The 83,400-nt window shown below is 61.6% G+C and carries 72 protein-coding genes; 45 read left to right on the forward strand and 27 right to left on the reverse strand.

Annotation, left to right across the window (positions count from 1 at the left end; genetic code table 11):
* Positions 1-252: 252 nt before the first annotated feature.
* The 4 genes from JQ567_RS15015 to JQ567_RS15030 form a co-directional block, all read right to left on the reverse strand.
* Positions 253-1,401 (reverse strand): glycosyltransferase family 4 protein, encoded by a 1,149-nt coding sequence (locus JQ567_RS15015; RefSeq protein WP_212439541.1) that lies wholly within the window; start codon positions 1,399-1,401, stop codon positions 253-255.
* Positions 1,402-1,614: 213 nt separating this feature from the next.
* Complete coding sequence (locus JQ567_RS15020; protein WP_249165472.1) at positions 1,615-2,952, reverse strand: lipopolysaccharide biosynthesis protein; 1,338 nt, start codon at positions 2,950-2,952, stop codon at positions 1,615-1,617.
* 381 nt (positions 2,953-3,333) lie between these two features.
* Positions 3,334-4,533, reverse strand: a complete 1,200-nt coding sequence (locus tag JQ567_RS15025) for a Wzz/FepE/Etk N-terminal domain-containing protein (protein ID WP_212439542.1) — start codon at positions 4,531-4,533, stop codon at positions 3,334-3,336.
* Positions 4,534-4,672: 139 nt separating this feature from the next.
* Positions 4,673-6,166: an undecaprenyl-phosphate glucose phosphotransferase gene (locus JQ567_RS15030; RefSeq protein WP_212439543.1), complete on the reverse strand. Its 1,494-nt coding sequence runs from the start codon at positions 6,164-6,166 to the stop codon at positions 4,673-4,675.
* Between the two features lie 361 nt (positions 6,167-6,527).
* Here JQ567_RS15030 and JQ567_RS15035 point away from each other — a divergent pair, with 361 nt between their 5' ends.
* From JQ567_RS15035 to JQ567_RS15045, 3 genes are all read left to right on the forward strand, one after another.
* On the forward strand, positions 6,528-7,895 hold the full coding sequence (locus JQ567_RS15035; protein WP_212439544.1) for a polysaccharide biosynthesis/export family protein: 1,368 nt from the start codon (positions 6,528-6,530) through the stop codon (positions 7,893-7,895).
* Positions 7,896-8,060: 165 nt separating this feature from the next.
* The gene (galE, locus tag JQ567_RS15040) at positions 8,061-9,137 is read left to right on the forward strand and encodes a UDP-glucose 4-epimerase GalE (protein WP_212439611.1); all 1,077 of its coding nucleotides are present in this window, start codon (positions 8,061-8,063) and stop codon (positions 9,135-9,137) included.
* A gap of 151 nt (positions 9,138-9,288) precedes the next feature.
* Complete coding sequence (locus tag JQ567_RS15045; RefSeq protein WP_212439545.1) at positions 9,289-9,498, forward strand: hypothetical protein; 210 nt, start codon at positions 9,289-9,291, stop codon at positions 9,496-9,498.
* An 830-nt stretch (positions 9,499-10,328) separates the two neighbouring features.
* Here JQ567_RS15045 and JQ567_RS15050 read toward each other — a convergent pair.
* Positions 10,329-11,225 (reverse strand): response regulator transcription factor, encoded by an 897-nt coding sequence (locus JQ567_RS15050; RefSeq protein ID WP_212439546.1) that lies wholly within the window; start codon positions 11,223-11,225, stop codon positions 10,329-10,331.
* 633 nt (positions 11,226-11,858) lie between these two features.
* Between JQ567_RS15050 and JQ567_RS15055 the strand changes: the two genes are divergently transcribed.
* Positions 11,859-12,539, forward strand: a complete 681-nt coding sequence (locus tag JQ567_RS15055) for a response regulator transcription factor (RefSeq protein ID WP_212439547.1) — start codon at positions 11,859-11,861, stop codon at positions 12,537-12,539.
* Between the two features lie 1,143 nt (positions 12,540-13,682).
* Here the strand turns inward: JQ567_RS15055 and JQ567_RS15060 are convergent.
* A complete protein-coding gene (locus JQ567_RS15060) occupies positions 13,683-14,570 on the reverse strand; it encodes a LysR family transcriptional regulator (protein ID WP_212439548.1) in 888 nt (295 codons plus the stop codon).
* 103 nt (positions 14,571-14,673) lie between these two features.
* Between JQ567_RS15060 and JQ567_RS15065 the strand changes: the two genes are divergently transcribed.
* From JQ567_RS15065 to JQ567_RS15090, 6 genes are all read left to right on the forward strand, one after another.
* Complete coding sequence (locus tag JQ567_RS15065; RefSeq protein WP_212439549.1) at positions 14,674-16,104, forward strand: amidase; 1,431 nt, start codon at positions 14,674-14,676, stop codon at positions 16,102-16,104.
* A gap of 68 nt (positions 16,105-16,172) precedes the next feature.
* Positions 16,173-17,123: an ABC transporter permease gene (locus JQ567_RS15070; RefSeq protein WP_212439550.1), complete on the forward strand. Its 951-nt coding sequence runs from the start codon at positions 16,173-16,175 to the stop codon at positions 17,121-17,123.
* Positions 17,120-18,016, forward strand: a complete 897-nt coding sequence (locus tag JQ567_RS15075) for an ABC transporter permease (RefSeq protein WP_212439551.1) — start codon at positions 17,120-17,122, stop codon at positions 18,014-18,016. The genes JQ567_RS15070 and JQ567_RS15075 overlap by 4 nt, the downstream gene beginning before the upstream one ends.
* Before the next feature lie 2 nt (positions 18,017-18,018).
* The gene (locus tag JQ567_RS15080; RefSeq protein ID WP_212439552.1) at positions 18,019-19,032 is read left to right on the forward strand and encodes an ABC transporter ATP-binding protein; all 1,014 of its coding nucleotides are present in this window, start codon (positions 18,019-18,021) and stop codon (positions 19,030-19,032) included.
* Positions 19,029-20,063, forward strand: a complete 1,035-nt coding sequence (locus JQ567_RS15085) for an ABC transporter ATP-binding protein (protein ID WP_212439553.1) — start codon at positions 19,029-19,031, stop codon at positions 20,061-20,063. The genes JQ567_RS15080 and JQ567_RS15085 overlap by 4 nt, the downstream gene beginning before the upstream one ends.
* A gap of 55 nt (positions 20,064-20,118) precedes the next feature.
* Complete coding sequence (locus JQ567_RS15090) at positions 20,119-21,615, forward strand: ABC transporter substrate-binding protein (RefSeq protein WP_212439554.1); 1,497 nt, start codon at positions 20,119-20,121, stop codon at positions 21,613-21,615.
* Between the two features lie 68 nt (positions 21,616-21,683).
* On the opposite strand, the gene JQ567_RS15095 is transcribed toward JQ567_RS15090, so the two are convergent.
* On the reverse strand, positions 21,684-21,944 hold the full coding sequence (locus tag JQ567_RS15095; protein ID WP_212439555.1) for a hypothetical protein: 261 nt from the start codon (positions 21,942-21,944) through the stop codon (positions 21,684-21,686).
* Positions 21,945-22,079: 135 nt separating this feature from the next.
* Between JQ567_RS15095 and JQ567_RS15100 the strand changes: the two genes are divergently transcribed.
* Positions 22,080-22,565, forward strand: a complete 486-nt coding sequence (locus JQ567_RS15100; RefSeq protein WP_212034820.1) for an Lrp/AsnC family transcriptional regulator — start codon at positions 22,080-22,082, stop codon at positions 22,563-22,565.
* 3 nt (positions 22,566-22,568) lie between these two features.
* Here JQ567_RS15100 and JQ567_RS15105 read toward each other — a convergent pair whose 3' ends face one another.
* The gene (locus tag JQ567_RS15105) at positions 22,569-23,255 is read right to left on the reverse strand and encodes a GntR family transcriptional regulator (protein WP_212439556.1); all 687 of its coding nucleotides are present in this window, start codon (positions 23,253-23,255) and stop codon (positions 22,569-22,571) included.
* A gap of 119 nt (positions 23,256-23,374) precedes the next feature.
* Here JQ567_RS15105 and JQ567_RS15110 point away from each other — a divergent pair, with 119 nt between their 5' ends.
* Complete coding sequence (locus tag JQ567_RS15110; protein WP_212439557.1) at positions 23,375-24,790, forward strand: sulfatase; 1,416 nt, start codon at positions 23,375-23,377, stop codon at positions 24,788-24,790.
* A gap of 218 nt (positions 24,791-25,008) precedes the next feature.
* Here JQ567_RS15110 and JQ567_RS15115 read toward each other — a convergent pair whose 3' ends face one another.
* A complete protein-coding gene (locus JQ567_RS15115) occupies positions 25,009-25,167 on the reverse strand; it encodes a hypothetical protein (RefSeq protein WP_212439558.1) in 159 nt (52 codons plus the stop codon).
* A 508-nt stretch (positions 25,168-25,675) separates the two neighbouring features.
* On the opposite strand from JQ567_RS15115, the gene JQ567_RS15120 reads away from it, so the two are divergent.
* The 3 genes from JQ567_RS15120 (at position 25,676) to JQ567_RS15130 (ending at position 29,251) form a co-directional block, all read left to right on the forward strand.
* Positions 25,676-26,323, forward strand: coding sequence for a FecR domain-containing protein (locus JQ567_RS15120; RefSeq protein WP_212439559.1), 648 nt, complete (start codon positions 25,676-25,678; stop codon positions 26,321-26,323).
* 122 nt (positions 26,324-26,445) lie between these two features.
* On the forward strand, positions 26,446-27,144 hold the full coding sequence (locus tag JQ567_RS15125; RefSeq protein ID WP_212263861.1) for a Crp/Fnr family transcriptional regulator: 699 nt from the start codon (positions 26,446-26,448) through the stop codon (positions 27,142-27,144).
* Complete coding sequence (locus JQ567_RS15130; protein ID WP_212439560.1) at positions 27,137-29,251, forward strand: CHASE2 domain-containing protein; 2,115 nt, start codon at positions 27,137-27,139, stop codon at positions 29,249-29,251. Before JQ567_RS15125 ends, JQ567_RS15130 begins: the two co-directional genes overlap by 8 nt.
* A gap of 13 nt (positions 29,252-29,264) precedes the next feature.
* Here the strand turns inward: JQ567_RS15130 and JQ567_RS15135 are convergent, their stop codons facing one another.
* The 5 genes from JQ567_RS15135 to JQ567_RS15155 all read right to left on the reverse strand — a co-directional run bounded on the left by JQ567_RS15135 (position 29,265) and on the right by JQ567_RS15155 (position 38,054).
* A complete protein-coding gene (locus JQ567_RS15135) occupies positions 29,265-31,118 on the reverse strand; it encodes a patatin-like phospholipase family protein (protein WP_212439561.1) in 1,854 nt (617 codons plus the stop codon).
* 243 nt (positions 31,119-31,361) lie between these two features.
* The gene (locus JQ567_RS15140) at positions 31,362-31,535 is read right to left on the reverse strand and encodes a hypothetical protein (RefSeq protein WP_212439562.1); all 174 of its coding nucleotides are present in this window, start codon (positions 31,533-31,535) and stop codon (positions 31,362-31,364) included.
* A gap of 126 nt (positions 31,536-31,661) precedes the next feature.
* Positions 31,662-34,568 (reverse strand): NHLP bacteriocin export ABC transporter permease/ATPase subunit, encoded by a 2,907-nt coding sequence (locus JQ567_RS15145; RefSeq protein WP_249165473.1) that lies wholly within the window; start codon positions 34,566-34,568, stop codon positions 31,662-31,664.
* Positions 34,565-36,718 carry an NHLP family bacteriocin export ABC transporter peptidase/permease/ATPase subunit gene (locus JQ567_RS15150; protein WP_409363603.1) on the reverse strand — a complete coding sequence of 718 codons (2,154 nt, stop codon included), beginning with the start codon at positions 36,716-36,718 and terminating at the stop codon, positions 34,565-34,567. The genes JQ567_RS15145 and JQ567_RS15150 overlap by 4 nt, the downstream gene beginning before the upstream one ends.
* 67 nt (positions 36,719-36,785) lie before the next feature.
* The gene (locus JQ567_RS15155; RefSeq protein WP_212439564.1) at positions 36,786-38,054 is read right to left on the reverse strand and encodes an NHLP bacteriocin system secretion protein; all 1,269 of its coding nucleotides are present in this window, start codon (positions 38,052-38,054) and stop codon (positions 36,786-36,788) included.
* Between the two features lie 363 nt (positions 38,055-38,417).
* Here JQ567_RS15155 and JQ567_RS15160 point away from each other — a divergent pair, with 363 nt between their 5' ends.
* From JQ567_RS15160 to JQ567_RS15175, 4 genes are all read left to right on the forward strand, one after another.
* Positions 38,418-38,894: a hypothetical protein gene (locus tag JQ567_RS15160; RefSeq protein ID WP_312017403.1), complete on the forward strand. Its 477-nt coding sequence runs from the start codon at positions 38,418-38,420 to the stop codon at positions 38,892-38,894.
* Positions 38,895-39,596: 702 nt separating this feature from the next.
* Positions 39,597-40,319, forward strand: coding sequence for a GntR family transcriptional regulator (locus tag JQ567_RS15165; protein WP_312017404.1), 723 nt, complete (start codon positions 39,597-39,599; stop codon positions 40,317-40,319).
* Positions 40,320-40,404: 85 nt separating this feature from the next.
* Positions 40,405-41,889: an FAD-dependent tricarballylate dehydrogenase TcuA gene (gene tcuA / locus JQ567_RS15170; protein WP_212439565.1), complete on the forward strand. Its 1,485-nt coding sequence runs from the start codon at positions 40,405-40,407 to the stop codon at positions 41,887-41,889.
* A 21-nt stretch (positions 41,890-41,910) separates the two neighbouring features.
* Entirely contained in the window at positions 41,911-43,419 is a 1,509-nt protein-coding gene (locus tag JQ567_RS15175) for an MmgE/PrpD family protein (RefSeq protein ID WP_212439566.1), read from the forward strand.
* 26 nt (positions 43,420-43,445) lie between these two features.
* On the opposite strand, the gene JQ567_RS15180 is transcribed toward JQ567_RS15175, so the two are convergent.
* The gene (locus JQ567_RS15180; RefSeq protein WP_283816505.1) at positions 43,446-44,369 is read right to left on the reverse strand and encodes an NAD(P)-dependent oxidoreductase; all 924 of its coding nucleotides are present in this window, start codon (positions 44,367-44,369) and stop codon (positions 43,446-43,448) included.
* 254 nt (positions 44,370-44,623) lie between these two features.
* Here JQ567_RS15180 and JQ567_RS15185 point away from each other — a divergent pair, with 254 nt between their 5' ends.
* From JQ567_RS15185 to JQ567_RS15200, 4 genes are all read left to right on the forward strand, one after another.
* On the forward strand, positions 44,624-45,616 hold the full coding sequence (locus tag JQ567_RS15185; RefSeq protein ID WP_212439568.1) for an NAD-dependent epimerase/dehydratase family protein: 993 nt from the start codon (positions 44,624-44,626) through the stop codon (positions 45,614-45,616).
* A 9-nt stretch (positions 45,617-45,625) separates the two neighbouring features.
* The gene (locus tag JQ567_RS15190) at positions 45,626-46,417 is read left to right on the forward strand and encodes an N-acyl homoserine lactonase family protein (protein WP_212439569.1); all 792 of its coding nucleotides are present in this window, start codon (positions 45,626-45,628) and stop codon (positions 46,415-46,417) included.
* A 14-nt stretch (positions 46,418-46,431) separates the two neighbouring features.
* Complete coding sequence (locus tag JQ567_RS15195; RefSeq protein ID WP_212439570.1) at positions 46,432-47,580, forward strand: 2-methylaconitate cis-trans isomerase PrpF family protein; 1,149 nt, start codon at positions 46,432-46,434, stop codon at positions 47,578-47,580.
* A 143-nt stretch (positions 47,581-47,723) separates the two neighbouring features.
* Positions 47,724-48,494, forward strand: coding sequence for a GntR family transcriptional regulator (locus JQ567_RS15200; protein WP_212439571.1), 771 nt, complete (start codon positions 47,724-47,726; stop codon positions 48,492-48,494).
* Between the two features lie 28 nt (positions 48,495-48,522).
* On the opposite strand, the gene prpB is transcribed toward JQ567_RS15200, so the two are convergent.
* Positions 48,523-49,452, reverse strand: coding sequence for a methylisocitrate lyase (gene prpB / locus JQ567_RS15205; RefSeq protein ID WP_212439572.1), 930 nt, complete (start codon positions 49,450-49,452; stop codon positions 48,523-48,525).
* 241 nt (positions 49,453-49,693) lie between these two features.
* On the opposite strand from prpB, the gene JQ567_RS15210 reads away from it, so the two are divergent.
* From JQ567_RS15210 to JQ567_RS15240, 7 genes are all read left to right on the forward strand, one after another.
* On the forward strand, positions 49,694-50,860 hold the full coding sequence (locus JQ567_RS15210; protein WP_212439573.1) for an ABC transporter substrate-binding protein: 1,167 nt from the start codon (positions 49,694-49,696) through the stop codon (positions 50,858-50,860).
* 51 nt (positions 50,861-50,911) lie between these two features.
* On the forward strand, positions 50,912-51,781 hold the full coding sequence (locus JQ567_RS15215) for a branched-chain amino acid ABC transporter permease (protein WP_212439574.1): 870 nt from the start codon (positions 50,912-50,914) through the stop codon (positions 51,779-51,781).
* A 1-nt stretch (position 51,782) separates the two neighbouring features.
* Positions 51,783-52,790 (forward strand): branched-chain amino acid ABC transporter permease, encoded by a 1,008-nt coding sequence (locus JQ567_RS15220; protein ID WP_212439575.1) that lies wholly within the window; start codon positions 51,783-51,785, stop codon positions 52,788-52,790.
* Positions 52,787-53,560 (forward strand): ABC transporter ATP-binding protein, encoded by a 774-nt coding sequence (locus tag JQ567_RS15225; RefSeq protein ID WP_212439576.1) that lies wholly within the window; start codon positions 52,787-52,789, stop codon positions 53,558-53,560. Before JQ567_RS15220 ends, JQ567_RS15225 begins: the two co-directional genes overlap by 4 nt.
* Positions 53,557-54,273: an ABC transporter ATP-binding protein gene (locus JQ567_RS15230; protein WP_212439577.1), complete on the forward strand. Its 717-nt coding sequence runs from the start codon at positions 53,557-53,559 to the stop codon at positions 54,271-54,273. Before JQ567_RS15225 ends, JQ567_RS15230 begins: the two co-directional genes overlap by 4 nt.
* 305 nt (positions 54,274-54,578) lie before the next feature.
* On the forward strand, positions 54,579-55,925 hold the full coding sequence (locus JQ567_RS15235) for a tetratricopeptide repeat protein (RefSeq protein WP_212439578.1): 1,347 nt from the start codon (positions 54,579-54,581) through the stop codon (positions 55,923-55,925).
* 79 nt (positions 55,926-56,004) lie between these two features.
* Positions 56,005-56,700: a tetratricopeptide repeat protein gene (locus JQ567_RS15240; protein ID WP_212439579.1), complete on the forward strand. Its 696-nt coding sequence runs from the start codon at positions 56,005-56,007 to the stop codon at positions 56,698-56,700.
* A gap of 118 nt (positions 56,701-56,818) precedes the next feature.
* Here the strand turns inward: JQ567_RS15240 and JQ567_RS15245 are convergent, their stop codons facing one another.
* Complete coding sequence (locus JQ567_RS15245) at positions 56,819-57,793, reverse strand: tripartite tricarboxylate transporter substrate binding protein (protein ID WP_212439580.1); 975 nt, start codon at positions 57,791-57,793, stop codon at positions 56,819-56,821.
* Positions 57,794-57,862: 69 nt separating this feature from the next.
* Here JQ567_RS15245 and JQ567_RS15250 point away from each other — a divergent pair, with 69 nt between their 5' ends.
* Complete coding sequence (locus tag JQ567_RS15250; protein WP_212439581.1) at positions 57,863-58,258, forward strand: hypothetical protein; 396 nt, start codon at positions 57,863-57,865, stop codon at positions 58,256-58,258.
* Here JQ567_RS15250 and JQ567_RS15255 read toward each other — a convergent pair.
* Positions 58,241-59,221, reverse strand: a complete 981-nt coding sequence (locus tag JQ567_RS15255; RefSeq protein WP_249165476.1) for a DMT family transporter — start codon at positions 59,219-59,221, stop codon at positions 58,241-58,243. The two genes, JQ567_RS15250 and JQ567_RS15255, sit on opposite strands and share 18 nt — an antisense overlap.
* A gap of 40 nt (positions 59,222-59,261) precedes the next feature.
* On the opposite strand from JQ567_RS15255, the gene JQ567_RS15260 reads away from it, so the two are divergent.
* The gene (locus JQ567_RS15260; protein ID WP_312017405.1) at positions 59,262-60,725 is read left to right on the forward strand and encodes a PLP-dependent aminotransferase family protein; all 1,464 of its coding nucleotides are present in this window, start codon (positions 59,262-59,264) and stop codon (positions 60,723-60,725) included.
* A gap of 1 nt (position 60,726) precedes the next feature.
* Here JQ567_RS15260 and JQ567_RS15265 read toward each other — a convergent pair whose 3' ends face one another.
* Positions 60,727-61,665: a GlxA family transcriptional regulator gene (locus tag JQ567_RS15265; protein WP_212439583.1), complete on the reverse strand. Its 939-nt coding sequence runs from the start codon at positions 61,663-61,665 to the stop codon at positions 60,727-60,729.
* Between the two features lie 136 nt (positions 61,666-61,801).
* Between JQ567_RS15265 and JQ567_RS15270 the strand changes: the two genes are divergently transcribed.
* Together JQ567_RS15270 and JQ567_RS15275 are read left to right on the forward strand one after the other, a co-directional pair.
* Positions 61,802-62,620, forward strand: a complete 819-nt coding sequence (locus JQ567_RS15270; protein WP_212439584.1) for a dienelactone hydrolase family protein — start codon at positions 61,802-61,804, stop codon at positions 62,618-62,620.
* 174 nt (positions 62,621-62,794) lie between these two features.
* Positions 62,795-63,952 (forward strand): epoxide hydrolase family protein, encoded by a 1,158-nt coding sequence (locus JQ567_RS15275; RefSeq protein ID WP_212439585.1) that lies wholly within the window; start codon positions 62,795-62,797, stop codon positions 63,950-63,952.
* Positions 63,953-63,961: 9 nt separating this feature from the next.
* On the opposite strand, the gene JQ567_RS15280 is transcribed toward JQ567_RS15275, so the two are convergent.
* Entirely contained in the window at positions 63,962-64,903 is a 942-nt protein-coding gene (locus JQ567_RS15280; RefSeq protein WP_212439586.1) for a GAF domain-containing protein, read from the reverse strand.
* 120 nt (positions 64,904-65,023) lie between these two features.
* Entirely contained in the window at positions 65,024-65,818 is a 795-nt protein-coding gene (locus tag JQ567_RS15285; protein WP_212439587.1) for a class II aldolase/adducin family protein, read from the reverse strand.
* Between the two features lie 221 nt (positions 65,819-66,039).
* On the opposite strand from JQ567_RS15285, the gene JQ567_RS15290 reads away from it, so the two are divergent.
* On the forward strand, positions 66,040-67,071 hold the full coding sequence (locus JQ567_RS15290; RefSeq protein WP_212439588.1) for a glutathione S-transferase N-terminal domain-containing protein: 1,032 nt from the start codon (positions 66,040-66,042) through the stop codon (positions 67,069-67,071).
* A gap of 129 nt (positions 67,072-67,200) precedes the next feature.
* Here JQ567_RS15290 and JQ567_RS15295 read toward each other — a convergent pair whose 3' ends face one another.
* The 6 genes from JQ567_RS15295 to JQ567_RS15320 all read right to left on the reverse strand — a co-directional run bounded on the left by JQ567_RS15295 (position 67,201) and on the right by JQ567_RS15320 (position 73,603).
* Positions 67,201-67,473, reverse strand: coding sequence for a hypothetical protein (locus tag JQ567_RS15295; protein ID WP_212439589.1), 273 nt, complete (start codon positions 67,471-67,473; stop codon positions 67,201-67,203).
* 78 nt (positions 67,474-67,551) lie between these two features.
* Positions 67,552-68,181: a 2-hydroxychromene-2-carboxylate isomerase gene (locus JQ567_RS15300; RefSeq protein WP_212439590.1), complete on the reverse strand. Its 630-nt coding sequence runs from the start codon at positions 68,179-68,181 to the stop codon at positions 67,552-67,554.
* Positions 68,182-68,766: 585 nt separating this feature from the next.
* Positions 68,767-70,677 (reverse strand): NAD(P)/FAD-dependent oxidoreductase, encoded by a 1,911-nt coding sequence (locus tag JQ567_RS15305; RefSeq protein ID WP_212439591.1) that lies wholly within the window; start codon positions 70,675-70,677, stop codon positions 68,767-68,769.
* 13 nt (positions 70,678-70,690) lie between these two features.
* Positions 70,691-71,464: an SDR family NAD(P)-dependent oxidoreductase gene (locus JQ567_RS15310; protein WP_212439592.1), complete on the reverse strand. Its 774-nt coding sequence runs from the start codon at positions 71,462-71,464 to the stop codon at positions 70,691-70,693.
* Positions 71,454-72,113, reverse strand: a complete 660-nt coding sequence (locus JQ567_RS15315) for a TetR/AcrR family transcriptional regulator (protein ID WP_212439593.1) — start codon at positions 72,111-72,113, stop codon at positions 71,454-71,456. Before JQ567_RS15315 ends, JQ567_RS15310 begins: the two co-directional genes overlap by 11 nt.
* Positions 72,110-73,603 carry an AMP-binding protein gene (locus JQ567_RS15320; protein WP_212439594.1) on the reverse strand — a complete coding sequence of 498 codons (1,494 nt, stop codon included), beginning with the start codon at positions 73,601-73,603 and terminating at the stop codon, positions 72,110-72,112. The genes JQ567_RS15315 and JQ567_RS15320 overlap by 4 nt, the downstream gene beginning before the upstream one ends.
* Positions 73,604-73,784: 181 nt before the next feature.
* On the opposite strand from JQ567_RS15320, the gene JQ567_RS15325 reads away from it, so the two are divergent.
* The 10 genes from JQ567_RS15325 to JQ567_RS15370 all read left to right on the forward strand — a co-directional run bounded on the left by JQ567_RS15325 (position 73,785) and on the right by JQ567_RS15370 (position 82,767).
* A complete protein-coding gene (locus JQ567_RS15325; protein ID WP_212439595.1) occupies positions 73,785-75,044 on the forward strand; it encodes an ABC transporter substrate-binding protein in 1,260 nt (419 codons plus the stop codon).
* 98 nt (positions 75,045-75,142) lie between these two features.
* Positions 75,143-76,045 carry a branched-chain amino acid ABC transporter permease gene (locus JQ567_RS15330; protein ID WP_212439596.1) on the forward strand — a complete coding sequence of 301 codons (903 nt, stop codon included), beginning with the start codon at positions 75,143-75,145 and terminating at the stop codon, positions 76,043-76,045.
* A complete protein-coding gene (locus tag JQ567_RS15335) occupies positions 76,042-77,070 on the forward strand; it encodes a branched-chain amino acid ABC transporter permease (protein WP_409363601.1) in 1,029 nt (342 codons plus the stop codon). Before JQ567_RS15330 ends, JQ567_RS15335 begins: the two co-directional genes overlap by 4 nt.
* Positions 77,067-77,852, forward strand: a complete 786-nt coding sequence (locus tag JQ567_RS15340) for an SDR family NAD(P)-dependent oxidoreductase (protein ID WP_212439597.1) — start codon at positions 77,067-77,069, stop codon at positions 77,850-77,852. The genes JQ567_RS15335 and JQ567_RS15340 overlap by 4 nt, the downstream gene beginning before the upstream one ends.
* Before the next feature lie 2 nt (positions 77,853-77,854).
* On the forward strand, positions 77,855-78,613 hold the full coding sequence (locus tag JQ567_RS15345) for an ABC transporter ATP-binding protein (RefSeq protein WP_212439598.1): 759 nt from the start codon (positions 77,855-77,857) through the stop codon (positions 78,611-78,613).
* Positions 78,610-79,326 (forward strand): ABC transporter ATP-binding protein, encoded by a 717-nt coding sequence (locus JQ567_RS15350; RefSeq protein WP_212439599.1) that lies wholly within the window; start codon positions 78,610-78,612, stop codon positions 79,324-79,326. Before JQ567_RS15345 ends, JQ567_RS15350 begins: the two co-directional genes overlap by 4 nt.
* Before the next feature lie 129 nt (positions 79,327-79,455).
* The gene (locus tag JQ567_RS15355; protein WP_212439600.1) at positions 79,456-80,661 is read left to right on the forward strand and encodes a CaiB/BaiF CoA-transferase family protein; all 1,206 of its coding nucleotides are present in this window, start codon (positions 79,456-79,458) and stop codon (positions 80,659-80,661) included.
* A gap of 12 nt (positions 80,662-80,673) precedes the next feature.
* On the forward strand, positions 80,674-81,450 hold the full coding sequence (locus JQ567_RS15360; protein ID WP_212439601.1) for an enoyl-CoA hydratase/isomerase family protein: 777 nt from the start codon (positions 80,674-80,676) through the stop codon (positions 81,448-81,450).
* Positions 81,450-81,905 (forward strand): MaoC family dehydratase, encoded by a 456-nt coding sequence (locus tag JQ567_RS15365; RefSeq protein ID WP_212272115.1) that lies wholly within the window; start codon positions 81,450-81,452, stop codon positions 81,903-81,905. Before JQ567_RS15360 ends, JQ567_RS15365 begins: the two co-directional genes overlap by 1 nt.
* A 4-nt stretch (positions 81,906-81,909) precedes the next feature.
* Positions 81,910-82,767 carry a CoA ester lyase gene (locus JQ567_RS15370; RefSeq protein ID WP_212439602.1) on the forward strand — a complete coding sequence of 286 codons (858 nt, stop codon included), beginning with the start codon at positions 81,910-81,912 and terminating at the stop codon, positions 82,765-82,767.
* Positions 82,768-83,400 lie beyond the last annotated feature (633 nt).

The raw sequence follows: 83,400 nt of genomic DNA on the forward strand, positions 1-83,400 counted from the left end.
CGTTGAGAATAAAAACACATCAACGGGTTCACCGGTAGCTGAGTAGCTACCAATTGTGGGTACTCCTGAAGGTGGTCGGGACCCGCATACAACGAGGCCGCGTCAACCCGCCGGTTAACACTATGAGGAACGCTCGTCCGTTCGGCATGATCTGCCCCGATGCGATCTCACCAATCGGAACCCGCGCTTGGGCGCATGTGGGTCAACCCCAATGATCGTTGTATTATGCTGGCCACCAAATGATGCTGGCGATCACCGGGCGCCGGCCGTCATCGAGCTTGAAGGGTCGGCCCGGCGCCTTTCCGTCCGTGAAGCTCCCTGCCACACCCCTACGAGTTTATCGACGTAGGCGCCGATCTCAAATCGGATGGCATGCTGGGCGCGCGCTTGAATCCCGAGCCGGGCACGAAGCGCGGGATCAGTTAGAAGCCGCTCCAACGCCTGCGCCAGGGCCGGGGCATTCTTCGCAGGTACCAAAAGGCCTGTCCTTTCGTGCTCCACAATCTCTGGCAAGGCGCCGACTGGAGTGCACACAACGGCTAGTCCATGAGCGAAAGCTTCCACCACGCACATTGGCAGGTTCTCGACCCAGGACGGCAAGACAAGAATATCAGCCGCCTGTAGTTCAGCCGTTACACCGCCATCATCGAGCCATCCAGGTACGCTCACGCGTCCGGCAAGCCCAAGGCGTTCAACCAAAATACGGGTCTCGGTCACTGCTCCATCACCGGCAAGTGTTGCTTGCCAGTCATTGCGATGCCGAATTATCTCGAACGAATCGAGGAGCTCACCAATTCCCTTGGCTGGACCAAGACGACCGAGAAACAGGAGTCTGACCGGGCCATCGGCACGAAAATCATGTCGCTGCTTCCTGGTCGAATTGGGCAAAATGATTATGCGGTCTGCCAGTTCCGGCAAATTTGTAACGATCAAATCGGACCATACCCGACCAAGAACTATTACGAATTTGGCTTTGGAAAACAGAGTATCTATCCGACGGCGCGCAAATCCGTTGCACGAGTCCCAGAAGTGACCGAATTCACCTGAATGCAGGTGGACGACGTAGGGTATGCGCAACGCTGACGCGACTGCCGCAACGATAAACTTCCGGTATGCGCTTGCATTTGCAGAAAGGTTTATGTGAATGACATCGATCCCCTGCGACGCTTGCAGGTAAATTATTCTAAGAAGGGCCCAGGCTAACACGACGGGTGACAGATAAATATTCGCTCCGCGGCTGACCACAAACCGAAGATCAACATCGGCGCGCGGGTCCTCGCGAAATTCGTACCGGATGGAATCCATCATGCGATCGATTCCACCTTTCCCTCCTTCGCCAAGGGGGGTGACCACCACGACGTTGAGCCGCGCCGCCGATTGTCTGTGAAATTTGTTGAACATCTGTCTCTGCAAGACCTCAGTCAGCCACCGTTCATCCATCATTTGTCCGTCGCAATTGCAGCCCGCTCGCCAGGCACCATCCCCGAAGCCGCGCAATATCCGGGCGGTACGGCACTTGCCCGGTCATCCGCGTCCTGGCGGTGGGAAGCCTCACCGGCCCAATCGAAAGCCGGCTTCCTGAAATCTCGTGATCGAATGCGCCCCGGTTCGCCTTCATGCAGTAACCCGTTTTGTGCGTTTCAAGACATTGAGCAGCGTCGTGGTGGCGGTGAGATCGATCCCTTCCATCGCATAGATGTAGGCCGCCATCGATGCCCTGTTCGCCACCCACGCGATGGCGACAACGACCGCCGTTCCCCAAATCCCGAACTTCCAGGTCGCGCCGATCATGGCCACGATCCCCAACGCGGAAGTGACGACCATGATGTACATCGCGGCCCGCTGATGCCCGGTCATGTTCAGTGCGATAGTGCCGACGCCGAAGTATGTTGACGCCAGCATACCGACCGACAGGACCATCAGGACGCCGTGAGCGCGGACGAAACTCGGTCCGAACACCATCAACACGATGTCGCCGACCAGTGCCAATGCCACAACGCACACAAGAACTGCGAGAAAGGCAGCCAGTGTCGCACCCGACATGACACGTGTGATCTCCGTGCGACGTCCCTCGTCGAACAGGCGCGCGATGAGAGGTGCGGCGGGAACGCAGAAGGTCGCCAGGAAGAAATCGAGAAGGAGCGCGATCCGATTGGCGGCGTAGTAATATCCGGCGGATTCTGGACCAACCAGAACCGAGACGATGACGATGTCGATTGCAACGAACAGGACGAGGGCTACGCTGGTCACCCAGAACGGTGCTGAAGTGGAGAGGGTGTCGGCAATGCCCTCCTTCGATCGCCTCGCCGCCGTGGTGAACAGTCTATTATGGCCGTCGGCGAGATGTCGCAGGTAAGCTTCCGGAATGGCGATCAGCAGGATCAGGACGCCGGTTGCGATCACGAGAACATCTGCCGCCTTCAGCGGATGGCCATACGTTGCGAAGAGAGCTCCGCCGAGCAGTATGATGAGCAATCGCCACAACACGTCCTTCGGCACGAGTGCGAGGTAGACGGAGCCGAGCGCGCGACCGACCGAGCTCTGCATTTCGATCAATGCCAACGGCAGTATCAGAAGCAAGCTCGCGGAATACTCCCAGCGTCCGAATATTCCTCCCCGGCCGTGAGCGACGACGAATATCAGGAGCGCGATCACGGTCGCTGCAATACTGCCCACGCATGTCACACGAACCCGGCTTGAGACGATCGAGCCGATCGCCGGATAGTCTTTCCGGGCCGCGAGACTTGGTAATTCCCGTACCACAAGAAGTTGCTGACCGACGAGGCCAATCGTCGAGGCGATCAACCCGAAGGTCATCAGCGACATGAGGGCGCCATACTCCTCGATGCTCATCATCCTGGCAAAACAGACGCCAAAGGCGAATGTTACCACTGCACCAGAGCAACGATAAGCGAAGGCCAGTACAGACTTCCCGAAGAGGGATCCAAGCATCCAAGGCCCTCGATTCACTTCATTTGAATACTGCACAAAGCAAACTGCCATGTACGCTTCTTGCTATATACGCTTCGTGCTGCGCCGAGGGCGTGCTCTACCAAGCCAATCCCTGGGCGGCTCCACTCGATGATGAGGAGCAGGAGTCCAGGAGATCTGCCGTTGTGAACATCTACGGCTGGCGCCGACGATAAAAAATCAACAATGAGTTTGTTATATCGAGGACGTCCCATCGAGTATATTCGTGCTACCGCATCGGGCCGCGACCCTTTTGGATTACCCCTTCCGGTTCGTTCCGAAAGGCGGCCGGCCGAAACATCGCTACCTTGAACCACCGCTGTGCCCGAGCCAGGCCGTGACGTCGTCATCCTCTGGACTCGATCACGCGTCCAGGCCGCGCCTGATTCCGCCGTGCTCCGCTACCCCACCGGGCTCCTCCCTCGGGTTCTGGCGTCGAAGCGTCGACAAGGCAGCGGGTGTATAGTTCTGTTTGGCCAGAGCCGCTTCACCTTGCTGAAGGACCACCACAGGCATGGTGCCGTCCCCGCTGGTGCGGAGGAATCCTCGATCCGACAGATCGCGCAGCATTCCGATAGCGACACCAAGAAGCACGCCTCCCACGATCGATATTCCAAGTACGATTGCCGCTTTCGGCGAGCTGGCGTCCATGGGAGGGGCCGCTTCGATCAGCAGATGCACTTGTAGCGTCGGCGAGGATTGCTGTTGCGCCTCCATGTAACGCAGCACACGAAGAAAATTATCATAAGCCTTTGCGGTCGATTCCGCGGTGGCTTCAAGTTCGGAGAGGTCACCTTGCGTTTTCGCCGTCAATTGCGATGGGGGTGTTCCCGGATCGGCGGGCTCTGCAGGATCCGCGCTGTTGCTCTTGTTCTTACGGTAATTCGCCAGAGCGTTTTGGGCGGCTGACGCTTGGCTGCTTAACTCTTTTATCTGATCCCTGACCCATTTCTCACTTCGCAAAGAGGATTTGATCTTTGCGTCCATTTGCGCCGCAATATGCATCTCCGCAACGGTGTTCAGGATCTGGGCCGCGCGCTCAGGGTCGACGGAGTCGAAGGCAATCTCGACAATGTACGTAGTGCCAACGCGCTTGGCCGAAAGCTTGCGATCGAACGATTCGAGAGCGCGTCGCATCACGCTGGATTCCGTGTCCGGTTTACCCAAGCCGAGCATCCGGAATGTCGACTTGATCGTGCTGCGCAGGCCGCCCCTGGCAAATTCCGGATCCTCTGCTAAGCCGAGCTTCCGTATCACGGCGCGAGCGAGACCCTCAGACTTTATGACTGCGATCTGACCTTCCACCATCGTTGACGCGGATGCTGTGTCTCCTGGAGTCGCTTTCGCATCCACGACGAGTTTCGCGGTGGCGGTATACGTCGGTACTGCAATAGCGAGGTAGAGTAGAGCGGCGCTAACCGTTGCAAGACACGCCAGCAACATGATCGCGAGGTGCCGCCGTATGAAGGCAAACCCTTCCAGCAGGGGCTCGATAGGCGAACGAGACTCAGGCGGCATAGTGTCCTGATTTGCGGAGCTATCAGTTCTAAAATTCTGCAGCATTTTCACTTCCCAGCCCTGCTAGTTGTACTACCGCGGTTCCGCACAACGGGCGCTAATGGGATACCACGGATAGCCTGTTGCGCTGTGCGAACTACCAAATAAAAAGTCAGCTGGCGGAAGATGCGGCAGCTGGAGTCGCTTAGTAGGCGTTCCAATACACCTTTCTGGAAAAGAAGGTCATGAGTATGATTTTGAGATCGAGAAGGAGTGACCAGTTGTCGATGTAGTAGAGATCGTGCTCCACACGACGCTGCATCTTCTCGAGGGTATCAGTCTCGCCACGGTACCCGTTGACTTGAGCCCAACCGGTAATGCCTGGCTTGACGTTATGGCGACGGGAAAATGACGAAATCAGCTCAACGAACACCTCGTTTTGCGCGGTCGCATGTGGGCGAGGCCCGACCAGCGACATGTCACCGGCCAGGACATTGAACAACTGCGGAAGCTCGTCGACATTGGTTTGGCGCAAGAGGCGCCCCAGACGGGTCACCCGTGGATCGTGTCTGGTGACAGGGCTGAAATTGTCGCCATCCTCCATCACGGTCATCGATCTGAATTTCAGCACGCGAATCGGCTCGTTGTTGTAGCCGTGCCGTGTCTGGCGAAAGAAAACCGGCCCGCGGGAATCGAGCTTGATTGCGAGCGCAACGATGACGAAGAGGGGGCTAACCATAATCAGCCCGGCGATTGCAGCGGCGACGTCGAATGCCCGCTTTATTGCCCGGTTGAAAGGATCGAGGGGACACTGGAAGATCCGCATCGTCACCATGTCACCGAACTGAGTGATCCGCGACACGGCCATGAGATCGATGGATCCAACCGGAAGGACGTGAACGTCAACCGGGAGGTCTGACAGGGCGCTGGCAAGCGCGAGAGCAGACGGAACGTCCGCCTCCGAAGGTAAAATCACAATGTCATCTGCTCGGAGGGGCCGGCAGTTTGCGACAAGCTGGCGCGCATCAAGTAGTGCTTGGGCAGCGTCGGGAAGCGCCGGTACGGAGGCGTCGGTGCGAACCGTCGGAAAGTCGAACGAGTGGATGGTGCGAATTCCGGTGCCCATCGCTCGAACGGAGAACTGCAGGCAGTGACCCTGGTCTCCAATTAGAACGATGCGCCTGGCGTCGATCAGCCCCGCTGCAATAGCTGGCTGCAGTAGTGAGAACCATATTGCCCGTGTGCCAAGTACCGCGAGGAGGACGCTCACGGCCTGGGCGATGACAGTGGCGCGTGAGTACTCTTCGGAGATTTTCAGAACGAATATCGTCGAGAGGAAGAAGGAGAATGCGAGGAAGACGCTGCTTGCGCCGCTCCATAGGAACGTGTGGCGGGGCTGCGTCAGGATCCGGGAGTACTGGCCGAGCGCAATGGAAACGAGCAGCTCCAATGTAGCAATCAGAAGGGATTCCTGAATGTACTTCGCGGGATCCGGCGAGACCAGGACCTGCCCCAGGATCAGCCGATGATAAAGGATAGCGGCGAAATAGGCCGCTACAGTTATGAGAAGGAATTCGGTACTTGCTGCCAATGCCAATAGGGCAGCTAATCGGTTCTTGCCGACGCGTGCCGGGAGTGTCCTGCCGACGCCGACCGAACGTGTAGAGGCCGGCAAATTGGTAAAGGAGGCGTAACTCATCGCACTCTGCCACCCAGCCATTCCGTCCCCCTGGCCAAATCAGTAGCATCGGAGTCGCCGCTTCGAACTGGCAATAAATGGGTAGGGAGGGGTAACCACGATGGTCGATTGAGCTGCGGCAACGCGGGATTAAAATTGCCGGAAAGAAATCCGCTCGCAATTCTCAGCACTGATCAATCGAGCGGCGAAGGAGACACTGAGCGGCACAGCACCAATGAGGGGAGCAAAAGAACGGCAAGTCGTGCGGATCGCTTATCTGGACGGTCGCTCGGACGATAGCGATGCAGGCGCGCGCCGCCTTCCATCAGGAGATTTGAAGAACTTCACCCATAGACCCCACGTCCAAGCAGGAATTGCTACCATGCCGAATGCCGGACTGCGCAATGATTTCCATATCGATGTCTTCGGCAGCACCCTGGGCCGCAGCATCAAATGGGGCCTGGTGGCCGTTGGCCTCACGATTTTCGTTCCTCAAGCAAAGGCCGAATATCGGGTAAGCATCGGAGACGTGCTGGAGGTCTCGGTGGCGGGCGTGCCGGAGCTGCGGCATCGTGCTGCCGTCCAAATGGACGGGAATATTTCGTTACCACTGGTCGGAATGCTTCCAGTAGCCGGCCTGCCCTTGCCGCAGGTCCGGGACAAGATTGGTGCCGCACTGGCGAGCAAGGTGTTTCGACAGCGCGAGGCCGTCATCGTGATAGACGCGGATCAAGTCACGACGATGGTGGCGGAATACAGACCGATATACGTAAATGGGGACGTGTCGAAGCCGGGCGAGTACCCTTACCGTCCGTCCATCACCGCGCGCCAGCTCGTTGCTGTGGCAGGCGGCTACGACGTCATGCGTATCAGAATGAACAATCCGTATCTCGAGTCGGCGGATTTGAGAAGCGAGTACGGATCGCTTTGGACAGAACTCGCCAAAGAACAGGCGCGTATGTGGCGCATCAAGAATGAGCTTGGAGAGGCGACGCAGCTCAATCCAGGTATTCTGACGGACGTGCCCATAGCCCGGTCGGCGATTTCGGAAATAGTCAATGCAGAAACGGAATATTTGAAAACGAAGCTGAGTGACTTTCAGCAGGAGAAGACGTTCCTTCAGGGCGGCGTCCGGCGGGGAGACGACGAGATCCGCGTGCTCTCGGAGCAGCAGAAGAAAGAGGAAGAGGGACTTCACACAGACCTCGAAGAATTGCAAAAGGCGTCCGATCTTTATGGCAGGGGGTCCTTGACCAGCCCTCGCGTTACGGATGCGCGTCGCGCGGTGTTGCTGTCGTCAACCCGGAAGCTGCAGACCTCTGCGCAACTACTGCAGGCCAAGAAGCAACAGGACGAGCTCACCAGAAGGCTGGCAAAGCTTGACGATCAGCGGAGGCTCGATCTGCTCCGTGAGCTGCAAGACACCAGTGTAAAGCTTAACCAAATTCGCGAGAAGCTGCAGAGCGTCGGAGAGAAGCTTCTGTACACTACGATGGTTCGATCACAGCTCGCACGCGGAAGCGGTAACAAAACGGAGATTGCGATCATTAGAAAAGGCGACAAGGGCCACGAACGGATCATCGCAAGCGAAGATACCGAGTTGGAGCCGGGTGACGCAGTCGAGGTCACCTTGCGATACCAGGACCGGCCTGACGCTTCTCCCCGAAGCCTAAGCAGTTCAAGTATCCCGTCAGGGATAGGTCGGGTCGACGCGACTGGGAATGATTCGCTGCGCGTCGGGAGGAGGTGACGAGGGTTGCGGCACCGGCGTTCGTCTATGCCACGACACGCCTTGGCGCGGCTGCCGAAGCTTTCTCGCAGAAACAGTTATCGCGGTCCGGGTCTGGAGAGCGTGGCCGGCGCCCAGGCAGGCATTGCACGCAAGCCGGTTGGACGAACACGGAAAGTGGCCGAAATGATCTTGCTGACAGGCGGCGCTGGCTACATAGGGTCTCATGTCTGTATCGCCTTGATGGACGCCGGGCTCGACGTCGTCGCGGTCGACAATCTCTCCAACAGCAACAAGGCCTCTCTCCAACGGGTGCAATCCATCTGCGGGCGGTCGCTCGTCTTCCGGCACGCTGACATCCGGAATGAAGAGGCCATCTACGAAATACTTCGTTCCTGCGGGGTGACCGCGGTTATTCACCTTGCGGGGCTGAAAGCCGTGGGCGATTCCAACGTTCGGCCCATGACGTATTACGAGAACAACGTCTTGGGAACGATGCGGCTCGTGTCGGCCATGAAGCGGGCGAACGTGAAGTCGCTCGTCTTCAGTTCGTCTGCAACCGTTTACGGCGTACCCAGCTATCTGCCGCTCGACGAGAAGCATCCGCTCGGACCGACAAATCCGTACGGCCGCACGAAGTTCTTTATCGAGGAAATGCTGAGGGATCTTTACAGCTCCGACGACGATTGGCGGATCGGTATCCTGCGGTACTTCAATCCGGTTGGCGCGCACGAAAGCGGACTCATCGGAGAAGACCCGCTGGGCGTTCCGAGCAACCTGTTGCCGTTTGTGGCGCAAGTGGCGATTGGAAAACGAGAAAAGCTGCTCGTTTGGGGGAACGACTATGACACTCCGGATGGCACCGGTATCCGCGACTTCATCCATGTCGTCGATCTTGCAGCCGGTCACCTCAGTGCCTTGCGCCACCTGAAACGGCCCGGGGTGCTCACGGTCAACCTTGGAACGGGCAGCGGCAGCAGCGTTCTGGAAGTCATTCGAACATTTGAGGCGGTGAGCGGCAGGTCGATTCGGTATGAAATCGAGGCGCGCCGGGCAGGGGATGTCGCCATCTGTTATGCCGACCCCACGTTTGCGAAGGAGGAGTTGGGTTGGAAATCGGCGCGATCGTTGGAGCAAATGTGCGCGGACCATTGGCGTTGGCAATTGCAGAACCCCAACGGCTATCGTGCTATCGAGCTTAAGGTCCAGGAGCGGTCCAGGCATGCCGACCGTCACCGCCCGAGCGTCGGCTCCAGGGGGTGAGCAGGCACCGAATGGTCCGACCGCATGAGCGGGCTTGAGGACGAGTTGCGGCAGCAAGCACGCCGCCCGTCAGAGGTAGCCCGTTAAGACCCGAAATCTCCATGCATGGCAGCGTAACTTGCAGATAAAACAGTGACGGTAGGGACAAACGATGCCGCATTATCGTGTCTACGTTTCGGATGAACACGGCCGGTTGGTGGGCGTGGTCAACTTTGACTGTATTGACGACGATGCAGCGAAAGAGCGCGCCAAGCAGTTAGGGAACGGCCACGAGGTGCAGCTTTGGCGACAGGTCGCGCAGTTCAAATTCGAGAATCCGCCGGACCGATCCAAGCGGCGACGAGGCGCCCTCACGCACTAGGACCAGCGCAATCACGCGCCGCCACCATCCTGACGCCTGGCCGCACTGTGACGCTGTACCGCACACCAATGCCGATTATGCCGTTACGATGACTTGAGGGATCGTCTGATGGAACGATCCCAGCTCCAGCCAGCATGATCCCAACGCATCATCGACGATCCGACCACCGCCGAGATCACCGAGAAGCAGGCGCGCCCGATCACATACCAGCTCACCATCGCCAGGCGGTGCGCGCGACGCCGAGCCCCAGCCAGGCCGCCGCGTTCATCGGTACGGTCATCGGGTAGCGGCGGATGCCGTCCGCTTCTCGCGAGGCTTCCCGGGCCGGCCAAGCCCGGCTTCGAAGGCTTCGTCTCAAGAAGAGGCGGGCGCACCGTCGCGGTCTGAACGCAGCGACGCGTGAGTCTGGTCAAGCGCGTGCAACGGGCGGCATTTCCGACCGTCGATTTGGTGAAGGATCCGACCGGCGTCGCCGTCCTTCTCCTGGCCAAGAAGCAGGGGGCGCTACCGACCTAGATCGGTATCGACGGCTCCGGGTGGTCGCACACGGTTTCGAGCCGGATCGCTTTCTCCGGCGTCTCGGCGCCGACGTGTCCGTGTGGGACAGTGCAGGACTCCGTGCAGATCGAGATCGGCCACCAAGCTTCGGCCGGCTGCCCTTCAGCGCCCGCTCGATTTCGCCGCGGACCTTCGCGTGCCATTCTGGCTCGATGTCGGGCAGCCGAACATCGCGCAACGCGAAGACGTCGTAGCGGCAAGCTTCGTTTTTGCGCACGCAACGCATGCAAACCGCGGCGGCACTGACTTCCAAATCCCGCCGCGATCGCCGGCTATTTAGCTAACCGCGCTGCGCCAACAGTCCTTGGGTTGATGTCCTTGCGGATCAGGCCGTCGTAACGCGCTACCTCGGCATGATTTGTCTCGTGGTTAAGCCCTTCAACCGGCGCCGGCCCCCCGATTTGCTTGATTTCGGAGATTGCCGCGATGGGGGTCGGATGTCGCTCGCTAACATTTGAGATTGAGGGCTGAAAGCTGCTTGCCCGATTGTTCATCCCCCAAATCGCCGCTTGTGTCCGGTTCTGGACCCGGATCTTGCGCAGGATTGCCTTGACGTGGACCTTCACGGTCGCCTCGGCGATGTCGATTTTTCGCGCTATGGATTTGTTGGACTCGCCTTCGATCAGGCCGCGCAGAATCGACTTCTCCCGAGGGGAAAGCTGCGGCGCGATCGTGTCCTCGGTTGTAACGAGGATTGCCTCGCCGCTTTCGACGCTCGGCGCCGCCTCAGGCTGGTGGCTGCCTTTGGAATCGAGAAACAATGACAGGAATGCCGGCGGAAAAAATGTTTCACCCATCATCACCAACTCGACGGATTTGATGAATACATCGCACCTCATCACGTCGACGAAAAAGCCGTTGGCGCCGGCCCGAAATGCCGAAACCAGTTCATCCAGCCGATAGTGATCTGCCACGATTGCAAAGCGGCCGCCTGGATACCTCTCGCGCAAGAGTTCGATCTGTTCCAAGGCGACGCTGAAATCATCACCGGTGTGGACAATGAGAAATAGCAATTGGTGTGGTTGGAGTTTGCCGGGCGGCAAATCATCAGCGCACGATACCGAGGCGGATGTGCGACAATTTGCTGCGCGTAGGATTCTGGCAATTCCTTCCCTAACTAAGATGCTCCTGCCAACGAGAACCGTTGTAAAAGATTTTTGCCTCCGCATTTTACTCTCCCGCCAAACGCAATTGTTTTGAACTAAATGATTGGCTTGTTCTTCAGTCGGTCTTCTTCTCCGGTCGTCTTGCTCCTTCGTTCACAGGGTTTTTCGTTGGCGGATTTCAAGGGCCCCGAATCTGTGATGCTTGTTTTCCTTGGCAGGTTTCGAGGGATCCGCGTTGGTAAAGCTTTTATGAATGTTAGATTCGAATTCCCCGTATCCCTATATACCTTTGGTTATAGTGCTCGCTCGAGCAGATGGATGTCGTTCATAATGGCTAACGACCCCTTCTTCCGCATTCTCTGAGCGAGTTGACAGCGCGACGCTAATCAAGCGTTGTGAGACTTTTAGCTGCTGAGCGTGTCGCCAAGTTCGAATGCACTGGTGCGCGAGCTTCAAATGATGAAAGGCGAAAGCGAAGTAACGCGTCACTCGAAACCAATCCGTACTTCTACGGAAGGGGTACATCTTTTGAGGCGCCGACAGGCTGACAGGACGGGGGTTAACCTCGTTTTGCGTTGCGGCATCAAATGCGGTGCATTGTTGGAAATTTGTCTCGAACTCGTTTAGGTTAGCAATGAAACAAGCGGAGGCGAGTGGGGTTTAAGTTATTGGGGGGACAGGCTGAGGAACCGCTCGATGCGTTGTACCAGCGTAGTGATCGCAGACCGGCATCCAATCGTTCTGCAGGGGTTGAGCCGCCTGCTTGGCGCTGACGGCGACTTCAACATTGTTGCGAGTTGCAGTGATGGTGCGAGTTGCATCGAGGCGCTGCGGAAGTTCGGGCCGGACATCGCAATTCTTGGCGTTTCAATTCCTGGCGTGACCGAGTCGGAAATTCTCTCCATCATCAATTCCGAGAATCTTTCCACGCGACTGGTCTTTTTCACCTCATCTGACGAGGACTGCGAACTGGTTATGGCAGCTGCGGCCGACGGCTACAGCGTCATTTCGAAGGATACGGAGTCCGAAGCTCTGATGCAGGCCTTGCGCGAGGTTGCGACAGGTCAGCGGCTGTTGCCGCTGCTTTCGCCAGAGCAAACGATAGCTCGGGAGCAAAGCGCGGTCGCTGAGAATGCGCTGACAACGTTGACGGACCGTGAGCGCCAGATCATGCGCCTGGTGTCCGAAGGATTGTCGAACAAGGAAATTGGTCGACGGCTGAGTATTACCGACGGCACCATCAAGGTGCATCTTCATCACATTTTTCAGAAGCTCGAAATCAGTAACCGGACGGTGCTTGCGGCGCTCGCGATTTCGCAGAGCGATCGCGCGGGTGCCCCTGAGGACAAGCCGGCGCTGCCCATCTCGTCCGATTGAGCGGAAGGTGGGACGGGTCGAGGGAAAACTCGTGCCGTCTTAATCAATAAAGGCAATTCGAGAAGTACCAAGTCATCGGCGACGTCGATGCTGGATTGAACATGTCGTCCGCACGGCTGGCCATTTTCGCATTAGAACACAGCTCGTCGGTATTGGTGGCGCGCTCTATCGCAAGCGGGCGAGACCGCCGATACGCTCGCCTCGCTTGAATTCGCCGAAGGCTCATGGGCAACGCGCCCTTGCGGTAGTCAATGGAGCAAGCTCTACGATGGCGCGCGCGGGCCAAATCGTGCTGCAAAACTCGCAGGTCCGGAGGTCGGCCGAATAGTTTGGCCATCCGGCACGGGCGCCCGCTGGTCGATGGTGTGCCGCGGCGAAATTCTCGCTTTCAGTGCCGCTTTGCCAAGCTGTCTCGTGCTGTGTCCGGGGCTGGTGGCACGACTTCAACGTATTCGCGATGAATTGTGGTCGGCGATTTATTTCCATCGAACAAGACGCTGACGCTATTAACGTAGACGCTCCCTCCAACAATCGTGCCCGTCTTGCTGGCAAGGCGCGCGCAGCGTGACGCACCAAGAGCGCTCATTCGAACGCGAACGCCAATCGATAGATTGGACTTCATTGGACAGTCCAGGCTGCAATCGACTCAGTACAGAGCTATTCTAACACATGACGATATTCGGCTGGATGCGGCGCAACCGGCACCTCCTGCGCGCAGCATCGATTTTAAGGGGTACCCCCATTGCGGGGTAGACTTGGTGCGTCGTCTGGCGACAGTCTAGGTGCGTGCGATTCGTCCAGCTCATGATCAACGCGGGCTGTGAGCCGGCCGCCGGGTGGGCTATCGAAAGCCTCAATCAGGGCGACACGAACGAACGTTGTGCTAATATTGCTCACCCGTCTTGGTTTCGTGCGTTTTCGAGCGGAGGCAAAATGCGTATTGCTCTGCCATACACGGCTATTGTCTGGTGCATCGCTGTTGCGATTTGGATCGCCTTGGGCACGGCACTATAGCAGGCGCTTCGGTATCTGGCAGTAACGTCGCTGTCCAGGCATCGGCCTAAGCCTGCTCGAAATTGTAGAGCGCGGCCGGATTGTCCCGGAGAATCTTCCGATAAAAGTCCTCGTCGCCAACCTGGCGGCTCAAACCTGACGGATCACCTTTTCGGCGCACTTCAGGAAATTCCGGACTAACGGATTGAGAGAATCCCGGCGCCAGCAAACCGCGACATCGATGGCGTCGTCGGCATCCAGGAAGGGCCTGAACACGACGCCCGTTGGACATCCGAGTTCGGCGCAGGCTGGAAGGATCGCCAGGCCTTCCCCGGCGAGGACCATGCTGAGAGCCGAGTGGACCGTTTCGACCCGGTTCGCAACCGGCATGCCGACCTGATGCCGCCTCAGCAGCGACGTCACAACGGAGGTCGCGGGATCTTCGGTGGGCCAGGGCAAGCTGATAAGCGGACGCCCTTGCAGTCTTTTTACCGGCACTGCGGCGGAGCGCGCAAGGGGCGAACCGGCCGGCATGGCAAGCATCAGTCGCTGCGTGCCAATGGTGGAGGCTTCAATCTCGCTGTGGCGAATTGCCGGCATGCACAGTGCGACCGTCACGCTGTGATCCAGCAACCGTGCCTCACGCGTCGATGCGCTCAGCTCTACAAATTCGAGGTCGACTTTCGGAAGCGACCTGCGGAGTTCCGGAACGAGTTTGGGTAACACGGCGTGGGCGAGCGCGAACATGTATCCGACTGACAATCTTCCGCGGCGCCCCGCCGCCACCGCGCGGGCTGCCTCAAAGCCTTCAGCTGTCAAGGCCAGGGCTTCGCGCGCGCGCGACAGCAGAGCGCGACCGGCCGCCGTCAGCTCCATTCCCCGCGCGCCTCGGCGAAACAGCGAGGTTCCTACTTCCGATTCCAGTTTGCGGATCTGGACCGAAAGTGGCGGCTGCGCCATACGCAGGCGGACGGCCGCTCGGCCAACGCTGCGTTCTTCGGCAACAGCAACGAAATAGCGGAGACGCCGGAGGTCCATTTTGCCATACCGAAATCGTATGGGTGAGTTGTGCGATGGTATTGGACCTGAAGTCAATGTGAGTGTCATCTTTGCGTCATTCGACCCTGGGGACCTTAGCGCGATGAGCAATGAGCTGTGCTTGCTGCCCGCCACCGAACTCCGCGCGCGGATTGCCCGCAAAGACGCCTCACCGGTTGAGATCATGCGTGCGGTGCTTGCGCGCGCGGAGCGAATGCAGCCTGAGTTGAACTGCTTCATCACGCTCTGCGGCGATGAGGCGATGGCCGAGGCAAGCAAGGCGGAGCGTGCGGTCATGGCCGGGGAGCCGCTGGGTCTTCTTCACGGCACTCCGTTCACCGTGAAAGATCTGGTCAATACCAGGGGGGTGCGAACGACTTTCGGAGCGGTCCCCTACAAGGACAACGTTCCTGATCATGATGCGGTCGCCGTGGCGCGCATGCGGGCAGAGGGAGCCATCCTTTTGGGCAAGACCACGACGCCGGAGTTCGGCACCAAGTGCCTCACGGATTCGCCGTTGTTCGGCCGCACGCGCAATGCCTGGAGCGGCGCGCGCTCGAGCGGTGGCTCGAGTGGGGGAGCGGCGGTTGCCGTTGCCAGCGGCATTGCGCCTCTAGCGATCGCGACGGATGGCGGCGGCTCGACGCGGATTCCGGCGGCTTGCAACGGTGTTGTCGGGCTGAAGCAAAGCAACGGCGTCATTCCCCATAGCCAGGTGCAGGACGCGTTCGGCAACCAGACCTATGTCACCCCGATGACGCGCACCGTCGCGGACACCGCCCTGATGATGCAGGCAATGTCGGGAGAGGACGCTTCCGATCCGTGGTCGATGGGATTCCCGCAATGGAATTTTGTCGAGGGATCGGCTCCAAACGGCGACCTGCGCGGGCGCAAGATCGCATTCTGCCTTGCGCCTTCAGGCCGGCCGGTTGCGGCCGATGTCGCTGCGGCATTCAAGGACGCGCTTGCCAGGCTGGAAGCCCTTGGAGCCGAGGTCGAGGAAATGTCCGCCGACGGATTTGAGGTGGAGCCGATCTGGCGGGCCATCAATCACACCGCCTGGCGCGCACGATTCGAGAAGCTCGCGGCCGAACATGGCGATGTGCTGAGCGAGACCTTCATGAAGCAACTGGCGCTGGCCACGAAGGTAAGCGGTGTTGACTATCAGCGGGCGATGTTTGACCGTACGGCTCTGTTCCGTCGGATTCAGAGTTTGTTGCAGAGGGTCGATATTCTCGCGATGCCAACCATCACCCGCACCGCGCTTCCGATCGATCAGGATCTGTTCGGCACGATAGAGATCGACGGGCGGGTGTTGAGCGACGTCCGGCCAAACTGGTTTCCCTGGACGATGCCGTTCAACATGACCGGCCATCCGGCGGTCAGTCTGCCCTGTGGCTTTGACTCGGACGGCCTGCCGATCGGCATTCAACTCGTCGGCAAATTCCGTGGAGACATCGAACTGCTGCGCGTCAGCGCGCTGTTTGAGGGCTCGCAAGATCTTCTCGGCCGGTGGCCGGGGCTGGACGGCTAAGCGAAAATGCGGCCGCCATCACACCTGATCGCTGACAAGGGACGGGCCGACAACAAGGGAATCGAGACTTGAGCGTCTTCCTTTTCCGCCGCTTTCTGACGCTGATGGCGACGCTGGTTGGTGCGTCGCTCATCATCTTTTTCGTTCTGGATGCCTTGCCCGGCAACGCCGCGCAGATGCTGATGGGCGCGGATGCCTCGCCTGACGCCGTCCGGGCGCTGACGGTCAAGCTCGGGCTGGATCAGCCGCTGTACTATCGGTACGTCCATTGGATCAGGGGGATGCTGACCGGCGATCTAGGCAACAGCTATGCCTATGGCACCCCTGTCGCCGGCCTGATTGCGGAGCGCCTCACGCTGACCATTCCGCTGGCTGTCATGTCCATGTCCATAACGGTCGTGCTGGCCCTGGCTGCCGGAATCTATACGGCGGCAAATCACAACAAGCTCGGCGATGTCGGCGTGATGTCGCTGACGCAGTTCGGCATCGCGCTTCCCAATTTCTGGTTCGCCATCCTGCTGATCCTGCTGTTCTCGGTGAAGCTGCAATGGCTTTCGGCCGGCGGATTTGCCGGCTGGGACGAAAGCATCGTTGCCGGGATCAAGTCGCTGCTGCTGCCTGCGATCTCGCTATCGGTGGTGCAGGCGGCGATCCTTGCGCGGGTCACGCGTTCGGCGGTGCTTGAGGTGCTGCGTGAGGATTTCGTGCGCACCGCACGCGCCAAGGGTTTGAGCAAGCGCGACGTCTTGTGGCAGCATGTGCTGCGCAATGCGATGATCCCGGTGATGACGATCATGGGCCTTCAGTTCGCCAACCTGCTGGCGGGGACGATCGTGATCGAGAACGTGTTCTATCTGCCGGGTCTCGGCCGGCTGATCTTCCAGTCAATCGCCAATCGCGACCTGATCGTGGTGCGCAACTGCGTGATGCTGCTGGCGGCTGTGGTCGTCATCGTCAACTTTGTGGTCGATGTGCTCTATGCCTTCATCGATCCGCGCATCAAGGTACACAGCCTATGAGTACCCCGCTGAGCGCCTCAGTCGAGGTTGGGGCCGCCACCGCGCGTCAGCGGCTTGCGAGCGGCTTCTGGCGCCGCGCGCTGCGCCACCGCAGCTTTGTCACGGGCGGCACGCTGAGCCTGATGGTGCTCTGTGCCGCTTTGCTGTCGCTGGTTTGGACGCCGTGGTCCGCCTATGAAATCGACGTGGCCTCCAAGCTGCGACCACCGTCGGCCGCGCATTGGCTCGGCACCGACGTGCTCGGCCGCGATATCGTCTCGCTGCTGCTGGTAGGCGCCCGTTCCACCATCATGGTCGGCATCATAGCCGTCGGGATCGGTCTCACTTTCGGGGTGTGTCTTGGACTGATCGCCGCCGCGCGCAAGGGCTGGACCGAAGAGATCATCATGCGGATGAGCGACTTCACCTTCGCGTTTCCCGCGGTGCTCTCGGCCATCATGCTGGCGGCGGTCTTCGGACCGGGCATGGTGACCTCGATCGTCGCCATCGGCATCTTCCAGATTCCGACCCTCGTCCGGTTGACCCGTGGATCGGCCAATGCGATCTGGGCGCGGGAGTTCGTGCTGGCCGCGCGCGCCTGCGGCAAAGGCGGCTTCCGCATCACGATCGAGCACGTGCTGCCCAACGTCCTGCCGATCCTGATCGTGCAGGCGACGATCCAGTTCGCACTCGCAATCCTGGCCGAAGCGGCGTTGTCCTATCTCGGGCTCGGCACGCAGCCGCCGCAACCGTCCTGGGGACGCATGCTGAACGACGCCCAGACGCTGCTGTTCCAGTCGCCGATGCTCGCGGTCTATCCGGGCGCTGCGATCGCCATCGCTGTGCTTGGCCTCAATCTGTTCGGAGACGGGTTGCGCGATCTGCTCGATCCCCGGCTGGCGCGGGAGCGTTGACCATGACCGGGTCCGCCAACGCGCCTTTGATCGAAGTCCGCGACCTCGGCGTGCGGCTCAACACCAGCCGCGGCCCCGCGCAGGCCGTTCGCGGCGTCAGTTTCTCGCTGAGGCGCGGCGAGACCCTGGGTCTCGTCGGCGAATCCGGATGCGGCAAATCCGTCACCGCGCTGGCGCTGATGGGCCTCTTGCCTGACAGCGCCGTCATCAGCGGCAGCATCCGCCTCGACGGCATGGAGCTGGTGGGTCTGCCGGATGCGAATTACTGCAAGCTGCGCGGTAATCGCATCAGCATGATCTTCCAGGAGCCGATGACCGCGCTCAATCCGATGCACACGATTGGCCGCCAGGTGGCCGAACCATTGCGGCGCCACACCAATTGTTCGGCGGGAGAGGCGCGCAAGCAGGCCATCGCCTTGCTCGATCGTGTCGGGCTTCCCGATGCGGCGAAACGCGTCGATGCCTATCCGCACCAGTTCTCCGGAGGGCAGCGGCAGCGCGTTACCATTGCCATGGCACTGGCCTGCCAGCCCGACGTGCTGATCGCCGATGAACCGACCACGGCACTCGACGTCACCATCCAGGGACAGATTCTCGACCTGATCGCCGATATCGTTGCCGAGCGCGGCATGTCGATGATTCTGATCTCGCACGATCTCGGCGTCATCGCCGAGAATGTGCAGCGCATGATGGTGATGTATGGCGGCACCGTCGTGGAAAGCGGCGCGACGGATGCGGTGTTCACGCGCATGGGACATCCCTATACGCAGGGTCTGTTTCGCGCTCGCCCGCGCCTTGGTGCGCGCAAGGGCACCCGGCTGAAGACCATCGCCGGCACCGTGCCCGAGCTTGCCGATCTGCCCTCCGGTTGCACTTTCGCCGACCGCTGCGCGATCGTCGAGGATCGTTGCCGCCTAGCGCCGCCGGCCGCGGTGGACGTCGGCGCCGGCCACGGCGTGCGCTGTCTCAGGACGGATGTTTCGATGGCCGAAGCGGTTGGAGTTTTGGGCGCATGACCATGCTGGATCAGGTGTCATCGTCCGCCGAACTGCCGCTGCTCGATGTGAAGGATCTGGCGCAGCGCTACACCTTGCCGCGCGAAAGCGTGTTCAAGCCGGCCGGGCAGGTGCATGCGCTCAACGGCGTCACCGCAAAGGTGACGGCGGGCCGAAGCCTCGGTGTGGTCGGCGAGTCCGGATCGGGCAAGTCGACCTTCGCGAGGCTGGTGATGGCGCTGGAGCGGCCGTCGTCGGGTTCGGTGTCGCTCATGGGCCGCGACCTGAACCGGCTGCCCGCCGACGAACTTCGCCGCGCCCGGCGTGATTTTCAGATGGTGTTTCAGGATCCGTACGGCTCGCTGGACCCGCGACAGACCATTGCGCGCATCGTCGCGGAGCCCTTGACCGCGCTCGGACGCATGGATCGCGCCACGCTGCGTCAGCGCGTTGCCGACGTGCTGCGGCAGGTCGGGCTGCGCGAGGCCGACATGGACAAGTTCCCGCACGAATTCTCCGGCGGCCAGCGCCAGCGCATCGCGATCGCGCGTGCGCTGATCACCCAGCCAAAACTGATTGTCGCCGACGAGCCGGTCAGCGCACTCGACGTCTCCGTGCAGGCGCAGGTGCTCAATCTCCTGCAAGACCTGCAGGATCAGTTTGGGTTGAGCTATGTCCTGATCAGTCACGATCTGGCGGTGGTGGATTATCTCTGCGACGAGATCGCGGTGATGTATCTCGGGCGGATCGTCGAGCAGGGAAGCCCTGAGGATCTGTTCGCGCATTGCGCCCATCCCTATACGCGGGCGTTGCTCGAGGCGGTACCGCGCGCCCGGGCCGGCGGTGTGCGCCGGCGTCGCGGTGCGCAGGTGATCGCCTCGCATTCGCTGGACGCAACGGGATGTCCCTACGCGTCGCGCTGTGCGCTCGCCGACCGGCACTGTCGCGAGGTCGCGCCTGCGCTGCGCGAGGTGGGTCCGGCGCAATTAGCCGCGTGCCATCGCGCCGAGACGGTGATGGCATTGCCTCCGGTAGCGTCGGAGGAAGGTTAGCCTTTTATGCGGGACTGGCTTAATCTGGTCGCGCGATATGTCAGGGGAGCAAGCGATGTTCAGGAAGTTAGCCATTTTTGCAGTTGTGGCCGCGTTCGCCGCCGCGCCGCTGCCGAGCCTGGCGCAGGGCAAGAAGGACAGCGTCGTCATGGGCATGACGCTGGAGCCGCCGGGGCTCGATCCCACCAACGCAGCCGCTGCGGCCATTGCCGAGGTCACGCTCTATAACCTCTATGAGACGTTGACCAAGATCAACGAGGACGGTTCGGTATCGCCCTTGCTCGCCGAGAGTTGGAAGGCGTCGGAAGACCTGAAGACTTATACGTTCAAGCTCCGCAAGGGCGTCAAATTTCACAACGGCGAGCCGTTCGATTCCGCCGCGGTAAAGTTTTCCTACGATCGCAACGCGGCGCCGACCAGCACCAACAAGGACAAGAGCCTGTACCAGGCGTTTGAGTCGGTCACCGCGCCTGACGCGGAGACGGTCGTGGTCGTGCTCAAATATTCCGAACCGAACCTGCCGTTCCTGATCGGTCAGGCCGGCGGCTCGATCGTCGAGCCGAAGAGCGCGCCGACCAATGCGACGCAGCCGGTCGGCACCGGACCCTATACGCTCGGTGCCTGGGCCAAGGGATCGTCGATGACCCTGAACAAATGGCCGGATTATCGCAACGCCGCTGCGATCAAGCTTTCCAAGGTGACGATCCGCTTCATCGGCGATCCTTCCGCGCAGGTTGCAGCGCTGCTGTCGGGCGACATCGATGCGTTTCCGCGCGCCGCGGTAGCGCGCAGCGTGGCGCAATTCAAGGCCGATCCGCGCTTCAATGTGCTGATCGGCGGCTCCAAAGCCAAGACCATCGTCGGCATCAACCAGAAGAGGAAGCCGCTCGACGATGTGCGGGTTCGCCGCGCCATTCTCGCCGCCATCGATCGCAAGGCGATGATCGACGGCGCCGTCGATGGATTTGGCTCGCCGATCGGCAGCTTTTATACGCCGGGATCGCTCGGCTATGTCGACACCACCGGCATTAATCCCTACGACCCCGAAAAGGCCAAGAAGCTGCTCGCAGAAGCGGGCGTCAAAGCGCCGCTGGAGCTGAGCCTCAAGCTGCCGCCGCCACCTTATGCGCGCAACGGCGGGGAAATCCTCGCGGCCCAGCTCGCCAAGGTCGGCATCATCGCCAAGATCGAGAACGTCGAATGGGCGCAGTGGCTGTCACAGGTGTTTGCCGGCAACGGTCCGCACAATTTCGACCTCACCATTGTCTCGCATGTCGAGCCGTTCGATCTCGTGAAGATAACTGAGCCTGACTACTATCTCGGCTATAACAACGAGGCTTTCAACGCGCTCTACCAGCAGATCAGGGCGACACCGGCCGAGGCCGAGCGCGCCAAGCTGCTCGGCGACGCACAACGCATGCTGGCGACCGACGCGGTTGCCGGCTTCATGTTCCAGCCGCAATGGATCACCATTGCGAGCAAGAAGCTGAAGGGCGTGTGGAAGGAAGTCCCGCAATTCGAGAACGACTTCTCCGCCTGGTCCTGGGAATAGCCGCCTCGCGAGGGGCGGTTAGCGGACCTGTCGGATGGCTGTTCCGGTGCGCGCCTGATCGGGGGAGATCATGGGGCGGCCACTGGAATCGCGTGCTGACGTCCGCCTCTCACCTCGATCGCGGCAACGCCGATGATCGCGCCGACGCGGCGGGCGAGCCTTTCGACGGCCTGGCGGTCACGGACGTCGATGGAGGCCTGGATCTTGTATTCGCCGGCTTCTTGGCGGGCATCGACGGCCGCCAACCGCAGATCGGCGACGCGCACCTGGTCGAGCAGGCGGCCGAGCGCGGCATGTAGATCGCTTGCGTGCAGCTCCAGAATGAACACGGCATCCCCATTCAAATTTGGAGAAGTTATATCCGCGTTTCGTGAGAAGAGGCTTCCTTTTGCCTGGCAAATTGGCAAGTTAGCGATATAATTGTCCTCGGAAACTAACCAATACCCAGAATAGAGTTCTCGGTTATGAAGGCGACACGGCGGAAGGACTCACTGCGCCTTGACGAGACCGACCGACGCATCCTGCGGGCGATGCAAGCCGATGCACGGCTCACGACGGCGGAGCTGGCCGACAAGGTCGGGCTATCCACGACGCCATGCTGGAACAGACTCAAACGACTGGAGAAGCAGGGTTACATCGACGGCTATGTTGCGCTCCTCAATCAGGAGAAGCTCGGTCTGCCGGAAACAGTGATCATCGAAATCACGCTCGACCGTCACGATGAGGAGGTGCTGGAGCGGTTCGGCGAATTGCTCGCAGGTTTGCCCGAAGTGATCGAGGCCTATCTCACCACCGGAGATTATGACTATCTGGTCAAGGTCGCCGTGGAGAGTACGGCCGGCTACGAACGCTTCCTGCGAGAAAAGCTTTATCGCATTCCAGGCATCCGCCACAGCCGATCGTCATTCGCGCTGCGGTGCCTCAAGAAACTGACCTCGATTCAGGTCTGATTTTCAGATGTGCGGCTTGCGATCGCCTTCGCCCCAGACATGGCGCGAACGTTCGAGGTGGCGGCGCATCACCGCAACAGCGCCGGCCTCATCCTGCTTCGACAGCGCGTCGAGCAACTGGAAATGCTCGCTGGCCGACTGCGCGATATGTTCGCGGGTCGAACCATTCTTGAAGCCGTGAAGCCGAACGCGATCACGTAGCGTCTCGACCAGGTCGGCGAGGGGCTTGTTGCCGAGTGTAGCGATGAGCCCGATGTGGAATTGGCGATCGGTCTCGAGGAACTCAATGAGATTGCCGTCATCGGCGGCGCGTTTCGTGGCTTCTGCAAGATGGCGCAGTTGTTCGGTCTGCGCGGGCGTGAGGCGGGCCCGCGCGATCTCGGCGACAACAGGCACTTCAAGCAGCAGCCGGATCGCGAAGATATCGTTGAGTTCGCCAGGCGACAGCGAGACCACGCGGAAGCCGCGATTTCGTACGGGCTCAAGCAGGCCTTCGCGCGCGAGATCGAGCAGGGCTTCGCGTACGGGTGTCGCCGAGACGCCGAGATCGATCGCGAGACGCGGGACGGAATAGAGCTGATCGGGTTGCATCTGTCCCGTGATGATCAGTCCACGGATCACCTGCCTCGCTTGCTCCCGCAGGCTGGGCCCGGACACCAGGCTCGATGCACCGATTTGTCGAAGATCCATGGCTGTCACTAGCCGAAACTCGCGGATGAGTAAATGTAACGTGTGACATATTACCGTTGACCGCCGTCGTGTGATATGTGATATATTACTATAAAAGTCGCAGAAATGGGAGGTTTGCCGTGGTGGAACGCATTTTGATGATCGTGTCCGACACTGTCCGCTGGGACATGCTCGGCTACAACGGGGGCCACGTCCGAACTCCCAATCTCGATCGGCTCGCCGCGCGATCGATGGTCTTCGATCGCTATTATGCGTCGAGCTTTCCGACAGTGCCTGCGCGCTACGACTATCTCACCGGCAAGCCTGCCTTTGCCGGCGTCGGCTGGGGCGCGCTGCCGCGCGCGGATCGCTCGATTGCGACCGCATTGACCGAAGCGGGTTACACGACGCTCGGCGTGGTGGACACGCCGTTCTACCAGGTCAACGGCTATTCATATGATCGCGGCTTCAACTTCTTCTACGACATGAAATCCCAGCTCTTGGGAACGCCGCATTACAGCTCCTACACCGCACCCAACAAGACCAAGCGCCAGGGCGAAGGCAAGCTTCCGCAATGGCCGATCACCGGCAAGGTGAAGCCCGATCCGCGCACCGGCGAGATGGATTGCCCGGCGCCGCTCACCATGGTGCAGGCGGCCAAATGCCTCGAGCAGATCTTCGAGGACAAGTTCTTCGCGCTGGTCGACACCTGGGATCCGCATGAACCGTGGGATCCGCCGGCCTACTACGTCAGACACTATCTTCCTGACTATGGCGGCGAGCGCGTGCACCCGCCCTATGGCGACTGCAAGAAGCACGGCATGACGGATCGCGACATCGCGGTGGCGCGCGCGCTCTATAGCGGCGAGCTCGAACTGGTCGATCGCTGGATCGGGCATCTGCTCGACCAACTCGTCTATCTCGGCATCGAGGACTCTACCGCCATCATCTTCGTCTCGGACCACGGCTTCCTGCTGGGAGAGCACGGGCTGATGGGCAAGATGGTCCGCAGAGCGCCCGGCGAAGCGACGTGGATGCGTTCGCCGCTCTATGAGGAGATCGCCAGGGTGCCGCTGTTGATCCATGTGCCGGGCGCAAAGCCCGGACGAACCAATAAGCTGACCTGCGCGCTCGACCTCGCTCCCACGATCTGCGACATGGCCGGCCTGCCGCGCCAGGCGGAGATGCAGGGGCTCTCACTGCTTCCCGCCGTCCGCGGTCAGCCCTTCGAAGGGCGCGATCACGTGCTGACGGCTCTGCCGCTCGCCAATCCCGGCGAGACGGTTGAAGTGGTCGACGACCTGATGCGGACGGTGGTCGAATGGCAACCTGTCACCATCACGACGCAACAATGGTCGCTGCTCTATGCGACACCGAGCGAACCGGTCGAGCTCTACGATTTGAATGCCGATCCGAAGCAAACGACCAACGTAGCGGCAAAGCACCCCGATGTCATCCGTTCTCTGCTGGAGTTGTATGCGGGGGACCTGCGCCGCGCCGGAGTCGCCAAGAAGTACAGCGATCCGCGCCTTGCCGGTTTGCTCGAACGCGCATGACGGTTCGCGACATCGCTCGGAAGGGCTCGACGCCCAATCTGCCGAGGCGGCATCGTCGAGATCGCTGAGGTGCCGCGGTTGACGTCGCTGAAAGCGTCCATCAACAGCGCAAAGGATGGGACAGCGAATTGCTGTCCCGTTCTCTTTCGTCGACATCAAGCGAAGCATCAACCTGCAAGAATACGGTGATGATGACGGCCGCATCCTCGGCTGGCTAATCAGTCGACCCTCACCATCAGGGTGCGGCCGTTGACGTATCCGATGGCATAGGTGTGGCCATTCATCGTTTTATAGTGAAACTTGCGGTGACCGCCGACGACGGCATTGGGTTCGTTGTCGCCGAGTTGGCTGTGGGTGTTGCTGGACCGGGTGATCATGACTTCTCCATTTCGTCCGACCGGCAGCGGTTATCGCTGCCCTCACGTCGGCGGTACAGAATAGAGGACGGCGCTTTACCCCGCTGTTCCCTGGGGAACAGCTCCAGACAGCGAGCATTCGAGTGGTTGCATGCCCGATAACATGTTGGAAAATAAGGAACTATACGAGAGTGAAGTGAGCTGGCGGGGCTGGCAATTGCTAAGGCCTCGAGAGCCTTGGAGGTGGTTCTGCGTCTCTCTCCCGCATGCGGGTGACAGAGTTCAGACTTGAGGAAGCCGGCGCTGCAATTTGTCGCAGCGATTTGTCGCGGCAGCATCCAAACGCGCTCGATGCGGGCTCGAGAACATCGGTCGCGGCCGCGTGTCATCCATTTGGTTTACGATTTGCTCTTGAGCTGATCGGCAGTTCGGTAGTGAGGTCACACTGGAGGCCTGCCATTGTTGGCTTCCGGTTGCCTGCACTTGGCTGCTCCGCTAGCATCAATCCCGCAATAGAGCGGATTGTACGATGCGTTTCATGCTTCAGGGATCGCGGCGATATTTCGGGCATCCGTTCGATCGACGAGAGGTCTTGGGCTTCGTCGGCACGCTGCTTGCGTCAGCAGCCCTCAGTTCGCCCGTGCGCGCCGCCGATCCTGCCGGCCGCGTTGAAGAGGTCAAGGGCGAAGCGTTTGTCGATGCGAGCAGCCAGCAGCGGCCTTTGCAGAAAGCGTCCTCGCTTTTTGTCGGTGATCGCGTCGGGACGGGGCCATCCTCCCGGCTGACGATGTTGATGGGCAAGGACACGACGATCAAGCTCGGCGAAAAGGCGCAACTGGTCATCGACCAGTTTCTTTCGACGACCGGAGGCGAAATCTCGCTGCAGTCTGGTCCGATGCTTTTTGACCGGCCGAGTGGGAGCCGGTCCGTCCCAATGAAGATCAGGAGTTCCTACGGACTCATTGCCGTCCGCGGCACAAAATTCTTTGCCGGGCCGAGCAACGGCGTTTTTGGCGTGTTTGTCGACCACGGCACGGTCACTGTTTCCGGAGGCGGGAGCGAGGTCGTGCTACAGGCAGGAGAGGGGACAAACCTGGCCACTCCGGGTTCGAAACCCTCCGCGGCCACTAAGTGGGGCACCGAGCGGATTCGCGGTGCTTTGGACAGCGTTAGTTAGCTTCTCTGATCAATTCGCACGGCATGCAGGAAAACTTCACGATGGAGATCCTGAAGGCGCGGGGAGATTTTCTGGTCTGACGTCAAATCATTGCAAACCGAGGCCTTTCATTCAGGCGACAAATGTCCAGCAAAGATACTCTCGTTTCTCTTCTGTCGAAAACCGAACTCTTCAAGGGCCTGGCTGTCGAGGATCTCGAAGCCTGCATTCCGTCCTTTCGCGAGGCCAAATTCAAAAAGGGACAGGCGCTGTTTACGCGCGGTGAGCGCGCGACGGGCCTTTACCTCGTCGCGGAAGGACGTGTGCGACTGGCGATCGCCACCGAGGATGGTCGCGAATTGAGCTTTCGGCATGCGACAGCGGGCGAATTGCTCGGTGAAATTGCGGCGCTTGATGGCGGCACAAGGAGCGCCGATGCCACCGCCCTCACGGCGGTGACGACCTACCGGCTCGACAAGGAGGATTTTCGCAAGCTTTGGACCGCGCGACCGGTGCTGTCCGAGCGGCTGATATCGTTTCTCTGCAGCCGGCTGCGGGACACCAGCGGACAACTTGAGTCGATCGCGCTTCATCCGATGCATGTCCGGCTGGCGCGCTTCTTCCTGGTCGCGATTGGCGACCGCAAGCCCGTGCCGGGAAAGCGGCTGCCGCTTGATCTCGGCATGTCACAAGGCGAGCTCGCCCTGCTGCTCGGCGCCAGTCGTCCCAAGATCAACGAGGCACTGGGCAAGCTGGAGGAAGTTGGCGCAATTGGCCGCACGCTAGACCGAATCTTCTGCGATCCGCTCAAGCTCGCCGAAGTTGACGGGTCTCATGCTTAGCCAGCTGGGCAAGACTCATTCAGGCCTGATTGCCGGAGTTCTAGCGCTCGCGCTGTTCCTCGCCGCCCTATTGTTGATGCCGAGGGAATGGCGGAACGTATCTCGTGAACGGGCATTCGACGTGGTGCTTGCGGCCGACCGGCAGATACGCCGATCGAAGCCGCAAGCGACGGCTAGCGGCGTTCCGGTCGTCGTTGTCGATATCGACCGGCGCACGCTTGACGATTTGGGGCCGTGGCCGTGGCCGCGCGAGACGATGGCGCGCCTCGTCGAAGCGGTGGCCAGTGGCAAGCCGGCCGTCGTTGGAATCGATGTCCTCTTTACGCAGGTGGATACCCGCTCTCCAGCCGCGCTGGCGCGACAGCTCGGCTCTCTCACCGGCAATCAGGATATCAGCGCGCTCGCCGGCGGACTTCTCGACGGTGACAAGCATCTCGCCGCGGCGATGAAGAGCGTTCCGGTGGCGCTCGGATTTGTTCTCGATGCCGACAAGGCCGACGCCGTTCCAGGGGTGCCGGTTCTCGCACGCCACCCGGTCGTGCTGGATGGCCTCTGGCGTATGACCGGCGGCCTCGGGCCGGTGTCGCCGCTGGTCGACGCGGCGAAAGGGCTTGGCGCGCTTTCGTTGCCTGGAGACGCAGATGGCAGGATCAGGCGCGTACCGCTCCTCGTCGGCGCCGGCGAAGCGACGCGACCGGGTCTGGCGCTGGAAGCGATCCGGCTGTTTGAGCGCTCGCCGGCCTATTCCGTCGATACCAACCCGCAGCGGATCATCGTCGGCGATCTCGAAGTGCCGCTGCCGGGCGACGGCCTGTTGCGATTGGCCGGCGCCGATATCCGCAAACGGGAGGCACGCACGATCTCCGCTGCTGACGTCGTCAACAACAACGCTGTGCAACGCGCGCGGCTTGCCGGCGCTATTGTATTGATCGGCGGGTCGGCGCCGGAGCTTGGCGGATTGCGCGAAACGGCAACAGATCCGCTTGTCCCATCGGTCGAGATTCAGGCCGATGCCATCCAGCAGATTTACGCTCGCCGGGCGCCACAAGCGGCCCCGTTAGGCTTTGCTTTGACCCTGATCATGGGATTGATTGCCGTGGTCGCGGCGTCCGCTTTGTCGCCGGTGTTGGGTGCCTTTGTCGGCCTGACCGCTTTGGCGGCTCTCTGGTCGGGGGCGATCCTCGCGTCTCTGGTCGGGGATCGGCTGATCGATCCCATGATGCCGTCCATCGGAGGCCTGTTCGTCTTTATGACATCCTCCGTGAGCTCTTACGCGCTGGTGGCCCGTCGCGAAGCGCGCATCCGGAGCCGATTCGAGCAACATCTGGCGCCTGCGGTTGTGAAGAGGATCGCCGAGAATCCGGGCCTCTTGAAGTTGAGCGGCGAGAAGCGCGAGATCACTGCGCTGTGGACCGACATCGAGGACTTTACCGCGATGACGCATCGCGCGGGACCCGAACAACTCGTCGCCGTGCTCGACGAATATATTGAAGGGATGGCGGCCATTGTGATGAAGCATGGCGGGATGGTCGACAAGATCGTCGGCGACTCCGTGCACGCGTTCTTCAACGCGCCGCTCGATCTCAGGGATCACCCGCAACGCGCGCTCGACTGCGCCGAGGAGATCCGGGTATGGGCGAAGGAATTCCAGTTACGGAACGAACCGTCTCACATCGGCTTTGGCCGCACGCGTATCGGTATCGAAACCGGTGAAGCCATTGTCGGCGATATCGGGATCAGGTCAAAGCTCGACTACACTGCCCACGGCGATTCCATCAACTCGGCGGCGCGCCTGGAGGCGCTCAACAAGCGCTACGGATCGACCATCTGTGTCGGCCCATTCGCGGCCGCGCGCTGCACGACAACCCTGTTCAGGCCGCTCGGTGTCGCGTCACTGCGCGGCCTTGATGTGCCCGTCGAGGTTTTTGAACCCTGGCCGCCCGAGGCCTCGGCGGATTGGCGCGAACGATACATTGCGGCGTATCGGTTGATCGAAGGCGATAAGGCTGGCGCGGCGCAGTTGTTTGAGGGCTTGGCCGCAGAGTGTCCCGGCGACCCCGTTCCGCGCCTGCTGGCCGCGGAGTTGCGGGCCGTGCTGTCGACGTAGACAGGCGCGGCGCTCACAGCCTGGTCGGCGCACCGCTTCCAAGAATGGCGGCAATAGCGGAATTGCCCTCCGCTTCGAGCGCTGTGATGCGGTCCCGCGCCCAGAGATAGGCTGAGTCGAAAATCTCGGTGTGGCGTTCGAATTCGGTTACTCCGACTCCGGCCGGAATCGGTGGCCGCATGACGTGATCGAGCGGTGCGGCCGGGATCGTATCATAGCGCTGATGGGCGACGAGACTCCGCCACAGCACATTGACCGCGTTGGGTGCCGCCGGAAGCAGCTTCTTGCGGAACGGCACCAGCATCGCCGCAGCCAGTTCCAGCCGGCCGGGCAGCGCCGCGTAGTCGACGTCAAACGTCTCGACCTCGGGTTCGCCGAAATGCACGACCAAATTGGGGCCGCTCTTGAGTTGATGCATCGGATCCAGTGGGACGTTATCGATCAGGCATCCGTCGACCAGCATCGCGCCGTCCTTGGTGTAGAAGGGCGGCAACAGCCCGGGTATGGCGCTCGATGCGCGCACCGCCTGCCAGAGCAGCCCTGACTGGATCAGTTCGAGGCAGTGCGTCGAAAGGTTGGTTGCGACCGCCGCGAAAGGCCGCCAGCAATCCTCGATCCTGCATTGCGCCCCGTATTGTTCGGCGAGCGCGCGATCGAACGCCTTGTGATCCAGCAGCGCGTATCGCGGCCAGGTCGGGCGGCGGAAGCTGCGGCTCTTCACGAAGATCTCGTGGGCGCCGCGTTCGAGATGGTCAGCCTCGTAGTTCTTGGCAAAGCCGGCGGCCATGGCGGAGCCGACGCTGGTTCCGACAAAGATGTCGAACATCACGCCGCGTTCGCGAAACGCCTTGTAGATGCCGGCATGCGCGGATCCGAAGCTACCGCCTCCCGCGGCTACGAATCCAATCGCACGCCCGGACAGAAAACGGATCAGGCTGTCGATGTCGAGCTGATCCTCGAGCGCGACGTGGTGGTGCATGAAGCAGGGCAGGCGCGCGAGCCACGCCGTGGTGCCGCTGACTTCGCCGCTGCGCCGGTCATGGATGCGCACGATCCGCCGGGCCGACACCGGATGCACCTGGCAGGCGAAGGTTTCGATATCGGTCAGGCCCTCCGCAGGCGCATCTCCGCGACATGCCAGCACCACCATGTCCGCCTGCCGGATCGCCTTCCGCGTCCAGGCCGGCACCTCACCGCTGCCGAGATAGATCACGAGCGGCGAAACCTGTTCGAGCTTGTTGAGCCAGTCGGTGACTTCGGGGGCATCCAGTGTCCGGCCGGGAAACATCGAGCTGACGCGGGCCGGATCGACGATCTGGGCGTTGGTGCCGGCGAGGGTCTCGCGCATGCGTCGATAAAAGTCGGCTGGAATCGGCTCAAAGCCACCATCGATCAGCGCCACCGTGCGCGCCATCGGCGAAGTGCGCGTCGTTGGAATCTGTTCCGTCCGCTTTGCAAACCGAAGCGCGAGCGCTGCAAGCAGCGCCTCGGCAATCGCCGGCGTGTTTTCCGCAAGACTTTGATAGGCGGCGCGCGTCAGCACGAGCACGCTGGTGTCGCGGATGGCGATCACATTGGCGGTACGAGCAAGGTTGGCGAAGAACCCGATTTCACCGACCAGTTCTCCGGCGCGCAGTTCGGCGATCGGGAGGGAGTCGCCGCTCCGGCGTACCGCGAGGGCGCCGTGCAACACAATGTAGAGTGAGTCGGCAGGGTCCCCCTGCGCCACCAGCATTTCGCCGCGGACGAGGTCTTGCCGGACCATGGCATCAAAGGTCTTGAATCGCTGCTCCGGCGTGAGCGCCTTGAACAACGCGAGGTCCTCCGACAGCCTTCCCCACGCAAATACCGGACCTGGCTTACTCATCGGCGCCTTCCACTGCGAGGCTGTGATGCTATCGCCAGCAGAGCTCGACGGCGAGCGATATCAGGTTCGGCGTTGCTTATTGCGGTATTTCGTAACGGTCGACGGCTGGCCGTGGCCGGACAGGCGTGTAGGGGATGTTCGTTGCTGCGCAGCAAAACGCGATGCGGCACTGCAACGATCGTCCAAAACAAAAGGGACCGCCTGTGGAGGCGGTCTCTTCCGTGCTGTCAACGCCTTCAGCCTTTAGAAGGGGAAGATGTTGCGGATGAGGTTGCGGAGCCAGCCGAGGCCGTCGCCCCCACCGGTGCCGTTGCCGCCGCCGCCGCCGCCGCCGCCGGTGCCGCTGCCGTGCCCGCCGGCAGGCTTGCCGCCGCTAACGATGGAAAGCGCTTGGTCGTTGAGAAGTTCGTGGTTCATGGTCGCCTCCTGTTTTGTAGCGAAGGGATGATCCGCTTCGTCTATGGTCAGGAGAGACCGGCGCGCGGCCTCGCGCAGTGACTGGCTTCGCGCTGCGAACGACGTTCGCGCCGGTGATTCATATCACTAAAGCAATTGGCGCTTGGCGAAGGAAGCAAACGTTCCCGGCGTGTTGCTGAGCTCGTCATAGCTTCCGGTCTGCACCACCTTGCCATCGACGAGCACGATAATGCGATCCGCCTGGCGGACCGTGGAGAGCCGGTGCGCAATGACGATCCGCGTCACATTGAGGTTGCCGAGCGAGTTGCTGACGATCGCCTGCGACTGATTGTCGAGCGCACTTGTCGCCTCGTCAAACAGCAGAACACGCGGCCGGCGCGCGACCGCGCGGGCGATCATGATGCGCTGCCGCTGGCCGCCGGACAGCGTATTGACGCCTTCGGCGACCACGGTGTTCATGCCCATCGGCATCGCCTTGATGTCGTCCTCCAGACCGGCGAGCCGCGCCGCCTCCCAGGCCTGGTCGAGCGGCAGCTGGACGCCACCGCAAATGTTGTCGTAGAGGCTGCCGGTTGCCAGCTTGCCGTTTTGCAGCACGACGCCGAGCTGACGGCGCACCGCGCTGATGTCGAGCGTATCGATGGCCTTTCCATCGAGGAATACCGTGCCGGACTCCGGCTTCTCGAATCCCAGCAGCAGCCGGAACAGCGAAGATTTTCCGCTGCCTGACGGACCGACGATGGCGACGTATTCGCCTTGCGCGATTCGGAGCGAGACATTCTCGAGCACCGGTGGACCGCTTTGCGTATAGCGGAAGGTCACGCGCGACAGCTCGATCGTTCCGGACAGTTCGCCGGGGGATTTCCGTTCGTCCGACAGTTCGGCTGCCCCCGAAATCAGGGGCCGAAGGCGGGTGATGCGGGGGATGGCGATCAGCGATTCGCTGATGCCGGATGCCCAGGCGCCGATCGAGGCCATCGACTGCCCGAACGCGGAAAAAAACGCCAGGAAGCCGCCGACATCCAGCAGCAGCTTGCTCTTCAGATAGGTCGCCGCCGCGAAGATGATGAGGGTGGCGATCAGCGGATACGCCGTCTCGAAAACGCCAAGGGCATTGGAGGCCTTCTGCGACGAAATGAAATTGCGCTTCTGCCCGGCGAATTGCTTTGACCATACGGCGAGCGCACGCGCGGTCGCGTCGGCGACGCGCAGCTTTCCGATGCCGGCGATCAGTTGCAGCACGAAGCCGTCGATCTTGCCCTGCTGGGTAAAATACTTGTTTTCGTAATAGAGGCGCAGCGCGCTGGTGGCGATGATCAGCAGCGCCCGGATCAGCGTCAGCAATAGCGCGATCAATCCCAGCTTGACATCATAGTAGAGCATCAGGCCGATGCTGAACCAGGCGAACACGCCCATCAGCATGCTGCGCAGCGCACGCCCGGTGAAGACCCGGCGCGCCGCGTCGATGCCCATCGAGCGGTCGACGAAATCGCCGACGGTGTATTCACGAAACAGCGACGTCGGCAGCCTGAGTACCCGATCGATCACCGCGGCCTGCAACCGCCAATCCATCAGGCCTTCGACTTTCAGCATCGCGAGCCCCTCCATCGTCTGGATACTGGCGATGGCGATGGCCGTGACGGCGAGGGCGAGGGCGCAAAACGTGAGTTGATCGAGTTCGCTGCGGGGGATCACCGAATTGATCAGGACGTTGGTGATCAGCGGCGTCACCAGCGACAACAATCCGATCGCGATGATCGCAATCGCGATGCGAAGGAAGCTGCCGGTGGAGTGCCGGAACGAGAAGGTCAGCAGATCCCGGAACCGAAGTGGGCGGGCCGGAAGCGCCGGATAGAACGATACCGCCTCCGGCGCCAGCTCCATTGCGACCGAGCGATCGACCGGCCGCTGCGTTCCGGTCGTTGTGTCGAGCATCACATAGCGGCGGTTTCCGCGGCGAACGAGCGCGACCGGATTTCGTGCCTCGCCGTGCCATGCGACCAGCGGCCCCCCGTCCTCGGTCCACCACTCGCCCCGCAACAGGGTCCGGCGCACGCGCAAGCGTGCCGCGCGGGCGATCTCGACGGCACCATTAAACCCGGCTTGGGACAGGACGGAGCGGGGCGGGACGGAGAACGGCATCCGGATCGCTTCGACGACGATCCGGCAGGCGTTGAACAAGGGATCCGCCGAGTCGGTCGCCATCTCGGTGTGGGCGGAGCGCTGCACGACGACGTCGGAAAGGCGCCCAAAGGATTCCGCGGTCTGCGTTGTGATCAATTCGGTGCGAAGCACGAGACGCCGGGCCTCCCGCTCGACGTCTCGGGCCAGATATTCCCTGATGCAGCTGGCCACGCTGAGATGGAACTGGTCGATGGCGCCCCACAATTGGTCGACGTCCGGCATCGTTTCACTGCCGAGCGCACTGCAGCCTGATTGACCCGCCTCGATCCACATGCCTGACGTCAGCGGCAGCGGCGGTCCATCAGCGGTGCTCGACGGTTCAAGCCCCATCGGTTTCGCCGTCCCGGCTTGCAGGGAGACCCAGACAATGCTGCGCGCCGGGCCGCGGCGCCGTTCGCCCGGCGGGATGGCGGCCGCGCCATCGCTCGCGACTTCGAGCATGTCCCAGCTCGGGTTGGGTCCGGCGATCAACCGCGCAAGCCGCCTGATCCAGGTGGTGACCGAGTCGAGGGACTGAACGTCCATGCGCGGCACAAGCAGGCCTTCGGTGCCGGGGCTTCCGACCGCGAGCACTTGAATTTGTGGATCCGACCGATTGAAGCCTTCCTGCAGATCGAGAATGATCTCTCCACTCTCGGCCCGAAACAAATGGTGCCGGGCGCCGTCGGTACTGCCTTCGACAAGCCGGACCGCGAAGACATCGACATGCCCCGCGGTGATCTGGAGCGCGTAGCCGCGGTGATCAAGCAGCTTTGGATGCCGTCCATCGAATGCGATGTGGCCCGCCGGATGGGCGGTCCCTTCCCGGTTGGCCATCGCGTGGGCCTGCTGGAGGAGAGATTCACTCATTCCTGCGCCACCAGTCTTGCGTACGTGCCCTGAAGGCCCATCAGTTGTTCGTGGGTGCCCCGCTCGACGATCTTGCCCTGCTGCAGCACAATGATCTCGTCGCAGTCACGGATGGTGCTGAGGCGGTGCGCGATGATGATGCAGGTGCAGCCGCGCCGCCGCAGATTGTCATCGATGATCTTTTCGGTGATCGGATCGAGCGCGCCGGTGGCCTCATCGAGTACCAGGATGGAGGGATTGGAAACCAGCGCCCGGGCGATCTCGATCCGCTGACGCTGGCCGCCGCTGAAATTGGTGCCGCCCTCGTTGATATAGCAGTCGTAGTTTCCCGTTCGCGTCGCGATGTCTTCGTGGATGACGGCATCCTTCAATGCCTGCGAAAGGTCGGCCTCGGTGATGGTCGAGTCCCACAGCGTGAGGTTTTCGCGTGCCGTCCCCTCGAACAGGAAGATGTCCTGGTCGACATAGGTGATCGAGTTCGCAAATACCTGCGGCGGGATCTCCTGCAAATTCCATCCGTCGACGCGAACCTCGCCAGCCCAGGGTTTGTAGAGACCGCAAATCAGCTTTCCGAGGGTCGATTTTCCACTGCCGGAAGCGCCGACAAGGGCCACCCGCGAACCCGGATGGATGTCGATCGAGATGTTGTCCAGCAGCGGCGGCTCCAGGATCGAGTAGCCGAATTTGATATTGCTGAGCTCGACCCGGCCTGTCAGTTTTGGCGGAAAGCGCTCGGGCGCGATCGTTGGCTTGTCCGACTTTCCGAGCGGATAATTGTAGACGTCTTCCAGGCGTTCCAGCCCGCCCTTGATAGTCTGCACGTTGCCGAAATAATTGACGAGTTCGGTCACCGGTTCGGAGAAGCTTGCCATCAGGGACTGGAAGGCCACGAGGCCTCCGAGGGTCAGCGATCCCTCGATGACGCGCAGGCCGCCAACGCCGAGAATCGCGGCCACGGTCAGTCCCGTGAACAGCGTCGGCAGCATATCAAGATAGATCGAGGAGGCGCCGAGTTCCTGCTCGGCGTTCAATGCCTTGGCCTGGATGCCGGCCCATTGACCAAACGCCTCATCCTCCAGACCGCTGGCCTTGAGGGTTTCGATGCTGCGCACCGCGCTGACGGTGGAGCCGACGAGCTTGCCTTGCTCCAGCGCGAGACTGCGGCTGAGATCCTCGCGGCGCCCTCCGATGAACTTCAACGCCAGCACATTCGCCAGCGTCATGCTCACGCCAATGATGGCCAGCGGGAGATCGTAGATGGCCATCGCCGCGGCGAAGAAGACGATCGACGTCAGATTGAGCGCATTCGATGCGACGCCGCTCGAGAGCAGGCGGCCGATCTGCTCGTTCGCGCCGACGCGGTTGGAGATATCGCCGGCGTGACGCTGGGTGAAGAACTCGACCGGCAGCGCCATGACATGCCAGAGAAAGCGGCTGACCATCACAACCGAAAGCTTGGTCTGCAGCCGCAGCAGCAGCGATTGGCGCACCAGCGTCAGCAGCGCGCGGATGATCGCGGTCAAGGCCATGCCGATCAGCAGTGGAATGAACCAGCTGCTGGTGCGCTGGATCAGGATGTTGTCGATGAATATCTTTGAAAAGCCGGCAGCGACGATGGCGGGCACCACCAGCGCGAGGCTTACGAGCACCAGCAGGCCGACGGGGGTCTTCGAGGAGCGCAATTCGCGCAGCAGCAAACGCAACCCTTGCGGCTTGCTGCCCGACCGCTGGAATTCCGCTGTCGGCTCCATGGTGAGCGCAACGCCGGTGAAGGCGAGATCGAGCTCGGCCATGTCGGTGCGCCGGCGTCCGGTCGCGGGATCATTGATGTAAACGTCGCTGCCGTCGATCCCTTCGAGCACCACGAAATGATTGAAATTCCAATGGATGATGCAGGGCATCGGCAGTTCGTGCAGCGTCGTCGGCTCCTTGCGAAAACCCTTGGCATCGAAACCAAAGGTGCGCGCCGCCCGGACGATGTTGCTTGCCTTGCTGCCGTCGCGCGAGACGCCGCACGAAACGCGAAGCTGCTCCAGTGGAATCCACGCGCCGTGGTGCGCGAGCACCATCGCCAGCGCGGCCGCGCCGCACTCAACGGCTTCCATCTGAAGAATGGTCGGCGTCTTCTTGACGTTCCTGCGCCAAAACAGCCTTCGGAACCGGTGCCAGAGGGAAGGCGGCCGGAACTGGGGCGGAAGCGGTTGCTGCGGCGGGGCGCTATCCATCAATTCCGGTCAACCGCCTCAAGAGGGGCACCACCAGATCGAGCGGACGCTGCCGCCGTGTGGTGATTTCCGCGCGCGTCAGCGTTCCGCTGGAGAGGCGGATCGGCGGCCCCTGTCCAACCGCCCAGCGGTATCCGCTGACGGTTTCGGGGTCCTGCTCCAGGCTGACCGTTGCGGCGTAGGCGGCTCCTTCCTTTGAAAACCGGGTAACCAGATTGTCGTTGTGGAGTACGGCTGCCATGCCCTGCGGCGTCATCGGGAAGTCCGATATCGTCACGACGGTGCCGACCATGGTCCCGAATTCCTCGCGCTTCACCGTAGAGGGCTCGATGCGGACCGGCATCCCGAGCTTGACGTTCTTGCCGCGCTCGGCGGGAATATAGATCAAGGCTTCCAGCTTCTGGCCTTCGCTTTCGATCGCGACGACAGGTGCACCGACCGCAAGCACGGCGCCCGCCGAGACCTTGATTTCGAGCACGCGACCATCGACCGGGCTGATGATCTGGGTGTTCTGGGTCAGCAGTCCTGCGGCGGATTCCATCTGCCGGCGGGCGTCATTGAGGGCAAATTCGGATGTCTGGCTCTCACGTTCGCGCTGGGTTTCCAGATCGGTCTGTGTCGTCCGGATCTTCAGGATTTCATTGAACGTGTCTTCTTTTCGCTGCTGGGCGTCGTTGAGATCCCGGCGACGCTCCTCAAGCGTGCGTCGCGTGGTCAATCCCTTCGCCATCAAATCCTCGAGGGTTTTGACGTCGTTCGTCAGGTAGTCGATGCGCTGCGTGGTCGCCTTGATGACCTGGTTGAACGCAGCCTCCAGCTTCGCAAAATTCTGTGCCTTTGACGCAAGCTCACGCTTGGTCTTCTCTATCAGGTCAGCGTGCTGGCGTTCCTTCTCGCGGAAAACTTCGACGGCAGCCTGGTGGCGTTGCTGGATGTCGGTCTGAACGATCTCCGCGATCGGTTGCCCCTGGGCAACGCGGTCACCGACCATGACGCTGATGGTTGCCAACCTGCCGGCGGCGGCAGAGGATGCCTCGACGACGCGGCCGCCACCGCTGATCAGAATGCCCTGGCCTTCAGCACGGGTAGGGACGCGGCCGACAATGCCCCATGTGACGGCTGCGATAAGGGCGATGCAAATGGCAAATACCAGCATCCAGTCGAACGGTCTGGTAATGCGGACCAGATGATCAAGCTGTTCGGGCGATGCGGCGCGCTGCAGCGCTACGGCGCGAAATGTCCGCTGCGAGAGATCGGTCATTTTCCCGGGTCCGTAACCAAACCGGGGACGGCCTCCCCAGCCGCGAGCAGTCGCTGATTTTTTCGATCACGCACAGCTCTATTCCTCTCGGGGCAGATAATACACAAAAGCCGATGCAGAACAACCAAACGGGCCTGCCCACCCACACCGGAACGCGCGTTCGTCGTGCAAAAATGACGCAGGGCAGGTTCGGTCCGCTCTAGCAGCGCATGCAATCGCGAACTATGCTTGGCGACCAGGTCTGAGGCTGATCCAATGGGCGTAACCGCCGTCTGGAAAATGATTGGCAGAGTGGTGGGGGGCGGCAAGAAACCCGCTTGCGCGCCCAATGGGCGATCCATAACTCGCCTGTGTCGCGAATGGGTGCGGCCGCTCGCCCTCGGCGTCACGATGCTCCTGCTGGCGCCGAACGTGTCCAGCAGCGGCGTCCTCAACGAAAGCGATTTCAAAAAGGTCGAAGCCATAAAACCGCTATTCCAGACCTTGATGGGTGATCTCGTTCAGACCGCCAAGCGACCCGATATTTCCACTGGCGACGCCGATTGCATCACGTCGACAATCCGGGAACTGCTTCAGATCTCCGAGGAGCTTTCGAGTTACGAATATCTCATCACGATCGAAAAGGAGGTGACCGACATGGGCGAGAACAGCCCGGTAAAGGGCGTCGTCAAATTCGCGATCGAAAAGACGAATACGATTCTTGCCGAGGAACGAAAACGATTGGTTCAATTGTCGGACCGCTGTTCGCGCTTCCCGCTGGCCTTCGGCAAAACGCAGCAGGCGCTGCAATTCATCGATACGACAACCAATCTTCTCAATTCCATTCAGGTACGCCTGTGAGTGAGTGGCGTTCATGCCTGTCCCCTTTATTCTGTGACTGCCAGAATAGGTTTGCGCGTTAGCTTCACCGTGACGGACGTCACAAAGCGCCGACGCGGCTTAAGGCGCTGCGCTGCTACCGTGAGAAGTCCGCGCTTTGCCGCCAGCGAGCAGAACCCGCAGCCGCCGGGAGCGGGCGTGGTTCGGCGGATTCCACATCAGCTCGAATCCAGTACCTGCATCGCCATACCGTTGACGCGCGCAGCGTCGGCAACGCCGGTGCTGAATCCCTGACCGGTTACCGTTGCCGGGCGGGAGATTCGATTTGGCTAGCGCCGCCATCGGGGCGGGGATCGCGCTGTCCGGCGCCAGCCGTCGCAACGGCAAGACCACCGAGCCGCAACAATATCGGCACCGATCCAGCGAGACAGGTTCATCCGCCGGCCATGCCGGCAGCAAGTCCGTGAAATGGCGTGTCAGCGACACCGTGCGCTGCATCGGCGGTTATGTCGGCCCGCCCGGCGGTGTGCGGACTTGGCGGTCCGGTGCGGGCCAACGCCCAAAATACTCCGCTCCGCAGGCGAGCCCCCGGCAGAACCACAGCCATTTCACCCCTAAGATTCTCTTTGCATATCTTTGTATACACAGTTATACGTAGCGGAAAGTCCCGATCTGGCTTTCTGGGAGGCCGCGATTTCCAACACTGCTGAGGACGACACGCTTGTGATCTTCCCGGGCCCCGCGTCATCGCGGGCCGCCGGCGGGCTCGCCGAGCATGCCTATCGGGCCATCCGCAATGCGATTCAGGAAGGCCAACTCGAAGCCGGCCAACGTGTCCTCGAGCTGGAGTTGTGCGCCTGGCTCAAGGTCAGCCGTACGCCCATTCGCGAGGCGATGCGCCGCCTGCAATCCGACGGCATGCTGGTTCATGCGCCGGGCGGCGGGCTGTCGGTCGCGCAACACGACCTGCGCGCGGTGGCCGAACTCTACGATGTGCGCGAGCGGCTTGAAGGGACTGCCGCGGCACTGGCTGCACGCTTTGCCGACGCGACCGAAATCCACATGCTGCAGGCGATGCTGGATTCGCATCGTCAATTGCCTGATGACCCGAAACTACACGCCCGGGAAAACACTCTCTTTCACGAGCAAATCTACCGCGCCGCTCACAATCGGTTCTTGATCAAGAGTCTGCAGGACCTGCATGACTCTGTCGTACTGCTGGGCCGCACCACCTTCGCGGCACCCGGCCGTATCGCGGAAGCGCTGGGAGAGCACCAGGCGATCGTTGCCGCCATCGCGCGGCGCGACGAGGCTGCCGCCGAAGAGCTGGCCCGCCGTCACGTCCGCCGCGGCTACGAACTGCGCCTCAGCGCGATGGCCGAGGCCGCCCGCGCCGGATCGCAACATTGGATCGATAGCCGGAAAGAAACGCCCGACAAAAAGTAATTCCGAACAAGACGTGGCAAAGGCGCGCGCCGCAATCGCCGCCTTGCTGCGATCCACACCAGGTCAATCCCACAGGAGTTGAGTAATGAACAAGTATGACGTCATCGTCGTTGGTGCGGGCAACGCCGCTCTGGCTGCCGCGGTGTCCGCCAAGGAGAATGGTGCCGAGCGCGTCGTTGTGATCGAGAAGGCGCCGCGGGAAATGCGCGGCGGCAACACGCATTGGAGCGGCGGCGTGCTGCGCTTTGCCTTCGACGATCCCCGGGAAATCGGCGAACTGCTCCCCGACGTCGAGGATGAATACGAGAACTTCTATGACGGCGTATCGCCGTACTCGAAGGAGGACTTCCACGGCGACCTGATGCGGGTCACCAGCGGACGTACCGATCCGGTGCTGTCGAAGCTGCTCGTCCATAACTCGTTCGACACCGTGAAATGGATGAAGAAGGTCGGCGGAATCAAGATGGAGCCGGCGATCACGCTTTCCGCGGTCAAGAAGGACAATGTCATGGTGTGGGCGCGCGGCCTGGTCGTGCGCGCCGAACACGAAGGCGTCGGCCTGTCGCGGAGCTGGTTCTCGACCGCCGAGCGGCTCGGCATCGAAATTCGCTATGGAACTGCGGCGACCGAGCTGCTGGTGGGCGACGATGGCAGGATCAACGGCGTCAAGGTGCGTGATGACGACGGCGTCTCGGTCCTGAATGCCAGGTCGGTGATCCTCGGCTGCGGTGGATTCGAAGCCAACGTACAGATGCGCACCCAGCATATCGGTCCGCTGGTCGGTGCGGCGAAGGTGCGGGGCACGCCGCACAACCAGGGCGACGGTTTGCGGATGGCGATGAATATCGGCGCGATGCCGTGGGGACAGTGGAGCGGCTGCCACGCCACGCCGATCAGCGCGGATTGGGGCGAGTTTGCACCACGCGAACTCACCGATCGCAGCAACCGGCTGAGCTATGTCTATGGCGTCATGCTGAACCGCAAGGGACGGCGCTTCGTCGACGAAGGCGAAGACGGTGCGCTGTTTACCTATGCCAAGTTCGGCCGGGCGATCCTGGCTGAGCCCGGTGCCAAGGCCTGGCAGATCTTCGACTCCAGAGTCGTTCACCTGCTGGAGCCGCGCTACCAGACCAGCAAGCCGATCACCGCCAACACGCTGGAAGATCTCATCGAGAAGCTCGACCTCGACGACAGGGATCAGGCGCTGAAGACGCTCGACGAATACAATTCCTGCGCCCGCGAGATGGACGACGGCTTCGATCCGACCAAGAAGGATGGTCTTTCCAGCAAGGGGCTGGCGCTGGAGAAAACCAACTGGGCGCTTCGTATCGCAAAACCGCCGTTCTACGCCTACAGCGCCACCGGCGGCATCACCTTCACCTTCGGCGGGCTGAAGGTGAATGAGACGGCGCAGGTGATCGGCACCGATTGGCGCCCGATCAAGGGCCTGTTCTGCTGCGGCGAAATGGTCGGCGGCCTGTTCTACGACAACTATCCGGCGGGTACCGGTCTGGTGTCGGGCGCGACGTTCGGGCGGATTGCAGGGCGCAGCGCGGCAGCGGCGGACTGAAGTCTGCACGGGAGAACCGACATGAGTGATGCGTCTGTTGCATCGTCGAAGGCAGGTTCGGCAGAGCACGCTTCGTCCGGAACCACGCTGCTCCAGCATCTGGCGCAACGGGTGTTGGCCTTCGAGAAGCGTCAGCTCACAAAGGGAGCGGTCGCGTCGGCAAGAGCCTGCATCCTCGATGCGATCGGCGTGACCCTGGCCGGCTATCCGGAATCCTGCACGCAGATACTCCTCAAGACCCCGGGCGTCGCCACGGCGCCCGGACCCGCGCTGATTTTCGGCTCAGCGCGGCGCACCAGCGCACTCGATGCCGCGCTCGTCAACGGCACCGCGTCGCACGCGCTCGATTTCGACGATTTCAGCGGCATCATGGGCGGCCATCATTCGGTGCCGCTGGTATCGACGCTGTTTGCGCTGGCAGAGGAGCGCGGCGGGACCGGCGAAGACCTCATTGCCGCCTACGTGATCGGCGTCGAGGTTGAGATCAGGCTGGCGCGGGCCGTCAATTTTCATCACTACGACAAGGGGTGGCATCCGACGGCGACGCTCGGCATTTTTGGCACCGCGGCGGCCGCCTGCCACCTCATGAAGCTCGATCACGCCAGGACGACGATGGCGCTGTGCATTGCGGCCTCGCTGGCAAGTGGCCTCAAGGCCAATTTCGGCACCATGACCAAGCCGCTCCACATCGGTCAGTGCTGCCGCAATGGCCTGCTTGCGGCCTTGTTGGCCGAGGCGGGATTTGACGCCGCTACCGACGTGTTCGAGCATCAACAAGGCTTCCTCAACGTCTTTAACGGGCCCGGCACGTTCGACCCCGATAAGCTCTTTGAGAACTGGGGCGCGCCGTGGGAGATCGAGGCGAAATCGATCGCGCTGAAGCAATTCCCTTGTTGCGGTAGCACGCATCCCGCCATTGCCATGGCGCTCCAACTGCGGCGCGAGGACAAGGTTAAAGCCGCTGATATCAGCCGCATTGAAGTGCTGCCGCATGGCCGGCGCCTGCGCCATACCAACAATCCGCATCCGCAGACGTCGCTGCAAGCCAAGTTCAGCGTCCAGTATGTTGTCGCACGCGCGCTTCGCTATGGCGTGCTTCGGCTGAAGGATTTCGAGGGCGATGCGCATTTCGATCCGGAGATCACACGGCTTCTGGATCTCATGACCGCAAGCCCGCACCCTGATATGGCCGACGATGCTGAGGACCAATGGGGCACGGAGGTCATTGTGACGCTCAAGGACAGCACCCGCCTCTCGCGGCGCGTCGACAATCTTGTCGGTCGTGGCGGTGATAATCCGATGAGCAGCAGCGAACTATGGGACAAGTTCAACGATTGCGCGGCACGCAGCCTTCCACGTGAGCAGATCGCGCCGCTGTTCGAGCGGCTTGAAACCCTCGAAAAAGTCACCGAGATCGCGCAGGTCACGCGGCTGCTGGAAGTCAGCGAATTGCACAAGGCGCCGGCTAAGAAGGTCGTCTTCGCGCCGCGTGGCGCGCAGGAAGCGCCGGAGACGACCTGGGTGCCTTGAGAGGGGCTTCCAACGACCTGACGCTATCAGGCCGGCTTGGCCCAGTTCTGATACATCTTCAGCAGCGCCACGATATCCTGCCCGCGAAAGCCCTCGGCCAGTGCCAGCGCATAGAGTTCGCGCGTCGCGGAAGCCGAGGGCGTCGGCATCTTCGTCATGCGCCCGAGTTCGACCGCGAGCGCCAGATCCTTCTCGCCCAACTCCATCTTGAACCCCGGTGCGAAATCACCCTTGATCGCGTTCGGAAAGCGCTTGGTAAAGTGATGCGAGCGACCGCCGCTGACCGACAGCACGTCGTAAAGCTTGTCCGGCTCGACGCCTGCGGCCACACCGAGCGCGAAGGCTTCCGCGGCGACCAGGACGTTGCCCATCGACATCATGTTGTTGACGATCTTGACGACCTTCGCGGTTCCGACCGGGCCGGTGTACTTCCAGTCGTTGCCGAGCAGTTTCAGGATCGGCTCGGCGCGGGTCACGTCGGCTAGTTCGCCGCCGGCAATGAGGATCAGCTTGCCGGCGCGCGCCTCGTTGGGACTGCCGCTGACCGGGCAATCGACCACCGCGATCCCCTTGGCTGCAGCCGCTTCGGCGGCCTGCCGCATCGTCTGCGGATCGATGGTGCTGAGCTCGATGCAAAGTGTGCCCTTGGCTGCATGCGCGACGATTCCATTGGCGCCGAGCCAGGCCTCCGTCACGGCTTTCGGATCTGGCAGGCTGGTCAGCACGATTGAGCGGCCCTCCAGCGCTTCCGCGATACTCGATGTTATCCGAAAGCCGTCCTGGGTCAGGCGCGCGCGCTGATCGGCGCTGACGTCGTATCCGACGACGTCGAGGTTCGACTCCCGCAGTCGTCCCGCCATCCCCGATCCCATCTGCCCCATTCCGATGACCGCGACCTTCTCAGACATGTCCTTCTCCCGATTCTTTTGTTGCGAGGTCGTGTGAGCCATCGCTGAAGCAGACTCATCGCCCGACTCTATACAGAGGCGCCGGTGCCAAGGCGACGGCGCAGCCCCGCAGACGGCGCAACGGCGTGCACCAATGCCGCATGATGAAAACTGTAGACAGTTTGGGGTGAGGGCGGTAGCGTCCGTGCAGTTCGGCCGGCCACCGCCACGGTGCTCGCGGCCCCGGCCTCAACAGATCATCAACGGGAGCGAAACTTGAGACAGCCTGTGCAGTTTGCCGCGATGTGTGAGCGTCCATGAAGATCGCCCAGGGAAAATTTGTCGTGACCGGCGGCGCCAGCCTGATCGGATCGCATGTCGCGGAACAATTGCTGAGCCAGGGAGCGCGGGAAGTCGTACTGCTCGACAACTACGCACTGGGCAGTCCCGATACGGTCCGGTCGCTATTGGGAGACCCCAGAGTAAAGCTCGTGCGCGGCGATATCCTGCGCATCAACGAACTCTATGACGCCTTCGAAGGCTGCGACGGCGTGTTCGCGATCGCCGGTTTCCTGACGCTGCCGCTCAGCCAGAATCCGAGTCTTGGGCTTGCGGTCAATGTCGAGGGGCAGGTCAATATCTTCGAGGCGTGCCGGTATCGCAACGTCAGGAAGGTGGTGTTTTCGTCATCGATCGCCGTGTACGGCGATCCGGCGCCGGGCCTGATCGACGAGTTAGCCCCGGCGCAGCTCGGCACATTCCAGCCGGCGACAGCGCTGTACGCGTGCACCAAGCTGATCGGCGAAAATCTCTGCCGTCTTTACAGCGCCAAGCACGGCATCCAGGGGATCGCGCTGCGATACGCTACGGTTTACGGCGAACGCCAGCACTATCGCGGCGTCAACGCGCTCTACATCATGGAAAACTACGACCGCATCATGCGCGGCGAGCCGCCGGTCATTCCGGACGACGGCAGCGAGGTGCATGATTACGTTCACGTCGCCGACGTCGCCCGCGCCAATGTGATGGCGATGGCGTCCGACGTGACAGCTGAAAGCTTTACTGTCGCATCGGGTGTTGCGACCGATCTCAACCGGGTGGTGGCGTTGTTGCTGAAGTTCACCGGCAGCGATCTCAAGCCGGTCTACAAATCGGCAACTTCGAGCGTGCGATCAAGTGTGACCAAGCATCTCGATTTCAGCATCGCCAAGGCCGAGAGGATGCTGGGCTGGAAGCCCGAGGTTTCCATCGAGGAAGGCATCCGCCGGCTGCTGGAATGGCGCAAGGCGCAGGACACTCCAGCAAGCTAAGGGGAGCGCATGTCGGAATACGAGATTCTCGCGGTTCGTTACGCCCATAATGCCGAGCGGCGCATTTCAGAAAATTTCCTCGGCGGCGATGCGCATGACGGGCCGATGCCGATGGATTTCTTCGTCTGGGTGCTGAAGGGCGACGGCCAGACCATCATCGTCGATACCGGTTTCGACGTTGACATGGCCAAGCGCCGCGCGCGCACGATCACGCGCCCGGTTGCGGAAGGCCTGAAAATTGCCGGCGTCGATCTCGCCGGCGTCAAGGACGTCGTCCTGACCCATATGCATTACGACCACGCCGGCAATCACGAGATCTTCCCGAACGCGCGCTACCACATCCAGGACCGCGAAATGGAGTACTGCACCGGCCGGTGCATGTGCCATTCCAGTCTGCGGCACCCCTTTGAGGCTGACGACGTCACTGCGATGGTGCGCAAGCTGTTTCAGGGCCGCGTAAAGTTCCACAACGGGCCCAGCGAGATTGCTGACGGCGTGTCGGTTCATCTGGTCGGCGGTCATTCCCGCGGGCTGCAGTTCGTGCGTGTCCGAACCCGGCGCGGATGGGTGGTGCTCGCGTCGGACGCCTCGCATTATTATGCGAATTTCGAACAGTACCGGCCGTTTCCGGTGGTGGTCGACGTCAGCGAGACGCTCGAAGGCTATGACGCGATGCGCCGGCAGGCGTCGTCGCTGGCGCACATCGTGCCCGGCCATGACCCGCTCGTGCTACAACGCTATCCGGCGCAGCCGGGCGGCCCGGCAGACATCATCCGCCTGGACGCCGAACCGCTGAAATAAGGACAGGGACGGCTATGGCAAATGCTCGACTTCGTGCGGTGTTCATGCGGGGCGGCACTTCCAAGGCGGTGATGTTCCGAAGGGACGACTTGCCCGCCGACCCCAGGGATTGGGACCCGATTTTCCTTGAAGTGATGGGCTCGCCTGATCCCAATGGCCGGCAACTCGACGGCATGGGCGGCGGCATCTCGTCGCTGTCGAAGATCTGCATCGTCGGTCCGCCGAGCCGCACCGACGCCGATGTCGACTACACCTTTGCGCAGATCGGCGTGCGTGACACTTTTGTCGACTATGGCGCCAATTGCGGCAACATGTCCTCGGCGGTTGGGCCGTTCGCGCTCGACGAGGGGCTCGTGACGGCACCAGCCAATGGCGAAGCCACGGTCCGCATTCACAACACTAACACCTCGAAGATCATCGTTGCGCGCTTTCCGGTCGAGGATGGTTCGCTGGCGGCCACCGGTGACATCGAGATCGATGGCATCGCCGGGAAGGCGGCGCCGATCCGGCTGGAGTTTCTCGAGCCCGGCGGGGCACGAACCGGTAAATTGCTGCCGACCGGACATGCGGTCGACAATCTCGACATCGGCGGCGGGCAAAGCGTGAAGGCGTCCTGCGTCGATGCCGCCAACCCCTGCGTCTTTGTTGCGGCAAGCACGGCCGGAAAATCCGGCGATGAACTGCCTGACATGCTCGACAATGACGCCGCCTTCCTGCAGCGGATGGAAGCGATCCGCTGCGCGGCATCGGTCAAAATGGGGATCGCGCCGGACCTCGATCAGGCGCGGCGGATGACCGGTATTCCCAAGGTCGCGATGCTGTCAGGCCCGCGGGCCGGACGAACGCTGTCGGGACGCGAACTCGCGCCGGCGGATGCCGACATCTGGGTGCGCATGATCTCGGTCGGCCTGCCGCATCGCGCCACGCCGATTACGGGAGCGATTTGCCTTGCGGTGGCGTCGCGCATTCCCGGAAGCATTCCGGCCGAACTGTGCAAGGCGAACGGGCCCATTCGTATCGCGCATCCATCGGGTGTCACGCTGGTCGACGCCGGCGTTTCGCCTGCCGGCTCCGGCGCGGTGAAGGCGGACTATGGCGCGGTCTACCGCAGCGCCCGCCGCCTGTTCGAAGGCAATGTGGTTTATCGAACGACCATCGCTTAGTTGTATACAGTTGCGGGAACGCAGGTTTCCACGATTGATTGTCCTTCACGAAGGGACATACTAGTAAGTACAAGGGCTTGGCCGAGGCGCGAGCCGGCAGGTGTCTGTGCGGGCTCCCACAGGAGCGGTATCGAAAGGCTTTCATGAACGGCATCTTGAGCCACAAGGTCTCTGCCCAGTCGCTGGTGGATGCGCTCGCCGAGCGGATCGAGGCGGCGATCATGAGCGGGGACCTGCAGCCGGGCAGCAAGATCAGCGAGCAGGCGCTGGCCGCGTCGCTCGGCGTCAGCCGCGGTCCATTGCGCGAAGCCATCCGCCGGCTCGAAGGTCGAAAGCTGCTGCAGCGGACACCCAACATCGGCGTCCGCGTCGCAAGCCTGTCGCCGAGCGATCTGTATGAAGTGCTGCAGGTTCGCGAAGCGCTGGAAGGCATGGCATGCGGGCTCGCGGCCCAGCACATGACGGACGATGAACTGGAGGCGCTTTCCGAACTGCTGGACCAGCACCAGCAGCAGAAAAGCGTCCAGGAAGGCACCGGCTATTATCAGGAGTCGAAGGACTTCGATTTTCACTTCCGCATCGTCAAGGGCAGCCGCAACGCCCGCCTGGTCCAGATGCTTTGCGAAGACCTCTATTATCTGCTTCGGGTCTACCGCTACAAATCCAGCACCAAGCCGGGGCGCGCCAAACAGGCTCTGCGTGAACACAAGGACATCGTCGCGGCGCTAATGCGGCGGGATCCCGTGGAAGCCGAACGCAAGATGCGGCTGCATATCAGCAACGCCCGCCAGTATGTCGAGGAGCAGATGAGGGAAGCGGCCGCCCGGCAAGAAGTCGCGCCGCCCGTCCGGAAGCCGAAGGCAGGTGCGGCGTGGACAGGCAAAAGCAAGGCCGCGGTTCAGTCGCGCAGATAGCCTCACGGCGAAGGACCAGCCGCCGCTTTCATCGACCGGTCTGCTTTTGCGGCATTCCCTCCGGCGTGATCGATGTGATGATCGATGAGTCGAGGGCCTCATATTCGTGGTAGCCGATGGTCGCATAAAGTTCGGCCCGCGTTTGCATGCGATCGATCAGGCGGTGGGTGCCGCCGTCTTTGCGGATGCCGTCATACAGTTCGGCCTGCGCCCTTGCGGCCACGCGAAGCGCGCTGACCGGCCAGATCACCATCTTGTAGCCGAGCGCCTCGAACTCGGACGCCGTCATGAACGGCGTTCGTCCAAACTCGGTCATATTGGCCAGCAGCGGCACCTTGATGGTTTCGGCAAATTTGCGGAACGCTTCCGGGTCATGCAGCGCTTCGGGGAAGATCGCGTCAGCGCCGGCTTCGACATACAGCCGGGCCCGGTTGATGGCGCTGTCGAGCCCTTCATCCGCGGCCGCATCGGTACGGGCCACGATGTAAAGATGCCGCCGCGCCTTGGCGGCGGCCGCGATTTTGGCCGCCATATCCTCGGGCGCGATCAGCTTCTTGTCGTTGAGATGGCCGCACTTCTTCGGCAGGATCTGATCCTCGATCTGGACGGCCGCGGCGCCCGCGTCTTCGAACGCCCGCACCATGTTCATCACGTTCAGCGCTTCGCCAAAGCCGGTATCGCCATCCACCAGCACGGGAAGCTGCGACGCGCGGGAAACCTGCCGGACGAAGAAGCAGACGTCGTCGATCGTGAGAATGCCGAGGTCCGGAAGCCCCATCGACGCGGACATCGCCGCTCCCGACAGATACAGCGCTTCAAACTGCGCGGCCTTGGCCTGCAACGCGGCGAGGCCGCAATGGGCTCCGGGAATCTGCAGGATGCCGGGACGCAGCAATAATTTCCGGAAGCGCTCGCCGGCGGCCAGCGTCGGCAAGTCATTGGCGACCAGATATGTCATTTGGCTCCCGCCTGTTCTGTTTCGTTCCTGATCATATCCGTCATGCCCGCTTGCGTCGTCGCCCGAACGGGGGCGGCCAGGAATGTTTCCTGTATGAGGCTCAAACTGTCAACAGTTGACTTTAGTCAATTCCCTAAGATAGGTTCCGCCATCCCGCCGCCCGACAGGGCCGCGGACGAAAGCAACAGAAAAATCGAGAGGGGTTGGCAGCAAGCTGCTCCCCGACATCAGGGAGGTAGCCATGCGTGGATTTCTGAAGGTCGCGCTTCTTTCGACGGCTTGCGCTGTTGCCTCATACTCGGCTTCGGCGCAGACGTTGAAACTCGGCGTTCTGGCGACGCTTTCCGGCGCCGGAACCGCGTGGGGGATGGCGATGCAGGGCGCGGCCGAACTCGCCGCCGAGGACGTCAACAGCAAGGGCGGGCTGGAGGTCGGCGGCAAGAAGTACAAGGTCGAGATCGTCGCCTATGACGACCATTACAAGGCGGCGGACGCGCTGACCGCGTTCAACCGCATGGTCTTCGACGACAGCATCAAATTCGTGGTCGGGCCGCTCGGATCGGCGCCGGCGCTGGCCCTTCTTCCCGTCAGCACGGAAAACAAGGTCATTACGATGACGATGGCCTTCACGCCGAAGGCGCTGTCGGCGGATTACAAATACAGCTTCCGGCCGGTGGTTCCCTCGGACGTGTTTTCCGATCCGCAGGTCAAATGGGTTGTCGAAAAATTGGGCGTGAAGCGGATCGGCGGCCTGTTTCCAAACGACGAAAGCGGCCAGCAGGTCGGGGCCGCCAATGAAGCCGGCTATGTGGCGGTCGGCGCAAAATTCGTTGCCAAGGAATTCTTCGAACGCGAGCGCGTCGATTTCGTGCCGCTGCTGACGCGGGTGCTCGCACAGAATATCGACGCATTCGAACTCAACGGTAATTCGCCGCAGACCGCGGGGCTTCTGGTCAAGCAGCTTCGCGAGCTTGGGTTCAAGGGGCCGATCATCCGGACCGGCGGCGACGCCACCGCCGACATTCTCAAGATCGCCGGCAAGGAAGCGAGCGAGAACGTCTACGTTCACCAGTCGATCAACCCGGATTCGCCTTCAATCCAGGAATACACCAAGCGGTTTGAGGCAAAATACAAGACCCCGTTGAACGCCTTCAGTCCGTTCTTCTACGCCAACGTCCAGATGTTGTTCGCCGCAATGCAAAAGGCCGGCACCGTGTCCGACTCGGACAAGGTTCGCCAGGAGATGCTGGGCCTGAAGGATTTCGACACCGTGCTCGGCAAGGTGAACTGGATGGGGGAGGTGCTCTGGAAATCGAACCAGCAGCTTGATGCGCCCTTCTACGTTGGGCTCATCAAGGGCGGGGCCGCGCAAGTCGTGGCCAAGTGCACTCCCAAGCTGTGTCAGTAACGCTGTAGGCAGCCACAAGGCTTCGACACGGCCTCACGCGGGGGAACGGGCTTGGATTATTCGATACTTCTTGCGCAGGCTGTGCTCAACGGTCTCGTCATCGGCGCGATGTACATGCTGATGGCGGTCGGTTTCACGCTGGTGTTCGGGATCATGCGCGTGGTCAATTTCGCGCATGGCGAATTCTATATGCTCGGCGCCTTTACGGGATTCTTCACCTACGTCTATTGGGAGATCCCGTTCGTCGTCTGCCTTTTGATCGCGGCGTTGACGATCGGCATTCTCGGCATGCTGGTCGAACGCACGTTGATCCAGCCGTTTCGTTCGGATGAGATGTCGGGGATGATCGCGACGCTGGCGATCTCGGTGATCATTCAGAACGGCGCCGTGCTGCTGTGGGGACCTCAGCCGCGGGCGATGCCCGATATCGTGACGGGCACGCTGGCGATCGGTCCCTTCAGTTTTCCGTGGTCGCGGCTCGTCGTCATCGCCGCAGCCGCGCTGATCTTTGCCGCGTTTTGGCTTTTCATGCAGCGAACCCGGCTGGGGCGGGCGATGCGGGCGGTCGCCCAGGATACCGAGACCGCGCTGATCCAGGGCATCCGCGTCAACTACATCTATCCGCTGGCCTTCGGCATGAGCGTCGCGCTCGCGGCGCTGGCCGGGGCGCTGATGGGGCCGGTGTTCTCGGTCTCGCCCTTTGTCGGCCTCACGCCGATGCTCAAGGCCTTCGTGGTCGTCATTCTCGGCGGTCTCGGCTCGGTCCCGGGGGCCGTTGTCGGCGGCCTTCTGCTCGGCATGATCGAGAGCTTCACCGCCACGATCTTCGGGTCGCTGGTTTCGGACATTCTGCAGCTTCTGCTGGTCATTCTGATCTTGCTGGTTCGGCCCGCCGGCCTTTTGGGACAAAGGGAGGCCTGACTTGGAGGGATCATCAACTGCCACGATGGGCCGCGATGAGCCGCGCCTCGCGCCACGTCGCCGTTTGCTGCCAGGTATCGCGCTGGTCGTGGTGCTCGCGGCGGCTCTCGTCCTGCCGCAGCTCACGACAAACCAGTTCTACATCCATCTGGCGAACCTGATGCTGCTCAATTCGATCTTCGCGGTCAGCCTGGGCCTGATTGCGTCGGTCGGGCAGATATCGCTCGGACACGCGGCGTTCGTGGCCGCCGGCGCCTACGTCTCGGCCCTGGCCGCGCTGAGCTTCAAGCTTCCGCCCATCCTCGGCATCGTCCTGGCCGGGCTTGTGACCGGACTGGCGGCGGTGCTGCTCGGCAAGATATTGCTTCGGCTGCGCGGCGTCTATTTCGTGCTGGTGACGTTTCTGGCCGGACAGGTCTTCACGCTGATCGTGTTGAACTGGGAAAGTGTCACCCACGGCGCCAATGGGCTGCTCGGGATTCCTGCCATATCTATTTTCGGCCTTCCGCTCTCGACGCGCCTGCGCTTCTACTATTTCGCACTCGCCGCCTTCATTATCGTCGTGACGTTCGTCTGGGCGCTGATGCGCTCGCAATACGGCCGGGCGTTCCGTTCCATCGCGGAGAACGTGCGCCTCGCCGAATCAAGCGGCATCGATGTGAGCCATTATCAGATCGTCGCCTTTGCGCTGGGCAGCGGCATCGCAGGGGCCGCCGGTGCGGCAATGGTCCACTATATCCGCTTTCTGTCGCCGGACAGTTTCACGTTCAACGACTCGATCGCGTATATCACCATGCTCGTCGTCGGTGGGCGTCACACGATGATCGGCGGCGTCCTTGGCGCGCTGTTCCTGACGCCTCTGCCGGAACTGTTGCGCGGTTTCGTCGGCGCGCAGCACATTATCTACGGCGTGATACTGCTTTGCGTATTGCTGTTCATTCCGAACGGTCTCGTCTCGATCGGACGATCCTTCGTCAACAAGGGTTCGGAGACGGAGGCGTCGAAATGAGCGCATTGCTGGAAGTGGATGCGATCAGCCGGCGGTTCGGCGGCCTGAACGCGCTGAAGGATGTTTCGTTCTCCATCAAGGCAGGCGAGATCGTCGGATTGATCGGCCCCAACGGAGCCGGAAAGACAACCTGCTTCAATGTCGTCAGCGGGGTCATGTCGCCGTCAGCGGGTGCCATTCGCTTCGAGCAGCGCAGCATTGTCGGCAAGAAGCCGAGCGCGATCGTCAGCGAAGGATTGGTGCGGACGTTCCAGGCCACGACGATTTTTCCGGATGCCACGGTCATCGAGAATGTCATGCGTGGTGCGTTCGCGACCACGCCGGTCTCGATGCTGGGTTCGATCTTCAACACCCGCTCCGCACGTGCGGCGCTGTCGGCGACCCGAAGCCGGTGCGAGCTTTTGCTCGAACGCCTGTCTCTGCTTCAGTTCCGCCAGCGCCGCGCTGGAGAACTGTCCTATGGTGGTCAGCGCCGGCTCGGCGTTGCCATCGCGCTTGCCGCGCGTCCCAAGCTGCTGATGCTCGATGAACCGGTGGCGGGGTTGAATCCAGAAGAAGCCGCCGATTTCGGCCGGTTGATCAAGGACCTGCACAAGACCGAGAACATCTCGGTGCTGTTGGTCGAGCACCACATGCGGCTGGTGATGGGGCTGTGCGACCGGCTCGTCGTGCTGGACCACGGCGAGAAGATCGCCGAGGGGGTTCCTGCGGAAATCCGTGCCAATCGCAGCGTGATACAGGCCTATCTCGGCGCCGAGGAAGCAGCATGAGCAGGGCGCTTCAGGTACGTGACATTCACGTCGAATACGGCCATCGGGTCGCCATCTCTGGCATCAGCCTCGATGTCGCGCCGGCCCAGATTGTGTCGCTGGTCGGCAGCAACGGTGCCGGCAAGACCAGCACGTTGCGGGCGATCATGGGGTTGCGGTCGCCGAGCCAGGGCGAGATCAGATTTGGCGACGTGCGGATAGACAAGATGTCGCCGCCCGACATCGTCTCGCAGGGCATTGCGTTGTCGCCGGAGGGACGGCGGGTGTTTCCGCGGATGACCGTCCACGACAATCTGCTCGTGGGCGGCTACCTGCAGCCGCAGGGCAACAGCCTGCATGCTTCCGTCGAGCGGATGTTCGGCTTCTTCCCAAAACTCAGGCAGCGTCGCGAGCAGATGGCAGGCCTGCTGTCCGGCGGCGAGCAGCAGATGTTGGCAATCGCCCGGGCGCTGATGGCGGCGCCCAAGGTGCTGTTGCTGGACGAGCCGTCGCTCGGGCTCGCACCCATCATGGTGCAGGAGATCGGACGCCTGATCGAGACGATCAACCGCGAGCAGGGACTGTCGATCGTGCTGGTCGAGCAGAATGCGAACCTTGCGCTCCGGCTCTGCCATTACGCCTATGTGCTGGAAAACGGGCGGATCGCGTTAAGCGGTCCCGGCGCTGAGCTTGCCAAGAGCGACTACGTTCAACGCGCTTATCTCGGCGTTTAGGCGACCGGTTCGGTAGGTTTTTAGGGTGTGGATCCCTTGGTGCGCAGCCAAATCCGGATTGAAGCGGCTTTGATGAACGCTGACCTCCGGGATGACCGCTAACCGAACATGCTGGCGACATGCCAAAATCGACACGATTGACCCAATGGCTGTGAACCAGAACGCCAGATTCCACTACTTATCTCCAGGTACCAAAGTTCGCCCAGGGAAATGGCATGAGGCCCACGGATTGGAGATTTTGGAGCGCGCTTTTTGCCGCCACGATGTTCCTGGGTTATTCAGCCGCCGCTGACCAGTGTGATTCTTTGCAAGACCCCGAGGCTACGATCACGGCCTGTAGCCGGAGCATCAAGTCGGGGAAATCGAAAGGGCGCGATCTGGCGGCTTACTACAACAATCGAGCTGTCGCTTATCGCGCCAGGGGCGACAACGACCGCGCCATCGCCGACTTGAATGCGGCGATCCGGCTTGATCCGAAGTTGGCCATGGCCTTCAACAATCGAGGTGCCGCATATAACGAGCAGGGCGACAACGATCGCGCCATCGCCGACTTGAATGAGGCGATCCGGCTCGATCCAAAATTCACCATGGCCTTCAACAATCGAGGCAACGCCTACAGCGACAAGGGCGACAACGACCGCGCCATCGCCGACTTCAATGAGACGATCCGGCTCGACCCCAAATTCGCCAGGGCCTTCCAGAATCGGGGTAGCGCCTACCACGACAAGGGCGACAACGACCGCGCCATCGCCGACTACAATGAGGCGATCCGGCTCGAACCCAAACACGCCAAGGCCTTCCTCGGTCGGGGTATCGCCTTCAGCGCCAAGGGCGACAACGACCGCGCCATCGCCGACTACAATGAGACGATCCGGCTCGATCCCAAATCCGCCATGGCCTTCGACAAGCGAGGTAGCGCTTATCTCGAGAAGGGCGACCTCGACCGCGCCATCGCCGACTTCGGTGAGGCGATCCGGATCGATCCCGAAGATGCCAGCGTCTTCAACAGTCGAGGTACCGCTTATCGCGCCAACGGCGACTACGACCGCGCCGTCGCCGACTACAACGCGGCAATCCGGCTCGATCCAAAGTCAGTCAAGGCTTTCGTCGGCCGAGGTGTTACTTATCACGCCAAGGGCGACCTCGACCGCGCTATCGCCGACCACAATGAGGCGACCCGGCTCAATCCGAAATCCCCCCTGGCCTACTTTGCGCGCGGGCGTTCATATCTCTTTGCTGGCTCGGTCGAAAAGGCGCTGGCCGATCTTGACCAGGCAAGTGCGCATGCACCTGACAATGCCTATCTGGCGCTGTGGGCCGATATCGTCAGTCAGCGCAACGATCTCCCGAGCCGTCTTGCGCAAACCGGTTCCCGGATCGACATGAAGGTCTGGCCGGCGCCTGTCATCAGATTGTTCATGGGCCAGATGACGCCTGCTGCTGTCCTTGCTGCGGCCGACGATCCTGACGTCACCAGGAAGAAGGGCCAAGTCTGCGAGGCGAATTTTTACAGTGGTGAACTCTCATTGATGAAGGGGTTGAAAGATGAGGCAACTCGCCTGTTCCGTCTGGCGGCCAGCGATTGTCCGCGCAGTTTCCACGAGTGGGAGGCCGCCAACGCTGAGTTGAAGACGCTTGGCGTGGTCCCATGAGCAAGTTTCACCCGGCTTCCAGATTGCGCTTGCCAGTTAGAGCCGGACAGTCAGTTAATCCCACCAATGGGAGTATTACATGAAATCTATGACCTTAGCGCTTTCATGCCTTCTAATTTTTTCAATGCCTGCCAATGCAAATGAAGCGGACTCCTTTAATGCGATGGTCGCATTGGCCAATAAAGGAGATGCAGAGGCGCAATACCATGTTGGCATGATGCACAACAATGGCATCGGCACCCAAAAAGATCCGAGGCAGGCATTTGAGTGGTTTCAAAAATCCACTGCATCTAACGATCCGCTAGGAGCCTATAAGCTTGGTTGTTATTACGCCGGGCAAGGCGCGGGCATTGTAGCGTCTGACGCTGATGAAGCATTAAAATACAAACTTATTGCTGCCAAAGCCGGTTATGCGCTTGCCCAGCACGATGTTGCTATTCTGTATGACAGACAGGGAAATTCAGGAGAGGCGCTAAAGTGGTGGAAGATGGCAGGCGACCAGGGATTGCCCGAGGCCCTCTATAGTTTATCCATGTCGTATTCAGCAGGAAAAGGAGCGCCAAGAGATTTGTCGTTATCGTATGCGTATTTTAAACTCTCAAAACTGGCGCCCAAGAAAAATGTGAATGAGATGGCTGCTATGTTGTCCAAACCAGAACTTGAGAGGGCAGAAAAACTGGTTTCCGAATGGAGCCCACAACCAACAGCTCTGACACTCAAGGCAAAGAGCGGTGTCAGGAGGGCAGAAGAACTCTTAAAAGCCACCAGGAATTAAGTGTCCTCTGCCGATTGCTTCCATGTCCGTTGATGGGGGAAGATAGGACGTCGCCGACCCGAACTTCCCTTGATGCTCTCCTTTGCCTGGAGATGCCCGGCGAGGTTCATCTCGCGCCCTAGTTCACCGTCGCGCCGGACGACTGGATGATCTTCGTCCATTTCGCGGTTTCCTTGGCGAGGAATTGTCCGAACGCCGCGCCCGAAATATTAGCCGGCTCGGCGCCCAGTTCGGTGAAGCGCTTCTGCACGTCAGGCATCTTCAGGATCGCGTCGACTTCGCTTTCCAGCTTTGCAAGCACCGGCGCGGGCGTTTTCGCCGGCGCCACCAGCCCGAACCAGGCGGAGGCTTCGAAACCGGGCACGCCGGATTCTGCGACCGTGGGCACATCGGGGAGGGCGGATGCGCGTTTGGCGCCGGCCACGGCAATCGCCCTGATGGTCTTGGCCTGAACCTGCGGCAGCACTGCCGGGATGTTGTCGAACATCATGGGAATATGCCCCGCGATCAGGTCGTTCATGGCGGGTGCAGCGCCCCTGTAGGGGAGGTGAACGATATTGATGCCGGTCATGCTCTTCAGCAATTCGCCCGCAAGATGATTGGTGGAGCCGTTGCCCGACGATCCGAAGTTGATGGTGCCCGGCTTTGCCTTGGCGAGCCCGATGAGTTCGCCGACGTTCCTGGCTTCGACCGACGGATGCACCGCAAGCACGATCGGCACCGAGGCGACCAGCGCCACCGGAGCGAACGCCTTTGCCGGATCGTAAGGCAGGGTCTTGTAGAGCGCTGCGTTGATGGTGAGCGGCGGCGGTGCCGTCAGCAGCAGCGTGTGACCGTCCGGCTCCGAAGTCGCGACAGCATCCGCGCCGATATTTCCGCCGGCACCGGCGCGATTTTCAATCAGGAATGTCTGGCCGGTCCGCTCGCCAAGTTTTTGCGCCACGATGCGGGCGATGATGTCGTTGGAGCCGCCGGCTGGAAACGGTACGACGATCTTGACGGGGCGGGATGGATAATCCTGTGCCGTGGCGGTGCCACCGAACAGGAAGGCGCTGAAGGCGACAAGAATAGCGCGACGACTGAATGGCCCCATGCTGCGTTTCCTCATCCCTTGCATCAGTCTTGCATTCGCAAGATCTTATTGGTCGCTGATGGAGGAGAATTGCAGGATCAGCATGAATGTCAACAACGCGTGTCCCGCACCGTATTGCCAACAGCCTTCGAACTCGCCGAAGGCACGGTTCGGACATTCCAGATTGCATTCGCGGAGGCGCGGGACGACGATGACATCGTCGATTCCTCGATTGTCTGGCTGACGAGCATGGCTCCATATTGGCTCATTCGGTTGAATGGTCTGCTGGCCTGGCTCAATCCAGCGCTGGGCGGTGTTGCCGCCATCCTGGCGTTGCTTGTCATTGCAACTGCCGCCGAACGTTTGCCCCGGAATGGGTCCGGTGCAATCGCTCAGGCGGCTCGCCCCGTCAGTGCAGTTGCGCCGGCCGAATGTGTTCGCGCGGCCTTGCCGCCCGAATTGCGGGATCTACGACTCCACGACTAAGGGTGCGTGCTTTTGCGCCGGAGCCTTTTCCCTGCGGGGGATCGTTCCGATTGCGATGCCTCCCAGGATCAGGAGCATCGCGACCACCAGGTCGGCCGTGACCACTTCACCAAGAATGATCGCTGAACTTGCGACCCCGACGACGGGTGTCGCGAGCAGCCCGAGCGATGTGACGACGGCGGGCAAGCTGCGATTGACCGTCGCCATGGCCCAATAGGCCAATGCCGTTCCGATGATCCCGCTGAAGAGAAACAATCCAACCAGCTGCGCATTCCATTCCAGATGCGGAACACCGTCCTTTAGAAGCGCCAGCACGGAGACCACCAGCGTGGCGAGCAGCGTTTGCCAGAACCCCAGCTGGAAGGGCGTGGAAATCCAGCGGTGCGCGCGCACGTATACGATGCTGACCGCCCAACACAGGGCAGCCAGCAGGATGCAGCCGCTGCCGGCCAGGGTGTTGGCGTCGGCCCAATTGTAGGCGAGTGGATTGAACATGAGGGCGAGGCCGGCCAGGCCGACGGCCATTCCCAGTGAACGCGATGGCGTCATTCTCTCGCCGAGGAACAGCCAGGCGGCAGGCATCACCCAAAGCGGGGTCGTGTAGCCAAGGACGATCGAACGGCCGACCGCGGCGAATTGCAGCCCGAATGCGACCAGCGCTGAAAATGCCACCATGTGAAATATCGAATTGACGAAGATCACAGGCAGATCGCCGCGACGTGGCACGATCATCTCGCCCCGCGCGAAGAGAAGCATGGCGAGGGCCACCGTGGCGATGGCGGAACGAATTGCCGTGATCCACAGCGGCGAAACGCTCTGCACGAGGGTCTTGGTAATCGTCCAGTTCAGGCCCCAGGCGATCACGATCACGGCGAACAGCAGGAATGCGCCGCGGCGCGACAGATGGGTCTGCATGATGATCCCTATTGGCTGGGCTGCACAAACCATAACCTTGACTGGCATGATTGATAGGTCCATTTTCATGAAAATCATGGAGCCAGTTGTGTCCAACCTTCTCTCCGGAACGATCGATCTGAAGTTCGTCCCGCAGGATGGCGGGCGCCTGGCACGCCAGATCTACGATCGCCTGCGCACCGCAATCCTGTCGGGCGCCTTGCCGCGGGGATACCGGCTGCCGTCCAGCCGGGGGCTGGCGGAAGATTTCGGGGTCTCGCGAAACACGGTCTCAACTGTCATCGATCAGCTGGCGGTGGAAGGTTACATCGTCGTCGCACGCGGACGCCGGCCGGTGGTCGCGGCGGTCGAGAAAATGCAGCTGGTCTCCGCTGATCAATCTCCGGATCATGAGCGTTCCGGCTTCATGCGGGTCTCCCGTTGGGCCAGACAGGTCAGCCGGTCGGACTGGCACTTCGCGAACGAAGGGAGTCCGCGGCCGTTTGCTCCGGGGCTCGCCGATGCCCGCGAGTTTCCGCACGAGGTGTGGGGGCGCTGTCTGCGCCGTGCAGCCCGCAGCAGGCATGCGGCGGGAATCAAGGCCAATCATCCGGCTCTTCGTGCGGCATTGCTCAGCCATCTCGTGGAGCATCGCGGCGTCAAGGCCGACGCGCGAAGGCTGATCATTACATCGTCGGCCCAGGCGGCCATCGAATTGATCTCGCGAGTCCTACTCAATGAGGGCGATCTGGCGTGGATCGAAAGCCCGGGATATGGCGGCGCGCGCGTGGCGCTTGAGGCGACCGGTGCGCGGGTCAGGGGAATACCGCTGGATCGAAGCGGGCTACGTCTGGCGGGGCGGACTGAGCGGCCACGGCTGATCTTCTGCACACCCTCGCATCAATACCCGACGGGCAGGCTGATGCCGATCAAGCGGCGGCAGGAACTGTTGGCATTCGCCGCGGAAGCGGGCGCGGCAATCATCGAGGATGACTACGACAGCGAGTTTCATTTCGACGGCCGGCCGGTGGTCGCGTTGCAGGGTATCGATACGGCCGGCAACGTCTTCTATGTCGGGACCTTCTCGAAACCGATGTTGCCGGATATCCGCGTGGGCTACGCGATCGTGCCCGACGGCCTCGTTGAGACATTCGAGAGGATGCAGCGCCATACCGGCCAAAAGGTGATGGGTGCGATGCAGCTCGCGCTGGCGGAGTTTATCGGCGACGGCGATTTCGCGGCCCATATTCGCCGGATGACCCGCATCTATCGCGGCCGCCGTGACCGGCTGACACATGCGCTGGCTTCAGCGGCCGGAAGCAGGCTCGCGATCACGCCGCCGGCCGGCGGCATGCAACTTCTCGCCCGGCTAGAACCGGGGTCGGATGATTGCCGTCTCGTGGCCGATCTCGCCAAGGTTGGCGTTACGGCGCGGCCGCTTTCCCGTCACTTCACCGGAAAGGCCGCCGAGCACGGGCTGTTTCTTGGATTTGCCGCCTGGAATGAAACCGAAATCGATGCCGGTGCCGAGCTGATCGGCAAGACGATCGCAACGAATCTCCGCGGGCGATGATTCAGGCCGCAGGCCGGAAATGCCCGGGGGAACGTTTGGTATCGCGCCGGATCAGGCGGCGCAGCGTAGAGGGCTCCGCATAGCCCACTTGCCGGGAAATTTGATCGACCGACAGGCGCGTCGTCTCAAGCAGATATCTTGCGGTCTCAAGCCGGATGCGTTGAACGAACTGAATAGGCGAGACGCCGCAGGTCGCCGCGATGCGCCGGGCAAATGTACGCGGCGCGAGTGCGACGGCCCCGGCGAGTTCCTCGATCGCAAAATCGCGCGCGATATTTTCCCGCACCCATTTTTCCGCCCTGGCGATTTTCGGGTCCTGGCTCGCCAGATAATTGATCGCCATGAACGGCACCTGGGAGCGCCGTTCATCCAGCAGCAGATAATTGGCGCAGGCGCCGGCCAGCTTCGGTCCGGCAAACTTGCCGACGATTGCAAGCATCAAATCCATCTGCGCCATCGCGGCGCCGCCGGTCGCAATTGGCCAATCGGCGACGACAATCCGGTCGCTCGCCAGTTCGACCATCGGATAGCGCTCGCGGAACAGCGGGCCGAGCCACCATGTCGTGGTCGCCCGCCGGCCGTCCAGCAATCCGGTTTCCGCGAGCAGGAAAGTACTTGCGCACGCCGCGGCGAGCGCGGCGCCGGCTTCGAACGATTGAATCAGCATGTCGCAAGCATGCCGGCAGGCCGGGCTCTTCAGTTTCGCGTCGAGTTCGTCTGCTGACGCAACTCCGAGGCCAAGACCCGGGACAATGACGAGGTCGGCGCCACGCAGCCTTTCTCGTTTTCGGCGCGGGCCTAAGCGCACCGTCGTGACATCGAACGCCAAAGCGCGTTTGGCCGTCTTGCTGATCTGGTTGGCAGTCGCCATCACGTCATGGGTGATGGCGGCGCCGGAAGCCAGGCAGCCCTCGATTTCAACGACCGTCACCCTGGTCATGTCCAAAAATCCCCGATCAATGTCATTTTTGACACTAGGCAATCCGGCACGGAATCGCAATGATCGGCATGAAGGCTGACGCGGCGTCGTCAAATCCGGCGGCGCCGATCGTTGCGCGCGCAGGGAGTGACGCCAGATGCCAAAGCGATCCATGAAGCAGGACGACCCGCTCGAGGATTTCAAGCGCCGCGAGATTACGCTCGATGGCATCGCCAAAACGGTGCATGTCGCCGGCAGTGGGCCGGCGGTGATCGTGATGACCGAGATGCCCGGCATCAGCCCGTACGTCGCGCGTTTTGCCCGTTGGGTGCGCGACGCCGGGTTCACGGTCTACATGCCTTCGCTGTTTGGCCGCGATGGCGCGGTTCCCAACGTGGAAGAGGGCACCGCCGTGTTTCAGCGCGCCTGCGTGAGCGCTGAGTTCCGGGCCTTGGCCGCCAATCAATCAAGCCCGGTGACGAAGTGGCTGCGGTCGCTGGCGAGATTTGCGCACGGGGAATGCGGTGGTCCCGGCGTCGGCGCCATCGGGATGTGTTTTACCGGAAATTTCGCGCTGACGATGATGCTGGAGCCCGCGATGTTGGCGCCGGTCCTGTCCCAGCCGTCACTGCCGCTGAACGATCCGGCCGGCATCGAAATCGCGCCGGACGAAGTCAAGGCCGTCCGCGAACGGCTCGATCGGGAAAACCTGAGCGTGCTGGCCTATCGCTTCGAGGGCGACAAGTTTTGCATGGCGCAGCGCTTTGCGGCCTATCAGGAGGCGCTTGGCGACCGCTTTATCGGCCGGGTGCTTCCCGACAACGCGGCGAACACCGATATTCCCCCGTTCTTCGAGCGCTACGTCACGACGCCGCATAGTGTCGTGACCGCCCACCTGATCGACGAAGCCGGTCAGCCGACCATCGCAGCCCGCGACGAGATCTTGGGCTTCTTCAAGCACCGGCTGGCGCCCTGACGCGCCAGCGCCGCACAACTGCCGCGAGGTCAAGGGAGGAGCAATCGACAGTGCTCCGGAACGTCTCGACCCACCCGTCAATTTGCATCAAGCTGACGCGTCTGCGTAATGTCGCGCATATGAACTCGGCGGGATGCAATTGCAGCTTGCCATCAGGCATTGTGAGAATTCTCCATGAGCGCTGAAATCAAACCCTATCGCATCTCGGTCGGCGACGATGTGCTCGACGATCTGAAGTCGCGGTTGCGGAACACGCGTTGGCCGGAGGCCGAATTGGTCGACGACTGGAGCCAGGGCGCGCCATTGAAATGGATCAAGGATATTTGCCGTTACTGGGCCGACGACTATGACTGGCGCGCCCGCGAGGCACGCCTCAATCGCTTTACGCAGTTCACGACCGAAATCGACGGCCTCGATACTCACTTCCTGCATATCCGCTCGCCGCATCCGCAGGCAATGCCGCTGATCATCACCCATGGCTGGCCGGGCTCCGTGGTCGAGTTCCACAAGGTGATCGAGCCGCTCACTAACCCGACCGCATACGGCGGCAACGCCGCCGACGCGTTTCACGTCGTTTGTCCGTCGCTGCCCGGCTTCGGCTTTTCGGCCAAGCCAACCACGACAGGTTGGGGCGTTGATCGCATTGCCTCCGCCTGGGCGGTGCTGATGGACCGTCTTGGCTATGCGCGTTACGGCGCGCAAGGCGGCGACTGGGGCTCGGCGGTGACGACCGCGCTGGGCGCGCAGGATGGCGAACATTGCGCCGGCATCCACATCACGCTGGCGATGTCGGCGCGGCCCAATGTGGACGGACAGCCGACGCCGGAGGAGGCGCGGGCGCTGCAGGGCATCAAGTACTATGCCGATTGGGATTCCGGCTATTCCAAGCAGCAATCGACCCGGCCGCAAACCCTGGGCTATGGGCTGACGGATTCGCCGAGCGGCCAGGCGGCGTGGATTCTTGAGAAATTCTGGGCCTGGACCGATTGCGACGGGCATCCCGAGAACATCCTCGGCCGCGACGAACTGCTCGACAATGTCATGCTGTATTGGGTGACGGCGACCGCGGCCTCTTCGGCGCGTCTCTATTGGGAGAGTTTTGGGCCGAAGCGCCGGACGCCCCACAAGGTCACGATCCCGAGCGGGGTTGCCGTGTTTCCCAAGGAGATCGTCACACCGGTGCGGCGGTGGATGGAAGGAAGCTACACCGATATCCGGCACTGGCGCGAATTGCCGAAGGGCGGTCACTTCGCAGCCTTCGAGCAGCCTGAGCTGTTTGTGCGCGAGGTGCGGGACTTCTTTGGGGCTTTGCGCCAGCCTATGGCGCGTTGATCTGATCGTTCAGAGATACCAGGCGAGGACGGCCTTGAGCAGCGCGTTTTCAATCACCGGCAGCACGACGATCTGATTCATCCCGGCCGCGCGCGCCGCCTGCGACGCAACTGACTCATCGACCTTCAGATGCTCGTTGATCGCGGGCATGCCCGTCGCCCAGGCCCCACCGACGCTGCCTTCGCCTTTGCCGATACTCTTTGACGCATAAAGCGATTCAAGCTCGGTATTCTTGCTGCAATCGCCGGAATGAAAGACCAGTGCCGATCGCGATGGATTCGGTACCCAGATTTCAAAGCGCTTGGCGATCGGGGTGGCCTGCGCGGACAGGAACGTCATCACCCAGGTCTTGTCCGGTGAGGTCGTGTAGGGAATGCCGACGCCGCAATTGATGCCGATTTCGGAAGCTTCTTCCCAGCGCAGGAAGCGCTTGGAATTGTGCAGGTCCTTGATGATCAGCGGCATGCCGGCTTTCCAGGTCCGCCCGGGCAGGCCAAAGCCCCGCGGAAACTTGGTGTGCCGTGAATTGAACTCGAACATGTCGGCCGTGCCGTAATAGCCGTCGACAAGCCCCATTTCGTGGCTGACGTCGGCATCATTGTGCCAGAGTTCGATGGCGCCGACGTGCTTCTCGTCATCGCCGCAGAACAGCACCATGACAGCCATCAGGAATTCACCGGCGAACACCGGCAGCGCCACGCCACAGGTCAGTCCGGCTTCGATCGCCTCGTCGGTGCGTTTGAAGTAGGAGTTGGCAAATTTAGTGAGAATGACCGGATGGCCGGAGGCCCAGGCCTTGCCGGGCAACCCTTCATCAAAGGCAAACAGCGCGTTTTCGCTGACGGCCTTGAACTCCGAATACTCCTCGCTGCAGAGACTGCCGCCGAACTCCAGACGCGTGCGGGTCCGGTCCGGTACCCACAGTTCAACCACTCGAATGAACGTCTTCATCGGGACGCACCTATCGCCTCATCGGCGATCAGCATCGGCGATTTAGCGATGATATGTGCGATCAAATTACAGGCAAGCGCCGCCCAAAGATCGTGCGGACTCGATGAGCCTGCCGAAGCTTCAATTCCGGTAGGACGGGTCGGTACGATCGAGTTTACGTAGGTAAGCGGGCCAGGCGAGGTCGCCATTTCGGGCCGGCCGGTCAACCCGCGGCCGCATCTTGTCGTAGGTCGCTTCGAGAATGCTTTGGGGCGGGTAAGTCAATTTGGTGTTGCAGGACAATGCCATGATCTGCACCTGACAGGCGCGTTCCAGGCGCCACAGCACGTTGAACGCCGATGGCACGGTTCTGCCGACGACGAGCAGCCCGTGGTTGCGCAGGATCATGGCTTCGTGGTCGCCAAGGTCCCTGACCAGGCGCGCACGCTCGTCGACGTCGTCGGCGATACCTTCAAAATCGTGGTAAGCGACATGCAGGAACCGCATCGAGGTCTGGGCCAGCGGAAGCAGTCCGCATTCCATCGCCGAGACCGCCATGCCGGCCGGTGTGTGGGTATGCGCGACGCAATCCATGTCGTGCTTGGCCATGTGAATGGCGCTGTGAATGACGAAGCCGGCGAGATTGACGTTGTAGTCGGTCGCGTTGAGCAGCGTGTTGCCGTCGACGTCGACCTTGATCAGGCACGACGCATCGATCTCTTCGTAGAGCATCCCGTAAGGATTGATCAGGAACTGATCTGTCGTTCCCGGCACCCGGCAGGAGATATGATTGGCGATCATTTCCGTCATGCCATACATCGCGGTGAGGCGATAGCAGGCGGCGAGATCGACCCGTGCCTGCCATTCCTCCGGGCTCACCTGTTCCCGGACCGATTTCACGACCTTGATGGCGGGCGAGCTGACGGGAGGATTCATGGCGTTTCTCCACTAAGGCGGATTATTGGGCTGGGCAGGGCCCGATCATTTGGCACGGAGGATAGCTGCAGAATTCGCTGCGCCGCAAGGCAAGCCATGCCGGTTTATTGCAGGGCTGACGGGCGAAATCCGAATGCACCGGTTGGCGCAAATCCGCTTCGATGCCAGTATCAGGGCAAGCGTGGCCGGCGTTTCAGATTTGGGACGATCGAGGGAGTACCATGACTGAAGGCCGCTATCGGCTGATTGGATCGACCGCGTCGCCTTACGCCATCAAGCTGCGCGCGCTGATGCGCTATCGCAGGATTCCTTTCGACTGGGTCATCATGACCAGGGCGCTCCGCAAGGCGACCGAACATCTGCGGCCGAACCTGATCCCGGTGCTGCAATATCCTGACGGCACGTTTCGTGGCGAAACCACGACATTGGCCTACGATCTGGAGCGCCGTCATCAGGTACGGTCCGTCATCCCCGACGACAAGGCGGTCGCATTCGTGTGCGACCTGCTGGAAGATCTCGCCGACGAATGGGCGGTCAAGCCGTTGTTTCTGTATCGATGGTGGGATCCGGAGGATCAGGCGTATGTCTCGCGCTGGGCCGGCGAAGAGTGGTCGGTGTCGGAGGCTGTAACCGGCAGCCCTGAGGAGATCGAGCAATTCCGCCAGCGGCAGATTTCACGGATGGCTATTCTCGGTGCGACCGCGGAGAACAAGCCGCTGCTCGAGGAAAGTTACTTGCGAATGCTTGCGGCGTTCGAGCCGTATGTCGGCATGACCAACTATCTGTTCGGCAGCCGGCCGTCGCTTGCCGATTTCGCCTGGTTCGGCCAGCTCAGCGAAATGGCGACCGATCCGACGCCGATGCGGATCATGCGCGAGAAGGCGCCGTTCACCGATCATTGGGTACGGCGGCTGGACGATGCTTCGGGCGTCGAGGGCGATTGGTATCCGCGCGAACAGGCACTCAGCGGTATGGCCGAGGCGCTGCTGCGGATCGCCGGCGAACTCTATCTGCCATTCCTCGTGGCCAACGCGGAAGCCTTTGCCAAAGGTCTCGATCGGCTCGAGATCAATGTCTGGGGCCTGCCTTACGCGCTGTCGCCGTTCAAATATCAGGTGAAGTGCCTGCAACAGCTTCGCGACAAATTCGCAGCCTTGGATACGGAAGATCGTGCCGCGCTACGACCGGTGCTGGAGCGCACCGGATGCTGGCCTCATTTAAACCAGGCACCAAGCGTCTTTCCGTCATCGTGAGGTGCGAGCGGAGCGAGCCTCGAAGGATGAATCGGCCATAGACGGGCCGTCGTCCTTCGAGGCGCGCAAGAGCGCGCACCTCCCGAGCGAACGCAAGTGCGTTCGTCCGGGGATGACGGAACCGCGAGCCTAACCCTTGGGAAAATCCTTGCGCATCGCGATTTCGGCGGCGTCGCCGGGTGAAAGCACATTGCCGTCGAATGCCGGCTGGCGTTCGGTCACGATGTCGTAGAGCGAAATCTGCTTGATCGGCTTTGCCAGCAATTGCCGGATGCAGTCCGCCAAGGTGCCGTTGTAAACGAGATACGGCGTCTTGCTGGTGACCCGTTCGTTTTTTAGCGATGGCCACTTCTTCAGGTCGGCAGGCGCATCATAAGCGATCGGGAGGCTTTCTCTGAACATGCCCTGGTCCCGGCGTTTCAACCACCAGACAGGTTAGCCAAACTTGGTAAATAGATTGAAAACAGGAACCGTGCGCGATCATTTCCGGTGCCGGCTGCCCAGTGCGGCTGCGATCGAGTCAGGGTTCTTGATGCGCTCGATCAGCAAGTCGATACGGTCGCCGCCCCAGAACAATTCGCCGTTGAAGACCACGGTCGGTACGCCGAACACGCCGAGTTCCTCCGCCTCGTCGATGATGCGGTCATGTTCGGCCCGGGCCGGACCGTGGACGTAGGCTTTGAATTCTTCGGCTGAACCGCCAACCGATGCAATGACGCTGGCAATATCCGACAGTTCGTCGATTTCGAGGTCATGGCTCCAGAAGCGCCGGAATACCGTGTCGTGGTAGGAACGAAACAGGCCGTGGCGCTGCGCGAACAGCATGCCGGCGCTGGCATAGAAACCATCATAGATGCGCCGCGGGCCTTTCATGGTGAGGCCCTGCGCGTTGGCATAGCGCCGCGCGTCCATGTAGGCGTAGCGAACCTTGCGCCAGAAATGCGGCGTGCGCTCTTCCACGGTTCCCATGAATTCGGCGACGCGCAGCGTATAGGGCAGCCATTCCAGCTCGACGCCGTATTCCTCCTCGAGTTCGAACAGCCGCTTGTTGGCGACGAACGCGTAGGGGCTCTTGTAGTCGGTGTAGATGCGTACGCGCGGTTTCGCCATCGCTGTTCCCTGTCCCGATCGGGCAATTGTTTCCGATCCGAACGACGGAAGCAATCTGCGGAGGCTTCACCGATTGCGGGAAAGTTGCGATCGACCCAAACGAATGGGCCCCGGTGCATCTAAGGCATCGCGGGGCCCTACATCTTCGTTATAGGCGAAGGATTTCTGGTAGACACCAGGTCGATATCAGAACCGAAAAGCGCGTGGCCTTTGCACTCCGATCCTGCGGATATGTTTGGATTGTAGACGGCGCAACGGGTTAGCAGCTGCTGTTCACCCAACTTGCGTCGAGACCTTGCCGTTGAGCAAGGTCACTGGCTTGAGCCGGTGGCATCATGCTCCTCTCCAAGAGTGGGCCCGACGGACATTTGTCCGCATCCGCTGCTTGCTATTCGATCACATGATCGGACGCCAATTCCTGCCAAGCAGAGAGCCAAATGCTCCGCTACCCCGTCAGGTGCAGCGTCACAAATGCTGCGGCAGATATCGTCAGGTGTCAAGTTTATGCTGAGAAAAATCGCACTTGGGTTCCCGTGCATACGCCCGCCAAGTAGCAGATGTGTCCGGTTCCAACGTGCAGCAGGATTACGCCTTGGTTTGACGGTACTGTGTGAAATCGGGATCGTGAGTCATCGCCCAGTAATCGACGAACCGCCACGGCATCGCCGAAAATACCCGCCCTTGGCTGTTGCGGTAATAGGTCGTCATACCTGGATGAGACCAGATCAGCTGCTCATGTTCGGCGTCGACTTTTTCAATGTACTGATCGTGCGCGTCCTGACGAACATCGATCGCGGCGATGTCGCGTTCGATCATCTCGACCAGGCAGGCACTGATGTAGCGGCTTTGGCACTCCGACTGAAAGATCACGCTGCCGCCATGCGCAGGCCCGGAGTTCGGGCCGAGCATGACAAAGAAGTTCGGAAAGTCAGGCACGTTGAGCCCGAGATAGGCTGTCGGGTTATCGTTGGCCCAGGCCTGCCTGAGGTCCTTGCCGTCACGGCCGGTAATGTTGAGGCGCGCCGCCATCTCGGTGACCTTGAAGCCGGTCGAGATCACGATGATGTCGGCCGGCCGCGATGTGCCATCCGAGGCGACAATGCCGTCAGCCGCGAAATGGTCGATGCTGTCGGTGACCAGTTCGACATTCGGTTTTGTCAACGTCTTGAACCAATTGTTGTCCAGCAGGATGCGCTTGCCGTAGGGCGGATAAGTCGGCACGCATTTCTCAATCAGGTCGGGACGGTCCTTGAGTTCGGACAGGATAAAATCCGTCAACTCCTCGCGATGGCGGTCGTTGCCCTTGTTCACAGCGCGCTCGGGATGCGGCCAGTTCGGATCCTTGCGCAGGAACGGCAGCAGGCCGTCGCCGTAGCGCCAGAACATGTTGAAGCGGTACCACTGCACATAGAAAGGCAGATGCGCGAGCAGCCATTGCGCACCGTCGCTGATCGGGTCGGAATAGCCCGTGACCGGTCGTGCCCATTGCGCGGTCCGTTGATAGACGGTCAGCGACGCTACCCGGTCGGCGATCGACGGCACCAGCTGCATCGCGGTGGCGCCGGTGCCGATGACGGCGACATGCTTGCCGTCGAGCTTGATGCCCTCCGACCACAACGCGGAATGCAGGGTCTGCCCTTTGAAATCTTCCTCGCCCTTGAAATGCGCGGGCGAGGGGTCGTTGAGCTGGCCGATCGCGCTGACAAGGGTCGTCGATTCAAAAATCTCCTCGCCATGCGCTGTCTTCAACGTTGAAATCCAGCGCCGCTTGTTCTCATCCCAGCGCGAAGACGTCAGTTCGGTGTTGAGGCGGAGGTGCTTTCGAATGTCGTATTCGAGCGCGACCTTCTTGAGGTAGTCGAGCAATTCCTGACGCTGGGCAAAATAGCGCGTCCATGGATTTCTCGCGCCGAACGAGAAGGAGTAAGAGTGGTTCGGCGTGTCGACGCCGCAACCGGGGTAACGATTGACATACCAGGTACCGCCGAGTTCCGCGTTCTTCTCGACGATGGTGTAGGGAATGCCGAGGCGGCCGAGCGCGACGCCAAGCGCGATTGCGCAGACGCCGGCGCCGACAATCAGCACATGCTGCTGCGCCAGTCTGTCGTCGGCCGGAGGTTTGGTCCAGCTGATGTCGCGGGGGATAAAGCCCATTTCCTCGCGCATCAGCGGCGCATATTCCGGCGTGACGTTTTCGCCGAGCGTCGCGCGCATCATCTTCAGCATCAATTCGTCGCCGGGGTCTGATATCGCAGGCTTGGGCTCGCCATTGGCGAACAGCTTCACGACAGCAGCGCGGATTTCGTCCTGCACTTCGCGGGGCAGGCCGGCCTCGGGGTCCGGGATCAGGCGAACGTCGCGCCTCGGCTTGTACGGTGGCTCCAGCCAGCGTTCGTCGCCGGTCATGTGGACCAGCACCATCAGCAGCACGCGGATATCGCCTTCGGCGATGGCCGATGCGAGATCGAGTTTCTTGCGGGGCATCTCGATATTCATGCTCGTATCCTTGTTACGGGCCAGGCGCTTCGCGCAGGCCGCCATAGGCGGCCCAGGTGGTGCCGGCGATGTATCCGGCGTCGACCGGCAGGTTGATGCCGGTGACACCGCTGCTCATCGGTGACAGCAACCACGCAATCGCCTGTGCGACCTCGATCGGCTCGACCAGCCGGTTCATCGCGGTCGGGTTTTCGAGCAGGCGCTTGTTGAGCGCGCCGGAGGCGATGCCGGCTTCCAGCGCCGCGGTGCGGGTGAAGCCGGGAGAGACGGCATTGACGCGCACGCCGGTACGGCCCCATTCGGCGGCAAGCGTCTGCGTGATCTGAATGACGCCGGCTTTGGCGGCGGTGTAGGCGTGGATTGGACCTGACGTCATGCCCGCGACCGACGCGACATTGACAATGGCGCCGCGCCGGCGCTCGGCCATTTTGACGCCAACGCTACGCGCGACCAAAAATGTCCCGCGCAGATCGATATTGACCTCGCGGTCCCATTGATCCATCCGCACCCGCTCGACCGGATGCATCTTGCCGAACACGCCGGCGGCATTGACGAGGCCACTGATCGGGCCGTGGGCTGTCTCGATATCGGCGATGCCGCTGACGACGGCGCTCTCGCTGGCGACATCGAAAGGGGCAGGCCACAGGATCGTCTTGGTGCCGGCCAGCGGTTCCGGCGCAATGTCCGTGATCACAACACGCTGGCCTTGTTCGGCCAGAAGCGTCGCGGTCGCCGCACCAATGCCGCGGCTTCCGCCGGTGACGAGAACGATACAATCAGCGTTCATGGTCGTTGCCTTTGCCGGCTGAATTGAAGAGCCCGCGCGTCATCAGCTTCTGGTAGGCGGAGATGACATGGTCGGGCACGGCCGTGACCGCACCGTTCGAGTACGAATACCGCCGGCTCAGATAGCCGCGGGCACCCATCAATATTTGGACGATGGCCTCGAATTCCTCGTCGCTATAGCTATCAACCGCGCCGGCAAGCCGCGCGCGCTTAAGGATACGGACATAGGCCGTCGAGATATTGTCGAAATGCTTCTGGTAGCCGATCGGCGCAAAGAACTCGGCCTCGTTGAGGATGCGCAGGAATTCCGGTACCTCGCGGATGAAGTCGAAGAAGGCGCTGAAGCGTTCGACTTCCTGCTGCGCGGTCTGTGCCGTGCCGGTGCGCGCACGGATGAAGCGCACCATGTCGATGCCGATTGTTGGCAGCAATTGATCCAGCAGTTCCTGGCGGTTTTCGAAATGGTTGTAGAACGTGCCCTGCGCGACGCCGGCTTCCTCGGTGATGCGGGCGACGGAGGCTTCGGCATAGCCGTATTTGCCGACGATCTTGGTCGCGGCGTCGAATATCTTGCGCTTGGTCCAGGCGTTGCGCTCGACGCGGTTGAGTTTTGTGACCTTGCCGGAATTGGCTCGCGTTGCCTGCGTCATGAAGCCTCCAGTTCGGCGCGCAGCACGCGCTTGAGCACCTTGCCCGACGGGTTGCGCGGCAAGCTATCGCGGATGATCAATTGCTTCGGCACCTTGAAGCTGGCGAGCCGCGCGCGGCAATGATCGGTCAGGGCAGGCAGCTCCAGCGCGGCGCCTTCTCCCAACACCACGATCGCAACGGGCTTCTCGCCCCAGCGTTCATCGGGCAGGCCGATGACGGCGCATTCGCGCACCTGCGGCAATTCATAGATCACGCGTTCGACTTCGGACGACGCGATATTCTCGCCACCGGAGATGATCATGTCCTTCTTGCGGTCGGTGAGATAGAGGAAGCCGTCTTCATCGAGGTAGCCGACGTCGCCGGTGCGGAACCAGTCCCCGAAGAAAGCGGCTGCGGTTTTCTCGGGATCTTTCCAGTAGCCTTGCGTGACCTTCGGTCCGCGCAGGCAGATTTCGCCGTTTTCGCCGGGTGCCAGGCGACGGCCGGCATCGTCGCGGATTTCGACCTCGACATGGGCGATGGCGCGGCCGGTCGATCCGATCTTTTCGATCTCGCGGCCGGCTTCCATGAAAGTGTCGCCGCCGCAGGTTTCCGTCAGGCCATAGGCGTCGATGTAGCGGGCATTGCCAAAGTATTCGGAGAAGCTGCGGATGCGCGCTTCCGGTGTCTTCTCGCCGCCGCCGATCGCCCATCGCAGGCTCGAGACGTCGTAGCGATCGCGGGTCGGGCAGGTGAGGATCGCTGTTGTCATCACGGGCGCGAACCAGGCCGCGTTCAGTTTCTCGGCTTCGATCGCCGCCAGCGCCTGTTCGGGTTCGAAGTTGCGGTGGATTGAAAGCATGCCGCCATGCCAGAGCACTGCAATCCCCGGCAGATCGAGTGCGCCGACATGGTAGAGCGGGCCGACCACCAGCAATCGCGTCTCGGCGTTCAGTCCGAGCGCCAGCGTCTGGTCGGCCGACTTCCAGTAGATGTTCTCATAGGTGAGCATCACGCCCTTGGGCCGGTCCGTGGTGCCTGACGTGTACATCAGCCGCATCAGGTCGCGGGGTTGTCTTGGATGCATCGGGGCTGGGGTCATGTCAGGCGCGAGCCGCGAGATGCCGGACTGCGCGGCCTCTTCGAGCAGCACCACGGGAACGTTACCTGCTGCGATGCCGGCCAGCTCTTCGTCTGCGATCAGAATGCGCGCGCCGGAATTGCCGACGATGTAGCCGACCTCGTCGGCCGACAGCCGATAGTTGATCGGCAGAAACACCGCGCCGACGTGGCTGGTTGCAAACACCAGTTCGAGAAACGCGGTGCTGTTCTTCATCAGCACCGCGACGACATCGCCGGCGCCGATGCCGCGCGCGGCGAGCCAGCCGCCCACCTGGCCGATGCGGCGGTGGAAGTCGGCGTAGGAGATCTCCTCGCCGCGGTATTTCAGCGCACAGCGGTCGGGCGTCCGCCTGGCATGAAACGCGATGAAGCTCGAAAGGTTGATCATTTCTCGGCTCAAAAGGCCGGATTCCGGCCCGATCTCCCGTTAGATGAATTATGACTCGTAATTCATATTTGGCTTGACGTCACCCCCCTTGCTCTGAAATCTTGTGAGTACGGGGGCAACACGATCCCCGGCTGGGATTTGGGCAGGAAACTGGGAACGCAAACCCGAGAGGGAGGGAATAATGACGAGAACCCGCAAACCGGGCATCAGCCGCCGTTCAACACTGGCGCTGATGGGCGCCGGTGCCGTGACTTTCGCGACACCGTGGGTGGCGCGGGCGCAGGCCAAGACCATCAAGGTCGGCATGCCGACCATTCTCTCCGGCCGCGTGGCGCAACTCGGAACGTCATCGCGCAACGGCGTGATGCTGGAAGTCGAGAAGGTCAACGCCGCCGGCGGCCTCGCCGGCCGGCAGATCGAGATGGTGATCCGCGATTCCAAGGGGCAGCCGCAGGAAGCCGCCCGCGTGGCGCGCGAACTGGTCAACACCGATGGCTGCGAACTCCTGATCGATGCCGAGGCGTCATCCGGAGCGTTCGCCGTGCACGAAGTCGCGCGCGATCTCGGCGTGCTCTGCCTTCATACCAACTCGGAAACCTCGGCGCTGACAGCCGATCCCAAGCAGCACATTCCCAACGCGTTCCGCACCGCGCGCCAGGGCGTGCATGACTCGATCGTCGGCGGCAGCTACGCGGCGGCGATCTCGAAGGCGAAGGGCCTGAAGAAATGGGCCACCTGCGCGCCCGATTACGCCTATGGCCGTGATACCACGGGCGAGTTCACGCTGTATCTGAAGCGCTTCGCGCCCGACGTCGAGATCATCAGCGAGTCCTGGCCAAAGCTGTTCCAGCCCGACTACACCGAGGTGGTGACGAAAATCCTGCAGGCCAAGCCGCAGGCGCTGTATTCCTGCCTGTGGGGTGGTGATCTGACCTCCTATATCGATCAGGCCAATATCTATGCGCTGTTCACCCAGATGGAGGTGTTTGCGGTCAACATGGCCGACTACACCGCACTCACAGTGGTGAAGAACCTGCCCAAGGGCATTCATTCCGGCAACCGCTACATCAAGACCTATCCTGCGACCGCGGAGAACGCGGCCTGGGGCGATGCCTACAAGGCGAAATACAACGAGTACCCGACCAACTGGTCGTGGGAGAACGCAACCGCGATCATGTTGCTCGCCGAGGCCTCAAAGAAGGCGAATTCCGCTGACGGCAAGAAGATTGCGGAGGCATTGCGTGGCCTCAAGATCAAATCGCCGTTCGGCGCCGACGGCACCGTGACGATGCGGGCCGAGGACCAGACCCTGATCGGCTATGCAATCGGGTGGGGTACGACGATCCCGCAAGAGCCCTACGTGCCGGAGGTCAAGCCGGGCGACTGGAAGAGCATTCTCGAACTCGAAGCCGAGTGGAAGAAGAGCAAGGGCTACACCTGATCGATCCGCGAAACGGAGGCGGCGCAGGCCGCCTCCGTTCACCGCCCCATGGTTCTTTCGCGCACCGATCTTCCGGCACGCCGTAACGGATATTTTCCTTGGATCTCGATACACTCACCGGCTGTCTCGCCAGCTCCGCCTGTCTGGTGACGCAAACCACCAGCGGCTTCATCATCGGCATGTTGCTGTTTCTCGTCGCCGTCGGGCTGACGCTGATTTTCGGCGTGCTCAAGGTGGTGAATTTCAGCCACGGCGCTTTCTACATGTTCGGCGCCTATTTCGCGATGACGGCCTATCAGCTAACCGGCAGCTTTGCGCTGGCGATGCTGTGCGGTGCGGCCGGCACCGCGCTGCTGGGCTTGATCTTCGAACGCGTCTTCATGAGCCGGGTCTACGGCCGCGACGTGTTGATGCAGGTCCTCGTCTGCTACGCCTTCGTGCTGATATTTGACGACGTCGTACGGATGATCTGGGGACCGGAATTCAAGTCGATGGGCATGCCGGCGGCGTTCCAGGTGGCGCCGCTGTTCATCGCCGGCGGCGTGGTGCCGCCCTATTATCTGCTGCTGATCGGCGTCGCGCTGGTGGCCGCGATCGTTCTCGGCCTCGGTCTTTCCCGCACCCGGATCGGCAAGGTGATCCGGGCCGCGGCGCATAATCCGGGCATGGTGTCCGCGCTCGGCATCAACACCGGCCTGATCTATGGCGGCGTGTTCGCGCTCGGCGGCATGCTGGCGGGACTGGCCGGCGCGCTCGCGGCACCCGTCCGTTCGCTGACGCCGGGGATGGGATTTTCGGTGCTGATCGAATCCTTCATCGTCACCGTGATCGGCGGCATGGGCTCGATCCTGGGCGCGCTGATCGGCGCGCTCCTGATCGGCATGATCCGCTCGTTCGGTTCGCTCGGCTTTCCCCTGTTTACGGAAGGCCTGATGTATCTGTTCATGGTGATCGTGCTGGTCTCCCGCCCGACCGGCCTGTTCGGCAAGGAGGTCGCGTGACCGAATTGCAGGCCGAACAGGCGAGCAAGGTGCTCGACAACTCCCTTACCCAGGCAAAGCCGCGCCCCAACCGGGATGCCCTGATTGCGCTTGCGGTCTTTGTCGTGCTTGCCCTGCTGCCGATGCTCACCAGCAGCAAATTCTTGCTCGACTTCGTGATCCGTTGCGCGGCCTATGGGCTGTTCGCGACGTCGCTCAACCTTCTGGTCGGCTACACCGGACTGACGTCGTTTGGCCACGGCATGTTCTTTGGCCTTGGCGCCTACGGCTTCGGGCTGATGATGCAGAAGACCGGTGTTGCCGTGCCGGTGGCTTTCGTTGCAACGCTGGCGATCACGTTTGTCGTCGCCCTCGTCATTGGTGCGATTTGCGTGCGGCTGAAGGAGATCTATTTCGCCTTCGTGACACTGGCGTTCCAGATGCTGATCCATTCGACCATCCTGTCCTGGGTATCGCTGACCGGCGGCGATCAGGGATTGCGCGGCGGCATTCCCCGGCCGCCATTTTTAGGCATTGATCTATCGAACCATCTGCATCTGTACGTTGTCAGCTGCGCGCTGCTGGTGATCGGGTTGTTCTTGATGCACCAGATCGCGCAGTCGCCGTTCGGCTACACGCTGCGCATGATCCGCGACAACGCCACGCGGGCGAGCTTCATCGGCATCGACGTCTGGCGCGCCAAACTGACGATCTTCGTGCTCGCGGCGCTGTTCGCCTCGACCGGCGGCATCATCATGGCGCTGTTCGTCTCCGGCGCTTATCCGGAATTCGCCTATTGGACGATTTCGGGCGAGGGCATCTTCATCAACATGCTCGGCGGTGTGACCACATTCCTGGGGCCGATGGTCGGCACCGCGCTGTTCCTGATCCTCAACGATACCGTCACGCGTGTGACCGAGTATCACGGCATCGTTCTCGGTATCGTGATCCTGTTCTTCGCCATCGGCCTGCGGAAAGGCCTGATGGATTTCGTGATCGAATGGTACGCGCAGCGCCGCGAGCGTTCCGGGGAGCGCGCATCATGAGTCCGGCGGCAAAGGCGCGGGTCAGCGTGGTGACGGGCGGTGCCAGCGGGATTGGCGCGGCTTGCGCGCGGGAATTGGCCGCGAGCGGCGATCTTGTGATGGTCGTCGATCGCGATTTGGCGAAGGCCAGGGATGTCGCCGCGGAATTTGGCGGCAGGGCCTACGTCGCCGATGTCGGGGACGAGACCAGCGTCGAGGCCTGCGCGGAAGCGATTGAGCGCGAATGCGGGCCGGTCGATGTGCTCGTCAACAGTGCCGGGATCATCCAGGTGCCGGTGCGGCCGCACGATTTGCCGATGTCGGCCTGGGACGACGTCGTTCGTGTCGACCAGCGCGGCACCTATGTCGCCTGCCTCGCCTTTGCCCGGCGCATGATCGCGCGCAAACGCGGCAGCATCGTCAATATCGCCTCGATCGCCGGCATGCGCTCGATGCCCTTACATGCCTATGCCCCGGCCAAGGCGGCCGTGATTGCGATCACCGAATGCCTCGCCGCGGAGTGGGGCCCCTCCGGCGTGCGGGTGAACGCGGTTTCTCCGGGCTATACGCTGACGCCGGCGCTGAAGAACGCGATTGATCGTGGCGAGCGGGATGTCTCCGCGCTATCAGCCAATGCCGCGCTGCGCCGTCTGGTCGACCCTTCCGAAATCGGTCGTGTGGTCGCCTTTCTTGCCTCCGATGCCGCGTCCGCGATTACGGGCGCCAATTTGCCGGTCGATTGCGGTTGGTTGGCCGGTACATCATGGAGCACCTATGGCGGACTTCGGGAGGCGAGTGGCTAGCCATGCTCAGGATTCGCGGACTCTCGAAATCCTTCGGTGGCGTCAAGGCGACCGACAACGTGACGCTGGATTTCCCTGATGGCTCGTTGACATCAGTCATCGGCCCCAATGGTGCCGGCAAGAGCACGTTCTTCAACCTGATCACCGGGGCGCTGAAGCCGGATTCCGGTCAGATCCTGCTCAATGGCGTCGACCTTGCCGGGCGTTCGCCGCCCGAGATCGTGCGCCATGGCATCGGCCGCGCGTTCCAGGTCGCAAGTATTTTTCCCTCGCTCACGGTGGAGGAAACGATGCTGGCCGCCGTCGGCGCCGATCAGCGCCGCGCCGGTGTAATGCATCGAAGATTTCCGCTGGCTGAAACCCGCGACCGCGCTGAGCATGCGATGGAATTGCTGGGGCTTGCCAGCAAGCGCAGCCGCACCGCAGCGACGCTGTCGCATGGCGACCAGAAGCTGCTCGATATCGCGCTGGCGCTGGTGCTCGATCCCAAGGTGCTGCTGCTCGACGAGCCCACCGCCGGCATGGGTACCGAGGAGCGCTGGCGCATGATCGACAAGGTCAGGGAGCTCTGGGAGAAACAGAAGATCACGGTCGTCTTCATCGAGCACGACATGGACATCGTATTCAAGATCGCGCCCGAGATCGTGGTGCTGTGCTACGGCCGGATCCTCGCCACCGGCAAGCCCGAAGCAATCCGCCGCAACGAGGCCGTTATCGAGGCCTATCTCGGCACCGAACATCCCGCGGAGGCCGCGATATGAGCGCGCAGCCGGTGGTGCAGGTCGAGGACCTCGACGTTTTTTACGGCAGCAGCCAGATCCTGTTCGGCGTCGGCCTGTCGGTGCGGCAGGGCGAGACCATGGCGCTGCTCGGCCGTAACGGCGCCGGCAAGTCGACCACGATGAAGGCGATCATGGGCCTGGCGCCGGCGCGCCGCGGCAAGGTCACCCTGCGGGGCAAGACCGTATCCGGGCTGAAGCCGCACCACATCGCCCGCGCCGGCCTCGGCTTCGTGCCGGAGGATCGCCAGATTTTCCCCGAGCATACGGTGGAAGACAATCTGGAGATCGGCGCCAAGAAGGGTCCCGATGGCCAGGACGAATGGTCGATCCGGCGCATCTACGATGTATTTCCGCTGCTGGAGCCGTTGCGGCACCGGATCGCGGGACGTCTCTCAGGCGGCGAGCAGCAGATGCTGGCGATTGCACGCACCCTGATGGGTAATCCGGCGCTGCTGCTGCTGGACGAGCCGAGCGAGGGGCTGGCGCCGATCATCGTGCAGCGGATTGGCGAATTGCTGCGGCAACTGCGCGGTACCGGTGCCACGGTGTTGATCGCCGAGCAGAACATGCATTTTTGCCTTGGCCTTGCGAGCCACGCGACGGTTATCGACAAGGGCCAGATCGTCTACACATCCGGTATCGAAGAGCTGAAAGCCAACGAGAACATTCGTCAGCGCTATCTGGCGCTGTAGCTTTCGGCCCGGCCCGGAGCGTTTTCAAGCGAAGTGGATACCGGTTCGCGCGAAGAAAACGCGTCAAAACAAAAATCAAGAGCTTCGGTTCTGATTCCACCAGAACCGATTGCGCGGTGTGGGGGAACAATGCCAATCAATCGGATGCTATCGCCGACGCATGAGGCGCCGTATCGCGGCTTGCGGGTGCTCGATTTCGGGCAGGGCATCGCCTCGCCCTATTGCGCGATGTTGCTCGGTGTCTACGGGGCTGAAATCATCAAGGTTGAGCCGCCGGAGGGGGATTGGTCGCGCTTTCTTGGCACCACCTATGGAAACCATACGACGCTGTCGGCGGTCTATAACCGCGGCAAGCGCAGCCTCTGCCTCGATTTGAAGCACAAGGACGCGATTGCGGTCGCCCGGCGGCTGGCCAAGGACTGCGACGTCCTGATCGAAGGTTTTCGCCCCGGTGTCGCCGCCCGGCTTGGAATTGGCTACGAGGAGCTCTCGCGCGACAATCCCGGCTTGATCTATCTCTCGGTGAGCGCATTCGGGCAGAGCGGTCCTTACTCAAAACGGCCCGGCTCGGATTCCGTGGCGCAGGCGTTTTCCGGCCTGGTGTCGATCAATGTCGGCAATGACAAGACCCCGCACCGGGTCGGCACGACCGTCTCCGACGTCGTGACCGGCGTCTACGCCTTCCAGGCGATATCAACCACGCTGTTCGCGCGCGCCACCGTCGGCACCGGCCGCTGGATCGACGTAAATCTCTGCCAGTCGACGGCGGCGCTGCTTGGCCACAAGGTCGCCGAACATATTCTGGAGGGCGGCGCGCCGCGCGCGCTCAACGTGCCGGCCGGTTCCTACCAGACCCGCGATGGCTGGATGATGGTGACGCTGGTCAACGAACCACAATACAAGCGCCTGTGCGCGGCCATCGAGCGCGACGACCTCGCCAACGATCCGCGCTTTGCGGACTTCGCCAGCCGGGCTGACGCGGCCGACACGTTGATCTCGCAGCTGCGCGAGGTGTTTCTGGCGCGACCGACCGACGTCTGGCTGTCGCGGTTGCATGCGGCTGATATCATCGCCGAACGCATCCTCAATCCCGGGGAGTGGCTGCGCAATCCACACGTCGAAGCGACCAACGCGTCGGTGTGCCAGGATACCCCCGGCGTCGGTCCGGTCTACACGCCGCGCACGCCGGGTATTGCCAGCCTTTCCGAAGACGCACTTTGCCCCGCGCCGGATATCGGACAGGATAGCGTTGCGGTCCTGACCGAGGCCGGGTTCGATCGCAACACCATCGATGATTTGATCGCGGCCGGCGCGGTGCGTCAGGCCAGACAATAGGGAAGCGGCATCATGAGCGCTGAACTCGTTCGCTACTCCGTCTCGGACAAGATCGCGGAGATCATGCTGGACCGGCCGCCGGTCAACGCGCTGAGCATGCCGCTGATCGATGCGCTGCTGGCAGCGCTGCAGAAAGCGAAGGACGATCCGTCGGTATCATCAGTCATCGTCGGCAGCCTGCACAAGGTGTTTTGTGCCGGGCTCGATCTCGACATCGTCAGGGGCAAGCCGGGGATCGAAACCAAGAAATTCCTCGAGCGGCTGTATTTCGCGCTCAACGATACCCAGTATCGCATGGGCAAGCCAACGATTGCCGCGGTCGACGGCGCGGTGCGGGCCGGCGGCATGACGATTGCGATCTCCTGCGACATGATCGTCGCGGGCGAGGCCTCGACCTTCGGCTATCCGGAGATCGATGTCGGGCTGATCCCGGCGATCCACTTCGTGCAACTGCCCCGGCTGGTTGGAAAGCACCAGGCGTTTGGCCCGCTGTTTCTGGGCGAGCCCTTTGATGCCGCGACCGCATTCCGCATGGGTCTTTTGAGTGAAGTGGTGCCGAAGGGGACCGCGCTCGACCGCGCCCGGGAGATTGCGCGGAAGCTGGCTGCCAAGTCGCCGATCGTAATGAAGATCGGCCGCGATGCCTTCATGCGCGCGGTCGACGCCGATTTCCGCCGTTCGGTCGAGAACACGGCCGAAAGCTTTGCGCTTGTGGCGACGACGGAAGATTGTCAGGAAGGGTTGAACGCGTTCGTCGAGAAACGGGCGCCAAACTACAAGGGGCGCTGATGGCCGGATTGTATTTCGAGGAGTTCGAGGTCGGTCGGGAATTTCATCATGAGTTCAGCCGGACTGTCACCGAGATGGACAATACGATGTTCAGCCTGCTGACGATGAATCCGCAGCCGCTGCATATCGATGCGCATTTCTCCGAGAATACCGAGTTCGGCCAACGGCTGTTCAACAGCCTCTATACGCTCGGCATCATGATCGGCATGAGCGTCTACGATACGACGCTGGGCACGACGGTCGGCAATCTGGGCATGACCGACGTCAAATTCCCAAAACCGGTGTTTCACGGCGATACGCTGAAATCCCATACCAGGATCATCTCCAAGCGCGCCAGCAAGTCGCGGCCGACGCAGGGGATCGTCGAGTTCGAGCACACCATGACCAATCAGCGCGGGGAGGTGGTTGCGAGCTGCCGCCGCACCGGGCTGATGCATTGCAAACCAAAGGCGTGATTTGATGCGATCGTTTCTGTTCGTTCCGGGCGACAGTCTGCGCAAGTTCGAAAATGCCAGGAAGACCGCGGCCGATGCGTTGATCCTCGATCTCGAGGATTCGATCGCGCCGGACGAGAAGGTCGGGGCGCGCCGCACCGTGCGCGAAATGCTCGATGCGCGGAACCGGAGCCAGAAGATCTATATCCGCGTCAACGCGCTCGATACCGGCATGACGCTGGGCGATCTCGCCGCCGTGATCCCGGGTCGGCCCGATGGCGTCGTGCTGCCGAAATGTGCCGGCGCTGCCGATGTTAATAAACTGTCGCTGTATCTCGATGCGTTCGAAGCCGCATCTGACATCGAACATGGAACCACCCGGATCGTGACGGTGGCGACGGAGACCGCGCGGGCGGTGCTCAAGCTGCTCGATTTCGAGAACATGAGCCCGCGCCTATGGGGCATGATGTGGGGCGCGGAGGATCTCGCGGCGTCCCTCGGCGCCTCGCGCAACCGGACCGCGGGCCGATATCACGGGCCGTTCTTGCTGGCACGCGACCTCTGCCTGATCAGCGCCGCGGCTGCTGGCGTCGTCGCGATCGACACCATCGCAACCGACATCAACGATCTCGAAGGCCTGCGGGAAGAATCGATTGCCGCGCGTCAGGACGGATTTCTGGCGAAGGCGGTGATCCATCCCAAGCACGTCGATGTCGTCAACGCCGCCTTCCTGCCGACCGACGAAGAGATCGCCTGGTCGGAGCAGATCGTCAAAGCCTTCAACGACAATCCGGCCTCCGGCGTCGTCAAGATCGACGGCAAGATGATCGACAAGCCGCATCTGCGCGCCGCTGAGAAGATTCTGGCGCTGCGGGCCAAGTAGGGTGGGCAAAGGCGCTCTTGCGCCGTGCCCACCATCTACTTCGATGGCCTGAATGGTGGGTACGCTGCGCTTTGCCCACCCTACGAACTGCGGGCTCGGTAGAGCGGCCCGTAGCCCGGATGAGCGCAGCGATATCCGGGTAATGTTGCGAAGAATCCCGGATGTCGCGGCGCTTCGCGTACACGCCTTGCGTTTTCGTCGGCAATCACTGCTTCGTGCGACAAATTGGCCCGTCGGGCAAGATTTCGCTTTTCCAGAAGGGCAAATCAGGGGCACATTTCTCGCCATCCCGTCCCACTCAGAGGGCGTCGGCCGTCGTCACGGACGTTGGGCGGGTTGCGGTGGACGCTGATGTTGCGAAGACGTAACGCGACAAAAGCGTACGGCGAAGTCGTGTGGTCCTGGCGCCCCGTTGCTGGCGTCAAGTTCCTGAAAGGCCAAAAGCTGATCAGGAGCGATGGTGGCAAGCAAGCCCGTTCACCAGGGAGAGCACGATATAAGCCGTAAAGCCATTGCGCAGGGAAGGCCGGGTGTTCTCCGCTGCCCTGTATGCTCGTGTGCATTTTGTTTTGTGCAAACCGCACGCGAGACCGCGGGTGCAGCGCGCACCCGGTCTTCCCTGCGCCCTCTCAT

Origin of the sequence: Bradyrhizobium sp. AUGA SZCCT0431 (genome assembly GCF_018131065.1) — a bacterium.
Classification (GTDB): Bacteria; Pseudomonadota; Alphaproteobacteria; order Rhizobiales; family Xanthobacteraceae; genus Bradyrhizobium.

Coding starts and splice junctions, on each gene's coding strand:
- JQ567_RS15015 (WP_212439541.1), bottom strand. CDS start 1,401: ATGTTCAACAAATTTCACAGACAATCGGCGGCGCGGCTCAACGTCGTG.
- JQ567_RS15020 (WP_249165472.1), bottom strand. CDS start 2,952: ATGCTTGGATCCCTCTTCGGGAAGTCTGTACTGGCCTTCGCTTATCGT.
- JQ567_RS15025 (WP_212439542.1), bottom strand. CDS start 4,533: ATGCTGCAGAATTTTAGAACTGATAGCTCCGCAAATCAGGACACTATG.
- JQ567_RS15030 (WP_212439543.1), bottom strand. CDS start 6,166: ATGAGTTACGCCTCCTTTACCAATTTGCCGGCCTCTACACGTTCGGTC.
- JQ567_RS15035 (WP_212439544.1), top strand. CDS start 6,528: ATGCCGAATGCCGGACTGCGCAATGATTTCCATATCGATGTCTTCGGC.
- galE (WP_212439611.1), top strand. CDS start 8,061: ATGATCTTGCTGACAGGCGGCGCTGGCTACATAGGGTCTCATGTCTGT.
- JQ567_RS15045 (WP_212439545.1), top strand. CDS start 9,289: ATGCCGCATTATCGTGTCTACGTTTCGGATGAACACGGCCGGTTGGTG.
- JQ567_RS15050 (WP_212439546.1), bottom strand. CDS start 11,225: ATGCGGAGGCAAAAATCTTTTACAACGGTTCTCGTTGGCAGGAGCATC.
- JQ567_RS15055 (WP_212439547.1), top strand. CDS start 11,859: ATGCGTTGTACCAGCGTAGTGATCGCAGACCGGCATCCAATCGTTCTG.
- JQ567_RS15060 (WP_212439548.1), bottom strand. CDS start 14,570: ATGGACCTCCGGCGTCTCCGCTATTTCGTTGCTGTTGCCGAAGAACGC.
- JQ567_RS15065 (WP_212439549.1), top strand. CDS start 14,674: ATGAGCAATGAGCTGTGCTTGCTGCCCGCCACCGAACTCCGCGCGCGG.
- JQ567_RS15075 (WP_212439551.1), top strand. CDS start 17,120: ATGAGTACCCCGCTGAGCGCCTCAGTCGAGGTTGGGGCCGCCACCGCG.
- JQ567_RS15080 (WP_212439552.1), top strand. CDS start 18,019: ATGACCGGGTCCGCCAACGCGCCTTTGATCGAAGTCCGCGACCTCGGC.
- JQ567_RS15085 (WP_212439553.1), top strand. CDS start 19,029: ATGACCATGCTGGATCAGGTGTCATCGTCCGCCGAACTGCCGCTGCTC.
- JQ567_RS15090 (WP_212439554.1), top strand. CDS start 20,119: ATGTTCAGGAAGTTAGCCATTTTTGCAGTTGTGGCCGCGTTCGCCGCC.
- JQ567_RS15100 (WP_212034820.1), top strand. CDS start 22,080: ATGAAGGCGACACGGCGGAAGGACTCACTGCGCCTTGACGAGACCGAC.
- JQ567_RS15105 (WP_212439556.1), bottom strand. CDS start 23,255: ATGGATCTTCGACAAATCGGTGCATCGAGCCTGGTGTCCGGGCCCAGC.
- JQ567_RS15115 (WP_212439558.1), bottom strand. CDS start 25,167: ATGATCACCCGGTCCAGCAACACCCACAGCCAACTCGGCGACAACGAA.
- JQ567_RS15120 (WP_212439559.1), top strand. CDS start 25,676: ATGCGTTTCATGCTTCAGGGATCGCGGCGATATTTCGGGCATCCGTTC.
- JQ567_RS15125 (WP_212263861.1), top strand. CDS start 26,446: ATGTCCAGCAAAGATACTCTCGTTTCTCTTCTGTCGAAAACCGAACTC.
- JQ567_RS15130 (WP_212439560.1), top strand. CDS start 27,137: ATGCTTAGCCAGCTGGGCAAGACTCATTCAGGCCTGATTGCCGGAGTT.
- JQ567_RS15135 (WP_212439561.1), bottom strand. CDS start 31,118: ATGAGTAAGCCAGGTCCGGTATTTGCGTGGGGAAGGCTGTCGGAGGAC.
- JQ567_RS15140 (WP_212439562.1), bottom strand. CDS start 31,535: ATGAACCACGAACTTCTCAACGACCAAGCGCTTTCCATCGTTAGCGGC.
- JQ567_RS15145 (WP_249165473.1), bottom strand. CDS start 34,568: ATGAGTGAATCTCTCCTCCAGCAGGCCCACGCGATGGCCAACCGGGAA.
- JQ567_RS15155 (WP_212439564.1), bottom strand. CDS start 38,054: ATGACCGATCTCTCGCAGCGGACATTTCGCGCCGTAGCGCTGCAGCGC.
- tcuA (WP_212439565.1), top strand. CDS start 40,405: ATGAACAAGTATGACGTCATCGTCGTTGGTGCGGGCAACGCCGCTCTG.
- JQ567_RS15175 (WP_212439566.1), top strand. CDS start 41,911: ATGAGTGATGCGTCTGTTGCATCGTCGAAGGCAGGTTCGGCAGAGCAC.
- JQ567_RS15180 (WP_283816505.1), bottom strand. CDS start 44,369: ATGGCTCACACGACCTCGCAACAAAAGAATCGGGAGAAGGACATGTCT.
- JQ567_RS15185 (WP_212439568.1), top strand. CDS start 44,624: ATGAAGATCGCCCAGGGAAAATTTGTCGTGACCGGCGGCGCCAGCCTG.
- JQ567_RS15190 (WP_212439569.1), top strand. CDS start 45,626: ATGTCGGAATACGAGATTCTCGCGGTTCGTTACGCCCATAATGCCGAG.
- JQ567_RS15195 (WP_212439570.1), top strand. CDS start 46,432: ATGGCAAATGCTCGACTTCGTGCGGTGTTCATGCGGGGCGGCACTTCC.
- JQ567_RS15200 (WP_212439571.1), top strand. CDS start 47,724: ATGAACGGCATCTTGAGCCACAAGGTCTCTGCCCAGTCGCTGGTGGAT.
- prpB (WP_212439572.1), bottom strand. CDS start 49,452: ATGACATATCTGGTCGCCAATGACTTGCCGACGCTGGCCGCCGGCGAG.
- JQ567_RS15210 (WP_212439573.1), top strand. CDS start 49,694: ATGCGTGGATTTCTGAAGGTCGCGCTTCTTTCGACGGCTTGCGCTGTT.
- JQ567_RS15225 (WP_212439576.1), top strand. CDS start 52,787: ATGAGCGCATTGCTGGAAGTGGATGCGATCAGCCGGCGGTTCGGCGGC.
- JQ567_RS15230 (WP_212439577.1), top strand. CDS start 53,557: ATGAGCAGGGCGCTTCAGGTACGTGACATTCACGTCGAATACGGCCAT.
- JQ567_RS15240 (WP_212439579.1), top strand. CDS start 56,005: ATGAAATCTATGACCTTAGCGCTTTCATGCCTTCTAATTTTTTCAATG.
- JQ567_RS15245 (WP_212439580.1), bottom strand. CDS start 57,793: ATGGGGCCATTCAGTCGTCGCGCTATTCTTGTCGCCTTCAGCGCCTTC.
- JQ567_RS15255 (WP_249165476.1), bottom strand. CDS start 59,221: ATGCCAGTCAAGGTTATGGTTTGTGCAGCCCAGCCAATAGGGATCATC.
- JQ567_RS15265 (WP_212439583.1), bottom strand. CDS start 61,665: ATGACCAGGGTGACGGTCGTTGAAATCGAGGGCTGCCTGGCTTCCGGC.
- JQ567_RS15270 (WP_212439584.1), top strand. CDS start 61,802: ATGCCAAAGCGATCCATGAAGCAGGACGACCCGCTCGAGGATTTCAAG.
- JQ567_RS15275 (WP_212439585.1), top strand. CDS start 62,795: ATGAGCGCTGAAATCAAACCCTATCGCATCTCGGTCGGCGACGATGTG.
- JQ567_RS15280 (WP_212439586.1), bottom strand. CDS start 64,903: ATGAAGACGTTCATTCGAGTGGTTGAACTGTGGGTACCGGACCGGACC.
- JQ567_RS15285 (WP_212439587.1), bottom strand. CDS start 65,818: ATGAATCCTCCCGTCAGCTCGCCCGCCATCAAGGTCGTGAAATCGGTC.
- JQ567_RS15290 (WP_212439588.1), top strand. CDS start 66,040: ATGACTGAAGGCCGCTATCGGCTGATTGGATCGACCGCGTCGCCTTAC.
- JQ567_RS15295 (WP_212439589.1), bottom strand. CDS start 67,473: ATGTTCAGAGAAAGCCTCCCGATCGCTTATGATGCGCCTGCCGACCTG.
- JQ567_RS15300 (WP_212439590.1), bottom strand. CDS start 68,181: ATGGCGAAACCGCGCGTACGCATCTACACCGACTACAAGAGCCCCTAC.
- JQ567_RS15305 (WP_212439591.1), bottom strand. CDS start 70,677: ATGAATATCGAGATGCCCCGCAAGAAACTCGATCTCGCATCGGCCATC.
- JQ567_RS15310 (WP_212439592.1), bottom strand. CDS start 71,464: ATGAACGCTGATTGTATCGTTCTCGTCACCGGCGGAAGCCGCGGCATT.
- JQ567_RS15315 (WP_212439593.1), bottom strand. CDS start 72,113: ATGACGCAGGCAACGCGAGCCAATTCCGGCAAGGTCACAAAACTCAAC.
- JQ567_RS15320 (WP_212439594.1), bottom strand. CDS start 73,603: ATGATCAACCTTTCGAGCTTCATCGCGTTTCATGCCAGGCGGACGCCC.
- JQ567_RS15325 (WP_212439595.1), top strand. CDS start 73,785: ATGACGAGAACCCGCAAACCGGGCATCAGCCGCCGTTCAACACTGGCG.
- JQ567_RS15340 (WP_212439597.1), top strand. CDS start 77,067: ATGAGTCCGGCGGCAAAGGCGCGGGTCAGCGTGGTGACGGGCGGTGCC.
- JQ567_RS15345 (WP_212439598.1), top strand. CDS start 77,855: ATGCTCAGGATTCGCGGACTCTCGAAATCCTTCGGTGGCGTCAAGGCG.
- JQ567_RS15350 (WP_212439599.1), top strand. CDS start 78,610: ATGAGCGCGCAGCCGGTGGTGCAGGTCGAGGACCTCGACGTTTTTTAC.
- JQ567_RS15355 (WP_212439600.1), top strand. CDS start 79,456: ATGCCAATCAATCGGATGCTATCGCCGACGCATGAGGCGCCGTATCGC.
- JQ567_RS15360 (WP_212439601.1), top strand. CDS start 80,674: ATGAGCGCTGAACTCGTTCGCTACTCCGTCTCGGACAAGATCGCGGAG.
- JQ567_RS15365 (WP_212272115.1), top strand. CDS start 81,450: ATGGCCGGATTGTATTTCGAGGAGTTCGAGGTCGGTCGGGAATTTCAT.
- JQ567_RS15370 (WP_212439602.1), top strand. CDS start 81,910: ATGCGATCGTTTCTGTTCGTTCCGGGCGACAGTCTGCGCAAGTTCGAA.